Genomic DNA, 115,343 nt, shown 5'->3' on the forward strand with positions numbered 1-115,343 from the left:
GATGATGCGCTCAAGCAGTGGTGTTTCATCCTGCAATGCAAGCTCCAGAGATTCTTCCACCACCAGCTTGCTACTAAGGTCGCGCAAAGCAAGAAAAATCTCTCCGCGACTAATACGCAGAGAAAGATAGTGCCAGGCTTCGGTTTCCACTACCAGTCCCACCGCCGGGCGCCCACGGTTTCCCGCCTCTTTTATTTCCAGCTCTTGCACCAGATGCGCTTCAAGCATTTCACGGACAATTTTGGTAATACTGGCTGGCGCCAGTTGCGCCAGACGAGAAAGATCGATACGCGAGACTGGACCGAGCTGATCAATCAGGCGATAAACCGCGCCCGCGTTGGTCTGCTTTATTTGATCAATGTGTCCAGGCTGGTTTTCAGCAACCACCGCATACTCCCTATATTTTCGCGCTCCGAAATAATCTGTAGGCTATGGTGAAGCACTTCGACGCGTGCCGTCAAATTTTTACTTAGCCATGTGATTAACAGCACATTTTTCAACTTCTTTCGCTGAATTTTCCTTCATCCGAGAACATTCAGCAACTGAATACGAAAGTGACTTGCCGCCGGACTTTGCTCATGATGCTTAGGCCAGACCAGCCACATTTCAGAAACCGCATCGTCTTCAGCAATAGGTACCCAGCGCATTTCATTGAGTTGAACTCGTTTAAAAGAAGCTGGCAAAATCGATACGCCAAGACCGGCAGAAACAAGGCCAATGATGGTCATCGCCTCTCCCACTTCCTGAGTGATGACGGGAGTCAGATTATAACGACGCATCAGGCCAAGAATATCGTCGTACAACCCTGTTCCGACATGAGGATCGAAAAAAACGAACGGTTCTTTCGCCAGTTCCGCCAGCGTGACGATGGATTTATTTGCCAGTGGATGATCGTGCGGAATCATCGCCATTAGCGGTTCATGAACGATAACAGCGTGGTCGAGCGTCTCCGGTAACGGCGTATTACGCAGTAGTCCCATATCCAGCGTCCCTTCGACAAGCGGCGCAATTTGTTCGCGGGTATTCATTTCACGCGTTTGTAAATGGACATCGGGATAATCACGACGAAATAGCGATAATGTATCTGACACTGCACGAATAAAGGGTGCTGACGACGTAAAGCCAATACGTAGCTCTCCAGCCTCGCCCTGATGCAGGCGTTCCGCGCGGGCGGCAGCCTCACCCACCATAGACAGGATTTGCCGGCTGTCAGCAAGGAACTGTTTTCCTGCCGCGGTAAGCTGCACGCTACGATTAGTCCTTGCCAGCAGCCGTGCGCCAACCTGTTGTTCCAGAGTCTGGATCTGCTGACTGAGCGGCGGTTGCGAGATATTCAGCCGGGCAGCAGCGCGACCAAAATGCAATTCTTCTGCGACAGCGACAAAGTAACGTAAATGACGCAACTCGATATTCATACTTAAAACATCTTATTTGAGATTATTAATATATTAGACAGAACAATTCGATTTTCCTACTCTACTTGCGCTCCCAAACCACGGGTATATTTAGCAAGGATTTCAAGTGAGCCGTACTACAACTGTCGAGGGCGCTCCGGCAAGCGACACTGACAAGCAAAACGTTTCCCAGCCAAACCCATTCATTAAACGCGGTACGCCGCAATTCATGCGTGTGACACTGGCGCTGTTCTCTGCCGGACTGGCAACCTTTGCGCTTCTCTATTGTGTACAACCTATTCTCCCGGTGCTTTCGCAGGAGTTTGGTTTAACGCCTGCTAACAGTAGTATTTCGCTGTCAATTTCAACGGCGATGCTTGCCATCGGTTTACTGTTTACTGGCCCGCTTTCTGATGCCATTGGTCGCAAACCGGTGATGGTCACCGCGTTACTCCTCGCCTCAATCTGTACCCTTCTCTCAACAATGATGACCAGCTGGCACGGCATTCTGATTATGCGCGCCTTGATTGGTCTGTCGTTGAGCGGCGTGGCTGCCGTTGGGATGACCTATCTAAGTGAAGAAATCCACCCCAGTTTTGTGGCCTTTTCGATGGGGTTGTATATCAGCGGCAACTCGATTGGCGGTATGAGTGGGCGTTTAATCAGCGGCGTCTTCACCGACTTCTTCAACTGGCGAATCGCGCTGGCGGCAATCGGCTGTTTCGCGCTGGCCTCGGCGTTAATGTTCTGGAAGATCCTTCCAGAATCACGTCATTTTCGCCCTTCCTCACTGCGTCCCAAAACGCTGTTTATCAATTTCCGTCTGCACTGGCGCGATCGGGGATTGCCGCTATTGTTTGCGGAAGGTTTTTTGCTAATGGGCTCTTTTGTCACCCTGTTTAATTACATCGGCTACCGATTGATGCTTTCGCCCTGGCATGTCAGCCAGGCCGTCGTCGGGTTGTTATCGTTAGCCTATTTAACGGGAACCTGGAGTTCGCCAAAAGCGGGAGTCATGACAAACCGCTTTGGACGCGGTCCGGTGATGTTATTTTCAACGGGCGTCATGCTGTTTGGTTTGCTGATGACATTATCCAGCTCGCTGTGGCTGATCTTTGCCGGAATGTTGCTCTTCTCCGCCGGATTCTTTGCTGCCCACTCGGTCGCCAGTAGTTGGATTGGCCCCCGAGCTAAACGGGCAAAAGGCCAGGCCTCCTCACTGTATTTGTTCAGTTACTACCTGGGTTCAAGCATTGCCGGGACACTGGGGGGCGTTTTCTGGCATAACTATGGCTGGAACGGCGTTGGCGCATTCATTGCTTTGATGCTGGTGGTGGCAATTCTGGTTGGAACACGTTTACATCATCGCCTGCATGCCTGAAAAAATAAGTCCGGGCTGCGTTAAACCTTCGCCCGGACTTATTGTCTGCTCAACCCAACGTTAATAACCATCCCAAAACAGACGAAGCGCCGGTCATTTCCCGTAGCGCATCTAACGTCATCAGGATAATAAACACCCAAATTAGCGGATTCATTTTGCTGTCTGTCACTTATTATTGATGCACAGCGATTCTACCTTTTTATGGGTTGTAAAAAAGTTAATTCGATCAATACTGGCGATATTAATAGAAAAATTTTCCTTAAGTCACAATACGTTATTATCCCCAATGTAATTTCCACTGTATTTGTACATATCGTTACACGCTGAAACCAACCACTCACGGAAGTCTGTCATTCCCCAGGATATAGTCATTACAACGGCCCCGCAGTGGGGTTGCATGAAAAACCAAATTGAGGGTATGACAATGAAAAAAGTATTAGCTCTGGTTGTTGCCGCTGCTATGGGTCTCTCTTCTGCCGCCTTTGCCGCAGAGACCGCGACCACACCGGCTCCCGCTGCTACAGCCACCAAAGCAGCGCCGGCAAAAACCACGCACCACAAAAAACAGCATAAAAAAGCGAAAACTGAACAGAAAGCCCCTGAACAAAAAGCGCAGGCAGCTCAAAAAAACACGAAAAAACACACCAAGAAACACAGCCAGCAGCAACCTGCGAAACCGGCTGCACAACCAGCAGCTTAAGTTTTCGCCAGCAATAATGGCGCGCCCCCTCGCGCCTGGTATTTACGGTGCTAAGCGGATAAGGTTTAGCACCGCTTTTAGCGGAGGGTACGATGGTGGGCCGTTATCGCTTTGAGTTCATTCTTATCATCCTTATTTTATGTGCGCTTATTGCCGCTCGTTTTTACCTTTCCTGATTGTAGTTATCTGATTTTACTCCCACTTTCATTCCATCCCGGCTATAGTATTTACGAGGGTTCGCTTTTAATAATCATAATTACCCATCAGAGTGTGATATGCGTACAACTATTACTGTAGTGCTGGGTGCAATGTGTCTGACGTCTGCATTTGTTTTTGCAGATAAACCAGATGAATCTAAATCGGCAAACGATAAAGTCAGTACCCTGTTTTTTGGGCATGACGATCGCGTTCCGGTATATAACACGACCCAACCGCCATGGGATGCAGTAGGTCAACTGGAAACAGCCAGCGGTAATTTATGTACGGCAACATTGATCGCGCCAAATCTGGCATTAACTGCGGGACACTGTTTATTAACGCCGCCGAAAGGCAAGCCCGATAAAGCCATTGCACTGCGTTTTGTGTCAAATAAAGGCCTCTGGCGCTATGAGATCCACGACATTGAAGGTCGCGTTGATCCAACGCTGGGCAAACGGTTAAAGGCTGATGGCGATGGTTGGATTGTCCCACCTGCCGCTGCGCCGTGGGATTTCGGCTTAATTGTGCTACGAAACCCGCCTTCCGGCATTACACCATTGCCGCTTTTCCAGGGGAACAAAGCAGCACTGACCGCCGCGTTAAAATCAGCAGGCCGTAAAGTGACTCAGGCAGGATATCCCGAAGACCATCTCGATACCCTGTACAGTCATCAAAATTGCGAAGTGACCGGCTGGGCGCAAACATCAGTAATGTCACATCAGTGTGATACTCTGCCGGGCGACAGCGGTTCACCGCTCATGTTGTATACTAATGACGGCTGGCAATTGATTGGCGTGCAAAGCTCAGCACCTGCGGCTAAAGATCGCTGGCGGGCCGACAACAGGGCCATTTCTGTCACCGGCTTTCGCGATAAACTAAAAGAACTGGCTCAACAATGACGCATAAACGCTGCCCGATACTATGGGCAGCGCCAACATCAGGCGAATTTCACCATTATCATCCCTGCCAACAACAAGACCAGGCCAATCCAGCCTTTTCGGTTTAAACGTTGACCAAACAGAACCCACCCCGCGGCTAAAGTGGCGACAATACCAAAACCGCCCCACAGCGCATATGCGACTGACAGATCAATACCCTTTACAGCCTGGGAGAGTGCACTAAATGCGGCAAGCACCGCTGCCAGCGAAAGCAAGCCATAGATTTTACGGCGAAAACCATCAGAAAATTTCAAAAAAACATTAGCAACGATTTCCAGCACGATCGCTAATGCCAGCCAGGCGGCGTGAATCCATTCAAACTGAGCCATGATTCATCTCCTGTGCAGGTTTACGTGCTTTACGAGTACCGGATTTGATCAACACAATTCCGGCAACCAGGGTCGTCAAACCCGCAATTTTCATCAGCGATAAACTTTCGTCAAATAACAGAACGCTAAAAATGGTAATAAATAAAATACCGATGCCTTCCCACAACGCATAAGCCACGCCTAACGCAATTTTTTTAACAGCGAAAGAGAGGAATATATACGACAGTGAAATCATCACCAGCATTAAAATAAACCCACCGTTACCCTCACTGACACTCGCCCATTTCATGGACAGCGTACCGGTAATTTCCGTGGCAATAGCCAAACCTAATAAAAGCCAATAAATATACATATCCTTTCTCCTGCAAGAGAATTATTTTTAATATTCGCAAAGTTCAGCGAAACAAAGAAAAATGGTCAAGCCCGACGCATAGCGCAAGCTCAGGCAGAAGAATGGACTAAAGCGCGTTGCGCCAGTGCTGCTCGCCTGCGAGCAAGATGGTGGATGAGGTACGAAGATGGGTTAATGTAGAAAATAACGTCCTGAACAAATTGTCCATAAAATTACAATTATCCGCACTGTTGCTTCTCATCATCGCGGATGGTAATTGCCCTCGGTAGTTGAACACGCCTGATTTGTATCATAGCTTAAGAATTAACTCAAAATATTTTCACTTCTTTACCCGAACCGTTTGATTTTCGTTATGATGCAGCAATGGAAAAGGCATTATTATTAGGGTCGGAAGAAAAAACGGGGATAAACATGGCAAAACCGATCATCACGCTCAATGGTCTAAAAATCGTCATTATGTTGGGAATGCTGGTGATTATTCTGTGCGGTATCCGTTTTGCCGCCGATATCATCGTGCCCTTTATTCTCGCTTTATTTATCGCCGTTATTCTTAATCCGCTGGTGCAACGCATGGTCCGCTGGCGTGTGCCACGCGTGCTGGCGGTGTCAATTTTAATGGCCATAATCGTGATGGCGATGGTGTTATTGTTGGCTTATTTGGGCTCTACACTTAATGAACTGACGCGAACGTTGCCGCAGTATCGCAACTCTATTATGACACCGCTGCAAGCTCTCGAACCGTTGTTGCAACGCGTGGGGATTGCCATCTCAGTTGACCAACTGGCGCGCTATATCGACCCAAACGCAGCAATGACGTTGCTCACCAATTTACTAACGCAGTTATCAAACGCCATGTCATCAATATTTTTATTGCTGCTGACGGTACTGTTTATGCTGCTCGAAGTGCCACAATTACCCGGCAAACTTCAGCAAATGATGGCGCGACCGATCGAAGGTATGGCGGCGATTCAGCGTGCGATTGACAGTGTATCGCATTACCTGGTTCTGAAAACAGCCATTAGCATCATCACCGGTCTGGTCGCCTGGGCTATGCTCGCCTCGCTGGACGTTCGCTTTGCATTTGTCTGGGGATTACTGGCCTTCGCGCTTAATTATATTCCCAATATTGGTTCGGTCCTGGCGGCTATTCCCCCTATCGCCCAGGTGCTGGTATTTAATGGTTTTTACGAAGCATTACTGGTGCTGGCGGGATATCTGCTGATTAATCTGGTCTTCGGCAATATTCTGGAACCTCGCATTATGGGCCGCGGCCTGGGGCTTTCCACTCTGGTAGTCTTTTTGTCATTAATTTTTTGGGGCTGGCTATTAGGACCGGTGGGAATGCTACTTTCCGTACCGTTGACGATTATTGTCAAAATTGCCCTTGAACAAACGGCAGGAGGCCAAAGCATCGCCGTCCTGCTAAGCGATCTCAATAAAGAGTAGTGACCATCTGGAGAACGTGACTTTTGTTTATGCCAGATGCGGCGTTAACGCCTTATCTGGCCTACAAGTTAGTACATATTCAATGCATTGTAGCTTACATGTAGGCCTGATAAGCGTAGCGCATCAGACCTTTCTACGCAGGCAAGCGGCCTCCGCAGAGGCCGTCGGGGTTACAGCGCTTTCAGAATCGCATCCACGCTGGCTTTAGCGTCGCCAAACAGCATGTGTGTGTTCTCTTTGAAGAACAATGGGTTTTGCACGCCAGCATAGCCCGTGTTCATCGAGCGTTTGAAAACAATCACGTTCTGCGCTTTCCATACTTCCAGAACAGGCATACCCGCAATCGGGCTCTTCGGATCATCCTGCGCTGCCGGGTTAACCGTATCGTTGGCGCCAATCACCAGCACGGTATCGGTATCAGCAAAGTCATCGTTGATCTCGTCCATTTCCAGCACGATGTCATACGGCACTTTCGCTTCTGCCAGCAACACGTTCATATGACCCGGTAAACGACCAGCAACTGGATGGATACCGAAACGCACATTGATACCGCGCGCACGCAGTTTCTCGGTAATTTCCGCTACCGGATATTGCGCCTGCGCCACCGCCATTCCATAGCCTGGGGTGATAATCACTGAATGGGAATTCTTCAGCAGTTCAGCCGTTTCTTCGGCTGTGATTTCGTGGTGCTCGCCCACTTCCTGATCGCCCCCGGTTGAGGAACCATCAGTACCGAAACCACCCGCAATAACGCTGATAAAGGAACGATTCATCGCCTTACACATGATGTAAGAAAGGATAGCCCCCGAAGAACCGACCAACGCACCAGTGACAATCAGCAAGTCGTTACTGAGCATAAAGCCTGCCGCTGCTGCTGCCCAGCCGGAGTAGGAATTCAACATTGACACCACAACTGGCATATCCGCGCCACCGATGGAAGCCACCAAATGCCAGCCGAAAACCAGCGCAATAGCGGTCATTATCAGCAACGCCAGCACTTGCAGGCCGACGCTTTCAGTACGTACAAACACAATCAGCAACAGGAAGGAAACCACCAGTGCCGCCAGATTCATTTTATGGCGGTTTGGCAACATTAGCGGTTTAGACGAAATTTTGCCGCACAGCTTACCGAACGCCACCACCGAACCCGTGAAAGTCACCGCACCGATGAAGATACCCAGGAACACTTCCGTCAGATGAATATTGACCAGAATCGGTTCCATGTCCGCGTCATGGTGCAGGTAGCTGTTAAATCCAACCAGCACCGCCGCCAGGCCAACAAAGCTATGCAAGATCGCCACCAGCTCCGGCATTTCGGTCATTTCAACTTTCTTCGCCAGCCGGATGCCGATTGCGCCGCCGATGACCATCGCCAGTAAGATCCAGCCAACGTTGCCAGTATCTGGCCCAAAGATAGTGGCGATCAACGCAATCGCCATCCCGGCGATACCGAAATTGTTCCCCTGGCGAGAGGTTTCATGCTTCGAAAGCCCGGCCAGACTGAAGATAAACAGGATCGCGGCAACAATGTATGCAGCTGTAACTAATCCTCCAGACATATGTTACCCCTTAGTTTTTGCGAAACATTTTCAGCATGCGCTGAGTCACGGTGAAGCCACCGAAAATATTAATGCTGGCTATAAGCACCGCGATAAAACTAAGGAAGCTCACCCAGCCGCCCTGGCCAATCTGCAACAGTGCTCCAACAACAATAATCCCCGAAATTGCATTAGTGACCGACATCAACGGTGTATGCAGCGCGTGGGAGACATTCCACACTACGTAATAACCGACAACACACGCCAGCGCGAAAACGGTGAAGTGACCGAGGAACTCTTTCGGCGCAACACTTGCCAGCCAGCCGAAAAGAATAATAGCCAGCGCCATCAGTGCGTATTTACGCCACGGCGAACAGGCGCATTTCTCTTCGGCTTTGGCTTCAGGCGCTGCTTTCTGCGCCGCCTGCGGCTGGGCCGAAACCTGAATCGGCGGCGCCGGCCAGGTAATTTCGCCATCGCGGATCACAGTAACGCCGCGAATAACGACATCATCAAAATCGACGTTGATGTTGCCATCTTTCTCTTTGCACAACAGTTTCAGCAGATTTACAAGGTTGGTGCCGTAAAGCTGGGAAGATTGCGTCGGCAGGCGGCCCGGTAGATCGGTATAACCAATCACTTTGACGCCATTTTCAGTGGTGAATATTGCACCCGGCACGGTGTATTCACAGTTACCACCGTTTTGTGCAGCCAGATCGACAATCACACTCCCCGACTTCATAGTGTCAACCATTTCACGGGTAATCAGCGTCGGCGCCGGTTTACCCGGGATAAGCGCAGTAGTAACGATGATATCAACCTCTTTGGCCTGTGCGGCAAAGAGCGCCATTTCCGCTTTGATGAACGCGTCCGACATCACTTTGGCATAGCCGTCGCCGCTACCTGCTTCCTCTTTGAAATCTAACTCGAGGAATTCCGCGCCCATACTCTGAACTTGTTCTTTCACTTCCGGGCGAGTGTCAAACGCACGCACAATCGCGCCGAGGCTGTTTGCAGCGCCAATCGCCGCCAGCCCGGCAACACCTGCGCCAATCACCATCACTTTTGCTGGTGGTACTTTACCGGCGGCGGTGATTTGCCCGGTAAAGAAGCGTCCAAATTCATGGGCCGCTTCAACAATGGCGCGATAACCTGCAATATTCGCCATCGAACTTAACGCGTCCAACGACTGAGCGCGTGAAATACGAGGAACGGAATCCATCGCCATTACAGTGACGTTACGCTCCGTAAGTTTTTGCATTAACTCCGGGTTCTGTGCAGGCCAGATAAAACTCACCAACGTGGTGCCTGGATTCAGTAACGCAATTTCATCATCTAACGGCGCATTGACCTTCAGAATGATCTCGGACTGCCAGACATTATTCCCTTCTACAATTTCAGCGCCAGCTTGCACAAACGCTTTATCGTCAAAACTTGCCAGTTGACCCGCGCCACGTTCGACCGCGACGGTAAACCCCAGTTTTAGCAACTGTTCCACTGTTTTTGGTGTTGCTGCGACACGGGTTTCATTGGTTAACCGTTCTCTTGGTATGCCAATTCGCATGATATTCCCTTCCATCGGTTTTATTGATGATGGTTTGCCTGTGACAAAAGATGCCCAGACCGCTCAGGTACGAGCTCAATGTTACTCCGTTAAAATAAATTAGTAACAAACGCCCTATAACCTACTGAAAATAACGCTGGTGATCTAGCGCCCAAAATCACTATTTCGGCGTGAACTCGCAAAATATTAACGATTCAGCATAGATATTGAGATAAACACCTTAGAACGCGGGTTAAGAGACGATAATTGTCTTCTCTGCTCTGGTAAAACATGATATCGCCCCGCTACGATTACTCCCTTAACATTAAATTAACTTATACAATTCAGTCGGTTCAGCCGTTTTTATACTGTAAAGGCGTTTTTTTAAGCATAGACGGTCATTCGATCAGGTTTAAAATCAAATCAAGGAATCTGATATGAAAAATGACGCAGACAGTTACACCGTTTAAATGCAATAATCAGCCACGTTTCTCGTTAATAACAATACCAGTACCTGGTTTGCGCAAGGCGAAGGATTATTTTTATGAAGCTTAAGAACACCCTCCTGGCGTCGGCACTGCTTTCTGCTACGGCATTTTCCGTTAACGCAGCAACAGAACTGACACCGGAGCAAGCGGCAGCGGTTAAACCTTTTGATCGTGTAGTAGTTACCGGTCGTTTTAATGCCATCGGCGAAGCAGTGAAAGCCGTTTCACGTCGGGCAGATAAAGAAGGCGCAGCCTCTTTTTATGTTGTCGACACTTCAGATTTCGGTAATAGCGGTAACTGGCGTGTCGTTGCCGATCTTTATAAAGCCGATGCTGAAAAAGCAGAAGCTGATAAGAATCGCGTTTTTAATGGCGTGATTGAGCTGCCTAAAGAGCAAGCCGTCCTGATTGAGCCGTATGATACCGTGACCGTGCAGGGCTTCTTCCGCAGCCAACCGGAAGTGAACGATGCCATCACCAAAGCGGCAAAAGCGAAAGGCGCATACTCCTACTACATTGTTCGCCAGATTGATGCTAACCAGGGCGGCAACCAGCGCATTACCGCATTCATCTACAAACAAGATGCCAGGAAACGCGTAGTACAAAGCCCGGATGTGATCCCGGCTGATTCCGAAGCCGGACGTGCGGCACTGGCTGCCGGCGGCGAAGCAGCGAAGAAAGTTGAAATCCCAGGCGTAGCTACCACCGCATCACCAAGTTCTGAAGTCGGTCGCTTCTTTGAAACCCAGTCATCAAAAGGTGGGCGTTACACTGTCACGCTACCTGACGGCACGAAAATTGAAGAGCTGAACAAAGCGGCTGCAGCAATGATGGTGCCGTTTGACAGCATTAAGTTCTCAGGAAACTACGGCAACATGACCGAAGTTTCCTACCAGGTTGCTAAACGTGCCGCGAAGAAAGGTGCTAAGTATTACCATATTACCCGCCAGTGGCAGGAACGCGGCAATAATATGACCATCAGCGCCGACCTGTATAAATAACTATTCAGTTATTATGATAAGGCGGCTTCGTGCCGCCTTTCGCATTTTTAGTCACAAATTTCCCTGTGACCATTGCATGCAGTCACATCTCTCCGTAAAATCCCGCGCTTCAGCGGCAAACACCATTTTTATGCGTTTTGCCCCAATATTTATTCTTCCGAACACGTTTTAATCACTGGATATCGATGGAAAAGAAACTGGGACTGAGCGCACTCACCGCGCTGGTATTAAGCTCAATGCTTGGCGCAGGAGTTTTCAGTCTGCCACAAAATATGGCGGCAGTTGCCAGCCCGGCAGCATTGCTCATCGGTTGGGGCATCACAGGCGCAGGCATTTTATTACTGGCCTTCGCGATGCTGATTCTTACGCGCATTCGTCCCGACCTTGACGGAGGTATCTTTACCTACGCCCGTGAAGGTTTTGGCGAGCTAATCGGCTTCTGCTCCGCGTGGGGATACTGGCTGTGCGCGGTTATCGCCAACGTTTCCTATCTGGTGATCGTCTTTTCCGCATTAAGTTTCTTCACCGATACACCAGAACTACGCCTGTTTGGCGATGGCAATACCTGGCAATCGATCGTCGGCGCATCAGCATTATTGTGGATTGTTCACTTTTTGATTCTGCGCGGCGTGCAGACTGCCGCCAGCATTAACCTGGTCGCCACACTGGCAAAATTGTTGCCGTTAGGCCTGTTTATTGTGCTGGCGATGATGATGTTCAAACTGGACACTTTCAAACTCGATTTTACCGGCCTTGCACTTGGCGTACCTGTATGGGAACAGGTAAAAAATACTATGCTGATCACCCTGTGGGTGTTTATTGGCGTGGAAGGCGCTGTGGTGGTTTCGGCGCGCGCACGTAATAAACGTGACGTTGGCAAGGCGACGCTACTGGCGGTGCTTTCGGCGCTGGGCGTTTATTTACTGGTAACTCTACTTTCTCTGGGTGTGGTGGCACGCCCTGAGCTGGCAGAGATTCGTAATCCGTCCATGGCTGGTCTGATGGTGGAAATGATGGGGCCATGGGGAGAAATTATTATTGCTGCCGGACTTATCGTTTCCGTCTGTGGCGCTTATTTAAGCTGGACCATCATGGCGGCGGAAGTGCCCTTCCTGGCGGCTACCCATAAAGCATTTCCGCGTATTTTTGCCCGGCAGAATGCACAAGCTGCGCCGTCTGCCTCGCTGTGGCTGACCAACATTTGCGTGCAAATTTGCCTGGTGCTGATCTGGCTGACAGGCTCTGATTACAACACTCTGCTGACTATTGCTTCAGAAATGATTCTGGTGCCTTATTTCCTTGTTGGCGCATTCTTACTGAAAATCGCCACTCGCCCGCTGCATCAAGCTGTAGGTGTTGGCGCCTGCATTTATGGTTTATGGTTATTGTATGCCTCTGGCCCAATGCACCTGCTATTGTCTGTAATACTGTATGCGCCAGGGCTGCTGGTATTCCTGTATGCGCGTAAAACGCATACACATGATAATGTACTGAATCGTCAGGAAATGGTGCTGATTGGCATGCTCTTAATTGCCTCGGTTCCGGCGACCTGGATGCTGGTGGGATAACATTTATCCCATCGTTTGTTTGCAAAGGAGATTAACGATGGGTAAAACCCAGTCCTTGCCAATATTAATCACTGGCGGAGGCCGTCGTATCGGTCTCGCTCTCGCCTGGCATTTCATTAATCAAAAGCAACCTGTGATTGTCAGTTACCGGACGCACTATCCTGCCATTGATGGGCTGATAAACGCTGGCGCGCAATGTATCCAGGCGGATTTTTCCACTAACGATGGCGTACTGGCGTTTGCTGATGAAGTGTTGAAAAGCACCCATGGGTTACGCGCGATTTTGCATAATGCCAGCGCGTGGATGGCGGAGAAGCCGGGTACGCCACTGGCTGACGTGCTTAACAGTATGATGCAGATCCACGTTAATACCCCTTACCTGCTTAACCATGCGCTGGAAAGACTACTGCGCGGTCACGGACACGCCGCCAGTGATATTATTCACTTCACGGATTACGTGGTAGAGCGCGGCAGCGACAAACATATCGCTTATGCCGCCAGCAAAGCAGCACTGGATAATATGACCCGTTCATTCGCCCGCAAGCTGGCGCCGGAAGTGAAAGTGAATTCTATCGCACCATCGCTGATCCTGTTTAATGAACATGATGACGCGGAGTATCGTCAGCAGGCGCTGAATAAATCGTTAATGAAAACGGCGCCCGGAGAAAAAGAAGTCATCGATTTAGTCGATTATCTGCTCACCAGTTGCTTTGTTACTGGACGCAGTTTTCCGCTTGATGGCGGTCGTCATCTACGTTAATGCAGCTTCATCCAACAGATAATCAACACCCATGCGCTTATCCCCCAGCAAGCAACTGAGCTGATAAAAGCGGCGGGTAAGCGCATCATTCCGGTGAAATACCACAGCGACGCCAGATAAACAAAATAGGGAATGATTGACCACATACTGAAGATTATCGTTGCGCGTAAAGCTTCAATTCCCCGCTCATTGGCAACGATATAATGCGCGATGAGCGCAAAGGTCGGGAAAAGCGGAATTAGCCCGGCAATATAGTAATTTTTCGTTTTTGCCAATACACCAATCAACACTACCACCAGCGCACCAAGCGCGGCTTTTATTACCAGCCCCATTCTTCTGCCTTAACATTTTCATAACAAGCCGTCGGTAGAATACCTGATACTTGCTTGTTTAGAAACGATTGATGGTAAGTAAAAACAACGCAGTGTATTGTAACGTTTTTATATCTACCGTGAATAATATGAACACTATCGTATTTGTGGAAGATGATCCTGAAGTCGGTTCACTGATCGCCGCGTACCTGGCAAAGCATGATATGCAAGTTACCGTTGAACCGCGCGGTGACCATGCCGAAGAGGCCATCCTGCGTGAAAATCCAGATCTGGTTCTCCTGGATATCATGCTGCCAGGCAAAGACGGCATGACTATCTGCCGTGATTTACGCGCAAAGTGGTCAGGACCGATAGTTCTGCTGACATCCCTCGATAGTGATATGAATCATATTCTGGCGCTGGAAATGGGCGCCTGCGATTACATCCTCAAAACTACTCCTCCTGCTGTACTCCTTGCTCGATTACGCTTGCATTTGCGTCAAAGCGAACAGGCCTCTCTGACTAAAGGTCTTCAGGAAACGTCCCTTACACCTTACAAAGCATTGCATTTTGGTTCGCTGATCATTGACCCTATCAACCGCGTAGTCACCCTTGGCAATAATGAGGTTTCGCTTTCGACGGCCGATTTTGAACTATTGTGGGAATTAGCGACCCATGCAGGGCAAATTATGGATCGCGATGCGTTGCTGAAGAATCTGCGCGGCGTCAGTTATGATGGGCTGGATCGAAGCGTAGACGTAGCAATTTCGCGGTTAAGGAAAAAATTGCTCGATAATGCCACGGAGCCTTATCGCATAAAAACTGTGCGTAACAAAGGCTATCTCTTTGCGCCTCATGCGTGGGAATAAGCAATGAAAAAACTGTTTATTCAGTTTTATCTTTTACTGTTTGTCTGCTTTCTGGTGATGTCCCTGCTGGTTGGCCTGGTGTACAAATTCACCGCTGAACGCGCGGGCAAGCAGTCACTGGATGATTTGATGAACAGTTCCTTGTATCTGATGCGTAGCGAATTACGGGAAATACCGCCGCATGCCTGGGGTAAGACCTTGAAAGAGATGGATTTAAACCTCTCTTTTGATCTGCGAGTCGAGCCGTTGGGTAAATATCATCTTGACGATATCGCCATGCAGCGGCTGCACAAAGGCGAGATTGTCGCCCTGGATGATCAGTACACATTTTTACAGCGCATACCGCGGAGTCACTATGTACTGGCCGTGGGGCCCGTCCCCTATCTCTATTACCTTCATCAAATGCGTTTACTGGATGTCGGACTGATCGCTTTTATTGCAATCTCCCTCGCTTTTCCGGTGTTTATCTGGATGCGCCCACACTGGCAGGACATGTTAAAACTGGAAGCCGCAGCGCAGCGATTCGGCGATGGTCATCTCAATGAACGCATTCATTTTGATGATGGGTCGAGTTTTGAACGTCTTGGCGTAGCCTTTAACCAAATGGCGGACAATATCAATGCGTTAATCGCCAGCAAAAAGCAGCTTATTGATGGGATTGCCCACGAATTGCGGACTCCGTTAGTGCGTTTACGTTATCGACTCGAGATGAGCGACAATTTAAGTGAAGGCGAATCCCTGGCGCTAAACCGCGATATCAGTCAACTGGAAGCTTTAATTGAAGAACTGTTGACCTATGCCCGACTCGACCGTCCACAAAATGAGTTGCATCTAAGCGAGCCAGACCTGCCGCTTTGGCTGTCTACACATCTGGAAGATATTCAGGCGGTGAATCCCGATAAAACAGTACGGCTAAAAACGCTCATACCCGGAAATTACGCGGCGCTGGACATGCGCTTAATGGAACGCGTGCTGGATAACTTGCTTAATAACGCCCTGCGTTACTGCCATTCAACGGTTGAAACCAGCCTGCTGCTGTCAGGAAACAGAGCGACATTAATTGTTGAAGATGATGGCTCAGGAATTGCGCCAGAAAATCGCGAGCATATCTTTGAGCCCTTTGTCCGCCTCGATCCAAGCCGGGACCGCGCAACCGGTGGCTGTGGACTGGGATTGGCGATTGTCCACTCCATCGCACTGGCAATGGGCGGCTCAGTAAGCTGTGATACCAGCGAATTAGGCGGCGCCCGCTTCTCATTTAGCTGGCCGCTATGGCACAACATCCCGCAATTTAGCGCTGCATGACGCTAACCGCACGGTGGTCAAGCTGGCGCCAGCGTGCTATATATAAAGTATGTTGTAACTAAATTGACAATTTTATGGCCCGTTACGATCTCGTTGACCGACTCAACACCACCTTTCGCCAGATGGAACAAGAACTGGCGGCGTTTGCTGCTGAACTTGAGCAGCACAAGTTGCTGGTTGCTCGCGTGTTCTCTTTACCGGAGGTTAAAAAGGAGGATGAGCATAATCCGCTGAATCGCATTGAGGTGAGGCAACATCTTGGGAAAGAGGCACAGGCGCTGGCGCTGCGTCATTTCCGTCATCTGTTTATTCAGCAACAGTCAGAAAACCGCAGCAGCAAGGCTGCTGTCCGTTTGCCAGGCGTGTTGTGCTATCAGGTCGATAACCTTTCACAAGCGGCGCTGGCAAGTCATATACAGCGCATCAATCAACTTAAAACCACTTTCGAGCATATCGTCACGGTTGAGTCAGAACTGCCTACGGCAGCGCGTTTTGAATGGGTGCATCGTCATTTACCGGGGCTGATCACCCTTAACGCTTATCGCACGCTCACCGTTCTGCACGACCCCGCAACTTTACGTTTTGGCTGGGCCAATAAACATATCATTAAGAATTTGCATCGTGATGAAGTGCTGGCACAGTTAGAAAAAAGTCTAAAGTCTCCCCGCAGTGTCGCGCCGTGGACACGCGAAGAGTGGCTGGCAAAACTGGAACGTGAATATCGGGATATTGCAGCCCTGCCACAGGATGCGAAGTTAAAAATCAAACGTCCGGTGAAGGTACAGCCGATTGCCCGGGTCTGGTACAAAGGAGAGCAAAAACAGGTACAGCACGCCTGCCCGACACCGCTTATCGCGTTGATTAATATCGATAATGGCGCTGGCATACCGGATATTGGCGAGCTGTTAAATTACGATGCCGATAATGTACAGCACCGCTATAAACCCCAGGCGCAACCGCTTCGATTAATCATTCCACGGCTGCACCTGTATGTTGCAGATTAACGACCGATGTTCATACTGCCGACCATATCCTCTGGTCGTACCCAGCTATCAAACTCGGTTGCGCTAAGATATCCCAACGCAAGGGCTGCAGCTTTTAATGTCAGCCCTTCTTTGTGCGCTTTTTTGGCGATCTCCGCGGCTTTGTCATAACCAATGTGGGTATTGAGCGCGGTTACCAACATCAATGATTCGTTGAGCAACTGATGAATTCGTTCACGATTCGGTTCGATACCCACCGCGCAGTGTTTGTTAAAACTTTCCATGCCATCCGCCAGTAAGCGTACAGACTGCAGGAAATTGTGGATAACCATCGGACGGAAGACATTCAGTTCGAAGTTACCCGATGCGCCGCCCATATTGATCGCCACGTCATTGCCCATAACCTGACAACAAAGCATGGTTAATGCTTCACACTGTGTCGGATTTACTTTCCCCGGCATGATGGAACTGCCCGGCTCGTTTTCAGGAATTGAGATTTCGCCGATGCCGCAACGTGGACCGGAAGCCAGCCAGCGAACATCGTTAGCAATTTTCATCAGGGACGCCGCCAGCCCTTTCAACGCTCCATGTGCCTGAACCAGAGCATCACAGGTCGCCAGCGCCTCAAATTTGTTCGGTGCGGTGACAAACGGCGCACAGGTAATCACCGCCAGTTCATCCGCCACGCGACGCGCATATTCTGGATGAGTATTTAGTCCTGTGCCCACAGCCGTACCGCCCAACGCCAGTTCCGCTACGTGAGGCAGGCTGTATTCAATATGTTTGAGATTATGCTCCAGCATCGCTACCCAACCAGAAATCTCCTGTCCCAGGGTCAGCGGTGTGGCGTCCTGCAAGTGGGTACGACCAATTTTGACGATATCGGCAAATGCACGCGATTTCTCATTCAGAGTTTGAGTGAGGTTTTTGAGCTGAGGAATGAGTTGCTTACGCAGTGCCAATAACGCCGCCACGTGCATAGCAGTTGGGAAGACATCATTGGAGCTTTGGCTTTTGTTCACGTCATCGTTGGGGTGAACTTTACGTTCCATTCCGCGTACGCCGCCAAGCAATTCGCTGGCCCGGTTAGCCAGTACTTCATTCATATTCATATTGCTTTGCGTACCAGATCCCGTTTGCCAGATTGCCAGCGGGAACTCATCATCATGTTGCCCTGCCAGCACTTCATCCGCCGCCTGGCGAATGGCTCTCGCTTTCTCTTCTGAAAGCAGACCTAAATCTTCGTTAACTTTCGCCGCTGCACGCTTAGTCAGCGCCAGCGCATGAATCAGTGAGGTGGGCATTTTCTCCGTGGAGATGCGAAAATGCTCCAGTGAGCGTTGGGTTTGTGCCCCCCACAGTTTATCTGCCGGGACATCGATCGCTCCCATCGAATCTTTCTCGCTGCGAACTGTATTCATAGCCTGCTCCTCACCTGATTAATTTTTTCTTTCTGCTTTGCTTTCGTTAAGCAACTTTTAGCTCACTCATTATTTACTATTTGATAACAAATGTTTGGTCTTTCGTGCCATATAAAAAAGCCGTCCCGAAGGACGGCTCTGTTTATTTCACGCAGCGGGTACACTGCGTGAGTTGTATTTGTTGGAAGAAATCATTTCCTTTGTCATCCACAAGAATAAACGCCGGAAAATCTTCCACTTCTATTTTCCAGATAGCTTCCATTCCCAGCTCAGGATACTCAACACATTCCAGACTCTTTATACTGCCTTGCGCCAGTACCGCTGCCGGGCCGCCGATACTGCCGAGGTAGAAACCGCCGTGTTTTTTACAAGCATCGGTCACCTGCTGGCTGCGGTTGCCTTTCGCCAGCATGATCATACTTCCGCCTTGCGCTTGCAGTTGATCAACATAGGAATCCATCCGTCCGGCAGTCGTTGGGCCGAGAGAACCGGAGGCATAACCTTCCGGCGTTTTTGCCGGGCCCGCATAGTAAATCGGATGATCTTTAATGTATTGTGGCAGCCCTTCTCCGTTATCCATACGTTCTTTCAGTTTAGCGTGGGCGATATCGCGACCGACAATAATGGTGCCGTTCAGCGATAGACGCGTAGAAACGGGATATTGCGACAACTGAGCGAGGATCTCTTTCATTGGGCGATTAAGATCAACGCGCACCGCTTCGCCTTCTCCCGCTTTACGCAACTCTTCCGGGATATATTTGCCTGGATTATGTTCCAGTTTTTCGATCCAGATCCCCTGACGGTTGATTTTCGCTTTGATATTACGGTCAGCGGAACAGGAGACGCCCATACCGATCGGGCAAGATGCACCATGACGCGGCAGACGAATAACGCGAATGTCATGAGCAAAATATTTACCGCCAAACTGGGCGCCGAGTCCAAGATTTTGCGCTTCAAGCAGCAATTCGTTTTCCAGCTCTACATCGCGGAACGCCTGACCGTGCTCATTCCCTTCCGTTGGCAGCTCGTCATAGTATTTCGCCGACGCCAGTTTTACGGTTTTGAGGTTGGTTTCCGCCGAAGTGCCGCCAATGACAAACGCAATGTGGTACGGAGGACATGCCGCTGTACCCAGCGTGCGCATTTTCTCAACCAGATAATTTTTTAGCTTTCCCGGCGTCAGTAACGCTTTGGTTTCCTGATAGAGGTACGTTTTGTTTGCCGAACCGCCCCCTTTGGCGATACAGAGGAATTTGTACTCGTCACCATCAACGGCATAAAGATCGATCTGCGCTGGCAGGTTAGTCCCCGTATTCACCTCTTTATACATATCCAGCGGCGCGTTTTGTGAGTAACGCAGGTTATCTTCAATATAGGTGTTGTACACGCCGCGGGCCAGCGCCGCTTCATCGCCACCACCGGTCCATACACGCTGCCCTTTTTTACCAACGATAATCGCTGTGCCGGTATCCTGGCAGGTTGGCAGAATACCTTTCGCGGCAATATCGGAGTTGCGCAGGAATTGCAACGCCACATATTTGTCGTTTTCGCTAGCTTCCGGGTCGCGCAGAATATCGGCAACCTGTTGTTGGTGGGCCGGACGTAGCATAAATGATGCATCATGAAACGCCTGACGCGCCAACAACGTTAACGCTTCTGGCGCGACTTTCAAAACCTCCTGTCCTTCAAATTCAGATACGCTGACATGTTCACTGGTCAGCAGGTAGTACTCGGTATCGTCTTTTTTGAGTGGGAAAGGAGCCTGATAATGAAAGGGTTTGTTTGACATTGTTCTCTCACTTACTGCCTGGTTTGGTTATGCTCTGGGCGAGTGTTCCATTGCCCTGTTAAAAGCGAGTTACATTATCCTACACACTTTTTTAACAAAAACTGAGACTGGCACGACTTTTTGCGGCTCCAGGTTACTTCCTGTGGGATTCTTGCTTTAATAACGGGATTAATGTCCATATCTAACAGGGATTGATAATGCAAAAACTCATTAACTCAGTGCAAAACTATGCCTGGGGAAGCAAAACAGCGTTAACTGAACTTTATGGCATGGAGAATCCGTCCAACCAACCGATGGCCGAATTATGGATGGGCGCACATCCCAAGAGCAGTTCACGTGTGCACAACGCCGCCGGAGAGGTTGTTTCACTGCGCGATGTAATTGAAAGCAATAAATCCACTCTTTTGGGAGAGGCTGTTGCCCAGCGCTTTGGCGAACTGCCTTTCCTGTTCAAAGTATTATGCGCAGCCCAGCCGCTCTCCATTCAGGTTCATCCGAACAAACGCAATTCTGAAATCGGTTTTGCCAAAGAAAATGCCGCCGGTATCCCAATGGATGCCGCCGAGCGAAACTATAAAGATCTGAACCACAAGCCGGAGCTGGTTTTTGCTCTGACCCCTTTCCTCGCGATGAACGCGTTTCGTGAGTTCTCCGAGATTGTTTCTCTGCTCCAGCCAGTCGCTGATGCGCATCCAGCCATTGCTCACTTTTTACAGCAGCCCAATGCCGAACGCTTAAGCGAACTGTTCGCCAGCCTGTTAAATATGCAATGTGAAGAGAAATCCCGTGCACTGGCGATTTTAAAATCGGCGCTCCACAGTCAACAGGGTGAACCATGGCAAACGATTCGTTTAATTTCTGAATTTTACCCGGATGACAGCGGCCTGTTCTCCCCGCTGCTGTTGAATGTGGTGAAGCTGAATCCAGGTGAAGCCATGTTCCTGTTCGCCGAAACGCCACATGCCTATCTGCAAGGCGTGGCGCTGGAAGTGATGGCGAATTCCGATAACGTGCTACGTGCGGGGCTGACGCCAAAATATATTGATATCCCGGAACTGGTCGCCAACGTTAAGTTCGAAGCTAAGCCAGCCAATCAGTTGCTGACCAAGCCAGTAAAACATGGCGCAGAGCTGGACTTCCCGATCCCGGTTGATGATTTTGCTTTCTCGTTGCATGACCTTAACGATAAAGAGTGCACTATCGGTCAACAAAGCGCGGCGATTCTGTTCTGCGTAGAAGGCGAAGCCACGCTAAATAAAGACTCTCAGCAGTTGCTGCTTAAACCTGGCGAATCAGCGTTTATTGCCGCCAATGAGTCACCAGTCAAGGTCAAAGGCCATGGCCGTTTAGCCCGGGTTTACAACAAACTGTAAGAGCTTACTGAAATAGTTAACATCTCTTGCTAAGCTTATTAAAGGCTTATAACACTTTCAGGCGGCCAGTCCGCCTGATTTCATTTTACGGATAATCATTATGAAAAAATCGCTGGTAGCGGTAGGCGTCATTGTTGCGCTCGGCGTAGTCTGGACAGGCGGCGCGTGGTACACAGGCAAGAAACTGGAAACGCATCTCGAAGAGATGGTTGCGCAGGCGAATACGCAACTTAAACTGACAGCGCCTGAATCCAACCTCGAAGTCAGCTATCAAAACTATCATCGCGGCGTATTCAGTAGCCAGTTGCAGTTAGTTGTGAAACCCGTTGCTGGCAAAGAAAATCCGTGGATTAAAAGCGGGCAGAGCGTCATCCTCAACGAAAATATCGACCACGGCCCCTTCCCTCTGGCTCAGCTTAAAAAGCTGAATTTAATTCCGTCGATGGCCTCAGTTCAAACGACGCTAGTCAATACCAACGTCACTAACCCATTGTTTGAGATGGCAAAAGGTGAAACACCTTTTGTGATTAATTCCCGTATCGGTTATAACGGCGACTCCAGTTCTGATATTTCCCTCAAACCACTGAATTACGAGCAAGAAGGCGAGAAAGTTGCTTTTAGCGGCGGTGAATTTCAACTAAATGCCGACAAAGATGGAAAAGCGATCTCTCTGTCTGGAGAAGCGCAAAGCGGCATTATAGACGCCGTTAATGAGTACAACCAGAAAGTACAGTTGACCTTTAATAATCTCAAAACTGACGGCTCCAGCACGCTGGCAAGTTTTGGTGAGCGTGTAGGCAATCAAAAACTGTCGCTGGAAAAAATGACTATTTCCGTTGCAGGTAAAGAGCTGGCATTGCTGGAAGGCATGGAGATCAGCGGTAAATCAGACCTTGTAAACGACGGCAAAACGATCAATAGCCAACTGGATTACTCGCTAAATAGCCTGAAAATACAGAATCAGGATCTGGGGAGCGGCAAGCTAACCTTAAAAGTGGGCCAGATTGACGGCGAAGCCTGGCATCAGTTTAGTCAACAATATAATGCTCAAACTCAGGCGCTGCTGGCACAGCCAGAAATTGCCAATAATCCCGAGCTTTATCAGGAGAAAGTGACAGAAGCTTTCTTTAACGCCCTGCCACTGATGTTGAAAGGCGATCCGATGATTACTGTCGCGCCATTAAGCTGGAAAAACAGTCAGGGAGAAAGCGCGCTGAATCTATCGCTGTTCTTGAAAGATCCGGCAACGACTAAAGAAGCGCCGCAAACGCTGGCGCAGGAAGTTGACCGCTCAGTAAAATCGCTGGATGCAAAACTAACCATTCCGGTCGATATGGCAACTGAACTGATGACACAGGTAGCAAAACTGGAAGGTTATCAAGAAGATAAAGCTAAAAAACTGGCACAGCAGCAAGTTGAAGGCGCCTCGGCAATGGGCCAGATGTTCCGTCTGACCACTCTGCAGGACAATGTCATCACCACCAGCCTGCAATATGCTAACGGTCAGATCACGTTGAATGGTCAGAAAATGCCTCTGGAAGAGTTTGTTGGCATGTTTGCGATACCAGCACTTACCGTTCCGGCCGTACCGGCAATCCCACAGCAGTAACTCACGTCCAGAATGCCGGAGAATTTTCTCTCCGGCATTTAAGGCTGATGACAATTAGCAGAATTTCACGACTCAGTAGAAACCTTTCTTATACAGCGGAGTGAAGGTACTAAACGTGGACACGGTCATCATCAACCCGCGGAGAGAAAAGATCAGGATGCGTGAAATACATGGTTGTTTACCGACCTGCCAGCATATTAGTTGAGCTCCTGTACCCCACCACCAGAGACAGTGAGAATTTGTCCGCTTATCCAACTGGCTGCCGGAGAACAAAGGAACAGCGCTGCATCAGCAATATCCTGTGGTTTGCCCAGGCGTCTGATCGGCGTGTGTTCCAACATTTTCTGTTCAATTTCTGGCGTAATAACGGATTTAAGGGCATCAGTCAGTATTGCACCTGGTGCAATGCCATTAACCCGAATATTTTTTCCGCCAAGGTCAAAAGCCATATTTCTGACCAGATGGCTGGCAGCAGCTTTAGATGACGCATAAGAGGTCATGTTTTTATTTTTATTTTCTGCCGCCATAGAGGTGATGGTCAAAATAACACCACCGCCATTTTTTTCCATCTGCGGTGCAACAAGTTGCGACAGGTAGAAAAATGAGAAAACATTCAGCTCATAAGCACGGCGAAAATCCGCCATTGGCATATCAAACGGTTTAGGACCGCCACCACCGGCATTATTCACCAGAATATCAACTTTGCCCAATTTACTGACGGCAAAGTCAGCCAAAGCGGAGAGCTCCTGTTCGGAAGTAATATCGCAATGAAAGGCAAATGCTTGCCCGCCATGGCGATGAATTTCCTCAACAACATGATTCGCTGAGTCGGCATTAATATCACTGACCACCACTGATGCGCCTGCGGTAGCGAAAGTGATGGCGATTTCTTTACCAATACCAGCCCCGGCGCCAGTGATGATGGCGCATTTTCCGTCGAGTCTCAGGTTGTCAGAATTAAACACATAAACCTCCTGTGAACGTCAGTAAAATAAAAAACACCGCCTGTGTGCGACGTTTTTAGCACTATCCTCAGAGAAAAGACACTACCAGGTATAGCAGATAACATGTGGGTTATTTCATCGTAATAAGCCGTGCTGGAATAATCAGGTTTCGTGAGTGATTCTCTTCGTGACCAATTTTTTGCATCATGCGATCGGCAAGCGTAAAGCCAAGTTCCCGTGCTGGCGTGCTGGCCCAGATAATAGGTAAATCCTCAAGCGTTGTTTGCACCACATCAGTAAATCCCGCCAGCGAAACCTGCTGCTCGAAATAACGATCCACTCCGCTTTCGCCACTTTGCCTCCCTGCTCTCAATAAACCAAACCACGCGCCCATGGCAATAGTTTCGTTATAACAGACCACAGCACTGATGGTCGGGTTATGACGTAAAAGAGCAGTGATGGCTTCCGCGGCTTGCTTTTGGCTGGAGATGCACTCAACGACCCAATCGCTGTGAAATGGCAGGCCAAATTTCAATAAAGTTGCACAATAGCCGCCAACCCGCTCCGCACGAGTCAGAGAAGAGCTTTGCCCTCCCAGCCAGGCGATACGCTGATGCCCACTACGAATAAGATGCTCAGTCAATAACTGCGCCGCCTGCATGTTGTCAGGTCGAACAGTATCAACATCGTCAAGATAGCTGGCGCGCGAAGCGAAAATAACCGGGATACCTTTTTCTTCCGCCATGCGCCGCAGGTCATCACTACTTCCCGCCGCACCGGCGATCACCACACCATCAACGCCCTGGTTCAGCAACAAGGAAAATCGCTGAGCCAGTTGTTTACCGTCTTTACCGCCATGTAGCAAAAAAACCATCCGCCCCTGCGCTTCCAGCGCCTCCGTCAGCCCGGCGGTTAATTCAGCGTAAAACGGCGCGGTTAAATCACGAACAATTAAACCAACGACGCCACTCTGACCGCCCCTAAGCGCTGATGCCTGACGATTACGCACAAACCCAAGCTCTTCAATAGCCGCATTTACCCGTTCACCCGTCGCAGCAGAAATCCGCCCTTTGCCGCTCAGCACCAGCGAAACAGTACTCACTGACACACCCGCGGCCAGCGCAACATCATGAATGGTGATTTTTTTGGCGGTAGCCATGCGGACGACTCTCTCCCTGGTTATGTGACAGATAAAACGTTTTATCAATTATTTGCTTTTATACGCCCTATTATCGTTGCGTAATGTGATTTGTGCCGCACTAAAATTTGATAAAACGTTTTATCTTCTCGCGCAACTTATTGACCCCAGACTGTTCTTAACGAGGAGTCGTTTTATGACGGCGAAAACAGCACCGAAAGTCACACTGTGGGAATTCTTCCAGCAGTTAGGCAAAACCTTCATGTTACCTGTCGCGTTACTGTCGTTCTGCGGCATTATGTTGGGGATTGGCAGTTCTCTCAGTAGCCACGATGTTATCACTCTGATCCCGGCATTGGGCAACCCTGTATTGCAGACCATCTTTACCTGGATGAGTAAGATTGGTTCATTCGCTTTTAGCTTTCTGCCAGTAATGTTCTGTATCGCGATCCCTCTGGGGCTGGCGCGTGAGAACAAAGGCGTAGCAGCATTTGCCGGTTTTGTTGGCTACGCGGTGATGAACCTGGCAGTTAACTTCTGGTTGACCAATAAAGGCATTCTGCCAACCGCTGATGCCGCCGTTCTGAAAGCCAATAACATCCAAAGCATTCTCGGGATCCAGTCGATCGACACAGGGATCCTCGGTGCGGTGATCGCCGGTATTATCGTCTGGATGCTGCATGAGCGTTTTCATAATATCCGCCTGCCGGATGCACTGGCATTCTTCGGCGGTACGCGCTTCGTGCCGATTATCTCCTCGCTGGTAATGGGGCTTATCGGACTGGTTATTCCGTTGGTCTGGCCGATTTTCGCCATGGGTATTAGTGGCTTAGGCCATATGATCAACAACGCAGGCGATTTCGGGCCGATGTTGTTTGGTACTGGCGAGCGCCTGCTGCTGCCGTTTGGTCTGCATCACATTCTGGTGGCATTAATTCGCTTTACCGACGCAGGCGGTACGCAGGAAGTTTGTGGTCAAACCGTAAGCGGCGCGTTGACTATCTTCCAGGCGCAATTAAGCTGCCCAACCACTCAAGGTTTCTCTGAAAGCGCTACGCGTTTCCTCTCTCAGGGCAAAATGCCTGCGTTCCTCGGCGGCCTGCCAGGAGCGGCATTAGCAATGTATCACTGCGCTCGCCCGGAAAATCGCCACAAAATTAAAGGACTGCTGATTTCTGGTCTGATTGCTTGTGTCGTTGGTGGTACGACCGAACCGTTGGAATTCCTGTTCCTCTTTGTTGCTCCTGTTCTGTATGTGATCCACGCGCTGTTAACCGGCCTCGGCTTTACCGTGATGTCCATTCTCGGCGTCACTATCGGTAACACTGACGGCAATATCATCGACTTTGTGGTGTTCGGTATTTTGCATGGCTTGTCTACCAAGTGGTACATGGTGCCAGTAGTTGCGGCAATCTGGTTTGTCGTTTACTACGCCATCTTCCGTTTCGCTATCACTCGTTTCAATCTGAAAACGCCGGGTCGCGACAGTGAAGCCGCCAGTTCAATTGAAAAAGCCGTTGCCGGTACTCCGGGTAAATCGGGCTATAACGTACCAGCAATCCTTGAAGCCCTCGGCGGCGCCGACAATATTGTCAGCCTCGATAACTGCATTACCCGTCTGCGTTTGTCAGTGAAAGATATGTCGCTTGTTAATGTACAGGCGCTGAAGGACAATCGAGCCATTGGCGTAGTACAACTTAATCAACATAACCTGCAAGTGGTTATCGGGCCGCAAGTTCAGTCGGTGAAAGATGAAATGGACGGTCTGATGCGCGCTGTTCAGGCATAAGGATAAGATATGTTCGATTTTTCAAAGGTCGTGGATCGTCATGGCACATGGTGTACGCAGTGGGATTATGTCGCCGATCGTTTCGGTAGTGCTGACCTGTTGCCGTTCACGATTTCAGACATGGATTTTGCCACTGCTCCCTGCATTATTGAGGCGCTGAATCAGCGCCTGATGCACGGTGTCTTTGGCTACAGCCGCTGGAAAAACGATGAGTTTCTTGCGGCAATTGCTCACTGGTTTTCAACGCAACATTACACTGCCATTGATACGCAGTCAGTGGTGTATGGCCCTTCGGTTATCTATATGGTGTCAGAGCTGATTCGTCAGTGGTCTGAAGTCGGCGAAGGTGTGGTGATCCATACCCCTGCCTACGACGCATTTTACAAAGCCATTGAGGGTAATCAACGCACAGTGATGCCCGTTGCTTTAGAGAAGCGGGCTGATGGCTGGTTTTGTGACATGGATAAACTGGAAGCTGTGTTGGCGCAACCGGAGTGTAAAATTATGCTCCTGTGTAGTCCGCAGAACCCTACCGGCAAAGTCTGGACTTGCGATGAGCTGGAGACAATGGCCGATCTGTGCGAACGTCATGGTGTGCGAGTCATTTCCGATGAGATTCATATGGATATGGTGTGGGGCAAGCAACCACATATTCCCTGGAGCAACGTGGCGCGCGGAAATTGGGCGCTACTGACCTCAGGCTCAAAAAGCTTCAATATTCCCGCCCTGACAGGTGCTTACGGGATTATTGAAAATAGCGATAGCCGCGAAGCGTACTTATCGGCGCTGAAAGGTCGTGATGGGTTATCTTCGCCTGCCGTACTGGCGCTTACCGCACATATCGCCGCCTATCAGCAAGGCGCACCGTGGCTGGATGCCTTACGCGTCTATCTGAAAGACAATCTGACGTATATTGCAGATACGATGAATACCGCATTCCCGGAGCTAAACTGGCAAATTCCACAATCCACTTATCTGGCCTGGCTTGATCTCCGGCCACTGAATATAGACAACAACGCGTTGCAAAGAGCCCTGATTGAGCAAGAAAAAGTGGCGATTATGCCAGGATATACCTATGGTGAAGAAGGTCGCGGCTTTGTACGTCTCAATGCCGGATGTCCGCGTTCAAAACTGGAGAAAGGCGTCGCCGGGTTGATTAACGCCATCCGCGCCGTACGCTGATTATGATTGCGCAACGAATATAATCGTTGCGCAACATAGATTTTTACCCTGTTTTGTTTTTATAATGATGCGCACTTTTATACCCAGAAAAAGAGTGCGACCATGATTGATACCACCCTGCCATTAACTGATATTCATCGCCACCTTGATGGCAACATTCGCCCCCAGACCATCCTTGAACTTGGCCGCCAGTATAATATCTCGCTTCCTGCACAATCTCTGGAAACGTTGATCCCCCACGTTCAGGTCACCGCCAACGAACCCGATCTGGTTAGCTTTCTGACCAAACTTGACTGGGGCGTTAAAGTTCTGGCGTCTCTTGACGCCTGCCGCCGAGTTGCGTTTGAAAACATTGAAGATGCTGCCCGTAACGGCCTGCATTATGTTGAACTGCGTTTTTCGCCGGGTTACATGGCGATGGCGCATCAGTTACCTGTTGCTGGCGTTGTCGAAGCGGTTATTGATGGCGTACGCGAAGGTTGCCGCACCTTTGGCGTACAAGCGAAACTCATCGGGATTATGAGCCGGACTTTTGGCGAAGCCGCCTGCCAGCAAGAACTGGAGGCATTTCTGACCCACCGCGACCAGATTACCGCGCTGGATTTAGCTGGCGATGAGCTGGGTTTTCCGGGGAACCTGTTCCTTTCCCATTTTAATCGCGCACGTGATGCAGGCTGGCATATTACTGTTCACGCTGGCGAAGCCGCCGGGCCGGAAAGCATCTGGCAAGCCATTCGTGAACTGGGCGCGGAGCGTATTGGTCATGGTGTGAAAGCGATTGAAGATCGGGCGCTGATGGATTTCCTCGCCGAACAACAAATTGGTATTGAATCCTGCCTGACTTCGAACATTCAGACCAGCACCGTGGCTTCTCTGCAGGCGCATCCGTTGAAAACGTTCCTTGAGCATGGCATACGCGCCAGCATTAATACCGACGATCCTGGTGTACAGGGCGTAGATATCATTCATGAATATACTATTGCCGCACCTGCTGCAGGATTATCCCGCGAGCAAATTCGCCAGGCACAAATCAACGGTCTGGAGATGGCTTTTTTAAGTGCTGATGAGAAACGTGCGCTGCGGGAAAAAGTAGCTACAAAATAAGAGCGTGCTGCCTGAGAAAACGCGCCAGCGTCGTATCAGGCATTAAACTTATCGCCGGATACGGCGTAACGCCCTATCCGGTCAACAAAATCAATAATCACGTCAGGCACAACGTCGCGCGATGTCTGGCGGATTCGATACCAAGTTCAATAAGTTCCATCACCTGAATGGCCTGGCTTGCCGGAACCGGATTTTCGCCGTCGCCATTCAATGCATCACGAATAGCCGCGTAATAAGCCGGATAATTTCCCGGCACCGTCAGCAGCGTTTCTTCGACACGTTCGTCACCTTCGACTCGCGTCAGTACGCCATCACGCATATCATAGCCCCAATCTTCCTGCGGCAATCGTTCGCCATTTTTCAGACGCTCTTCCTGCGGATCAAGACCATATTTAATATAGCTGCCACGTGACCCGTGAACGATATAGCGCGCAGACTCTGCCGCCGCCAGCATAGTGCCATGTAAAATAACCCGTCGCTGTGGATAGGACAAAATAGCGTGAAAATAATCGGTCGACTGCGCCCCTGGACGTAATTGCGCTAAATCCACTGTCATACTGATCGGTAAACCAAACAACATAATGGCCTGATCGAGCAGATGCGGCGCCAGATCGTACCAGATACCGCTGCCAGGACCGCCCTGTTCACGCCAGCGATCGCGCACCTGTGGGCGAAAACGGTCAAAGTGAGATTCAAAGTAAGCAACTTCACCCAGTACGCCTTCCGCAAGCAGTCCTTTCAGCGTCAGGAAATCACTGTCCCAGCGGCGGTTATGAAAGACCGACAGCACGCGCCCTACACGCTTTGCCAGCGCATCAAGCTCCCGCGCTTGTGACAGTGTCACGGTAAAAGGTTTATCGACAACGACATGTTTTCCCGCTTCCAGCGCTGCTTTGGCTAACGGAAAATGGGTATCGTTGGGGGTAGGAATGACAATTAAATCTATGCTGGGATCATTAAAGAGATGCTTCGGCTCAGGGACAACCGCAGCCGTCGGCCAGTCGGCCTTTACTTTTGTTTCGTCGCTACTGGAAACCACAGCCAGCTCCAGCCCGGGCGTACCCGCAATTAAGGGCGCATGGAAGGTTTTACTCGCATAGCCGTACCCAATCAACCCAACACGAATGTTGTCGCTCATGTCATCGCCCCTCAGTGAAGTAGATCGCTATTTGACACTATCCTTTACCCGCTCACAACAATTTAATAACCTGCCGGCATCGCCAGGTCGTTGTTTAACTTAAGTCAAAGAAATAGCGATTTCTCCCAGGATTAAAGATAAATGTCGTAAAAACATTGGCAAAAATCTTGCTGGAGCAATTATTGCTAAGTAACATTTATGCTCTGTCGTTAATGGATCAATCAACATAGATGTGGGCAGTAATGAATCGTCTTATTGAATTAACAGGTTGGATCGTTCTTACCATTTCAGTCATTCTTCTTGGCGTGGCCAGTCACATCGACAACTACCAGCCACCTGAGCAGAGTGCCCCGGTACAGCACAAATAGCCCTCTGCTCTTGCAGAACAACATGCAGCCCCTTTGGGCGCATGTCTAACTTATTGGCTATATAAACCAGGAATTTATTATCTTGTTCGGCGTTGTTAACGATTGTCAGGGGGAGTAAAGCACGTTACTCTTTTCTTAGCAGTATTTATTCCCTGAATATTTGCATTAGCGCAGTCTTATTATTGCTATTGCACAAGTGTTCACCTTCGGTGAATTTTTGTCATTACAAATAATATCTACCCCGATGGTATTAGTTATTTTATGGATCATTTATGACTGTTCAGGACTACTTATTAAAATTTCGTAAAATCAGTTCACTTGAAAGCCTGGAAAAACTCTACGATCACCTTAATTACACCCTGACGGACGATCTGGACATTATAAATATGTACCGTGCAGCCGATCATCGTCGCGCAGAACTGGTCTCTGGCGGGCGTTTGTTTGACCTCGGTCAGGTTCCGAAGTCTGTCTGGCATTACGTTCAATAAAGAAAGTAGCGATCGATTATAAAAGCTTTATAATAGCGCCCTTAATATCAGATTTGTCTGTTTGCTGTCGCTTTTCTGGAGAACTTATGACCACCACAACGCCACAACGTATTGGAGGCTGGTTGCTTGGCCCGTTAGCCTGGCTGTTAGTCGCCTTGTTAAGTACGACACTGGCGCTGTTGCTGTATACTGTGGCGCTATCTTCTCCGCAAACATTTAAAACGCTCGGCGAACAACTCCTGACAACGCAAATCTTATGGGGCGTTTCTTTTATTACTGCCATCGCCATGTGGTATTACACATTGTGGTTGACCATTGCATTCTTTAAACGTCGGCGCTGTGTTCCTAAACACTATATTATCTGGCTATTGGTTTCCGTATTACTGTCGGTTAAAGCCTTCGCTTTTTCACCCGTTGAGGATGGAGTAGCCGTCCGCCAATTGCTGTTTACGTTGCTGGCAACCGCATTGATCGTCCCCTATTTCAAGCGTTCGTCCCGGGTCAAAACGACGTTTGTGAATCCGTAATAACCTTACAGTTAACCTGTTGTCGCCTCCTCTGGATTATCGGATAATAGGCGGCTTTTTTATTTCAGGCCGAAAAATGACTGATTACCTGTTACTGTTTGTCGGAACCGTACTGGTCAACAACTTTGTACTGGTCAAGTTTCTGGGCCTCTGTCCGTTTATGGGCGTTTCCAAAAAGCTGGAAACCGCGATGGGGATGGGGCTGGCAACAACATTTGTCATGACGCTGGCGTCAATCTGCGCCTGGCTTATCGACACGTGGATTTTAATCCCGCTCAATCTGATTTACCTGCGTACGCTGGCATTTATTCTGGTGATTGCCGTAGTCGTGCAGTTCACCGAGATGGTTGTGCGTAAAACCAGCCCTGTACTTTATCGTCTACTGGGCATTTTTCTGCCGCTGATAACCACAAACTGTGCGGTGCTTGGCGTAGCATTGTTGAATATTAATCTCGGACATAATTTCTTGCAGTCGGCGCTGTACGGTTTTTCCGCCGCCGTCGGCTTCTCACTGGTAATGGTGCTTTTTGCCGCGATACGCGAACGCCTGGCTGTAGCCGATGTCCCGGCCCCTTTCCGCGGTAATGCCATTGCACTGATTACCGCAGGTCTTATGTCTCTGGCCTTTATGGGCTTTAGTGGTTTGGTGAAGTTGTAATGAATGCTATCTGGATTGCCGTTGCCGCCGTGAGCCTGTTAGGCCTGGTGTTTGGCGCCATTCTGGGTTATGCCTCCCGCCGTTTTGCGGTGGAAGACGATCCGGTCGTTGAGAAAATTGACGAAATTTTACCACAGAGCCAGTGTGGTCAGTGTGGCTATCCTGGCTGCCGCCCGTATGCGGAAGCTATAAGCTGCAATGGGGAAAAGATCAACCGCTGCGCGCCCGGCGGGGAAGCCGTAATGTTGAAAATTGCCGGGCTGCTTAATGTCGAGCCACAACCACTGGACGGCGATGCACAAGAGTTGACGCCAGCGCGTATGGTGGCGGTTATCGATGAAAATAACTGTATTGGCTGCACCAAATGTATTCAGGCGTGTCCGGTAGACGCCATTGTCGGTGCCACCCGTTCCATGCATACAGTGATGAGCGAACTGTGCACAGGCTGCAATCTGTGTGTTGACCCGTGCCCGACACAATGCATTTCCTTACAACCGGTCGCAGAAACGCCTGACAGCTGGAAATGGGATCTGAACACCATTCCCGTGCGTATCATTCCTGTGGAACACCATGCTTAAGTTATTCTCTGCTTTCAAAAAAAATAAAATCTGGGACTTCAATGGCGGCATTCATCCACCGGAGATGAAAACTCAGTCTAACGGTACTCCCTTGCGTCAGGTTCCACTGGCGCAGCGTTTTGTTATGCCGCTAAAACAGCATATTGGCGCAGAAGGCGAGTTGTGCGTCAGCGTTGGCGATAAAGTGCTGCGCGGTCAGCCTCTGACTCGTGGTCGCGGCAAAATGCTGCCTGTTCACGCGCCCACATCCGGTACCGTAACAGCCATTGCGCCCCACTCTACCGCACATCCTTCGGCATTAGCTGAATTAAGCGTGATTATTGATGCCGATGGCGAAGACCGCTGGATCCCACGCGATGGTTGGGTCGATTATCGCTCACGTAGCCGGGAAGCGTTAATTGAACGCATTCATCAGTTTGGCGTCGCCGGGCTTGGCGGCGCAGGCTTCCCGACAGGCGTTAAATTGCAGGGCGGCGGCGATAAAATCGAAACCTTGATCATCAATGCCGCTGAATGCGAGCCGTATATTACTGCCGATGACCGTCTGATGCAGGATTGTGCTGCCCAGGTTGTAGAGGGCATTCGCATTCTTGCGCATATCCTCCAGCCGCGCGAAATTCTTATCGGTATTGAAGATAACAAACCGCAGGCGATTTCCATGCTGCGCGCGGTTCTGGCGGATTCTCACGATATTTCATTGCGCGTTATTCCGACTAAATACCCTTCCGGCGGCGCCAAACAGTTAACGTACATTCTGACCGGTAAGCAAGTGCCGCACGGCGGTCGCTCATCGGATATTGGCGTATTAATGCAAAATATTGGTACGGCTTACGCGGTGAAACGAGCTGTCATCGACGGCGAGCCCATTACCGAACGCGTCGTAACGCTGACCGGTGAAGCGATTACGCGTCCGGGCAATGTCTGGGCACGACTGGGCACCCCGGTAAAACACCTGCTTACTGATGCTGGTTTTTGCCCTTCTGCCGATCAAATGGTAATTATGGGCGGCCCACTAATGGGCTTTACATTGCCGTGGCTTGACGTTCCGGTGGTAAAAATCACCAACTGCCTGTTGGCGCCATCTGCCAGTGAATTGGGTGAACCACAGGAAGAGCAAAGTTGTATCCGCTGCAGCGCCTGTGCTGACGCCTGCCCTGCCGATTTATTGCCGCAACAGTTGTACTGGTTCAGTAAAGGCCAGCAGCACGATAAAGCTACTACGCATAATATTGCTGACTGTATTGAATGTGGCGCCTGCGCGTGGGTTTGCCCAAGCAATATTCCACTGGTGCAATATTTCCGCCAGGAAAAAGCGGAGATTGCGGCCATTCGTCAGGAAGAAAAACGCGCCGCAGAAGCGAAAGCACGTTTTGAAGCCCGGCAGGCTCGTCTGGAACGCGAGAAGGCAGCACGTCTGGAGCGACATAAAAGCGCAGCGGTACAACCTGCCGCTAAAGACAAAGATGCGATTGCTGCTGCACTGGCACGGGTGAAAGAGAAACAAGCCCGGGCCACGCAACCTGTTGTGATTAAGGCCGGCGAACGACCGGATAACAGTGCGATTATTGCGGCCCGGGAAGCGAGAAAAGCGCAAGCCAGAGCGAAACAGGCGGAATTGCAACAGACCAACGACGCAGCGCCCATTGCCGATCCGCGTAAAGCTGCCGTTGAAGCCGCTATCGCCCGCGCCAAAGCTCGCAAACTGGAACAACAGCAAGCCAGCGCAGAAGCGGAAGAACAGATCGACCCGCGTAAAGCCGCCGTTGAAGCCGCTATCGCCCGCGCCAAAGCTCGCAAACTGGAACAACAGCAAGCCAGCGCAGAAGCGGAAGAACAGATCGACCCGCGTAAAGCCGCCGTTGAAGCCGCTATCGCCCGCGCCAAAGCACGCAAACTGGAACAACAGCAAGCCAGCACAGAAGCGGAAGAACAGATCGACCCGCGTAAAGCCGCCGTTGAAGCCGCTATCGCCCGTGCCAAAGCGCGTAAGCTGGAACAACAGCAGACAAACGCAGAACCAGAAGAACAGGTTGATCCGCGTAAAGCGGCAGTTGCCGCGGCTATCGCCCGTGTTCAGGCTAAAAAAGCCGCCCAGCAAAAGGTTGTAAACGAGGACTAAATGGTATTCAGAATAGCTAGCTCCCCTTATACCCATAACCAGCGTCAGACCTCCCGCATTATGCTGCTGGTGTTGATTGCAGCTATACCGGGAATCGCTGCGCAACTGTGGTTTTTTGGCTGGGGTACACTCGTTCAGATCTTGTTGGCATCCGTTAGTGCTCTGTTAGCCGAAGCCCTTGTGCTCAAACTACGCAAACAGCCAATAGCCGCGACGTTGAAAGATAACTCAGCATTGTTGACCGGCTTATTACTGGCGGTCAGTATTCCGCCTCTCGCACCATGGTGGATGGTAGTGCTGGGTACGGTGTTTGCGGTGCTCATCGCTAAACAGTTATATGGCGGCCTGGGGCAGAATCCGTTTAACCCGGCAATGATTGGTTATGTGGTATTACTGATCTCCTTCCCGGTGCAGATGACCAGTTGGTTACCGCCGCATGAAATTGCGGTCAACATACCCGGATTTATCGACGCAGTACAAGTGATCTTCAGCGGTCATACCGCCAGCGGTGGCGATATGAACACACTACGCCTGGGCATCGATGGCATCAGCCAGGCAACGCCGCTGGATACGTTCAAAACCTCCATTCGCGCCGGTCATTCGGTTGAACAGATTATGCAGTACCCAATCTACAGAGGTATGCTGGCGGGCGCTGGCTGGCAATGGGTAAACCTCGCCTGGCTGGTTGGCGGCGTCTGGTTGTTATGGCAGAAAACTATTCGTTGGCATATTCCGGTCAGTTTTTTAGTATCGCTGGGGCTATGCGCTACTCTGGGCTGGTTGTTCGCACCGGAAACACTCGCATCGCCGCAAATTCATCTGTTGTCTGGCGCAACCATGCTCGGCGCGTTCTTTATTCTGACCGATCCAGTGACTGCGTCCACCACTAATCGTGGCCGTCTGATTTTCGGCGCGCTGGCAGGTTTATTAGTCTGGTTGATCCGTAGTTTTGGCGGCTATCCTGATGGCGTGGCTTTTGCTGTCCTGCTGGCAAACATTACGGTTCCCCTGATCGATTACTACACGCGTCCACGCGTCTACGGCCATCGCAAAGGATAAACCATGCTGAAAACAATCCGAAAACACGGTATCACGCTGGCGCTGTTTGCCGCAGGCTCTACCGGATTAACCGCAGCTATTAACCAGATGACTAAAACCACTATTGCGGAACAAGCCAGCTTGCAACAGAAAGTATTATTTGATCAAGTGCTGCCAGCCGATCGCTATAACAATGCACTGGCGCAGAGTTGTTATCTGGTGACTGCACCTGAGCTCGGTAAAGGTGAACATCGGGTTTATATCGCAAAACAGGATGGCAAACCGGTAGCCGCCGTGCTGGAGGCGACAGCGCCCGATGGTTATTCCGGCGCGATTCAGTTGCTGGTCGGGGCCGATTTTAACGGCACGGTACTGGGCACTCGAGTGACGGAACACCACGAAACGCCGGGTCTTGGCGATAAAATTGAACTGCGACTCTCTGACTGGATAACCCATTTCGCGGATAAAAAAATCAGTGGTGCGAATGACAGTCACTGGGCAGTAAAGAAAGATGGCGGTGATTTCGACCAGTTTACCGGCGCCACCATTACTCCTCGCGCCGTGGTAAATGCGGTTAAACGCGCCGGGTTATACGCCCAGACGTTACCGACACAGATTTCTCAACTTCCGGCCTGTGGAGAATAAACCGTGAGCGAAATTAAAGACGTTATTGTTCAGGGATTATGGAAAAACAACTCCGCGTTGGTCCAGTTGCTTGGCCTCTGCCCGCTACTGGCGGTCACATCTACCGCCACCAACGCACTGGGCTTAGGACTTGCTACAACGCTGGTGCTGACTCTCACCAACCTGACCATCTCTACGCTGCGTCACTGGACTCCGGCTGAGATTCGTATTCCGATTTACGTCATGATCATCGCTTCTGTGGTTAGCGCCGTACAGATGCTGATCAACGCCTATGCCTTCGGTCTGTATCAATCGTTAGGGATTTTTATTCCATTGATTGTCACTAACTGTATCGTTGTCGGGCGCGCTGAAGCCTTCGCGGCCAAAAAGGGGCCCGCTCTCTCGGCACTGGATGGTTTTTCAATTGGCATGGGGGCAACCTGCGCCATGTTCGTGCTGGGCTCGTTGCGAGAAATCATCGGTAACGGCACGCTGTTTGACGGTGCTGATGCGCTGTTGGGGAGCTGGGCCAAAGTACTGCGGGTAGAAATCTTCCACACCGATTCCCCATTCCTGTTGGCAATGTTACCGCCAGGCGCATTTATTGGTCTGGGATTAATGCTGGCAGGAAAATACCTGATTGATGAAAAAATGAAAAAGCGCCGTACTGAAGCAGTCGCTACACGTGAGTTGCCGGACGGCGAAACAGGGAGTGTCTGATGAACAAAGCAAAACGACTGGAAATCCTCACTCGCCTGCGTGAGAACAATCCTCATCCCACAACCGAACTTAATTTCAGTTCACCTTTTGAGCTGTTGATTGCCGTACTGCTTTCTGCACAAGCAACCGACGTGAGTGTCAATAAAGCGACGGCAAAGCTCTATCCGGTGGCGAATACGCCTGCCGCAATGCTCGAACTGGGGGTTGACGGTGTAAAAACGTACATTAAAACCATTGGGTTATATAACAGCAAAGCAGAAAATATCATCAAAACCTGCCGTATTTTGCTGGAACAGCATAACGGTGAAGTCCCGGAAGATCGTGCGGCGCTGGAAGCCCTGCCCGGCGTCGGGCGCAAAACGGCTAATGTCGTGCTGAATACTGCTTTTGGCTGGCCTACTATTGCTGTGGATACGCACATTTTCCGTGTCTGTAATCGCACCCAATTTGCTCCCGGTAAAAATGTCGAACAGGTTGAAGAAAAGCTGCTGAAAGTGGTTCCGGCAGAATTTAAAGTCGATTGCCATCACTGGTTAATCCTTCACGGGCGTTATACCTGCATAGCTCGTAAGCCTCGCTGTGGCTCCTGCATTATTGAAGATCTTTGTGAATACAAAGAGAAGGTTGACATTTAACGCAAATGGGTAATGTCGTTTACCCATTCATAACCTTTCTTCATCCTCTTCAAAAACATCTTTTTAACGTTAATGATGCCGCCTCGTTGCGGCATCATCAGGCAATCCGTTCGTGAATAACCAAAAATGCAGGTTAATTGTTTTTTTAATAGCGAAATTTTCTATCCATTTGTGATTAGAATCACATTGATATAAAAATGTAAAAACATTACGTTTTTGAAGTTAAATTAGATACGGTATTGATTCACCCCCATCGGAAACCTACAAAACATTACACTGGCTATTTTTAAGATAATGGACTATCACACTGCATAAAACACCTTATAGCAGAACATATCGCCAAACAGGAATAATCACCCTATTACAGTAGTGAAAAAATCTGTCGTTACGTTTTTTGAAAAATTTAACGCTGGATAACATTTCCAGGAACCGATGAATTCCCTGCATCAGTTATATGTAACAGATTATTACAAAGCTCTTGTCTGAAAGTGCAAGATAGTGAACATTACCTGCCGTTTCCCCTCCCACTATAACAATTGCGCGTATGTTTTTTAGGCATCACGCGAGAAAGCACCCCCGTTAATATGGGATGTAAAAAAAGAGGTAAAAGTGTCCACAGCAAACCAAAAACCAACAGAAAGCGTTAGTTTGAATGCTTTCAAACAACCGAAAGCGTTCTATCTCATCTTCTCGATTGAGTTATGGGAACGTTTTGGTTACTACGGCCTACAAGGAATTATGGCTGTCTACCTGGTTAAACAACTGGGTATGTCTGAAGCGGATTCAATCACTCTTTTCTCTTCCTTTAGCGCGCTGGTTTACGGTCTGGTCGCTATCGGCGGCTGGTTAGGCGATAAGGTACTGGGTACTAAACGCGTCATTATGCTCGGCGCAATTGTACTGGCGATTGGCTATGCACTGGTTGCCTGGTCTGGTCACGATGCCGGTATCGTCTATATGGGTATGGCCGCCATTGCAGTAGGTAACGGCCTGTTTAAAGCCAACCCGTCTTCGCTGCTTTCTACTTGCTATGAGAAAAACGACCCGCGTCTGGACGGTGCATTTACCATGTACTATATGTCCGTCAACATCGGTTCTTTCTTCTCTATGATTGCGACGCCATGGCTGGCGGCAAAATACGGCTGGAGCGTCGCATTCGCTCTTAGCGTCGTCGGCCTGTTGATCACTATCGTTAACTTCGCCTTCTGTCAGCGTTGGGTTAAACAGTACGGTTCGAAACCTGACTTTGAACCGATCAACTACCGTAATCTGCTGCTGACCATTATTGGCGTTGTGGCGCTGATCGCTGTAGCGACCTGGCTGCTGCACAACCAGGAAGTTGCGCGTATGGCGCTGGGCGTTGTTGCCTTCGGTATCGTGGTTATCTTTGGTAAAGAAGCCTTCGCGATGAAAGGTGCCGCGCGTCGTAAAATGATCGTCGCCTTCATCCTGATGCTGGAAGCTATCATCTTCTTCGTGCTGTACAGCCAGATGCCGACATCACTGAACTTCTTCGCCATTCGTAACGTTGAGCACTCTATTCTGGGTCTGGCAGTTGAACCAGAACAGTATCAGGCGCTGAACCCGTTCTGGATCATCATTGGTAGCCCGATTCTGGCAGCTATCTACAACAAGATGGGTGATACCCTGCCAATGCCGACCAAGTTTGCAATCGGCATGGTGATGTGTTCTGGCGCATTCCTGATTCTGCCGCTGGGTGCGAAATTTGCTTCTGACGCTGGTATCGTTTCTGTAAGCTGGCTGGTTGCAAGCTATGGTTTGCAGAGTATCGGTGAGCTGATGATCTCTGGCCTGGGCCTGGCAATGGTTGCACAGCTCGTTCCGCAACGCCTGATGGGCTTCATTATGGGTAGCTGGTTCCTGACCACTGCGGGTGCAAACCTGATTGGCGGTTATGTTGCAGGGATGATGGCTGTACCAGATAACGTTACTGATCCGCTGATGTCGCTGGAAGTTTATGGCCGCGTGTTCTTACAGATTGGTGTTGCCACTGCCGTTATCGCAGTGCTGATGCTGCTGACCGCGCCGAAACTGCATCGCATGACGCAGGATGACGCTGCAGACAAAGCCGCGAAAGCTGCCGTAGCGTAAATATCAGGGAAACTCTTTTACAAGTCGCTAACTTTTCGTTAGCGGCTTTTTTTTTGTTCAGCAACGCACTACCATACTTTAAATCACAGCCAAAAGGAGTTACCGATGAAACTGTTCTACAAACCGGGCGCCTGCTCTCTTGCTTCCCATATCACTCTGCGTGAGAGCGGAAAGGACTTTACGCTCGTCAGCGTGGATTTAATGAAAAAACGTCTCGAAAATGGTGATGATTACTTTGCCGTTAACCCGAAGGGACAGGTTCCTGCGTTGCTGCTGGATGACGGTACTCTGTTGACAGAAGGTGTAGCCATTATGCAATACCTTGCCGACAGCGTCCCCGATCGCCATTTGCTAGCGTCAGTGAACAGTATTTCTCGCTACAAAACCATCGAATGGCTGAACTATATCGCCACCGAACTGCATAAGGGATTTACTCCGCTGTTTCGACCGGATACGCCGGAAGAATACAAACCGACGGTGCGCGCGCAACTGGAGAAGAAACTGCAATATGTTAACGATACACTCAAAGATGGGCACTGGATCTGCGGGCAACGTTTCACCATTGCCGACGCCTATCTGTTTACTGTGTTGCGCTGGGCATACGGAGTGAAACTGAATCTGGAAGGTCTGGAGCATATCGCCGCATATATGCAGCGAATGGCTGAACGTCCGGCGGTCAAAGCCGCACTGACGGCGGAAGGATTGCAGTAACAAACATTGGCCCACAGGAGTCTGTGGGCCAAATATTTATATTTTTACCAGCAATCTAATTTCAGAGCCTAGTCGCACTGAAATAGTGTTCTGGTTTGGCAATGCGATCCTGCGCTGCAACCACCTGCAATTCATATTCCTGCATTGCTTTGGTGGTCACCATGATTTCGTATACCGCTGCGGTTACATGTTCCAGCGCCTGTTGAAGTGTCACACCCTGTAACAGTTTCACCAGCAGTAAACCACTCGTCACATCACCAACCCCCACTGGCTGGCGCGCACCAAAATCTACCAGTGGGCGGCTTATATGCCAGGCTTCATCCGCGGTGACCAGCAACATCTCAAAACGATCGTGGCTGTAGCCAGCACGGGCCAGATGTTTCACCAGGACAATTTGCGGCCCTTGCGCAATGAGTTCGCGAGCGGCCATAACGGCTTCTTCGACGTTATGTACCGGATGCCCGCAGAGTATTTCCAGCTCAACCAGATTCGGGGCGATGATGTCGCTTGCGGGTAGACCATAACGTACGTGGAACTCCGCTACGCCCGCCGCAACGATGCAGCCTTTTTCTGGATGCCCCATTACCGGATCACAAAAATATTTCGCCTGTGGGTTAGCCGCTTTCACCTGACGCACAATACCAAGAATATGTTCGCCCTGCTCAGCCGATCCCAGATAACCACTCAATACGGCATCACAGGTGTGTAATTTATCGATGGCGGCAATGCCCTGCACAATCTCGGTTAAATGACTGGGCGGCATCACGCAACCTGTCCATTTGCCGTATTGGGTGTGATTGGAAAATTGAACGGTATTCAGCGGCCAGACATTTGCGCCGAGGCGGCGCATCGGAAACTCTGCCGCGCTGTTACCCGCATGACCATAGACAACGTGAGACTGGATAGCGAGAATATTTTTCATCATGTTCCCTGTATAAAAATCAGGGGAGTGATTTCTCACTCCCCCTTTCAACCTAATGCATTATTTCCAGCAAATCAGACAATAATTCTTTTTACCGCGACGCAGCAGAGTATAACGACCAAACAGGCGATCTTCTTCTTTAAAGAAGTATTCAGGATCGGTCTGTTTTTCACCGTTAATGGTGATGGCATTCGACGCGATAGTTTTACGCGCCTGACCACGCGATGGTTGTAATTCAGAATCGACCAGCGCCTGCATCAGGTCAGCGCCTTTTTCCATTTCAACCATCGGTACGCCATCCTGCGCCAGTTGTTCGAAGTCTGCTTCGCTAAGCGCACTCAAAGAACCACTGAACAGACATTCAGTAATACGTTTTGCCGCCTGCAAACCTTCTTCGCCGTGAACCAGACGAGTCACCTGCTCCGCCAGCACATACTGGGCGCGCGGCGCTTTACCGCTGTTTTTATCTTCTTCTTCGAGGGCATTGATCTCTTCAATGCTCATGAAAGTGAAGAACTTCAGGAAACGGTAGACATCAGCGTCCGCAGTATTGATCCAGAACTGATAGAATTTGTACGGACTGGTTTTCTTCGGATCCAGCCATACTGCGCCGCCTTCGGTTTTACCAAACTTGGTGCCATCAGCTTTGGTAATCAGCGGAACTGTCAGACCAAACACCTGATTTTGATGCAGACGACGGGTCAGATCGATACCAGAAGTAATGTTACCCCACTGGTCAGAACCGCCAATTTGCAGCGTAACCCCGTACTGCTTGTTCAGACAGGCAAAGTCATAGCCCTGCAACAGGTTGTAAGAAAACTCGGTGAACGAAATACCCTGATCTTCACGGTTGAGACGCTGCTTGACTGCTTCTTTGTTGATCATCTGGTTAACAGAGAAGTGTTTACCGATATCGCGCAAGAAGGTCAGCACGTTCATATTACCGAACCAGTCATAGTTGTTCGCAGCGATAGCAGAGTTTTCTCCACAGTCGAAATCGAGGAACGGGGCAACTTGCTTACGAATTTTGTCCACCCATTCCTGAACAGTTTCTTCGGTGTTCAGCTTACGCTCGGCAGCTTTGAAGCTCGGGTCGCCAATCAGCCCCGTCGCGCCGCCGACCAGCGCAACCGGCTTGTGGCCCGCCTGCTGGAAGCGTTTCAGGCATAACAATGGAACAAGATGCCCCAAATGCAAGCTGTCAGCGGTAGGATCGAAGCCGCAATAGAGCGCGATCGGGCCTTGCGCCAGTCGCTCTGCTAACGCTTCCTCGTCCGTCACCTGGGCCACCAGCCCCCGCTCTTGCAATTGTTTAATCAAGTTACTGCTTGCCATCAAAATCTCCATGTTTATAACGACTGCACCTTTGCCGGTACACGACTTTTCGCCAGATGCGAAAGAGACATAGAATAAAGTGCCGGAATCAGGAGTACCAGCGATTAACGCAAGATTTTTGCATCTTTTCAGGGGGCGAGACGATCGATTTTCCACGCCTCGTTTTCACGCTGGTACAAAAAGCGGTCATGCAGTCGATGTTCGCCGCCCTGCCAGAACTCAATCTGTTCAAGGCTAACGCGAAAACCGCCCCAGAAACTCGGCAGCGGAACTTCCCCCTGTTGAAACTTTTGCTTCAGTTCAAGGAATTTACTTTCAAGGATCCCACGCGCAGAAATACGGCTGGACTGCTTCGATACCCACGCACCAATCTGGCTATCACGCGGGCGGCTATGAAAATATTTCATCACTTCGAGAGTCGAAAGACGTTCCGCTTTACCTGTCACCATCACCTGGCGTTCAAGGGTATGCCACGGGAACAGTAGGCTAACACGCGGGTTATTTTCGATTTGGTGTGCTTTACGGCTGCCAAGATTGGTGTAAAACACCATGCCTTTTTCATCGTAATGTTTTAGTAAAACAATGCGCTGATACGGTTGGCCATGTTCATCAACGGTAGCGACGACCATCGCAGTAGGATCGGCCAGTTTGGCTTCACAAGCCTGAGAAAGCCAGCGTTCAAAAAGGGTTAAAGGATCGGCGGGAAGATCGCGGCGGCGTAAACCACCTTTGGTATATTCACGGCGCAGATGCGCGATTTGCTGCAATTCGTCGTTATCAGACATAGTTTTCTTTACGGATTGTCAGTGGGTGACGCTATTGTGCGCCGCCCCTGGAAAAATCTCAACGCTGTGGATTTTGTAACTGACAGTTATTCAGGACGATGCGATCGCGTTTATAAACTGTCGCTTCATCGCCTTTCGACCAGAAAACATAAATACCATCGGTATAACGCGCGCCAGAAGCGGAGATGCCCTGCTTGAGATGCAGCAATTGATTATCGTAAACAAAACTGACTTCCTGACGTGGATTATTCAGTTTTACCGTCAGCGGCTTTTCATCACACTGGTATTCCAGTGTGTCAGTTTGCAGGCGTTCAGCCAGTTGATTAAACGCACTACAGCCAGTGAGAAGTACCGGCAGGCAGATAAGTAACAGTTTTTTCATAAACATATCCCGAAGACTTTCCTGGTCCAGAGGGCAAAAAGCCCTCCCTAACTTTCCAAGTGTAACGGCAGACGCAGTAAGAAAAATTCAGTTAACTCTGATATCGCGGGTTTGCAGGAAAAATCGCGCCCAGAACGCTCTCCTCGCTTGCGCCGGTGACCGAAGGCAAATTACCAGGAAGGCCAGCCAGCGTCCGCCAGGCAAGCCAGGCAAAGGCCAGCGCTTCCATGTCATCACCGCTAATACCGACAGCATCAGTCGTAGTCACTTCAGTTCCTGGCAACAATGCAGCAAGTCGCGCCATCACCAGTGGATTACGGCTTCCGCCGCCGCATACCATCAATCGCTCACAGCCGCCGCTCAATAATACTTGTTCAGAAATAGTCACCGCCGTCAGCTCTGCCAATGTCGCCTGGACATCGCGCGCATCAACACACGGGAAATGCCGCAGATGGCGCTCCAGCCAGCCATAGTTAAAGTATTCGCGTCCGGTGCTTTTCGGCGCGGGCTGGGAAAAATACGAATCGCTAAGCATATTTTGCAACAATGGAAGAATAACTTTACCCGCCCGCGCCCACTCGGCGTCTTTATCGTAAGATTTGCCAGTCTGACGCCAGATCCACGCATCCATCAGCATATTGCCCGGTCCGGTATCGTAACCGCCCACAGGTTGCCCCGGAATGAGCAGCGACAAATTAGCAATTCCGCCAATGTTGAGCACCATTCGTCGCTCCGTGGGGTGCGCCAGCAATGCATGATGAAAAGCTGGCACCAGCGGCGCCCCCTGCCCGCCTAGCGCAATATCGCGACGGCGAAAATCACCGACAACGGTAATTCCTGTTCGCGCGACAATCTGATTGTTATCGCCAATCTGTATAGTGTGTGGCGCCGGCCCAGTCGGTTCGTGCCAGACAGTCTGCCCGTGGCAACCAATCGCAACGATGTCTTTTGGCTGCAAACCTTGCTCTTTTAGTAACGCATTGACCGCATCAGCAAACAGTCGCCCAAGTTGGTTATCCAGTTGACCAAACCGGGAGAGCGTAAGCTGTTGTCCCTGACAAATATCCAGTACAGCCTGTTTTAGCGAGACGGGGATCGGCCAGCTCAAACTTGCCTGCTGTGCTACCCGGTGCTCATCGATCGTCGCCAACACAACATCAACACCATCAAGACTGGTGCCTGACATAACGCCAATAAAGCGGCCTGATTTCATAGTTCATCCTTTTTCAATCTGACGTTTGCGCACCACTCAAGCATAAACTTTTCGTGAATACCATGTGTGGTGACCGATTTTTACGGCTGGTAGTAAAACATTATCTTCAAATCAATAATAATCATGAATGTTTTGTTTATAATTGGTTCATCCTACTTTCATTATGATTCGCTCATATTTGGTAGTGTATGTAACCATGGATTCACATATGCCATATACTTTGACCATGAGGGATACTTGCGTGGTACTTCATGGTGAACAGGAGATTTTTCAATGATTAAACGCGTGTTGGTTGTTTCAATGGTAGGTCTGTCTCTTGCCGGTTGTGTTAACAACGATACCCTTTCAGGAGATGTTTATACCGCGTCTGAAGCGAAACAAGTACAGAATGTCAGCTATGGTACAATCGTTAATGTACGCCCGGTACAAATTCAAGGCGGTGATGATTCCAACGTTATCGGCGCGATTGGCGGCGCGGTGCTTGGCGGTTTCCTTGGGAACACGGTTGGCGGCGGCACTGGGCGTTCTCTGGCTACTGCAGCAGGTGCGATTGCAGGCGGCGTAGCCGGTCAGGGTGTGCAGAGCGCCATGAATAAAACGCAGGGCGTCGAGCTGGAAATTCGTAAGGATGATGGCAACACCATAATGGTGGTACAAAAACAAGGGAGTACCCACTTCTCCCCAGGACAACGCGTAGTACTGGCAAGCAATGGCAGCCAGGTGACCGTTTCTCCACGCTAATTAAGTTGGCATGTGGCCAGTAGCCTGACCGCATGCCCCTTTCATTTCATCCTTTAGCCTGTAGCTCAATAATATTATGCTCAAGTTTTGCGATGAGCTTAATCAACTGCTCCAGTTCTTCAGGTGAGATCCCTTGTAAAATTTCTGCCCGCGTTTTGTTGATAACGGCTTCCATTTCGCAAATCAGCGGTTCCGCCTTCTCCGTCAGTTTAATACGTTTAGCCCGACGATCGCTGGCGCAAGTTTGACGCGAAATTAACCCTTTCTCTTCCAGTTGGTCCAGAGTACGAACCAGTGAAGGTTGCTCGATGCCAATCGCTTTAGCCAGTTGAATTTGCGACTGGTCTGGAGGTAACTGATGAATGTTATGCAACGTCACCCAGTGAGTTTGCGTTAACTCCAGAGGTTTCAGGCGATGGTCTATCAGAGCACGCCATATGCGCACCAACCGTGCCAGATCAGAACCTAGTGGCGATTCCAATTTCATCTCCTTATAATTAGCTTGCTAAGATATTATACAGCTTTTAGAATAGTGTGCAGCAATTGTATTGCTAAAACAAATGTATTGCTGCATTTGCTTACCGTCAGACATATTTTTCAGAAATTGCGCGCAAACTTTTCGCATTTAACGAACATTTATTAATCTAAAGCAATACATTCGCCCGTAAAGGAATCTATTTTGTGAAGTTTATGCCTAATACAGCAGGATTGCCCTTACAAGATCTGGTGCTTGGCGCATCCATCTACTTTCCCCCGTTCTTCAAAGCCTTCGCGCTTGGATTTGTCATCTGGCTGGTCGTACACCGCCTGCTGCGCGACTGGATCTACGCTGGCGATATCTGGCATCCATTGTTAATGGATTTATCACTGTTTGCTATTTGCGTTTGTCTCGCCCTGGCAATACTGATTGCGTGGTAATTATGTCAATTAAAACAATTAAGTATTTTTCAACAATTTTTGTCGCGGTCGTTGCAATACTCGCCGGATGGTGGCTGTGGAACTATTACATGCAGTCACCGTGGACACGTGATGGTAAAGTGCGCGCGGAACAGGTCACTATTACACCTCAGGTCTCAGGACGTATTGTTGAGCTGAATATAAAAGACAACCAACTGGTCAAAGCGGGCGATATTCTGTTTACCATCGATAAAACCCCCTTCCAGATCGCCGAGCTGAATGCCCGGGCACAACTGGCAAAAGCGCAATCTGATCTCGCCAAAGCCAATAACGAAGCCAACCGCCGCCGCCATCTCTCGCAAAATTTTATTTCTGCCGAAGAACTGGATACCGCCAACCTCAATGTCAAAGCGATGCAGGCCAGTGTCGATGCCGCGCAAGCAATGCTGAAACAAGCGCAGTGGCAACTGTCGCAAACGGATGTTCGCGCTCCAGTTAGCGGATGGGTCACTAACCTCACGACCCGCGCAGGTGACTATGCCGATACTGGTAAACCGCAGTTTGCCCTTGTCGATAGCCGTTCTTTTTATGTAGTTGGTTACTTTGAAGAGACCAAATTGCGTCATATTAAAGAAGGTGCGCCAGCACAAATTACGCTGTATAGCGACAACAGAAAGTTACAGGGTCACGTTTCCAGTATTGGGCGGGCCATTTATGATCAAAGCGTAGAAAACGATTCCAGCCTGATCCCAGACGTGAAACCTAACGTGCCCTGGGTTCGTCTTGCCCAGCGAGTACCAGTCCGCTTTCGTTTAGATAGCGTTCCCAACAATTTAACCCTGGTCTCTGGTACTACCTGCAGCATAGCCGTAGGTCAATAATGAAGGCATCGTTAACGTCTTTGCGCAATTTGCCATGGTTTAAAGCCACGCTGGCACAATGGCGATATGCATTACGTAACACCATTGCCATGTGCCTGGCCCTTTCCGTTGCCTATTATTTGAATCTGGATGAGCCCTACTGGGCGATGACCTCAGCAGCGGTAGTAAGCTTTCCCACCGTAGGCGGCGTCATCAGCAAAAGCCTGGGACGTATCGCCGGCAGTTTATTGGGAGCGACGGCGGCACTGATCCTTGCCGGGCATACTCTCAATGAACCCTGGTTATTTCTGTTAAGTATGGCGACATGGCTTGGCTTTTGTACCTGGGCTTGTGCGCACTTCACCAATAATGTGGCGTATGCGTTTCAACTGGCGGGTTACACTGCAGCAATTATCGCCTTTCCGATGGTCAATATCACCGAAGTGACCCAACTGTGGGACATTGCCCAGGCACGCGTGTGTGAAGTGATTGTCGGTATTCTTTGCGGCGGGATGATGATGATGATCCTGCCCAGCAGCTCCGATGCTACCGCTCTTTTAACTGCGTTAAAAAATATGCACGCCCGCTTACTGGAGCATGCCAGTTTGCTCTGGCAGCCTGAAACAAACGATGCCATTCGTACAGCGCATGAAGGCGTGATTGGGCAAATATTAACAATGAATTTGTTACGTATTCAGGCGTTCTGGAGCCACTATCGCTTTCGCCAGCAAAACGCACGCCTTAATGCGCTTTTGCACCAACAGTTGCGTCTGACCAGCGTCATCTCCAGTCTGCGACGAATGTTACTGAACTGGCCCTCATCGCCAGCCGCAACGCGGGAAATCCTCGAACAGTTATTAAAGGCGCTTGCCAGTACGCAAACGGATTTTTACACCGTCGCACGCATTATTGCCCCGTTACGCCCAACAAACTCTGCCGATTATCGACACGTCGCTTTTTGGCTGCGTTTACGCTATTTCTGCCAACTGTATTTGCAAAGCAGCCAGGACTTGCGTCATCTGCAAAGCGGGGCAAATGATCATGTCAGACTCCCCCGTACCTCAGGACTGGCGCGTCATACCGATAACATCGAAGCCATGTGGAGTGGGCTACGCACATTTTGTACATTAATGATGATTGGCGCGTGGAGTATCACTTCACAATGGGATGCGGGCGCTAATGCGCTAACACTGGCGGCAATCAGTTGCGTACTTTATTCCGCCGTCCCGGCGCCATTTAAATCGCTATCGCTGTTGATGCGCACGCTGGTGTTGCTTTCTCTGTTTAGCTTTGTCGTTAAATTCGGTCTGATGGTGCAGATTAGCGATCTGTGGCAATTTTTATTGTTTCTCTTTCCGCTGCTGGCAACGATGCAACTTCTTAAATTGCAGATGCCGAAACTTGCCGCAACATGGGGGCAACTGATTGTTTTTATGGGATCGTTTATCGCTGTCACTAACCCGCCAGTATATAATTTCGTAGATTTTCTTAATGATAATCTGGCAAAAATCGTCGGCGTTGCGCTTGCGTGGCTGGCGTTCGCCATTCTCCGTCCTGGTTCTGATGCGCGCAAAAGCCGCCGCCATATTCGCGCGCTGCGTCGGGATTTTGTCGATCAACTTAGTCGACGCCCAATCCTGAGTGAAAGTGAATTTGAATCGCTCACCTATCATCACGTCAGTCAGTTAAGTAACAGCCAGGATGCGCTGGCCCGCCGTTGGTTATTGCGTTGGGGGGTTGTACTACTGAACTGTTCGCATGTTGTCTGGCAGTTGCGCGATTGGGAATCGCGCTCCGATCCGTTATCGCGAGTGCGTGATAACTGTATTGCACTGTTGCGGGGAGTCATGAGTGAGCGTGGCGTCCAACAAAAATCACTGGCGGCTATACTTCATGAACTACAGCGAATTTGCGACAGCCTTGCCCACCATCATCAGCCTGCCGCCCGGGAACTGGCGGCGATTATCTGGCGATTACACTGCTCACTTTCCCAGCTTGAACAAGCACCGCCGCAAGGTACGCTGGTCTCTTAATTACTTAATAGTCCCCTCACCGCCGTCCAATGATTTTGGCTGACAGGACATATTATCGCCACCGGAATAGCAAGGCTAAATCGTTTCCAGGGGCTTTCGTTCAACGTGAACCCGTGGCGCATATCTGAACGGAAAATCCCCAAAAAACGCTTATGGCACGTCATAACCGATTGCCGCTTTACGAATACGGAACCACTGTTGACGAGTCATTTTCAGCGCTTCAGCTTCGACCGCAGAACGTATCCGCTCAATTTTACCGGAACCAATAATCGGCAATGGCTGCGACGGCAGACGTAATATCCACGCATAAACAACTTGTTCGATAGAAGCAGCATTTAATTCTTCCGCCACCACAGCAAGCTCATCACGCAGCGGCTGGAAATAATCATCATTAAACAGGCGACCACCACCAAGGCAGGACCACGCCATCGGACGAATACGCAGTTGTTGCAGTTGGTCGAGCGTACCATCCAGCAGTAATGGCTGGTGTACAGGTGATATTTCCACTTGATTGGTAGCAAGGGTAAATGGCAAACGCGATTGCAATAGCGCAAATTGCGCAGGTGTGAAATTGGATACCCCAAAGTGACGTACTTTACCGCTCTGGTGTAGATGTTTAAACGCCTCCGCCACTTCATCGGCATCCATCAGCGGGTCGGGACGGTGGATCAACAACAGATCCAGGCGATCGGTTGCGAGGTTAACCAGCGACTGTTCGGCACTTTTGATAATGTGGTCGCGGTCAGTAATATAATGCCCAATGACGTTTTCTTCACGCGCAGTCGTCGCGATGCCACATTTAGTGACGATTTCCATCCGTTCACGCAGATGAGGCGCCAGTTTCAGCGCCTCGCCAAACGCCGCTTCACACTGATATCCACCATAAATATCAGCGTGGTCCACGGTAGTCACGCCGAGATCCAGATGCTCTTCAATAAAACTGACCAACTGGCGGGAGGACATATTCCAGTCCATTAGTCGCCAGTAGCCCATCACAAAACGGGAAAACTCCGGGCCTTGCGGTGCAATAGTAATACGCTGAACCATAATCGCTTCCTCTTATCAGATATGAGAGGAGTATACGCAAGATTATGCTTAAAAGAGTGATGGTTGCTCCGGTTCATCTGATGATGTTGGCTTATTCGCGCGTAATTTACGCATCAATCGCTGACGACACAGGCGTAACACCTCTTGTTTTTCGCCATCGCTCATTTTATTCCAGTTAAAACGCTCATCCCGGCTACGAAAACAGCCGCGACAAAATCCGCGCTCATCAGACTGGCAAATTCCCCGGCACGGGCTCTGGACGGGAAAGAACTCTAATTGCTCCGCCATTTCGCCCTCCTGAGATGAGTTTTACTCTAAATAATTCGGGTTGCAGGAAGGCGACGAATGAATCCCCAGGAGCTTACTAAAGTAAGTGGCTGAGGTGAGCGAACACGGTCGCAGCACATGCAACTTGAAGTATGACGAGTATATTGTATCTATTGAAGCTCTTAATACCCAAAGTAGCAACTTTGCTTGTACTAGACCGACTGGTCTACTACACTCCAACGCATGAACAAACATACCGAACATGATACTCGCGAACATCTCCTGACTACGGGTGAGCAACTTTGCCTGCAACGTGGGTTCACCGGGATGGGGCTAAGCGAATTACTGAAGACCGCTGAAGTGCCGAAGGGGTCCTTCTATCACTACTTTCGCTCTAAAGAAGCATTTGGCGTTGCCATGCTTGAGCGTCATTACGCGGCATATCACCAGCGACTGACGGAGTTGCTGCAATTCGGCGAAGGTAATTACCGCGACCGCATTCTGGCTTATTACCAGCAGACGCTGAACCAGTTTTGCCAACACGGAACCATCAGTGGTTGCCTGACAGTAAAACTCTCTGCCGAAGTGTGCGACCTGTCAGAAGATATGCGCAGTGCGATGGATAAAGGCGCTCGCGGCGTGATCGATCTGCTCTCTCAGGCGCTGGAAAATGGCCGTGATAGCCATTGTTTAACCTTTTATGGCGAACCGCTGCAACAGGCACAAGTACTTTACGCACTGTGGCTGGGCGCGAATCTGCAGGCCAAGATTTCGCGCAGTTTCGAGCCACTGGAAAACGCGTTGGCACATGTAAAAACCATTCTTGCGACGCCTGCCGTTTAGTAGGCTTTTTTTATCACCAGAAGACCGGGAGCCTTTATGTCATCTGAAAAACTGTATTCCCCACTGAAAGTGGGCGCGATCACGGCAGCAAACCGTATTTTTATGGCGCCACTGACGCGTCTGCGCAGTATTGAACCGGGTGACATCCCTACCCCGTTGATGGCGGAATATTATCGCCAACGCGCCAGCGCCGGTTTGATTATCAGTGAAGCCACACAAATTTCTGCCCAGGCAAAAGGCTATGCCGGTGCGCCAGGCATTCATAGCCCGGAGCAAGTTACCGCATGGCAGAAAATCACCGCTGGCGTTCATGCTGAACACGGCCACATTGCGGTGCAACTGTGGCACACCGGTCGCATTTCTCACGCCAGCTTGCAGCCAGGTGGTCAGGCGCCTGTGGCACCGTCTGCGCTTAGTGCTGGCACCCGAACTTCTCTGCGTGATGAAAACGGTCAGGCAATCCGTGTCGATACGTCCATGCCGCGTGCACTGGAACTGGAAGAAATTCCTGGCATCGTTAATGATTTCCGCCAGGCCATCGCTAACGCTCGTGAAGCCGGGTTTGATCTGGTGGAACTCCACTCTGCTCACGGTTATTTACTGCATCAGTTCCTTTCACCTTCTTCAAACCATCGTACCGATCAGTACGGCGGGAGTGTGGAAAATCGCGCACGTCTGGTGCTGGAAGTGGTCGATGCCGGGATTGAAGAATGGGGCGCCGATCGCATTGGTATTCGTGTTTCACCAATCGGTACGTTCCAGAACACCGATAATGGTCCGAATGAAGAAGCCGATGCGCTGTATCTGATTGAGGAACTGGGGAAACGCGGCATTGCTTATCTGCATATGTCCGAACCAGACTGGGCTGGCGGCAAACCGTATACCGATGCTTTCCGTGAAAAAGTACGCGCCCGTTTCCGCGGCCCGATTATCGGCGCTGGCGCATACACGGTAGAAAAAGCCGAAACACTGATCGGCAAAGGGTTAATTGATGCAGTGGCGTTTGGTCGTGACTGGATTGCAAACCCGGATCTGGTCGCCCGCTTGCAGCGCAAAACCGAGCTTAACCCACAGCGCACTGAAAGTTTCTATGGCGGCGGCGCGGAAGGTTATACCGATTACCCCACGCTGTAATCCAACATTGCGAGCGGCGCAAAGCCGCCGCTATACTAAAACAACTTTTTGAATCTGTTAGCCATTTTGAGGATATAAAGATGCGTCTTCTTCATACCATGCTGCGCGTTGGCGATCTGCAACGTTCCATCGATTTTTATACCAACGTGCTGGGCATGAAATTACTGCGTACCAGCGAAAACCCGGAATACAAATACTCACTGGCGTTTGTTGGCTACGGCCCGGAAACCGAAGAGGCGGTCATTGAATTGACCTACAACTGGGGCGTCGATAAATACGAACTCGGCACCGCTTATGGTCATATTGCGCTTAGCGTCGATAACGCCGCCGAAGCGTGCGAAAAAATTCGTCAGAACGGCGGTAACGTTACCCGTGAAGCTGGTCCGGTAAAAGGCGGTACTACGGTTATCGCGTTTGTGGAAGATCCTGACGGTTACAAAATTGAATTGATCGAAGAGAAAGACGCTGGTCGCGGCCTGGGCAACTAATCTCCTGTCGGGCGTGAACTCATCACGCCCGCATCTTACTGCATCGGCGAATAATATTTGTCATAATGCGCGCTGCAATTTTTCCGTATTAAGAGAATCTGATGTCCGATAACGCTCAACTTACCGGTCTGTGCGACCGTTTTCGTGGTTTTTATCCTGTTGTGATCGATGTTGAAACAGCCGGGTTCAATGCCAAAACCGATGCGCTGCTCGAGATTGCCGCCATCACCCTGAAAATGGATGAACAAGGCTGGCTGATGCCGGACACCACATTACATTTCCACGTCGAACCGTTTGTCGGCGCTAATTTGCAGCCGGAGGCCCTCGCCTTTAACGGCATTGACCCGAACGATCCAGAGCGTGGCGCGGTCAGTGAATACGAGGCGCTGCATGAAATTTTCAAAGTTGTACGTAAAGGCATTAAAGCGAGCGGCTGTAACCGTGCCATTATGGTGGCGCACAATGCTAATTTCGACCACAGCTTTATGATGGCCGCCGCAGAACGCGCCTCACTGAAACGTAATCCATTCCACCCTTTCGCCACTTTCGATACCGCGGCGCTGGCTGGCCTGGCGCTTGGGCAGACGGTGTTGTCAAAAGCTTGCCAGACCGCAGGTATGGAGTTTGACAGCAACCAGGCGCACTCCGCACTGTACGATACCGAACGCACTGCCGTGCTGTTTTGTGAAATCGTCAATCGCTGGAAACGTCTGGGAGGCTGGCCGCTGCCTGTCGCCGAAGAGGTGTAATCGAGTCGATGCCTGATGACATGCCATGATTCAGGCATCTATAGTGAGGCTATTCCACGCATCATGTATGATACTCACGGGGAATAGCGCCAATGGCAGATAACCCAAATCCCACATCATCCCTGCCGGACCTTTTTTCATCGGCAACCCACAACTGGTTTCTCCGTGCATTCAGGCAACCGACCACCGTCCAGTCACAGACCTGGAATGTAGCGGCGAGAGGCGAACATGCGCTGGTAATTGCGCCGACTGGCTCCGGGAAAACGCTGGCAGCTTTTCTCTACGCCCTTGATCGACTTTTCCGCGAAGGCGGAGACACCGCCAGTGAAGCACACCAGCATAAAACCTCGCGTATCCTCTACATTTCGCCAATTAAGGCCTTAGGTACCGATGTTCAGCGCAATTTACAGATCCCATTACAAGGCATCGCTGATGAGCGACGTCGGCGCGGAGAACCGGAAGTGAACATCCGTGTGGGTATCAGAACTGGCGATACTCCCGCACAGGAACGCAGCAAACTAACCCGCAATCCCCCGGATATTTTGATCACTACGCCAGAATCCCTCTATCTGATGCTGACCTCCCGCGCTCGCGAAACGCTACGCGGCGTCGAAACGGTAATTATTGATGAAGTCCATGCCGTGGCGGGAAGTAAACGCGGCGCACATCTGGCATTGAGTCTGGAACGACTTGACGCATTACTTAATATATCAGCACAGCGAATTGGTCTTTCTGCCACGGTACGTTCAGCTAACGACGTCGCGGAGTTTCTCGGCGGCGACCGCCCGGTTACGGTAGTCAATCCTCCAGCAGCAAGGCATCCGCAGATCCGCATCGTCGTACCGGTCGCCAATATGGATGATGTCTCATCGGTCGCCAGCGGCACTGGCGAAGACAGCCACGCAGGCAAAGAAGGCTCCATCTGGCCATATATTGAAACCGGCATCCTTGATGAAGTTTTGCGCCATCGCTCGACCATTGTCTTTACTAATTCCCGCGGACTGGCAGAAAAACTGACGGCTCGGCTGAATGAGCTTTACGCCGCACGATTACAGCGCTCCCCGGCTATCGCCGCTGATGCGGTCCATTTCGAGTCGACCACTGGCGCAACCTCTAACCGCGTCCAAAGCAGCGATGTTTTTATTGCCCGCTCACATCACGGTTCCGTCTCTAAGGAACAACGCGCCATAACAGAACAGGCGCTGAAATCGGGTGAATTGCGCTGCGTGGTCGCAACCTCCAGCCTCGAGCTGGGGATTGACATGGGCGCGGTAGATTTGGTCATTCAGGTGGCAACGCCGCTTTCTGTTGCCAGTGGTTTACAGCGTATCGGGCGCGCCGGACATCAGGTTGGTGGCGTTTCTAAAGGACTGTTTTTCCCCCGTACCCGGCGCGATTTAATCGATTCTGCAGTTATTGTGGAGTGTATGTTTGCTGGCAAACTGGAGAATCTGACTCCGCCGCATAATCCTCTCGACGTGTTGGCGCAGCAAACCGTTGCCGCCACTGCGATGGATGCCTTACACGTTGATGAGTGGTACGCCCGCGTCCGCCGCGCTGCACCGTGGAAAGATTTGCCACGGCGTATTTTTGACGCCACGCTGGATATGCTCTGCGGTCGCTACCCATCCGGTGACTTTTCCGCTTTCCGACCAAAACTTGTCTGGAACCGGGAAACCGGAATATTAACCGCGCGCCCCGGCGCACAACTACTGGCAGTGACCAGCGGCGGCACGATACCTGATCGTGGCATGTACAGCGTGCTATTACCGGAAGGCGAAGAACAGAGCGGCTCGCGGCGTGTCGGCGAACTGGACGAAGAGATGGTGTATGAATCACGGGTGAATGACATTATCACTCTGGGCGCGACCTCATGGCGGATCCAGCAAATCACCCGCGACCAGGTGATCGTTACCCCTGCGCCAGGTCGTTCTGCCAGACTTCCTTTCTGGCGTGGCGAAGGTAACGACCGTCCTGCGGAATTGGGGGAGATGATCGGCGATTTTCTCCATCAGTTGGCGAATAACGAATTCTTTGCCGGAAATATTCCTCCGTGGCTGGGGGAAGAAAATACGCGCGCCAATATTCAGGGGCTAATTAACGAACAGCGCAATGCTACGGAGATTGTCCCAGGAAGCCGCCATCTGGTCCTCGAACGCTGTCGTGATGAAATTGGCGACTGGCGGATTATTTTGCACTCGCCTTATGGCCGCAGAGTGCATGAACCGTGGGCATTAGCAATTGCCGGGCGGATACATGCACTGTGGGGCGCAGACGCCTCTGTCGTCGCCAGTGATGACGGCATTGTTGCTCGTATTCCTGACACCGATGGCAAACTACCTGACGCCGCTATTTTCCTGTTTGAATCGGAAAAACTACTGCAAATTGTCCGCGAAGCAGTGGGCAGCTCAGCCCTTTTCGCCGCCCGCTTTCGTGAATGCGCCGCCCGGGCATTGCTGATGCCAGGTCGCACTCCGGGGCATCGCACCCCGCTCTGGCAACAACGACTACGCGCCAGCCAGTTGCTGGAAATTGCCCGGGGATATCCCGATTTCCCGATCATTCTGGAAACCCTGCGCGAGTGCCTGCAGGATGTTTATGATCTTCCCGCGCTGGAGCGTCTAATGCGTCGCCTGAACGGCGGCGAAATTCAAATCTCTGATGTGACAACCTCCACACCCTCGCCTTTTGCCGCTAACCTGTTGTTCGGTTACGTTGCGGAGTTTATGTACCAGGGTGATATCCCACTGGCAGAAAGACGGGCATCGGTGCTGTCTCTGGACAGTGAGTTGTTGCGCAATTTACTCGGGCAAGCCAATCCTGGTGAATTGCTTGATCCTCTGGTGATTCGTCAAGTTGAAGAAGAGTTGCAACGGCGAGTTCCCGACAGAAAAGCGAAAGGAGAAGAAGGTCTGTTCGACCTGCTGCGCGAGCTGGGGCCAATGACCGTTGATGACCTGATGCAACGACATACGGGCAGCCGTGAAGAAATTGAGACGTATCTGGAAAATCTTCTCACGGCAAAAAGAATCTTCCCGGCGATGATTGCTGGTCAGGAGTGTCTGGCCTGCATGGATGATGCCGCCAGGTTACGAGACGCCCTCGGCGTAAAATTACCGACATCATTGCCGGAAATCTACCAGCACCGTGTCAGCCACCCGCTTCGCGATCTCTTCTTACGCTATCTCCAGCACCATACCCTTGTGACGACTGAACAGCTTGCCCGTCAAATTGGTCTCGGCATTACTGTTGTCGAAGAGCAACTCCATCAATTACGTGAACAGGGATTGGCGATGAATCTGCAACAAGACGTCTGGGTAAGCGATGACGTTTTTCGTCGTCTGCGTTTACGTTCGCTGCAGGCCGCCAGAGAAGCCACACGCCCGGTTTCAGCCATCGTCTATGCACGTTTATTGCTGGAACGTCAGGGCGTACTTCCCGCCACCGATGGGAGTCCGGCGCTTTTTACCTCAGCATCAGTGGGCGTTTATGAAGGTGTGGACGGCGTCATGCGAGTTATCGAACAACTTGCCGGCGTCGGTTTACCCGCCTCGCTGTGGGAAAGTCAGATCCTGCCCGCCCGCGTGCGCGATTATTCGCCCGAGATGCTCGATGAACTATTGGCGACCGGTGCGGTTATCTGGTCCGGGCAAAAAAAATTAGGCGACGATGACGGTCTGGTAGCGCTGCATTTGCAAGAATATGCTGCAGAATCGCTTACTGTTATAAAAAGCGATGACTCAACACGTTCAACCATTCAGCAAGCGATTATCGCCGTGCTGGCTGGCGGCGGTGCCTGGTTTGCCCAGCAAATCGGTCAGCGGGTACGTGAAGAGTGCGGTCAACAAGTCGATGCTTCAGCGTTACAAGAAGCGCTGTGGGATTTAGTCTGGCAAGGGATGATAACCAGCGATATCTGGGCGCCTTTGCGCGCGCTTACTCGCAGCAGTTCAAACGTCCGCTCTTCGGCACGTCGCGGTGGTCGATTACGCCGGGACCGCTCTGGTTATGCCCCAGCGGCCTTGCCAGTGGCGCCGCTGGTTTCTTACAACGCACCGAAACTGGCCGGGCGTTGGTCATTATTGCAGGTGGCGGCACTGAACGACACCGAACGGATGTTGGCACTAACGGAAAATATGCTCGACCGCTATGGCATCATCAGCCGTCAAGCAGTGATTTCCGAAAATATTCCTGGCGGTTTTCCATCAATGCAGACGCTTTGCCGCAGTATGGAAGATTCCGGGCGGATTATGCGCGGTCGATTTGTCGACGGTCTGGGGGGCGCACAATTTGCTGACCATCTGACTATTGACCGTCTGCGCGATTTGGTCACATCTGCCACACAGCCGCAACAATACACACCAGTGGCGCTCTCTGCCAACGATCCTGCGAATGTGTGGGGAAATCTGCTGCCCTGGCCTGCACATCCGGCGACGCTGGTTCCAACGCGTCGGGCCGGTGCGCTGGTGGTCATTTACGGCGGCAAGCTGGTGCTCTATCTGGCGCAAGGCGGTAAGAAAATGTTGGTCTGGCAGGAAAAAGATGAATTACTACCGCCTGACGTTTTTCAGGCGCTGGCAACCGCGCTGCAACGCGAACCACGATTGCGCTTTACACTGACAGAAGTGAATGATCAACCGGTGCGGCAAACACCAATATTTACGTTGTTGCGGGGAGCGGGATTTTCCAGCTCGCCACAGGGGCTGGACTGGGGATAGGAAGGCTCTGACGGATGTTGATTTCACATCCGTCAGTATTGCGGGGCTGATTATTCAGCGTCCGGTTCTTCAGACTTATATTTAGCGGCAGTTTCTTTGATCAACTGCTGCAGCTCGCCACGCTGATACATTTCGATCACGATATCACAGCCGCCTACCAACTCGCCGTCAACCCACAGCTGCGGGAAAGTCGGCCAGTTTGCGTATTTCGGCAGTTCCGCACGAATATCCGGGTTCTGCAGGATATCAACATAGGCAAAACGTTCGCCACATGCGGCAAGCGCCTGGACTGCCTGGGCAGAGAAACCACAGCTTGGCAGTTTCGGTGAACCTTTCATGTATAGCAGGATCGGGTTTTCAGCAATCTGGCGTTGAATTTTTTCGATAGTGGTGCTCATTGTCTTGCTTCCTCAAACTTCTTGACGGCAGTAATCTGACATTGTAGCGGGTCAGTGCGGCAACGGAAAATAACATTTTCATCACGCTTTTGCTATTTTATCCCTTCGCCATATAAGTTGCATTCCAAATATCCATTTCTATTCTGACACGCTGCAAACTGACGTATTTGTGACCATTTTTAGCTTTCGCTGCTGCTTTTTTTTGCGCTCGCCGACGAAACGTATTTTTTAACAATAAAAGCTATTAACTTTCTCTTCCTCTATGCATTAGAATCATCGGGTTTTGTAAATCAGACGCAGGCATGATAGACCTGCCTTAACAGAGGGACGCTCAGTGGCGCGGATAAACCGTATTTCGATCACGCTCTGTGCTTTACTTTTTACCACCCTGCCTTTTACGCCTATGGCCCATGCTTCCAAGCAAGCCAGGGAGAGCTCTGCCACCACTCATATCACCAAAAAAGCAGACAAAAAGAAAAGCACGGCAACCACCAGGAAAAGCAATAAAGCCAGCCAGAAAACAGCCAAAAAAGCCGCCAGTAAAAGTACGACCAAAAGCAAAACCGCTTCTTCCGTTAAAAAATCCTCCGTTACCGCTTCTAAAAACGCCAAAACTCGCAGCAAACACGTTGTCAATAAAACGGCGTCAGCCAGCTTTACGGAAAAGTGCACCAAACGTAAGGGTTATAAATCGCATTGTGTGAAAGTCAAAAATGCCATACCCGGAACCATTGCCGACGCACACAAAGCAAAAGTACAAAAAGCCACAAAAGTGGCAATGAATAAACTGATGCAGCAAATTGGCAAGCCGTATCGTTGGGGCGGCAGCTCGCCACGTACCGGTTTTGATTGCAGTGGACTGGTTTATTACGCCTATAAAGATCTGGTGAAGATCCGCATTCCGCGCACCGCCAATGAAATGTATCACCTGCGCGACGCGGCACCAATCGATCGCAGTGAACTGAAAAACGGTGATCTGGTCTTCTTCCGCACCCAGGGCCGTGGCACCGCCGATCACGTAGGCGTGTATGTCGGCAATGGCAAGTTTATTCAGTCTCCGCGCAGTGGCCAGGAAATCCAAATCACTTCTTTAAGCGAAGATTACTGGCAGCGCCACTATGTTGGCGCTCGTCGGGTAATGACCCCCAAAACACTTCGCTAAAACTTTACCCTGTTGTTACGGCAACAGGGTAAGTTCATCTTTTGTCTCACCTTTTAATTTGCTACCCTATCCGTACTCACAATAAGGCTATTGTGCGTATACCAATTAATAATAAAGGAGAGTAGCAATGTCATTCGAATTACCTGCACTACCATATGCTAAAGACGCTCTGGCACCGCACATTTCTGCGGAAACCATCGAGTATCACTACGGCAAACATCATCAGACTTACGTCACTAATCTGAACAACCTGATCAAAGGCACCGCGTTTGAAGGTAAATCACTGGAAGAGATTATTCGTAGCTCTGAAGGTGGCGTATTTAACAACGCTGCCCAGGTCTGGAACCACACTTTCTACTGGAACTGCCTGGCGCCAAACGCGGGTGGCGAACCGACAGGTGAACTGGCTGACGCTATCGCCGCGTCTTTTGGCAGCTTTGCCGATTTCAAAGCACAGTTTACTGATGCTGCCATCAAAAACTTCGGCTCCGGCTGGACCTGGCTGGTGAAAAATAGCGACGGCAAACTGGCTATCGTTTCTACCTCTAACGCCGGAACTCCGCTGACCACCGATGCAACTCCGCTGCTGACCGTTGATGTCTGGGAACACGCTTATTACATCGATTATCGCAATGCTCGCCCTGGCTACCTGGAACACTTCTGGGCGCTGGTGAACTGGGCGTTCGTGGCGAAAAATCTCGCCGCATAATCACTGATGGCAAATGCAACATTGCCTGATGCACTACGCTAATCAGTCCTGCGCAAATGAGGCGTTAACAGTGTATCCGGCGCAATAAATTGCATTTTATCAGTAACCTGTAACGCAGAAGGTACGCCTTCTGCGTTTTTGTTTTATTAACTGTTGGCAACACCAACTGCTTCGGGTCATTTTCTGGCTGACACAAACATCAGCAGTAACAAAACCATTAACTGAACGCTCGGTCATTTTGCTAACAAAGGAAAGAGGATGTGAGGGAACATAAGCTCCCTCGGGAGGAAATCAGTGCAGCGCGGCTGTCAGACCCACGGCCACGATCAAACCCAGAACGATAATAGTTGTTACCAGTGAAAATTTAAGGTCGGTGCTCATCAAGTTTTCTCCTTTCTTATTACCACACAAAAAGTGATATTACGCATTTTTACACACTGCGATGAAAAAATCTCCCGGCATTTATTATGATAAGTGCTTTTACCACTTCCCCTTTTCGTCAAGATCGGCCAAAATTCCACGCTTATACTATTTGCGTACTGGCCATTGACCCCTTTCTGACGCTCCGTGTCGTTTTTTCGGCGTACCGCAACATTTTTGTTGTGCGTAAGGTGTGTAAAGGCAAACGTTTACCTTGCGATTTTGCAGGAGCTGAAGTTAGGGTCTGGAGTGAAATGGAATGGCAACAATAAAAGATGTAGCGAAACGAGCAAACGTTTCCACTACAACTGTATCACACGTAATTAACAAAACACGTTTCGTCGCTGAAGAAACGCGCAATGCCGTGTGGGCAGCGATTAAAGAATTACACTATTCCCCTAGCGCGGTGGCGCGTAGCCTGAAGGTTAACCACACCAAGTCTATCGGTTTGCTGGCGACCAGCAGCGAAGCGGCCTATTTTGCCGAAATTATTGAAGCAGTTGAAAAAAATTGCTTCCAGAAAGGCTATACCCTGATTCTGGGTAATGCGTGGAACAATCTTGAGAAACAGCGTGCCTATCTGTCGATGATGGCGCAAAAACGCGTTGATGGCCTTCTGGTTATGTGTTCTGAGTATCCAGAACCGCTACTGGCAATGCTGGAAGAGTACCGTCATATTCCGATGGTGGTGATGGACTGGGGGGAAGCAAAAGCAGATTTTACCGATGCGGTCATCGATAACGCGTTTGAAGGCGGCTACATGGCTGGACGCTATCTGATTGAACGCGGCCATCGCGAAATCGGCGTTATTCCTGGCCCTCTGGAGCGCAACACCGGTGCTGGCCGTCTGGCTGGCTTTATGAAGGCAATGGAAGAAGCCATGATCAAGGTGCCGGAAAACTGGATTGTACAAGGTGACTTTGAGCCGGAATCCGGTTATCGCGCCATGCAGCAAATCCTGTCGCAATCACACCGCCCTACTGCCGTCTTCTGTGGTGGCGATATTATGGCGATGGGCGCACTCTGCGCCGCTGACGAAATGGGTCTGCGCGTGCCGCAGGATGTTTCGCTGATCGGTTATGATAATGTGCGCAACGCTCGTTATTTTACCCCGGCGTTGACTACTATCCATCAGCCGAAAGATTCACTGGGTGAAACGGCATTCAACATGCTGTTAGATCGTATCGTCAACAAACGCGAAGAACCGCAGTCCATTGAAGTTCATCCACGCCTTATTGAACGCCGCTCCGTAGCTGACGGCCCGTTCCGCGACTACCGTCGCTAATCGTTCACTACGGGAGCCTCTTCCGGTTCCCGTAGCCACTCCTTATTAAGAGTCTCGCTGTCCCCCAGATAGTCCAGCAGCCAGGTCAATGCTGGTGACATATCATTCTGCTGCCAGGTCAGACAACATGCCGAATCAGGGAATGGATTTTCCAGTTCCAGTGCTACCCATTTCTCCTCGTTAAGCCACGGTTTGGCGAAATGCGTCGGCACCATGCCAATACACAATCCAGCGGAAATACACGTTGCTGACGACTCCCAGTCAGGCACTACAAGTCTTTTTTGGTTATCCAGCAGCCAAGTAATACGTTTTGGCAACGTTCGTGAGGTGTCCTCGCGCACCAATGACGGCCAATTACGCAACGTATCATCGCTGAACGGCCCCGCCATAGACGCCAGTGGATGATGGCTGGCGACAACGCAACTCCAGCTTAACATCCCCATATCACGGAAGGCATAACGTCCTCCGACCGGAATCGCTCGTGTCGCGCCAATCGCCAGTTCGACACGCCCGTCGGAAAGCGCATCCCAGACGCCATTAAATACCTCCTGAAAAACCAGAAGCTCGACGTCATCAAAGTGGCGATAAAAATCAACGATCAACTGACGAGTACGCTCTGGCCTGACAATATTATCCACCGCGATGGCTAACTGTCCGCGCCAGCCGTTGGCAATTTGCTGACATTGCTGGCGGGTGATCTGCATTTTTTTGACAACAGAACGCCCCTCTTTTAAAAACCACGCTCCGGCAGCGGTCAATTCCACATCACGGTGACGGCGCTCAAAAAGCGGCACCGCCAGCCACTCCTCCAGTTGACGCACGGTATAGCTGACAGCGGAAGGAACGCGATGCAACTCCTGGGCTGCAGCGCTAAAACTGCCATTTCGCGCTACCGCATCAACAACTTCGAGAGAATATTCTGACCACATAGTTTGCCTGCAAAATTTTTGAAACCAGTCATCAAATATTACCGTTTCACAACAGGAATTTCACTCCCTACACTTTGCGGCGGTGTTTAATTGAAGAATTTAGAGAATATACATGCAACCTGGGAAAAGATTTTTAGTCTGGCTGGCGGGTTTGAGCGTACTCGGTTTTCTGGCAACCGATATGTATCTGCCCGCTTTTGCCGCCATTCAGGCCGATCTGCAAACGCCTGCGTCTGCCGTCAGTGCCAGCCTTAGTCTGTTCCTTGCTGGTTTCGCCGCTGCCCAGCTTCTATGGGGGCCGCTCTCTGACCGTTATGGTCGTAAGCCCGTGTTACTAATCGGTTTAACGATTTTTGCTCTGGGTAGTTTAGGCATGCTGTGGGTAGAAAACGCCGCCACTCTGCTGGTATTGCGTTTTGTACAGGCTGTTGGGGTCTGTGCCGCGGCAGTTATCTGGCAAGCATTGGTGACGGACTACTATCCTTCACAAAAAGTGAATCGCATTTTTGCAACCATCATGCCGCTGGTTGGGCTTTCTCCTGCTCTGGCGCCCCTGTTAGGTAGCTGGTTGTTGGTTCATTTCTCCTGGCAGGCCATTTTCGCCACCCTGTTTGCCATTACCGTGGTGCTGATTTTGCCTATTTTCTGGCTTAAACCCACCACGAAAACGCGTAATGATAGCCAGGATTCACTGACCTTTACCGATCTGCTACGTTCTAAAATCTATCGTGGAAACGTGCTGATTTATGCAGCCTGTTCAGCCAGTTTTTTTGCGTGGCTAACCGGTTCTCCGTTCATTCTTAGCGAGATGGGCTACAGCCCGGCGGTCATTGGTTTAAGTTATGTCCCGCAAACTATCGCGTTTCTGATTGGTGGTTATGGCTGTCGTGCAGCATTGCAGAAATGGCAAGGCAAGCAACTGTTACCATGGCTGTTGGTACTGTTTGCTGTCAGTGTTGTGGCAACCTGGGCTGCTGGCTTCATTAGCCATGTTTCACTGGCCGAAATTCTGATCCCATTCTGTGTGATGGCTGTTGCCAATGGCGCGATCTACCCGATTGTTGTCGCCCAGGCGCTGCGTCCCTTCCCACATGCAACTGGACGCGCCGCAGCACTGCAAAATACGCTGCAACTGGGACTGTGCTTCCTCGCAAGTCTGGTGGTTTCCTGGCTTATTAGCGTCAGTACGCCGTTATTTACCACCACCAGCGTGATGTTAGCAACGGTGGCCCTGGTTGGCCTGGGCTATATGATGCAACGTCGCGAAGAACCTGACTGTCAGCCTCATGGCAGCACCGAAGCTGCTCATAGCGAATCGCATTGATCTATATCGATATCTTTATGATTAGGCTGCTAACAAAATTTTGTTGTATGATTGAAATTAGCGGCCTATACTAAATTCCGGTTGTTAAGATTACGATAAATATTATGTTTTTACGGGGACAGGAGTGTTCCCGACTCACTATGGATGGTCATTTCGGCAAGGGTTCCTCCTTTCCCTCTGTTCTACGTCGGATTATAGACTCGCGGTTTTTTTCTGCGGGATTTCTCACAAAGCCAAAAAAGCGTCTACGCTGTTTTAAGGTTCTGATCACCGACCAGTGATGGAGAAACTATGAGTTCATCGTGTATAGAAGAAGTCAGTGTACCGGATGACAACTGGTATCGTATCGCCAACGAATTACTCAGCCGTGCAGGCATTGCGATTAACGGCCCTGCCCCGGCAGATATTCGTGTTAAAAACCCCGATTTTTTTAAACGCGTTCTGCAGGAAGGTTCGCTGGGGTTAGGCGAAAGTTATATGGATGGCTGGTGGGAATGTGACCGACTGGATATGTTTTTTAGCAAGGTCTTACGCGCAGGTCTCGAAAACCAACTCCCTCATCATTTCAAGGACACATTGCGCATCGCTGCCGCGCGTCTCTTCAATCTACAAAGTAAAAAACGTGCCTGGATAGTCGGTAAAGAGCATTACGATCTTGGCAATGATTTATTCAGCCGTATGCTGGACCCCTTCATGCAGTATTCCTGCGCTTACTGGAAAGATGCCGATAATCTGGAATCTGCCCAGCAAGCGAAGCTCAAAATGATCTGTGAAAAGTTACAGTTAAAACCGGGCATGCGTGTGCTGGATATTGGCTGTGGCTGGGGCGGACTGGCGCACTATATGGCGTCCAAATATGACGTGAGCGTGGTTGGCGTCACGATTTCTGCTGAACAGCAGAAAATGGCCCAGGAGCGCTGCAAAGGTCTGGATGTCACCATTTTGCTGCAAGATTATCGTGATCTGAACGATCAATTTGACCGCATTGTTTCTGTTGGGATGTTCGAGCACGTCGGACCGAAGAATTACGATACCTATTTTGAGGTTGTGGATCGTAATCTGAAGCCGGAGGGTATTTTCCTGCTGCATACTATCGGGTCGAAAAAAACAGATCTAAATGTTGATCCGTGGATTAATAAATATATTTTTCCGAACGGTTGCCTGCCATCTGTTCGACAGATTGCACGCGCCAGCGAACCTCACTTTGTGATGGAAGACTGGCATAACTTCGGCGCCGACTATGACACCACATTAATGGCCTGGTATGAGCGATTCCTCGCTGCATGGCCTGAAATTGCTGATAATTACAGTGAACGCTTTAAACGAATGTTTACCTATTATCTGAATGCTTGCGCAGGCGCTTTCCGTGCGCGTGATATTCAGCTCTGGCAGGTGGTGTTCTCTCGCGGGGTTGAAAACGGCCTCCGTGTCGCACGCTAAGCGTTATTTTATCGCCCCCGCTCTGGGGGCGATTTCATCTTAAAGTCAGGCTTCAGTATCCGGCTGATTCATAGCGTTTTCCCGCGCCGCCAGTACACGTTCCACCGTATCTACCACCGCCTGGGTTTGCGGATCGATTTCGATGTTGACCCGTGCGCCAAGTTTTTTCTTACCGAGCGTAGTACGTTCCAGCGTTTCTGGAATTAAATGCACGCAGAAACGGGTTGGCGTCACTTCGCCTACCGTCAGACTAATACCGTCGATACCAATAAATCCTTTATACAGGATATATTTCATCAATTGCGTATCTTGCACTTTGAACCAGATCTGACGATTATTTTCCGAAGTTAATATTTTCGTTACTTCTGCGGTGGTCATAATATGACCTGACATTAAATGCCCGCCAATTTCATCGCTGAATTTAGCCGCGCGTTCCACGTTTACCCAATCTCCAACCTTTAAATCACCAAGATTGGTAATCCGCAACGTTTCTTTCATCAGATCAAAACTGATGCGGTTGCCATTAATTTCCGTTACGGTCAGGCAACAACCGTTATGCGCCACAGACGCCCCCGTCTCCAGTCCATTCAGCATATGGTCGGGTAACTCCACCACATGGGTACGAAAATTGGGTTTCTCATCTATCGACACCAGTTTAGCGGTGCCCTGCACAATCCCCGTAAACATACTTACAACTCCTGAATTCAGTTAAGATATTCTGTTCAGCACAATAGCAGGTGGAAAACGCCCTTACCAGTGAAGGGATCAGAATGGCTATTTTTTCACTGGAGAATTAATAAATCCTCGCTACAATAGACCGGAATTCCCCTGCTTCTTCTTTTTGCTGCCCATTCAGGCGGCTTTTTAGTCTCTCATATAACAACAATATAAAAGGTGTTTACGTGCAGAAGTATATCAATGAAGCGCGTCTGTTATTAGCATTAGCTATCCCGGTGATTCTCGCGCAAATCGCCCAAACCGCGATGGGTTTTGTCGATACCGTTATGGCTGGCGGCTATAGCGCTACCGACATGGCGGCGGTCGCTATCGGTACCTCTATCTGGCTTCCGGCAATTCTTTTTGGTCATGGCCTGTTGCTGGCGTTAACGCCGGTCATTGCCCAACTAAATGGTTCCGGGCGACGTGAACGTATTGCGCATCAGGTGCGACAAGGCTTCTGGCTGGCTGGCTTTGTTTCCGTACTCATTATGCTGGTGCTGTGGAATGCGGGCTATATTATCCGCTCTATGCAAAATATCGATCCAGCGCTGGCAGACAAAGCGGTAGGTTATCTGCGTGCGTTGCTGTGGGGCGCGCCTGGCTACCTGTTTTTCCAGGTCGCACGTAACCAGTGCGAAGGACTGGCAAAAACCAAGCCAGGAATGGTGATGGGCTTTATTGGCCTGCTGGTTAACATTCCGGTGAACTATATCTTTATCTATGGCCATTTTGGCATGCCGGAACTCGGCGGCGTCGGTTGTGGCGTAGCAACTGCGGCTGTTTACTGGGTGATGTTCCTCGCCATGCTTTCCTACATTAAACACGCACGCTCAATGCGTGATATTCGTAACGAAACAGGTACCGCCAGACCTGATCCGGCAGTAATGAAACGACTGGTACAACTTGGTTTACCTATTGCGCTGGCGCTATTCTTTGAAGTGACGCTGTTTGCGGTAGTGGCACTGTTGGTATCTCCGCTCGGTATTGTTGATGTGGCAGGCCATCAGATTGCCCTGAACTTCAGCTCGCTGATGTTCGTTCTGCCAATGTCGCTGGCGGCGGCGGTTACTATCCGCGTAGGTTACCGTCTGGGTCAGGGTTCAACATCAGATGCACAAACCGCCGCACGGACCGGGCTTATGGTTGGCGTTTGTATGGCGACGCTAACAGCGATCTTTACTGTATCACTGCGGGAGCAAATCGCCCTGCTGTATAACGATAATCCTGAAGTTGTAACGCTGGCAGCGCATTTAATGTTGCTGGCGGCGGTGTATCAGATTTCTGATTCTATACAGGTAATTGGCAGCGGGATTTTGCGTGGTTATAAAGATACGCGTTCTATTTTCTATATCACCTTTATCGCGTATTGGGTGTTGGGCCTGCCGAGCGGCTACATTCTGGCACTGACCGATCTGGTGGTTAAACCAATGGGACCTGCAGGCTTCTGGATCGGCTTTATCATCGGTCTGACGTCGGCGGCCATCATGATGATGTTGCGTATGCGTTTCCTGCAACGTTTGCCGTCAGCAACGATTCTGCAACGCGCAGCACGCTAATAAAGACAGGCGCAATCGGCAACGATTGCGCCTTATTTTTTACGCAGGCTGGAGAGTAGCGCCAATACCGTCTGCATCCGGCTGCAATTTATGCGCGGCGCAGATAGGTTGCCGGCTGGCGTCTGTTATTTCGACGTGAATATTGCCGCTCACTTCCCCTTTCACACCAATGAACTCTGGTGAAATCTCTTTCGCACTGGTTTGCAGGCAAACCGTTCCTTTTCCGCGCAGGCGTTTCACTTTCAATTGCACACGCGTTGCCGCCGAAGTGATCAGCCACACCGTTCCATCATCAAGATTTAACTCACCAACACGAAAAGTGACATCGTCACCTTTTACCGTACTTCCGTCGAGAATCAACACACCGCCCTGCTGGACTGTCACTGTTGACTGCTGTAAGTCAGCGCCGTAACCGATAATCAAAGAGCTCCCCTCTTGTACGGTAACTCTGCCCATTAACTCAACCGGCGCACAATCTTCTTCTACGACAAACTTATCGTCTGCGCTGGTCGGTGACATCACAATCACTGTGCCGCCCTTGATTGCCGCGTTTTCCAGCGTTCCGGCATGAATTTCAACCCGACCTCCGGCGTTAACGGTCAGATCTTTAGTCTTACCGGAGCTATAGAGCTGTAGGCCATCCGTTCCCAGGCGATAAACCGCTCCGTTTTCAACATTCGTATTTTGGTCTTCGCCCCCCAGATTATTCATAGCGCCGCTCGTAAGGCTTGTATTACTGGCTCTTCCTGCCAGCATAAAGACGCCGCCGTGATTAATCTCACAATTGATGGCCTCCCCGCCTGGGTAAACCAGCAATTCACCGCCGTCATCTACCACGGCTGCAAACGTTGTCCCGTTGACCAGCAGACCACCGCCCTGGTCGAGGATGATTTTTTCTGCCCGGTGACCAGCCAGAACACGTAAATTGCCGCCATTTTCCAGCAATAAACCGCAGGCATAGCCTTGATCAACGCTAAACTCACCTTCAGGATGGCGACCATTAACAGTGGCAAGCGTTGAGAGGCTTAATGCCCCACCGTCAGACTGGACGATATCAGTAGCAATTGCGCCATCATTTACTGACAACGTGCCATCATTGGCATATTGCGTACCTTTGGCAACACCGCCGGCTTCCACTTTCAGCCAACCGGCGCCAGTTACTACAGTGTTTTCTGCTCTTCCGCCCGCCTCGACAATCAACTCGCCATCGGTAAGTTGAGTCGCACTAATAACTTCGCCAGCATGAACAATGTGTACTTTCCCATCGCTCATCAAATTTTTTGCATCAGATCCCATGATTTATTCCTTTGCTGCATCTGTGTGCCCTTATCACTAACTAAGTGTAAAGGCTATGACGGATTAATCCACGATAGAATTGAGATCGTGGCAAACCACCCTGCATACATCCAGATGAGCGAAGTATTTGATAGCAGCAAATGTAAATATAACCCTGAGCCCCCCCTTGAAAATCAACAAAATATAGCCAATTTGCTTAAAAGCTCTGCAAACGGTCGAAATACCGAAGAAAATTACATTTTGCCTCTTGCCACCTTCCCACTCTGTCGCTAATATTCGTCCCCGTTGTCACCTACAACGTTGCGTTCATAGCTCAGTTGGTTAGAGCACCACCTTGACATGGTGGGGGTCGTTGGTTCGAGTCCAATTGAACGCACCATATTGCGTCCGTAGCTCAGTTGGTTAGAGCACCACCTTGACATGGTGGGGGTCGGTGGTTCGAGTCCACTCGGACGCACCAGATTATCTTAGTCTGGTCTCCTCTTCTTTTTCCTCTATTTATCTTCTGTATTCAACGCGTTAAAAGATTTACACTGTTTCTGTACGTGTTATCAGAAGGAAAATAACAATGGCAACTTTATTACAACTTCACTTTGCCTTTAATGGTCCCTTTGGCGACGAAATGGCAGAACAGCTTAAACCGCTTGCCGAATCGATTAACCAGGAACCCGGTTTCTTGTGGAAGGTGTGGACGGAAAGTGAGAAAAACCACGAAGCCGGTGGGATCTATCTTTTTACTGATGAGAAAAGCGCTCTTGCCTATCTGGACAAACATACAGCCCGCCTGAAACATCTCGGCGTCAATGAAGTGATTGCCAAAGTGTTTGACGTCAATACGTCATTGAGTCAAATCAATCAGGCAAAGCTCTCCTGATCTTTTCCCCGACAACCTTGTTATGTCCTGGCGCTGACGGTTTGCCCAGGAATTGAGGAGGTATCAGCACTCAACAAACTGATGCTGCTCATTGAGGCGGTAGCAGACTCCGGCGCGAATATTATCCTCGCCTTCGATGGCAACAGCGAAGCGAACTCTTTCCCCGTCATGATATGCCAGCGCTGCACTGCCGCCCGGTCCGAGAATAATTGAGTCCACCGAGCCCGTGCTGACAACTGTTGAATTTTCACCACTGGCAATGATGTGGACATTGTCACCGCTATTGGCAATCTTCGCGCTAGCGCCAAAACTGACTATCTGCACCATATCGCCATTACTGGCGATATGGCACCGTTCACCCAATGTGCATACGCGTACCCGCATTCCGCTGTTCGCAATACGGCTACTGTCTCCGGCACTGCTGATCCGTGTTGAATTACCCGCCACCGCCACGCGAGCACGTTCTCCTGAACTACCAATATGGCTGTTAAAGCCCACACTGCCCATCCGCACGCTATAACCCATACTGGCAATTTGCGCTGCATACCCTGCGGTAACTATTCTGACGTTATCGTCGCAACATCCTGTTCGGGCGTTATCATCCGCACTGGCAAACTGACCGCAAAATACATTTTCCTCAGGCTCGTTAGCCAACTTTTGCATCGCGAAAATATCCTGACGGGCAAAATTTTCGTCCGTCAGCCATTTTTTCCATGCGTACTCAACCAGACTGTCCGCCCAGTCAGTAAAGCCTTCAGCGATCAGCGCATGGTGAATATCGGCATAACCTCCCCCCTCAGGGAAGCGACGTAGAAACCATCGGTACATTACTGCCCCGATGCACCACTCCCGTAGATCCGTTCGCGTAATGATCATCCGTTAATGCCGATGATAACCATCTACCATACATTTGAAGGTTTCGCCCGGTGTGCGTCCCGTCGTGCAAAGATAGAGATGGCCGAAGATAAAAAAGAAACTCATAAATGCCAGGGCAAAATGCGCTTGTAATAACCAGTATCTTACGCCGGGAAAAAGGCTGCCTACAGTTTGCGGATAGAGAGAAAGTAATCCCGTTAATAACAACAATGGCAATAGTCCATACATCACGCCCAAATAAGCCGCCTGTTGTAGCGGATTAAATTTAGACTGCGCAGTCGCCGGAAAAGGATGTGATTCCCCCTGCATGATGCCAAACAGATAAAATCGCGTTTGTTTAACCGCTCGTCCCAGCCAGCCCTGACGACGAATAATATAGTGATGACCATTACCGCCAACGGCATTAATCAGAACGAAGCCAAACCAACATGCCAACAACAAAAACCCACAAACCTCATGAACCGCAACCAGACTTTTGACGACCGTAACGCTGACCAGTGCAAAATGGTTGATAAACCCACTCGCCAGCAGTAACAAAAAAAGTAACGCGTTCGACCAGTGCCATAATCTGACAGCCTTGCTGTAGAGATAAACCTTCTCACCATGATCAGAGGAAGGTTTCTTTACGCCACGGGCACGAAGCAAGGCATGCAATCCCAGCACCAGCCACATTCCAACCAGCAGCAGCCCGGCAATCACCAGCCACACGGGCCAGAACTCCGCAGAAAACTGTGGCACATAGTTCGCTAACTGGCTCTGAAACTGTTCGGCATTTTGCGACGGGTTCATACATTTTCCTTTTTAATCAAATGTTGACCGAACCGACGATACAGATGCGGCTTTCCTGCGCCCGGCAGTTGATATTGATAGTATTTATTTTCCTGTAACCATGCCTGAATTTCTGGGCTATCTTCACGACCAAAGAGCAAGGCATGTTCCGGGCAAGCGCTGACACAAATGGGCGGAAAGCCTTTTGCCAGCCGGGTCTCGGCGCAGAAATCACATTTATCCGCCACTTTGGTCAACGGGTTAAGGTATCGAACCTGATACGGACAAGCCCCAATACAATAACTACAGCCAATGCACTGCGATTTTTCCACTCGCACGATCCCTTGCTCATCGCGCCGCGATGCCCCTGTCGGGCAAACATCAATACAGGGAGCATCCTCACAGTGCTGACAGGACTGGCGAAAGAAATGATACAGCGTTTCGTTATTGTTATCGGTGACAGGAATATGTGCGATAGACAAACGGCTCCCTTGCGCCGGTACATGGTTCGTTTTGCGACATGCCCGAGCGCAAATATTACAACCATTGCATCGTGACTCATCGTGAATCATGGCGTACCGAACTTTTTCTGCTTGCCTGGCGTTCGCTAACAGAGACGGCGCTGATCCAGTAAAAAAGATTACTGTTCCCATCCCCAGAACAAATTTGCGTCGAGTGAAGGACATCTGATTATCCTCTAATGCTGTGGCTGCGACTGTCCACTCTGTCCATGATATCTCCCTGAAATCTCAGGGATTCTGAAACTGCTCAACCTCGAACCATTCGCATAAGCCATAAGCTTTGCCATAGCTCATAAACCGCTCGCTAAACAAGTACAATACTGCTGTCGATGACTCTACGTGACGTATATCAGCATATTCAGGGGCGATATCCATCGCAGAGAGTGCAGCGTCAATCTGCGCTTCCTGAAAGGAATATGGTGCTTGCATCAACATGGCTGCCTTGTATGGACGCGGATACGTCTGGCACTCAAAGCGAACTGCATGCGCAATGGCCCGACAGATGTCCTGCTCCACAACCTGCAGCAACATCGCGGTATAGTTTTCACTCATGGTCTGCGTGGAGTAGTAATAATCATCTTTGCTACCCGTCATACAGACGATATCCGCGTAGTCTGCATTCTGGCGTATGCTTTCCAGCAAAGCAGAAAGATCCTCTTCAGCAACCGAATATGGCGGCGACAGGAACATGGCTCGAGCAACCAGTTGACCCGCGACCGAATGCTGGCGGATAAACGCCGCCAGAATTTCGGTCGGCTCCGGCTCTGCTACGTCTTCGTCCACTGGGGCATCGGGCTGACGCATACTGTGTAACCATTGACGCTTAGCCTCATCAATTTCGCTAACTTCCTGTATCGGCAACACATCCTGATGGCCCATATCACCCATTCCTTATGCCGGTAGCAGGTTGTGCGCAGCCAGATCGGCGGCAATATCGTCCAGTCCCAATCGCTGCAATGTTTCCCGCGTTGGGCAACCCAGTTGCGGGTCCCTGCCCATTTCTTTGTAAAACAGCGTAAGCGAGTCGCGCATATCGTCCCGCTCCATTTTGTCAGTGCCTTCGGTAAACGCCGGAATCTGCGGATCTTTGTCGAATACCCATGAGCAGATAAGATCGTGCTCATTACGCATATCTTTGGTTTGCATCAGTTTCACCGTGTAGGCGCGATGTAGCGTAAAGATACGTTCAGCAGCTAAATCTAATTTTTCCTGGGTCATATCTTCGCCAGTAATCGCTTTGAAGAATTTTGCTTCAAGCGCAAGATCGCCCCGATAATTACGACTTTTCAACGGCGAAACAGTCATTGGCCAGACCCAGTTGCATAAGGTGACGGCATTGTGTAAACAAACGCGTAACAGCGACCACTTGGCATATTTAATTTTCGCGTCATTGACTGGCGTGTAGTTTTTGGTTTCATCATAGGCATCTTCAGAACCAAATAACTCTTTTGCGACTTCACGTTGCAATTTCAACGGCAAACCGGAGCCAATAAAGTTGATGTGCGTGTGCGTCATGCAGTCACGGTTGAACATACAGTTAACGATAGAACCAACCTGCGCCGACGCCTCATTGGCATGGTGTACCGGATAGCCAAATGGCGACCAGAGTTTATTTTTGTCGTAGCCCCAATATTCTGCGCCTAAATTCCAGCGCTCCGCGATAGCATAAGAGCCATCGGCCAGGTGACTAAGCTCGCCGACGCGATGCGCCAGACGGTAATAAAAATCTTTGATGAAGTTAACGTCACCCGCTTCCAGTTGATCCCAGCGAATTTCCGCATACTCAGCGGCAGGAAGAACGCGTTTAAACACGCCTTTGCTGTAGCAATACGTAAAGTCACGGTGCAGTTGTCCGTAGTTACACCACAGGCCGTAGTCATCAAACAGATTCAGACCAACCAGATTACCAATGACGCGACCATCGTCCTTATCTTCAAAATCTTTGGGGCCATTTGGGAAGATAGTGGTATGGACAAAGTTGGCGACACAGGTATTACCGCCGGTACTGGGCACGCCGAACTCCTTAACCCGCGGAATGTTCATCTGGGTCATACAACGGATTGGACAAGAGTGACAGCCGCTCATTTTAACAGTGTATTTTTCTGCCGCCGGACCTAAATCAAAGACAGATTTATAGGTGCGGAAACCCACTGTATTCTGATTACCTGGCGGGATCTCGCCCGTTTCAATCGGCCCACCTTCCGCAGCGCCCCAAAACAGGCCCTTACGTGCCGTCCAGCGTGACTTGGGATCTGAATACTCAGCCCAGGATTGCGGCGTACTCGGCACCACATGGTTGTTATTAGCGCCGATAAGCTCGGTCATCATGTAGTCATTGAGGCGCTTCATTTCCTGACGATCGGCTATGTTGACCCCCTTTGTCCCTTCAACCGCAATCGCTTTCAGGTTTTTGGAGCCCATTATTGCGCCAGTTCCTGCGCCGCCACTGTGGTTACGACTATTCAGCATGCCAGAGAGCGGCACCAGGTTTTCTCCCGCCTGACCAATGGCCGCCACACAGGTTTCCTGGTTGGTTAAACGACAAATTTCCTCCGTGGTAGCCCGCGTCCCTTTCCCCCATAAGAAATCTGCTTTTTCGAGGGTGACGTTGTCATCTTTAATATTTAACCAGACGGGTGATTTCGCTTTACCTTCAATAATAATGACGTCGTATCCGGCGAATTTCATTTGCGCGGCAAAAAATCCCCCCATATGGGCGTCAACGACTAAATTACCTTTGGTAAAGGTAGAAAGTGAGGTGATATTTACACGTGAACTACAAGGTGCGCCGGAGCCCGTTAACGGTCCCGTAGCAAAAACTAATTTATTTGCTTCATCGAAAGGTTTGGTGCCGGGCGGCACTTCGTCATACATAATTTTGTAGCCAAAGCCCATACCACCGACAAAATTTTTAAACTTACTGGAATCTTCGCGGGTAATATTTCCTGTCGTGAGATTGACCCTTAATATATTGCCTGTCCAACCGTTAGCCATGATGTTTTCCTTTGCAAGATTCACACAGTAATATCTTTCCACTCAATAATTTTTAACGCCCCTGTCGGACAGGCATTTGCGCATTCACCGCATAACACACATTTCGACGATTTTTTAGTTTCAGTATTTACGGTAGCCATCATCCACGGACACGCAGTGATACAGGCGCTACAACCAATGCAACGTTTATGATCGACGGTTATACATCCCTCTTCCTGCTGCCAGGTAATCGCACCAATCGGGCAAACCTTCAGGCATTGCGGATCTTTACACTGGCGGCAGGTGTCAGCGGTATAGTTCAGATCGCCATACAGGCCGCCCCCAGAACCAGGCCCTTTATCGCCAAAGAAAAAATTACGATGGATTTTGATACGGGAGAAAAAGGTGCCAACCGCGCCATCGTTAAAGTTTGTGCACGAGATTTCACAGCGATGGCAACCCGTGCAGCGCGCTCGCTGGGTAACCAGAACCCCTTTAGGTGTGTTTATTAAACCTACAGTGCCGCTATCGACATCTTCCTGTTTGCAGCCTAAAAGTGACAGTAACGCAGGTGCAATAGTTAAACCTGCAAGGCCTTTTCCTGATATACGCAAAAATTCAAGTCGCGTTAAGCCAATATCTAATAATGGACGATTAACCGGGTTCATTTATTTCGCATCCTCTTCGCAAACACAGTGCTGACAATTCAACAGTCGGGAACGCTAATACGCTGCTGACTATGCCTTCAACACCAGATTTTTTGTCCTAACCCGATAGCGTATGAGATATCTTTTAACGCAAATAAACCAATCCATTATGGTTAGGTAAAAAAATAATGTAATTATTCTGAGGGCGTAACATTGATCGTTATCAATTAAGATTTGAAAGCGGGAAATTTAAGATGGAGTGATATCTATTATCATTTGAAATTAATTTTCCTTAATCAACAATTATTTGTGACGCACATTCCAGAAAGAGAAAATACAGCCCTCGCTATAAAATTAAATACATACCGAAACTCATATGATTTCCCTTATTGCTATTTATGAAAAAAAGAAATCATAAAACGCTTAAATAAAAAATAGGGATGACGCATTGAGCGCCTCCCTGAACGTTTATTTCACCAATGCGTTAATCACCGTTTCCATCGCCTGCTTCTCCAGGTCGCCACGTTGAATGCGTTTATTGGCTAACGCCGTACGCAATACTCCCGCGATGACAATGTGCCTGGGCTCTTGTCCCAGATCGCGCATCTCCAGCACGACTTTACCCACAACTCTGCACATTTCGCGGTACAGTTCGTCATCTTTTGTCCGGTCGCTCATTATTTTCACCCATTTATCGTACCAACTATCAGCATATATCAGTCTATCCAGTTAAACAAAAAACAAATAAAATCAAACAAATAACTCGATGGATTATTTTATTTACATCAATTAAGTCATGATATATTCACATTCTGGTTTGCCGCTGTCATGCCTTCCGCCCTACCCCGTTGCGCAAATAGCAATAGTTTTGCGCAATCTATTACCGGAAACGTTAAATCTTTGATAACAATTTACTGTGTATAAGCATGAGTGTTTTTTGAAACGCTGTTTTTGTTTTCCTTTTGGATTAAATTCAGCGTATAATGCGCGCCAATTGACTCTTGAATGGTTTCAGCACTTTGGACTGTAGAACTCAACGACTCAAAAACAGGCACCCGCGTTGGGCTGAGACGCAAGCACACATTCCTCTGCACGCTTTTTCGATGTCACCTATCCTTAGAGCGAGGCACTATCACTTTCGTAATACCGAATTCGCTTTTCGGCAGTGCGCCCAGAAAGCAAGTTTCTCCTATCCTTCTCAACTTAAAGACTAAGACTGTCATGAAAAAGACCAAAATTGTTTGCACCATCGGACCAAAAACCGAATCTGAAGAGATGTTAGCTAAAATGCTGGACGCAGGCATGAACGTTATGCGTCTGAACTTCTCTCATGGTGACTATGCAGAACACGGTCAGCGCATTCAGAATCTGCGCAACGTGATGAGCAAAACCGGTAAAACCGCCGCTATCCTGCTCGATACTAAAGGCCCGGAAATCCGCACCATGAAACTGGAAGGCGGTAATGACGTTTCTCTGAAAGCCGGTCAGACCTTTACTTTCACTACTGACAAATCCGTTATCGGCAACAACGAAATGGTTGCGGTAACTTATGAAGGTTTCACCACTGACTTGTCCGTCGGCAACACCGTACTGGTTGACGATGGTCTGATCGGTATGGAAGTTACCGCTATTGAAGGTAACAAAGTTATCTGTAAGGTACTGAACAACGGCGATCTGGGTGAAAACAAAGGCGTCAACCTGCCAGGTGTTTCCATCGCTCTGCCAGCTCTTGCTGAAAAAGACAAACAGGATCTGATCTTCGGTTGCGAACAAGGCGTTGACTTTGTTGCTGCGTCCTTTATTCGTAAGCGTTCTGACGTTATCGAAATCCGTGAGCACCTGAAAGCACACGGCGGCGAAAACATCCACATCATCTCTAAAATCGAAAACCAGGAAGGCCTGAATAACTTCGACGAAATCCTCGAGGCGTCTGACGGCATCATGGTTGCGCGTGGCGACCTGGGTGTAGAAATCCCGGTTGAAGAAGTTATCTTCGCCCAGAAAATGATGATCGAAAAATGTATCCGTGCACGTAAAGTCGTTATCACGGCGACCCAGATGCTGGATTCCATGATTAAAAACCCACGTCCGACTCGTGCGGAAGCCGGTGACGTTGCCAACGCCATCCTCGACGGTACCGACGCAGTCATGCTGTCTGGTGAGTCAGCAAAAGGTAAATATCCGCTGGAAGCGGTTTCTATCATGGCGACCATCTGTGAACGTACCGACCGCGTAATGAACAGCCGTCTCGAGTTCAACAACGACAACCGTAAACTGCGTATTACCGAAGCGGTTTGCCGTGGCGCTGTTGAAACTGCGGAAAAACTGGATGCGCCGCTGATCGTCGTAGCGACCCGAGGCGGTAAGTCTGCTCGCGCAGTGCGTAAATACTTCCCGGATGCCACCATTCTGGCGCTGACCACTAACGAAAAAACGGCTCACCAACTGGTGCTGAGCAAAGGTGTTGTACCGCAGTTAGTGAAAGAAATCACCTCTACTGATGATTTCTATCGTCTGGGTAAAGAACTGGCGCTACAAAGCGGTCTGGCACACAAAGGCGACGTCGTGGTAATGGTTTCCGGTGCGCTGGTACCAAGCGGCACCACTAACACCGCATCTGTTCACGTGCTGTAATATTGCTTTTGTGAATTAATTTGTATATCAAAGCGCCCTTATGGGCGCTTTTTTTATTTAATCGATAACCAGGAACAATAAAAAATCAAATCGGATTTCACTATATAATCTCACTTTATCTAAGATGAATCCGATGGAAGCGTCCTGTTTTCTCTCAATTTTTTTATCTAAAACTCAGCGTTCGATGCTTCTTTGAGCGAACGATCAAAAATAAGTGCCTTCACATCAAAAAAATATTCTCAACATAAAAAACTTTGTGTAATACTTGTAACGCTACATGGAGATTAACTCAATCTAGAGGGTATTAATAATGAAAGCTACTAAACTGGTACTGGGCGCGGTAATCCTGGGTTCTACTCTGCTGGCAGGTTGCTCCAGCAACGCTAAAATCGATCAGCTGTCTTCTGACGTTCAGACTCTGAACGCTAAAGTTGACCAGCTGAGCAACGACGTGAACGCAATGCGTTCCGACGTTCAGGCTGCTAAAGATGACGCAGCTCGTGCTAACCAGCGTCTGGACAACATGGCTACTAAATACCGCAAGTAATAGTACCTGTGAAGTGAAAAATGGCGCACATTGTGCGCCATTTTTTTGCTTGCTAATTACACCTATTGCGTCGCACGTAACAAATTACCCTGCTCTGGTTCACTATTTTGCGCAGATTCTACCGTTGGCATATTACTTACCTTCGGTGTTTGTCCACGGCTTACCGCAACCGGATACCCCGCCCGGCGATACAATGCTTTATCGACCCGTGTCTGATCTACAGCCTGATTATCTTTGAATGGCATAAAACCAACGGGCAATTTATACGGCATCGTCTGAACATTCTGCTGTTCTTCTGCCGACAATGGTCGATGCACTTCCACATAACGCATACCATTCGGTTCTACGGAATATTTCACCGGTTCATTGATCACTCTCACCGGCGTTCCTGTTCTCACGCTGGAGAACAATGCTTTGATATCCGGCGCGTTCATACGAATACACCCCGAGCTGACGCGCAAACCGACGCTATCCGGCGCGCTGGTGCCATGAATGAGATATTCGCCATTGCCGTGTGCTAGACGCAGCGCGTAACGTCCTAATGGATTATTCGGCCCTGCAGGAACAACTGGCGGTAATTTAATGCCACGCTCCAGTGAGCGCTGACGAATCCCCGCAGTTGGCGTCCAGGTTGGATTCGGTATCTTCTGCCCTACGCGCGTTTCCATCACCGGCGTTTCCAGTCCCTGCAAGCCAATTCCTATCGGGTAGACCTGCACAATATTTTCTCCCGGCGGATAATAATAAAGGCGCAGTTCAGCAAGATTGACAATTATCCCCTGACGCGGCGCATCAGGTAATAACAGTTGCGAAGGAATCGTTATCGTCGTACCGGGTTTTGGCACTGGAGCGATAGTGTTATTGGCTTCAAGGATCAACATTGCCGCAGTATCAAAACGTCGGGCAATGGCTTGCAGATTTTTATCCCCCTCTTGCACCGTGTAGGTTTGATTTTGCCCAACCAGTCGGCTTCCGGTTGGTGGGAGCGGATAATCAACCGCCCAGGCTGCGTGGATAGCGCTAAAAGCGCCGATAAGAGCGAATGTAAGCAAAGACGCGCGTTTCATTGTAAACCTCCTGTATTTGCCGGAGACTCACGCTGAAACGTCGGATGGCACTTATGCTTACCTGAAGACGAAACACTCCTGTGCTGACCAGAGTAAGCATCGACCATCCGGCAAAGTGAGCCAACCGGATGAAAGCTGTCCCTTTAGTTTAGCTAAGTGCAGCAGCTTTGGTGCGAATTGCGCGAATCATCGCTTCCAGACCTTGCGAACGTGATGGGGTGAGATGTTGAGTGAGAGCCATTTTTTCAAACCACGGGCGCACATCAAAATTAACAATATCCTGCGGCGTCATTTGATCATAGAGAATAAAAACAACGGCAATAAGCCCTTTCACAATGGCGGCATCGCTGTCGCCCTGCAATTCAATAATTCCCTGCGCATTCTGACACATCACAATCCACACCTGACTCTGGCAGCCCTGAATACTATTTTGCGGACTTTTGTCTTCATCGCGTAATTCCGGCAGACGCTGGCCCAGTTCAATAATGTAGAGATACTTCTCTTCCCAGTTGGCGCAACGTAAAAAGTTACGCAGCAATTTTTCTTTATCCGGCAAGACAGCCATAAAGCCTCCCTGTTATCCCAGCAGACGATGAATACGTTGCAATCCGGTCACCAGGCGATCCACTTCTTCATGGGTGTTATACATAGCCAGCGACGCCCGACACATAGCGGGGACGTTGTAGTAGGCCATTAATGGCATTGCGCAATGATGTCCGGTACGCACAGCAATGCCGTAGTTATCGAGAAAACTGCCAACGTCATAGGCGTGGTGTTTACCGAGATTAAAAGCGATAACGCCAAGTCTGTTCCGTGGCCCATACAGAGTGAGATCCGGTACAGATTCCAGCTGTGACAGCGCATAATGCATCAGATTCTGTTCATACTCGGCAATGTTGTTAAGCCCCAGCGCTGAAACATACTCCAGTGCCGCGCCAAGACCAATAATGCCACCGGTATTGGGCGTACCCGCCTCAAACCGCCACGGCGCTTTGGCCCAGGTGGTGCCTTCACTCAGGCTGACGGTAGCGATCATTGACCCGCCCCCTTCCCACGGCGGCATCTCCTGCAATAAGGCTTCTTTTACATACAGAATGCCAATCCCGGTGGGACCATACAGTTTATGCCCGGAAAAAACGTAGAAATCGCAGTCCAGCGCCTGAACGTCTACCGGATGGTGCATCACCGCCTGAGCGCCATCCACCAGCACTTTTGCGCCATACTGATGCGCAAGCGTAATCATCTCCGACAGCGGGTTCTCCGTTCCCAGCACATTGGAGACATGAGTAATCGCCAGCAGGCGAGTTTTCTCATCGAACAGATTGGATAGCCTCTCCAGTTGTAGCGTACCGTCAGGGTTAAGGGGAATCACCCGCAACTCGGCGCCAACGCGCGCGCAAAGCATCTGCCAGGGAACAATGTTGGCATGATGTTCCATCTGACTGATGATGATGTTATCGCCCGCCCGCACGTTGCTGTTGCCCCAGCTATTGGCGACCAGGTTAATGCCTTCCGTCGTGCCACGCACAAACACCAGTTCTTCTGCAGAACGAGCATTAATAAACAGCGATGCCCGCTTGCGCACGTTCTCCATTTTCTCGGTCGCCTGAGCGCTTAATGTATGGATACCGCGGTGTACCGCCGCATAGCCATGACGATAAAATTCAGCCTCGGCGTCAATCACCTGGCCCGGTTTCTGGGCGCTGGCGGCACTGTCGAGATAAGCCAGAGGCAGACCATTCACCTCTCGCGAGAGCACCGGAAAATCGGCCCGTACTTTATCGACGGAAAACGTCATCTTGCACCTCCTGGCAGCCGTTGACCGATGCGCGCCAACACCTGCTGTTTAAGCTCTTCATCACGCAGTGCCTCCGTCAGTTCGGCAGCAAAGGCGTAGATGATCATCTGCTGGGCATCCTGCTGATTAATCCCGCGCGAGCGCAGATAGAACATCTGTTCGTCATCAATACGCCCCACCGTCGCGCCGTGGCTGCATTTCACGTCATCAGCATAAATTTCCAGTTGTGGTTTGGTATCCACCTCCGCCAGTTTGCCCATCAACAAGTTATTGTTGGTCATCTGACCGTCAGTTTTAATGGCGTGCCGCGCGACATTGATCAAACCGTTAAAAACCGCGCGCCCTTTGTCGCTAACGATAGTTTTGTGCAACTGGCGGCTATTACAAAAACCTTTATTGTGTTCCAGCCAGGTGCGGGTATCACACACCTCGTTTTTCACCGGCATCGCCAGGCTATTGATACGCAACGTGCTATTTTCGCCATTGAGCTGCGTACTGGTGTTGTGCCGTAACACGGCGCCGCCAAGCAGGAAACTGTGGCTAAATGCGGTGGCATCGTCTGCCAGCAACATATCGTTATGCGCAAAGTGATGACTGACCGGGTTTTCAAACGCCAGCTTGATATGCTGCAAATGAGCGTTCGCCGCCACGTTGATGGTCAACCGCGCACCGGTAAAATGTCGGGCCTCGTTAAGGCTAACGAAATGCTCAATCACCGTCGCCTCGGCACCTTCCGCCAGCTCCAGATGATGGCGATAATGGGCGGTATTCACCTCTTCACCTGCCACGCCCTGGGTGATATGCATTAACAGCAATGGTTTCGCAGGCCGTTGACCGCGCTTCACAGCGATATGCGTAACACTTTGCGCCAGGCTTTCCGTCAGATGGAGAAACACTTCCGCCTGAATGGCGTCGGGCAATCCCTGACGGTCATCGTTAATGCTTACTTCATATCCGCTGCCTTCCGTTGCATCGCTAAGTGCTGACACGTAACGTCCATCGACAAACACCAGCCGCACGGCGTCTAACGTTAACGCTAAGGCATCACGCTGCTGTGGGGATATCTCCCCCGCAATGCTGACAAACTGGCTATTGGTCAGCCCTTCCAGCGGCGTATATTTCCAGTGCTCATGCTTACGCGTCGGCAGGCCGGTACGTAGCAGTTGTTGTAAGTGTTGTTGAGCTTCCGGCGATCGTTTCGCCCCTTTGGCCTCAAACAAGTGATGCCACTGTTGCAGCGCGTTACTGCTGTTCGGTAAGCCAGCCATAACCCTGCTCCTCCAGTTGTTTGACCAACGTAAAATCGCCAGATTTCACAATCCGCCCCTGATACAGCACATGGACGAAATCCGGTTTGATGTAGTCGAGAATGCGCTGGTAGTGCGTAACAATGATGAATGAACGTTTGCCATCGCGTAGTGAGTTCACGCCATCGGCAACCACTTTTAATGCGTCGATATCCAGCCCGGAATCCGACTCATCAAGAATGCACAGTTCTGGCTCCAGCACGGCCATTTGCAGAATATCGTTACGCTTTTTCTCGCCACCGGAAAAACCGACGTTCACCGAGCGGGTCAATAAATCTTCCGGCATCTTCAGCAGGGCGATTTTTTCTTCCATCAAATCCTGAAAATCAAAGCGGTCGAGCGCGTCCTGACCACGATAGCTACGCACTGCATTAAGTGCCGTTTGCAGAAAAAACTGGTTACTGACGCCAGGAATTTCCACCGGATACTGAAAGGCCATAAAGATGCCTTCGCCAGCACGATCTTCCGGCGACAACTCAAGCAAATCTTTACCTTTAAACTCAATCGTGCCGCCCGTTACTTCATAATCTTCGCGCCCGGCAAGTGTTGCCGATAAGGTACTTTTCCCCGAACCGTTTGGCCCCATAATGGCGTGAACTTCGCCGGGACGAACGTCGAGGCTTAATCCGCGCAGAATAGCTTTATCTTCCACGCTGACGTGTAAATCTTTAATACTTAACATGTTTATTCCTTATCCAACGCTATGTTCAAGACTGATGGCGAGAAGTTTTTGTGCTTCAACGGCAAATTCCAGCGGCAATTCCGAGAAAACATCTTTGCAGAAGCCGTTAACAATCATTGAGATGGCGTCTTCTTCGCTGATCCCGCGTTGCAGGCAGTAAAACAGTTGATCCTCGCCAATACGCGAGGTGGTGGCCTCATGTTCCAGTTGAGCGCTATTGTTACGACACTCGACATACGGGAAGGTATGCGCCCCACAGTTAGCGCCAATCAGCATTGAGTCGCACTGGGTGAAGTTGCGTGCATTGGTCGCCGTCGGCATGATTTTCACTAATCCGCGATAGCTGTTCTGGCTGTGTCCGGCAGAGATCCCTTTCGAGATAATGGTCGATTTGGTGTTTTTGCCGATGTGGATCATTTTGGTGCCGGTATCGGCCTGTTGATGACCGCTGGTTAGCGCCACCGAGTAAAACTCACCGATGGAGTTATCGCCGCGCAAAATGCAGCTGGGATATTTCCACGTAATCGCTGAACCGGTTTCTGATTGCGTCCATGACATTTTACTGTTTTCCCCTTCGCACAAAGCGCGCTTGGTGACGAAGTTGAGAATACCGCCGCTATTGTTATCGCCAGGGAACCAGTTTTGCACCGTGGAATATTTCACCTCGGCGTTTTTATGGATGATGACTTCTACCACCGCCGCGTGTAACTGATAGCTGTCACGCACCGGAGCGGAACAACCTTCAATGTAGCTGACGTAGCTGTCTTCGTCGGCCACCAGAATGGTGCGCTCAAACTGCCCGGTTTTTTCCGCGTTAATGCGGAAATAGGTGGAAAGTTCCATCGGGCAGCGCACGCCTTTAGGCACATAAATAAACGTACCGTCAGAGGCCACCGCCGCATTAAGCGCGGCAAAGAAATTGTCATTCCCCGGCACCACGGTGCCGAGATATTTGCGCACCAGTTCCGGGTGTTCGTGAATCGCCTCGCCAAAGGAACAGAAAATAATTCCCTGCTCCGCCAGTTTTTCGCGATAAGTGGTGGCAACCGAAACAGAGTCGAAAATGGCATCCACCGCCACCTCTTTGCCTTCCCGCACGGGAACGCCTAACTGCTCAAATGCCGCCTCCACCTCTTTACTTAAAAAAGCGTTCGCGCCAGTTTGCTGCACCGCGCCGGGTTCCGACACGCAGGTGTCGTCACAATTACCGCATGATGGTGCCGAGTAATAGCTGTAATCCTGATAATTCAGCTTGTCATAGTGCGCTTTTAGCCAGTGCGGTTCCTCCATCTCCAGCCATGCGCGATAGGCGTTGAGGCGAAACTCCAGCATCCACTCCGGCTCATTACGCTTCGCCGAGATTGCACGCACCACCTCTTCGTTTATCCCCTTTGCCAGCTCATCAGTGGCTAACTGGGTGAAGAATCCTTCTTTATAATTCAGCGGGCCGCCGGTCCAGGTTTTGACATCGTCAGTTGCTTCAGTATTACGAGACATAGTACCGCCTATACCCCAAAGCTTTCGCCACAGCCACATTCATTCTGGGCTTTCGGGTTGTGAAATTTGAATATCTGATTGAGACCTTCACGAACGAAATCGACTTCCGTGCCATCAATAAACGGCATTGCCTGTAATGGGACGTACAGCTTCGCGCCGTCGTGTTCAAAAAGCAGATCGTCTTTGTCCGGCTCGCTGACGCTATCGAGCACATAGCCAAAGCCCGCACAGCCGGTTTGTTTGACGCCTAAACGCACACCGACCATACCAGGCTGCTTTGCCACCAGCTCACAGATGTGGACCGCGGCAGCGGGTGTCAGCGTTAAGCCCTGCCAGGCGAAATCCTCTGGATTAAACGTTTCTGAATGCATGTCCATCGACTTACCTCACTTCATCGCTTTCAGCATATAACAGCATGTTAGTGATAATGATTATCAGTACAACACAGAAAACGCAGGGGCTTTTCCGTAAAACATGCTTTTTGCCTGCATTTAATAAGCATAGACCCTGATGTGTGGGTTAACAGGTACGAGAAAAATCAGATATCTCATTGTTAAATAATGATTCTTATCGGAAGAGAGTTAAGGCTGTGATGGAAAAGAAAAAGTTGTATTGGAAATGACTATTTAAGAGATAGGTAAAAAATAGCGGGCTCATAAAATAAGAAAACCCTTAAGTCTGTACAACACAGACTTAAGGGTTTCTACCCCACCCGGCGCTTATCTCCGGCACTCACAGTGGCTTAGCTCTTGAAGGGGCGATAAGAATAATCTCATAAGATCCGACCGCCGTTTTAACACAAACTTCGATTTGTATTTTTTTTAAGCAAGATCAAACGAGTAAAAACGAGACAGATGAGAGGAAAATGGTCAGACCTGGACAAAATATTAATCCAGGTCAATAGGGCGTACAGACTATATTCAGTAACGATTAATGGACGCCCAGACGCCAGGCGAAGTAGATTTCTTCAACCAGTTCAGTAGAAGAGAGCGCGAGCAGGTCAGCAAATTCAAGTTCTAATTGTTTCAGTCGTTTGAGATATTGGGCAGGAGAAAGATTGCTTTGGTCGCGGCGTAAAAACTCGATTGCCAGTTGGGTGGGATTGAGTTGAGTAGACATAACATCCTCGCTTGTAGACAAGACCTGCACAGTATACCACCGTTTACTGCGCAGATAATAACCAAAAGCAATATGCGTCACACTTTTTTAGTGACAACGTCACAAAATGGCCGTCGTCAATCGTGATGAACAGCACAAACGCCCTTTCTCATCGAAGATTTCGATCTGCCAGACCTGATGACGCGAACCGAGATGTAACGGTCTGCAAACGCCGCGGACTCGCCCTTCTCGCGCCGATCGCACATGGTTAGCATTAATTTCTAAGCCAACGACTTTTTGATCACCTTCAGTACATAAATAACCGGCAATAGAACCGATACTCTCTGCAAGGACCACCGATGCACCGCCATGCAGCAGCCCAAGCGGCTGCTTTGTTCGTTGATCTACCGGCATCGTCGCTTCCAGAGTATCGTCGCCAATACGCTCAAAGCGAATATCCAGCAACCCCACCATATTTCCGTCCCCCATGGCATTCAGTGCTTCAAGGGTGGCTTCACGTTTCCATATCATTTAATGATCTCCAGTAATGCTTGCACAGGATGGCGTACCCCTGTCCCTTCAACCCGTTTCACCTGACTGCGACAGGAATATCCGGTCGCCAGACAGCGATTACGTGGCAACCGCTGCATTGCCTGATGCCAGGATAACTCATAGATACCGAGCGAGTTTTTATGATTTTTCGCTTCATGTCCGTAAGTGCCCGCCATACCGCAACAACCAACGCTAACATTCTCCAGCTTTGCGCCAAAACGGGCAAATATAGCGGCCCACTGGGCAGGCGCGCCGGGCAAAGCAGTGACTTCAGTACAGTGACCAAAGAAATACCACGCTTCACCGCTGGCTATAAGCTCTGGCTGAGGCTGAAGCGCGCCTGCCAACCATTCATTCGCCAGCAAGACGTTAAACTCGCCGCGTTCCTCGCCGAGGACCAGTTTATATTCATCACGATAACAGAGCACCAGTGCCGGATCGACGCCCACCATTGGCATTCCCAGCTTCGCCACGCGGTTGAGGAAATCCGCCGTTTTTTTCGCCGTTTTCGCAAAGCGTGTGAGGAATCCCTTGATATGCTGCGCTTTACCGTTCGGCGAGAACGGCAGCAGCACCGGCTGATAGCCTAATTTCTCGATCAGGCGTACAAAATCCGCTACCACCTGCGCATCGTAATAGCTGGTAAAAGGATCCTGCACCACCAGCACCGTACGCGCTTTCTGCTCTGTATTGAGGGCTTCAAGCTGTTCCAGCGTCATGTTCGCCGAGCGATGCCCTACCATTTGTTGTTGCAGCGACGGTACCGAAAGCAGCGGTAAATCAACCATACCGATGTGCTTTTCAGAGAGTTTGCGCACCAACGGCTGGCGAAGAAAGAAGTTAAAAGTCTTCGGCGCGCGCGCCATCAACGGAGCATAACTCTCAACCGTTGCGACCAGATGATCACGCAACGGGCGCAAATAACGAGTGTGGTAAAGCTGCAGAAAGCGAGAACGGAACTCCGGCACGTCAATTTTGATTGGGCACTGGGTCGAACACGCTTTACAAGCCAGACAACCTGACATCGCCTCTTTGACTTCGTGAGAGAAGTCATATTCGCCTTTATTTGCATGCCAGCTATTACGGGTGCGGGCAATCAACATACGCAAACTGGCGCGCGTTTCCGGTAGTTCCTGCTCCAGCTTTAAGGGATCTACGCCGCGATCGGCCAGCAAACGTAGCCATTCGCGTACCAGAGTCGCTCGCCCTTTTGGTGAATGAATCCGGTTCTGACTGATTTTCATCGACGGGCACATTGGGCTGCGGGCATCAAAGTTAAAACAAAGACCGTTGCCATTACATTCCATGGCCCCGCGCCACTGCTGACGCACTGCGATGGGGATCTGTCGGTCATACGTCCCGCGCTTCAGCGCATCCACTTTCATCATAGGCGCGTCAATGCCTTCTGGCGGACAAATTTTCCCTGGATTAAGCCGGTTATGCGGATCAAACGCCGCTTTGACTTTGCGCAGTTCAGCAAAAAGTTCCTCACCAAAAAACGCCGGGCTGTATTCGGCACGAAAACCTTTACCATGCTCGCCCCACAACAAACCACCGTATTTCGCGGTAAGCGCCACCACATCATCAGAGATTTGCTTCATCAAAACCTCTTGCTGTGGGTCACACATATCCAGTGCCGGACGAACGTGCAACACCCCCGCATCAACGTGACCAAACATGCCATAACTTAAGCCGTGACTATCGAGCAACGCGCGAAACTCAGCAATATAATCCGCCAGGTGTTCCGGCGGAACGCAGGTATCTTCGGCAAAAGGAATCGGTTTTGCCTGGCCTTTGGCATTTCCCAATAACCCAACGGCTTTTTTACGCATCGCATAAATACGTTCGACACCCGCCAGTTCGCGGCACACCTGCCAGCCAATCACCCCTGCTTGTTGGCTGGCGATAAGCTCATCCAGCCGCGCACAAAGCGCATTCACCTGCTCGTCAATCAGTGACTCATCATCGCCTGCAAATTCAACAATGTTCAACCCGAGCATCTCTTTGTCGGGTACATCGGTAATCAGCTCACTGACGGAGTGCCAGACAATATCTTCTCGCGCCAGGTTCAGGACTTTAGAATCCACCGTCTCAACCGAAAGCGCGCGAGCTTCTACCATAAACGGCGCGTTACGCAGTGCAGAATCAAAAGAATCATATTTGACGTTCACCAGACGGCGCACTTTAGGCAGACGAGTAATATCCAGACGCGCTTCAGTAATAAAAGCCAGCGTCCCTTCTGACCCGGTCAGAATGCGCGTCAGGTCAAACTCGGTCATCTCATCGTTAAAAACATGACGCAGATCGTAACCGGTTAAAAAGCGATTAAGTTTGGGGAATTTGTCGATGATTAACTGGCGTTGCTGACGGCAGCGTTGATAAACAGTGTTGTAGACTCGTCCAATAGTGGTATTGGTTTTACCCAATGTTTCAGCCAGTTCAACGGGTAAAGGTTGCGTATCGAGAATATCGCCCCCCAACAACACCGCCCGCACGCCCAGTACGTGATCTGAGGTTTTCCCATACACCAGCGACCCCTGACCGGACGCATCAGTGTTTATCATCCCACCAAGCGTTGCCCGATTACTGGTTGAGAGTTCCGGCGCAAAAAAATAGCCGTACGGTTTCAGGTATTGGTTAAGTTGGTCTTTAATGACCCCTGCTTCAACACGAACCCACCCCTCTTCAGGATTAATTTCGATAATACGGTTCATATGGCGGGACATATCAACAATAATCCCCTGATTGAGCGCCTGACCATTAGTACCAGTGCCACCGCCGCGCGGAGTAAAGATCAGCGATGAATAGCGCTCCTGCGCCGCCAGACGGACGAGCAGCGTCACATCTGCGGTTGAACGTGGAAATACCACTGCATCGGGAAGAAGTTGATAAATACTGTTGTCGGTCGACATTGTCAGACGATCGGCATAGCTTGTTGCCGTATCGCCAGTAAACCCCTGTTGCTCAAGCTCTTGCAAAAAATTAAGCACCAGTTGAACGACGCCGGGTGCCTGGGAAATCTGTGGAATCATTATATTGACCCTTTCCTGCGGTCTGTGATGTAGGTCGATACACGGTTCTTTCAGGCTGCTGCAATAGCGAACCGAAAGGTGATGTTTACTTACTCTATGGATTTCGAGTTGCAGGAAGGCGGCAAGCGAGTGAACTCCAGGAGCTTACAAAAGTAAGTGACTGGGGGGAACGAACGTAGCCGCAGCACATGCAACTTGAAACATGACGAGTAAATCGTTTGCGTGTTGCCTGAGTTGTTGTACCACATTTTTTTCTTACTCGCCCATCAGAATTAAGGGCAGAATCGTTCTGTTAAAAACCGCTGAAATTGCTCATCATTATATAGGTGAGTTTTGCGTATTCACGTCGCGTCGACGATTTGACGCACAAAAAAGGTGAAAAGTAGTTATGGTAAATATTCGTCAGCCCAGGGATGTTGCACAAATTCTGCTTTCGGTGCTGTTTTTAGCCATCATGATTGTGGCATGTCTGTGGATTGTTCAACCCTTTATTCTCGGCTTTGCATGGGCCGGTACGGTGGTTATCGCCACATGGCCGGTATTGTTACGCTTACAAAAGATCATGTTTGGCCGTCGCTCTCTCGCCGTGCTGGTGATGACAATGTTATTAGTGATGGTGTTTATCATCCCTATTGCTTTACTGGTTAATAGCATTGTTGACGGCAGCGGCCCGCTGATCAAAGCCATCTCCAGTGGTGACATGACGCTACCCGATCTCGCCTGGCTTAATACCATCCCGGTAATTGGCGCGAAGCTTTACGCTGGTTGGCATAATTTGCTGGATATGGGCGGCACGGCGATCATGGCGAAAGTCCGTCCTTATATTGGCACCACTACCACCTGGTTTGTTGGACAGGCAGCGCACATTGGACGTTTTATGATGCATTGTGCGCTGATGCTGCTGTTCAGCGCCCTGCTGTACTGGCGCGGCGAACAGGTAGCGCAAGGCATCCGCCATTTTGCGACCCGTCTGGCGGGCGTTCGCGGTGATGCGGCTGTGTTACTGGCGGCGCAAGCCATTCGTGCCGTGGCGTTGGGGGTAGTAGTCACCGCTCTGGTTCAGGCGGTGCTTGGCGGCATTGGTCTGGCGGTTGCCGGCGTTCCCTACGCAACGTTGTTGACGGTATTAATGATCCTCTCCTGCCTTGTCCAGCTTGGCCCGTTGCCAGTATTGATTCCAGCGATTATCTGGCTCTACTGGACAGGTGACACCACCTGGGGCACTGTGCTGCTGGTGTGGAGCGGCGTAGTTGGGACGCTGGATAATATCATCCGTCCTATGCTTATTCGCATGGGCGCCGATTTACCGCTGATTCTAATCCTCTCCGGGGTTATCGGGGGCTTAATTGCCTTTGGTATGATCGGCCTGTTTATTGGTCCTGTTCTGCTGGCCGTATCCTGGCGTCTTTTTGCAGCCTGGGTCGAAGAAGTTCCACCACCAACTGACCAACATGAGGAAATTCTCGAAGAACTGGGGGAAATAGAAAAAACGAATAAATAATCTCTCATCAGGCGGCTTTGCCGCCTGATTCTTAACCATCATTTATTAACTATCCATTTTTGCTCTTTCATTCTCCGACGTACTTTCATTCAACCGTCATTTCCCGTCGCAAAATCTTTACAGCTTTTAAACTAATAAGACGAATCTGATCGACGCAAAAAGTCCGTATGCCTACTATTAGCTCACGATTATAGATCAACGTATTGATTTATAAGCATGGAAATCCCCTGAGTGAAATAACAAATTGCTGTGTGTAGTCTTTGCCCATCTCCCACGATGGGCTTTTTTTTAACATTTTTCCGCTCACTCATCCCGTCTCTCGTTCTCTCCAATAATGTTGCACAAGATACTGTGACTCTCTTCAAGTCGTTAGCAGGCTGATAGTGCTATTTATATTTTTATTCTTTTTTTCATGCAGCCATAACACGATGAACGCTTATGAACTCCAGGCACTACGCCATATTTTTACTATGACCATTGATGAATGCGCGACATGGATTGCCCTGACGGGTGACAGTGAAGGTTGGCAGCAGTGGGAAAATGGAAAAACAGCTATTCCCGACGAAATCGTTGAAAAATTGTTGGCAATGCGTCAGCGAAGAAAAAAACACCTTCATGCCATCATAGAAAAAATAAATAACCGTATTGGGAATAACACCATGCGTTTTTTCCCTGATTTAGCTGCATTTCAACAGGTCTACCCTGAAGGTAATTTTATTGACTGGAAGATTTACCAATCCGTCGCAACCGAATTATACGCTCATGATCTGGAACGTCTTTGTTGATCCCCGGTCAAAGATGCGCTCTCACCATCTGGCCAAAATAGTGAACAGATACTGATATAACATCGCGACATTTTTACAGCAAATTTGCTAAGTGGATCTTATGAAAAATCCCTATTTCCCTACCGCGCAGGGGTTGTATTTCAATTACCTGGTGCATGGTATGGGCGTCATTTTGATGAGCCTGAATATGGCCTCGCTGGAAACGCTGTGGCATACCAATGCGGCGGGGGTTTCCGTCGTCATCTCATCACTAGGTATTGGCCGATTAAGCGTTCTGTTTCTGGCAGGATTATTATCCGATCGCTTTGGTCGTCGACCATTTATCATTCTCGGTATAAGCTGCTACCTGGCATTCTTTTTTGGTATTCTGCACGCGAATAACATCATTACCGCTTATGTTTTTGGTTTTCTGGCTGGAATGGCAAATAGTTTTCTTGATGCCGGAACCTATCCAAGCCTGATGGAGGCATTTCCTCGTTCGCCAGGCACAGCAAATATTCTAATCAAAGCGTTTGTTTCCAGTGGACAATTTTTATTACCGTTAATTATTAGCCTGTTAGTCTGGGCTGAGTTGTGGTTCGGTTGGTCATTTATGATCGCCGCAGGCATTATGATCATTAATGCTCTCTTTTTATGTCGCTGTACCTTTCCGCCACATCCGGGACGGCAAGTCGTCACGCCAGAAAAACTCAAAACGCCTTCGGCGCATCGCTGTTCAATTATCGATCTCACCAGCTATACCTTATATGGCTATATTTCAATGGCAACATTCTATCTGATAAGCCAATGGCTGGCGCAATATGGGCAATTTGTTGCCGGAATGCCCTACACTATGTCAATAAAATTATTAAGCATTTATACGGTAGGATCGCTGCTTTGCGTATTTATCACTGCGCCACTGATACGTAAAGCCGTACGTGCTACATCCTTATTGATGCTTTATACTTTTATTTCGTTTATTGCTCTACTCATCGTCTGCCTACAACCCACATTTTATGTGGTGATCGCTTTTGCTTTCGTCATCGGTTTTACCTCCGCAGGCGGTGTTGTACAAATTGGCCTGACGTTAATGGCCGAACGTTTTCCCCACGCCAAAGGCAAAGCAACAGGGATCTATTACAGTGCGGGTAGCATTGCAACATTTACCATTCCGTTGATTACCGCGCATCTTTCAGAAAGAAGTATTGCCGATATTATGTGGTTCGATACGGCTATTGCCGCCGTCGGCTTTTTATTGGCGCTGTTTATTGGTCTGCGCAGCAGAAAAGAAGCACAACATCAGTCAGTACAGGAAAACGTTGCCACAGGTCTCTGATGCAACATTATTTTTGTTACGTGCAAGATCTTACGAGAAAAAGCAATTATTCAGTCATGCTCAGAGAGGAAAGCCCGCAAAAACAGCAAGACTCGCAATATTACGTGCAATATCCCTGGAAAGATAAACTTTATGCCATGTACCCAGAAAGAAACAACTTCAGTATATTGCTTAAGTAAACCGGCAAATGACATATGCACGGTAATAAAATATTTTCTCATTTTCAGCAAGGAGCTGTGAAAATGTCTCAAAATAAGGCTTTCAGCACGCCATTTATCCTGGCTGTTCTTTGTATCTATTTCAGCTATTTTCTACATGGCATCAGCGTTATTACGCTTGCACAAAACATGTCATCTCTGGCTGAGAAGTTTTCTACCGACAATGCTGGCATTGCCTATTTAATTTCCGGCATTGGTCTGGGTCGCCTGATAAGCATTTTATTCTTCGGCGTGATATCCGATAAATTTGGTCGGCGGACGGTAATATTAATGGCGGTGGCCATGTATATGCTGTTTTTCTTTGGTATTCCCGCCTGTCCAAATTTAACTCTCGCTTACTGCCTGGCGGTGTGCGTCGGTATCGCCAACTCAGCTCTTGATACTGGCGGTTACCCGGCTCTCATGGAGTGTTTCCCGAAAGCCTCCGGTTCGGCGGTAATTCTGGTTAAAGCAATGATCTCATTCGGTCAAATGCTCTATCCGATGCTGGTGAGCTATATGCTGTTAAATAATATCTGGTACGGCTACGGGCTAATCATTCCAGGCATTTTATTTGTCCTGATTACGCTGATGCTATTGAAAAGCAAATTCCCCAGTCAGTTGGTGGATGCCAGCGTTGCCAATGAATTGCCGCAAATGAACAGTAAACCGCTAGTCTGGCTGGAGGGGGTTTCATCTGTACTGTTCGGCGTTGCCGCATTCTCAACCTTTTATGTGATAGTGGTGTGGATGCCAAAATATGCGATGGCGTTTGCCGGTATGTCCGAAGCCGAGGCTTTAAAAACCATTTCTTATTACAGTATGGGTTCACTGGTCTGCGTCTTTATTTTCGCCGCATTACTGAAAAAAATGGTCCGACCTATCTGGGCTAATGTTTTTAACTCTGCACTGGCAACGGTAACAGCCGCCATTATTTATCTGTACCCTTCTCCGCTGGTCTGTAATGCCGGCGCCTTTGTTATCGGTTTCTCTGCTGCTGGCGGCATTTTACAACTTGGCGTGTCGGTCATGTCGGAGTTTTTCCCCAAAAGCAAAGCCAAAGTTACCAGTATTTATATGATGATGGGTGGGCTGGCAAACTTTGTTATTCCGCTGATTACCGGATATCTTTCGAATATCGGCCTGCAATATATCATTGTTCTTGATTTTATTTTCGCGTTATTAGCTCTGATTACCGCGATTATTGTTTTCATTCGCTATTACCGTGTCTTTATTATTCCCGAAAAAGATTTACGGTTGGGCGAACACTATTTCCGCACCTCAGTTAAGCACCATTAAGAATAAAGGTTAAAGGAGTTAATTATGGATGTTACGGCTAAATATGAATTGATTGGCCTGATGGCTTATCCTATCCGCCACAGTTTATCGCCTGAAATGCAAAATAAAGCGTTAGAAAAAGCGGGATTACCATTTACCTATATGGCCTTCGAAGTGGATAACGACAGCTTTGCCGGTGCCATTGAAGGACTAAAAGCCTTAAAAATGCGTGGCACAGGCGTATCGATGCCAAATAAACAACTGGCTTGTGAATATGTTGATGAATTAACGCCAGCGGCAAAACTGGTAGGCGCTATCAATACCATCGTCAATGATGATGGTTACCTGCGTGGCTATAACACCGATGGTACAGGCCATATTCGCGCCATTAAAGAGAGCGGTTTTGATATCACAGGCAAAACGATGGTCCTGTTAGGCGCTGGCGGCGCATCAACAGCGATTGGCGCCCAAGGGGCGATTGAAGGTTTAAAAGAAATTAAACTCTTCAACCGCAAAGATGAGTTTTTTGATAAAGCCCTCGCCTTCGCTCAGCGGGTCAACGAAAACACCGATTGTGTCGTCACGGTCACGGATCTCGCCGATCAGCAAGCCTTTGCTGAAGCTCTGGCTTCCGCCGATATTTTAACCAACGGCACCAAAGTGGGAATGAAACCGCTTGAAAATGAATCATTAATCAATGATATCAGTCTATTACATCCCGGACTTTTGGTCACAGAATGTGTCTACAATCCGCATATGACGAAGTTATTGCAACAGGCGCAACAAGCCGGTTGCAAAACGATTGATGGATACGGCATGTTGTTGTGGCAAGGGGCTGAACAGTTCAAGTTATGGACTGGTAAAGATTTCCCTCTGGAATACGTTAAACAGGTCATGGGGTTCGGCGCCTGACAGGCTGACCGCGTGCAGAAAGGGTAAAAAATGAAAACCGTAACCGTAAAAGATCTCGTCATTGGCGCGGGCGCACCAAAGATTATCGTGTCGCTGATGGCGAAAGATATCGCCAGCGTGAAATCAGAAGCTCTCGCCTATCGCGAAGCGGACTTTGATATTCTCGAATGGCGCGTTGACCACTTTGCCGACCTCTCCAGTATGGAGTCTGTCATGGCAGCGGCCAGGATCCTCCGTGAAGTCATGCCGGAAAAACCACTGCTGTTTACCTTCCGCAGCGCCAAAGAAGGCGGTGAACAGGCTCTTTCCACTGAGGCTTATATTGCGCTCAATCGCGCCGCCATCGACAGTGGTCTGGTCGATATGATCGATCTGGAATTATTTACCGGTGATGCACAGGTTAAAGAAACTGTCGCCTACGCCCACGAGCATGATGTGAAAGTTGTAATGTCCAACCATGACTTCCATAAAACGCCGGAAGCCGAAGAAATCATTGCCCGCCTGCGCAAAATGCAGTCCTTCAATGCCGATATTCCTAAAATTGCGCTGATGCCGCAAAACACCAGCGATGTGCTGACTTTGCTTGCCGCAACCCTGGAGATGCACGAACAGTATGCCGATCGCCCGATCATCACCATGTCGATGGCAAAGACTGGCGTCATTTCCCGTCTGGCAGGTGAAGTATTTGGTTCAGCGGCAACCTTTGGCGCAGTAAAAAAAGCCTCTGCCCCCGGGCAAATATCGGTTAATGATTTACGCACAGTATTAAGTATTTTGCACCAGGCATAATAAATAATCGCCGGCGGGAATAATAACTCCCGCCGAATAAAGACACTATTTTTCAAGAGTATTTAACAAAAATATTCTGTGGGTATCTGTGCGCTATTTTTATCATGCGCAGGCAAATTCACACCTGAATCAGGAAAAAACAATGAAACCTGTAAAACCACCACGTATTAATGGGCGTGTACCGGTCCTGTCAGCACAGGAAGCGGTAAATTATATTCCCGACGAAGCAACGCTTTGTGTATTAGGCGCAGGCGGCGGTATTCTGGAAGCCACAACATTAATTACCGCCCTTGCCGAGAAATATAAACAAACACAGACGCCACGTAATTTATCAATTATTAGCCCCACAGGGCTTGGCGATCGCGCCGACCGTGGTATTAGTCCGCTGGCGCAAGAGGGTCTGGTAAAATGGGCATTATGCGGACACTGGGGACAATCACCGCGTATTTCTGATCTTGCAGAACAAAATAAAATTGCCGCTTATAACTATCCGCAAGGCGTGCTTACTCAAACACTGCGTGCCGCCGCAGCCCACCAGCCAGGAATTATTAGCGATATTGGCATCGGGACATTTGTCGACCCACGCCAACAAGGCGGCAAATTGAATGATGTGACCAAAGAAGACCTGATTAAACTGGTCGAATTCGATAATAAAGAATATCTCTATTACAAAGCGATAGCCCCGGATATTGCTTTTATTCGCGCCACCACCTGCGATAGTGAAGGCTACGCCTCATTTGAAGACGAAGTCATGTATCTCGACGCACTGGTGATTGCCCAGGCGGTGCATAATAACGGCGGTATCGTGATGATGCAGGTGCAAAAAATGGTTAAGAAAGCCACATTGCATCCAAAAGCGGTCCGTATTCCGGGGTATTTGGTAGATATTGTGGTCGTCGACCCCGAGCAAACTCAGCTATATGGCGGTGCGCCGGTCAATCGCTTTATTTCCGGCGATTTCACGCTCGATGACAGCACCAAACTGACCCTCCCCCTCAACCAGCGTAAACTGGTTGCGCGGCGGGCGTTATACGAAATGCGCACAGGCGCAGTTGGTAATGTCGGCGTAGGCATTGCCGACGGCATTGGTCTGGTCGCCCGGGAAGAAGGTTGTGCTGATGACTTTATTCTGACAGTCGAAACCGGTCCGATTGGCGGCATTACCTCACAAGGAATTGCATTTGGCGCAAACGTTAATACCCGCGCCATTCTGGACATGACGTCCCAGTTCGATTTTTACCACGGCGGTGGTCTGGATGTTTGTTATTTAAGTTTTGCCGAAGTCGATCAGCACGGTAACGTTGGCGTGCATAAATTCAATGGCAAAATTATGGGCACTGGTGGATTTATTGATATCAGCGCCACCTCGAAGAAAATTATTTTCTGCGGCACTTTAACCGCAGGCAGTTTAAAAACGGAAATTACCGACGGTAAATTAAACATTGTCCAGGAAGGACGAGTGAAGAAATTTATCCGTGAACTACCGGAAATCACTTTCAGCGGAAAAATCGCTCTCGAACGGGGACTGGATGTTCGTTATATCACTGAGCGCGCCGTATTTACGCTGAAAGAAGACGGCCTGCATTTAATCGAAATTGCTCCCGGCGTTGATTTGCAAAAAGATATTCTCGACAGAATGGATTTCACCCCAGTTATTTCGCCTGAGCTTAAGCTGATGGACGAAAGGTTATTTATCGATGCGGCGATGGGTTTTGTCCTGCCTGAAGCGGCTCATTAACAGGAGTATAATAATGGATTTTTCTTTAACTGAAGAACAAGAACTACTGCTGGCCAGTATTCGCGATCTGATTACAACCAACTTCCCGGAAGAATATTTTCGTACCTGCGATCAAAACGGTACGTATCCGCGTGAATTTATGCAAGCGCTGGCAGAAAACGGCATTTCCATGCTTGGTGTACCAGAAGAATTCGGTGGCATCCCAGCTGATTATGTCACCCAAATGCTGGCATTGATGGAAGTATCCAAATGCGGCGCTCCAGCGTTTTTAATTACTAATGGTCAATGTATTCACAGCATGCGACGCTTCGGTTCTGCGGAGCAGCTACGTAAAACAGCAGAAAGTACCCTGGAAACGGGGGATCCCGCCTATGCCCTGGCGTTGACGGAACCAGGCGCTGGCTCAGACAACAACAGCGCCACCACCACGTACACACGTAAAAACGGCAAGGTTTACATCAACGGACAGAAAACCTTTATTACCGGCGCGAAAGAGTACCCGTATATGCTGGTACTGGCCCGTGATCCAGAACCTAAAGACCCGAAAAAAGCCTTCACATTGTGGTGGGTCGAGTCCAGCAAACCCGGCATCAAGATCAACCCGTTGCATAAAATTGGCTGGCATATGCTGAGCACCTGCGAAGTCTATCTCGACAACGTTGAAGTTGATGAGAGTGACATGGTTGGCGAAGAAGGTATGGGTTTCCTCAACGTGATGTACAACTTTGAGATGGAACGTCTGATCAACGCCGCCCGCAGCACCGGCTTTGCCGAATGCGCATTTGAAGATGCCGCCCGTTATGCTAATCAGCGTATCGCGTTTGGTAAACCGATTGGTCATAACCAGATGATCCAGGAGAAACTGGCGTTAATGGCGATAAAAATCGACAACATGCGCAATATGGTACTGAAAGTCGCCTGGCAAGCTGACCAGCATCAATCACTGCGCACCAGCGCGGCACTGGCAAAACTGTACTGCGCCCGCACAGCGCTGGAAGTCATTGATGATGCAATTCAAATCATGGGCGGTCTGGGTTATACCGATGAGGCGCGCGTCTCCCGCTTCTGGCGCGATGTCCGCTGTGAACGCATCGGCGGCGGTACTGACGAAATAATGATTTATGTTGCGGGCCGACAAATCCTGAAAGATTACCAGAATAAATAATCTTCAGGCGGCGCAGCTTCGAACCCAAACTGCGCCGCCTGATTTATCCGACAAGACTGACAGGTTGAGGAAATTCAGACAAAATCGCTTGTTCAGCAAAACAGTTTTTAAATTGTCTGCGGTAATCACTGGGCGAGCAGCCTACGTGGCGCAAAAACAGTTTGGCAAAATGGTCAACATTTTCATAACCCACGAGCCATGAGATCTCTGCCTGTGACAAATCTGTATTGGTCAACGACCATTTCGCTTCCGTCATGCGTCGTTGAATTACATAGTTAATGGGAGAAATACGATACTCTTTGGTAAACTCATGACAAATATAGCTGACGCTAGCGCGGAATTTTTTCGATAACTGCTCTAAGGTGATTTTTTCGCGATAATTATTATTAAGATAAAAAAGAACATCTTTTATCAGAATATCTTTTTTAATATATCCCTGTTCCGAACGATAGGCATTTTTAAAGTTCTCATAATAAAGAATCGCTAATGTATACGCAAAAGCGTCCCACGTTGAAGATGTCTGGCCGCTTTTACTTTGCGGCAATATAACGCTTAACTCATTAAAAAGAGTTTTGATGACCTCTTTTCCCTGCCCTGCGGCAATCACCGGACAGGAGTGGGGTTGCAGTAACTGATTTTCCTCTGCGCCCTGAAACTGAAAACCGTACAGCGCACAGGTACAGGTCGTCGCCGGGTCATTAACGTCAGAAGCCACCGCATGTAGCCTGCCGCATTCTATTACCACAATGTCATCGGCATGGGCGACATATAATGAAGAGTCAATGGTAAACCTTGCCACTCCCTTTTTGACGTAAATTAGCTCGGTTTCATTATCATGAACGTGGTGCCCCGACTCCCATTTGGGATCATCACTAAAGGCAAAGCGTGAAAGTCGTGGCGTTTTACCGGGCACAAACAGTGTTTCGCTGGCATTATCAAAACGGTGTTGATACATGACAACCTCCCTATTCCATGAGCAAGCAAAAACAATATATGCAGGATAAAATACGGCGTGTACGGCGGTTATACAACTGCGTTTAGCGAGAGCTAAACAAGATTATTTACAGTGAATGCAAGATAGTACGTCCAGCACAGAATAATATTTCTGTATATTTCGCTTTTGTTTTCACGATCGCATTTTTTTTGCAAGATTGTTGGCAAGGAAAACAGCTTGCTCCGTCGAAAACCCCTTCCTGCTATCGCACACTATTTTCAGGCCATTTTTACCTTCCATCGGAGATGGTTCCGTATGCGACTCACAGGAGAAATCATGAAAATAATAACCTGCTTTAAGCTGGTGCCTGAAGAACAGGACATTGTGGTCACTCCCGACTACACCCTTAATTTCGACAATACCGACGCCAAAATCAGCCAGTTTGATCTCAATGCCATTGAAGCCGCCAACCTGCTCGCAGGCGATGGCGATGAGATTGTCGCGCTGACCGTCGGCGGTTCATTGTTGCAAAACTCAAAAGTACGCAAAGACGTGTTATCTCGTGGGCCACACAGCCTGTATATGGTGCAGGACGCCCAGCTTGAGCACGCGCTCCCCGTCGATACCGCAAAGGCACTGGCAGCGGCAGCAGAAAAGATCGGTTTCGATTTACTGATCTTTGGTGAAGGTTCCGGCGATCTCTATGCCCAGCAGGTCGGCCTGCTGGTGGGAGAAATGTTGCAACTCCCTGTGATCAATGCGGTGAGTGCTATTCAGCGTCAGGGGAATACGCTGGTGGTTGAACGCACTCTTGAAGATGAAGTTGAAGTGATTGAACTCTCTGTTCCTGCCGTGCTCTGCGTCACATCAGATATTAACGTGCCACGTATTCCATCGATGAAAGCCATTCTCGGCGCGGGTAAAAAACCGGTGAACCAGTGGCAGGCGAGTGATATTGGCTGGAGCCAGAGCGCGCCACTTGCCGAATTAACCGGCATTCGCGTACCGCCGCAAACCGAACGCAAACACATCATTTTCGAAAACGATTCGCCGGAAGCCATTGCCGAGCTGGCGGAACATCTGAAAAAAGCCCTGAACTAAAGCCAACGGAGATTACACAATGAGCAAATTAACCAACGTCTGGGTCTTTAGCGATAACCCTGAACGTTATGCCGAACTGTTTGGCGGTGCGCAACAATGGGGTCAACAGGTATATGCCATTGTACAAAATGCCGACCAGGCGCAGGCGGTTATGCCATATGGTCCTCTCGGCATTTATGTGCTGGAGCAAAATTCATCACTGCAACGCATTGAAAATTACGCTGAAAGCATCGCCTCCCTGCTTAAAGATAAAGCTCCCTCAATGTTACTCATATCCGCCACTAAACGCGGTAAAGCTCTGGCGGCGCGGTTGAGCGTGCAACTGAATGCAGCCCTGGTAAACGATGCTACAGAAGTTGACGTGGTTGATAACCACGTTTGTGCTGAACACCGTATGTATGGCGGACTGGCATTTGCCCAGGAAAAAATCAACAGTCCATTGGCAATAATCACCCTTGCACCCGGTGTCCAGGAACCATGCGCCCATGACGCCTCTCATCAGTGTCCGATTGAAACTGTGCCTTACGTTGCCCCGCGTCATGAAATTCTCTGCCGCGAACGCCGTGCGAAAGCGGCAAGCAGCGTGGACCTGAGTAAAGCAAAACGCGTGGTCGGTGTCGGTCGTGGTCTGGCAGCACAGGATGATCTGAAAATGGTCCACGAACTGGCAGCGGCGCTGAATGCTGAAGTCGGCTGTTCACGTCCAATTGCTGAAGGCGAGAACTGGATGGAGCGCGAACGCTACATTGGTGTTTCCGGCGTGCTGCTGAAATCCGATCTCTACCTGACGTTGGGGATTTCCGGGCAGATCCAGCATATGGTCGGCGGCAACGGCGCGAAAGTGATTGTTGCCATCAATAAAGATAAAAACGCGCCAATCTTCAACTATGCCGACTACGGTCTGGTTGGCGATATCTACAAAGTGGTCCCTGCCCTGATTAACCAGTTGGGCCACTAATCCCCTTTTCAACCACATCTCCCGCTGTTTACGCAGCGGGAAGGGAGCATAACGCATGTCGGATGATAAATTTGATGCCATTGTGGTCGGTGCGGGTGTTGCGGGTACCGTTGCTGCACTGGTCATGGCGCGAGCCGGGCTGGATGTGCTGGTAATAGAACGCGGCGACAGCGCCGGATGCAAAAATATGACCGGCGGGCGACTCTATGCCCACTCGCTTGAAGCAATCATTCCAGGCTTTGCCGCATCAGCACCGATTGAACGCGAAGTCACGCGCGAGAAAATCTCCTTCTTGACTGAAGAGCGCGCCGTAACCCTCGATTTTCACCGTGAGCAACCCGATGTTGCGCAACACGTGTCTTATACCGTATTGCGCAATCGTCTCGACCCGTGGTTGATGGAACAAGCCGAACAGGCAGGCGCACAGTTTATTCCGGGCGTTCGCGTCGACGCGCTGGTTCGTGAAGGCAACAAGGTCACAGGCGTACAGGCCGGGGATGATATTCTCGAAGCAAATGTGGTAATTCTGGCTGATGGCGTCAACTCAATACTTGGTCGTTCGCTGGGAATGGTTCCCGCCTCCGATCCACATCATTACGCCGTCGGCGTTAAAGAAGTCATTGGTCTCACGCCACAGCAAATCAACGATCGTTTTAATGTTACGGACAATGAAGGTGCTGCATGGCTGTTTGCTGGTTCGCCTTCTGACGGCCTGATGGGCGGTGGATTTCTCTATACCAATCGCGACTCCGTGTCGTTGGGTCTGGTTTGTGGATTGGGCGATATCGCTCATGCGCAAAAAAGCGTACCGCAGATGCTGGAAGATTTTAAACAGCATCCCACCATTCGCCCGCTGATCAGTGGCGGGAAATTGCTTGAGTACTCCGCACATATGGTACCGGAAGGTGGTCTGGCGATGGTGCCGCAACTGGTTAACGATGGCGTAATGATCGTCGGTGACGCAGCCGGTTTCTGCCTTAACCTGGGCTTTACGGTTCGTGGAATGGATTTAGCCATCGCTTCGGCACAGGCCGCCGCCACAACGGCTATTGCCGCCAAAGAGCGTGCTGATTTCTCTGCCAACAGTCTGGCGCAATACAAACGCGAACTGGAACAAAGTTGCGTCATCCGCGATATGCAGCATTTTCGCAAGATCCCGGCGCTGATGGAAAACCCACGCCTGTTTAGCCAATACCCACGCATGGTCGCCGACATCATGAACGATATGTTCACCATTGACGGTAGGCCAAATCAGCCAGTACGCAAAATGATACTCGGACACGCGAAGAAAATCGGCCTGATCAACCTGCTGAAAGATGGCATTAAGGGAGCAACCGCGCTATGAGTCAGAACGCTACAGTAAACGTTGACGTTAAATTAGGCGTTAACAAATTCCATGTTGATGAGGGGAATCCGCACATCATCCTGGCAGCAAATCCTGATATCAATGAATTTCGTAAATTAATGAAAGCCTGCCCTGCGGGACTTTATAAACAGGATGAAGCCGGAAATATCCATTTTGATTCCGCTGGCTGTCTGGAATGCGGCACCTGCAGGGTGCTGTGCGGCAACACCATTCTCGAACAGTGGCAATACCCCGCAGGTACCTTCGGTATTGATTTCCGTTACGGCTAATTACGCCTCCCACAGGCCCGGACATCGGGCCTGACGTTCAGTTTCGGGAATGACAAATGAAAGTGACATTAACATTTAACGCGCAACGTCGTGCAGCATATCGTCAGCAAGGATTATGGGGCGATGCTTCGTTGGCGGATTACTGGCACCAGACCGTACGGGCAATGCCGGACAAAATAGCTGTGGTCGATAATCATGGTGCATCGTACACCTATAGCTCGCTCGATCATGCCGCGAGCTGTCTGGCAAGCTGGATGCTGGAGAACGGTATTGAATCCGGCGATCGCGTCGCTTTTCAACTGCCCGGCTGGTGTGAATTTACCGTTATCTATCTCGCCTGCCTGAAAACTGGTGCGGTCTCCGTGCCGCTATTGCCTTCCTGGCGAGAAGCGGAACTGATCTGGGTGCTCAATAAGTGCCAGGCGAAAATGTTCTTTGCGCCAACGTTATTTAAACAAACACGTCCGGTAGATTTAATCCTGCCGCTGCAAAATCAGCTACCACAACTGCAACAAATTGTCGCTGTAGACAAACTGGCTCCCGCCACCTCTTCTCTCTCGTTAAGTCAGATTATTACCGACAACGCTCCGCTGAGTACGGCAATATCAAGCCACGGAGATGAATTAGCGGCGGTACTATTTACCTCCGGGACAGAAGGTATGCCGAAGGGCGTAATGCTGACGCATAACAATATCCTGGCCAGCGAGCGAGCTTATTGCGCACGGCTAAATCTGACCTGGCTGGATGTTTTTATGATGCCCGCGCCACTCGGTCACGCGACAGGTTTTCTGCATGGCGTAACGGCGCCATTTTTACTTGGCGCACAGAGCGTGTTGTTAGATATCTTCACGCCTGAAGTCTGTCTCTCGCTACTTGAGCAACAGCGTTGTACCTGTATGCTTGGCGCAACGCCGTTCGTGTATGATCTACTGAATTTGCTGAAAAAACACCCCACAGACCTTTCTGCTCTACGCTTCTTCCTTTGCGGCGGGACCACGATCCCCCAAAAAGTGATGCGTGAATGCCAACAACGCGGCATCAAACTGTTAAGCGTTTATGGCTCAACAGAAAGTTCGCCACATGCGGTAGTGAATCTCGATGATCCGTTGTCACGCTTTATGCATACCGATGGTTACGCGGCTGCTGGCGTGGAGATCAAAGTGGTCGACGATGAACGTAAGACCTTACCGCCAGGTTGTGAAGGCGAAGAGGCTTCGCGCGGCCCGAATGTGTTTATGGGCTATCTCGATGAACCAGAATTAACTGCCCATACGCTGGATAATGATGGCTGGTATTACAGTGGCGATCTCTGCCGCATGGATGAGGCGGGCTATATCAAAATAACCGGGCGCAAAAAAGATATTATTGTTCGCGGCGGAGAAAATATTAGCAGTCGTGAAGTAGAAGATATTTTATTGCAGCACCCTAAAATTCATGATGCCTGTGTGGTGGCAATGCCCGATGAACGGTTAGGCGAGCGATCGTGTGCCTACATCGTGCTGAAATCGCCACATCATTCATTATCGCTGGAAGAAGTTGTGGCTTTTTTTAGCCGTAAACGGGTAGCGAAATATAAATATCCTGAACATATTGTGATAATCGAAAAACTGCCGCGCACAGCATCCGGTAAAATACAAAAATTTCTGTTAAGGAAAGATATTATTCGCCGATTAACTCAGGATTATTGTGAGTCTACTGAATAAGCCGCTATAAAAAATAGCGTAACCCCGGCGACTGAGCGCCGCCGGGGTTTTATTTTACTTCTTCAATTCAGCCAGACTCAGCCAGGTTTGTACCACGGTATCCGGGTTCAGAGACAAGCTATCGATTCCCTCTTCCATCAGCCAGGCGGCAAAGTCTTCATGGTCAGACGGTCCCTGACCACAAATACCGACATATTTACCCTGTTTCTTAGCGGTGCGGATCGCCATTGATAGCAGTGCTTTCACGGCATCGTTACGCTCATCGAACAGTTCAGACACCACGCCAGAGTCACGATCCAGACCGAGCGTCAACTGCGTCATGTCGTTAGAGCCGATTGAGAAACCGTCGAAGTATTCGAGGAACTGTTCAGCCAGTAAAGCGTTGGACGGGATCTCACACATCATGATGATTTTCAGTCCATTTTCACCACGTTTCAAGCCCTGACGCGCCAGCTCTTCAACCACAGCTTTCGCCTGGTCAACAGTACGCACGAACGGGATCATGATTTCAACGTTGGTCAGCCCCATGTCGTTGCGCACGCGTTTCACTGCTTCACACTCCAGCGCGAAGCAATCGCGGAAGCTGTCAGAAACGTAACGCCCAGCGCCACGGAAACCCAGCATCGGGTTTTCTTCATCCGGTTCGTAACGCTCGCCGCCGACGAGGTTGGCGTATTCATTAGATTTAAAGTCAGAGAGACGAACAATGACGCGCTTCGGATAAAACGCCGCCCCCAGCGTCGCGATCCCTTCCGTCAGACGGCCTACATAAAACTCACGCGGAGAATCGAAACCTTTCATCATCTGGCGAATTTCGTTTTGCAACTGCGGTTCCTGATCGTCGAACTCAAGTAATGCACGCGGGTGGACGCCAATCATGCGGTTGATGATAAATTCCAGACGTGCCAGCCCCACGCCTTCGTTCGGCAGGCAGGCGAAGTCGAAAGCACGGTCCGGGTTACCGACGTTCATCATCACTTTCAGCGGCAGATCCGGCATGGTTTCCACGCTGGAGCTTTTCACGCTGAACTCCAGCAACTCAGCATAAACATAGCCAGTATCACCTTCGGCACAAGAAACGGTGACGTTCTCACCGTCTTTCATCCGTTCGGTCGCATCACCACAGCCAACCACCGCCGGAATACCCAGTTCACGCGCGATGATCGCCGCGTGACAGGTACGACCGCCACGATTGGTGACGATGGCAGATGCTTTCTTCATGATCGGTTCCCAATCCGGGTCGGTCATGTCAGTAACCAGCACGTCTCCTGGTTCAATGCGGTTCATTTCGCTGATGTCATGGATGACTTTCACCGGACCCGCGCCAATGCGATGACCGATAGCGCGACCTTCAGCGATAATCTTACCCTGTGAATGCAGGGTATAACGTTCCATGACCTGGCCGCGTGAACGCACGGTTTCCGGGCGCGCCTGAACAATAAACAGTTTGCCGGTATGACCATCTTTCGCCCACTCAATATCCATCGGACGACCGTAGTGTTTCTCAATTTGTACGGCCTGTTTTGCCAGCTCCTGCACTTCATCGTTGGTCAGTGAGAAGATATCGCGCTGTTCCTGCGGTACGTCTTCGATTTTAACTTGCTTGCCATGTTCCTGGGTCGGCGCATATACCATACGGATTTTTTTCGATCCCATGGTGCGACGCACGATAGCCGGGCGATTCGCCGCCAGCGTCGGTTTATGGACGTAGAATTCATCCGGGTTAACAGCCCCCTGCACCACCATTTCACCAAGCCCCCATGCGGAAGTGATAAACACCACCTGGTCGAAGCCGGATTCGGTATCAATGGAGAACATCACGCCAGAAGACGCAAGATCGGAACGTACCATCCGCTGAACACCCGCAGAGAGCGCCACGCCGCGATGGTCGTAACCCTGGTGAACGCGATAAGAGATGGCGCGATCGTTAAACAGCGAAGCAAAGACGTGTTTCACCGCCACGAGAACAGCATCAAAACCCTGCACGTTGAGGAAGGTTTCCTGCTGACCGGCAAAGGAGGCGTCCGGCATGTCTTCCGCAGTGGCAGAGGACCGCACCGCAAAAGAGGCGTTTTCGTCATCAGCGGAAAGTTGTGCATAGGCTTCGCGGATGGCATTTTCCAGCTCAGGCTGGAAGGGAGTGTCGATAATCCACTGGCGGATTTGCGCCCCCGCTTTCGCAAGCTGGGTTACATCGTCAATATCCGTTTTATCCAGCAGTTCATAAATGCGCTGGTTTACGCCGCTTTGATCCAGAAACTGGTTGAATGCATCGGCGGTTGTGGCAAAACCATTCGGAACGGAAACGCCCATCCCGGAAAGGTTAGTAATCATTTCACCCAGGGAGGCATTTTTGCCTCCAACCCTGTCTACATCATTCATGCCGAGTTGGTTATACCAAAGCACCAGCGGTGACGAGCCATTGTTGGACATCGAACAATCCTTTTGTGATAAATGAACGGTTTGAGAAACACATTTCTGCGCATTTATCCTGGCATATTTAATCCGCTGAAAAAAACGGTGAATCGTTCAAGCAAATATAATTTTTTTATCTTTTAAGCGTGCTCATGGCGTTGCGCAAAAACATGCTCTTCGATGATTCCCACATAAACCATCGGTATAAATGAGATGAAAAAATGAAATGCTGTTTTCATAAAAAATAAAATTACAGGTTCATTTTATAAAATAAGCATCTCCATATACGCTTCTTCACATTTTTAATTTATGCTTTCATAGAATTATGTCTGCATCACGGGAAGAACAAAATGGATAATGCTGTTGATCGCCACGTATTTTATATTTCTGATGGTACGGCAATTACTGCGGAGGTTTTGGGTCATGCAGTGATGTCGCAATTTCCCGTCACTATCAGCAGCATTACGCTGCCGTTTGTCGAAAATGAAAGCCGTGCTCGAGCGGTAAAAGATCAGATCGACGCCATTTACCAGCAGACGGGCGTACGTCCGCTGGTCTTCTACTCTATTGTTCTGCCGGAAATTCGCGCCATCATTTTGCAAAGCGAAGGCTTTTGCCAGGATATTGTTCAGGCGCTGGTTGCACCATTACAACAAGAGATGAAACTGGACCCGACGCCTGTCGCCCACCGTACCCACGGTCTGAATCCCAATAACCTCAATAAATATGATGCGCGCATAGCGGCAATTGATTACACCCTCGCCCATGATGATGGTATTTCGTTGCGCAACCTCGATCAGGCACAGGTGATCCTGCTCGGTGTTTCCCGCTGTGGAAAAACGCCTACCAGTTTGTATCTGGCGATGCAGTTTGGCATCCGGGCGGCAAACTACCCCTTTATTGCCGACGATATGGACAATCTGGTCCTGCCAGCGTCACTCAAACCGCTGCAACATAAACTGTTCGGCCTGACTATCGACCCAGAGCGGCTGGCGGCCATTCGTGAGGAACGCAGGGAGAACAGCCGCTATGCCTCGCTGCGCCAGTGCAGAATGGAAGTAGCTGAAGTAGAAGCGCTGTACCGCAAAAATCAAATCCCGTGGATCAACAGTACCAATTATTCGGTAGAAGAGATTGCTACCAAGATCCTCGATATTATGGGGCTGAATCGAAGAATGTACTAGATAACTAGTATAAGGGTTCGTCTTTTTGTTATTATGCCGCCAATTGCGCAAGGCGTTGCCTGCCCCGCTCTTGAAATCAGCAGGGATTGGTTTATCGTGATGCGCATCACTTCCTGGCAACCCTGCCATTGAAGCAACAAATTTCTGAGAGTTGTAATGAACAGAACTGACGAACTCCGTACTGCGCGTATCGAGAGTCTGGTAACGCCCGCCGAACTCGCGCTACGGTATCCCGTAACGCCTGGCGTTGCCAGGCATGTCATCGATTCCCGACGCAGAATTGAAAAAATACTGAATGGTGAAGATAAGCGACTGTTGGTCATTATTGGCCCCTGCTCGATCCACGATCTAACCGCCGCAATGGAGTACGCCAGCCGTCTGCAGACGCTGCGAAACCAGTATCAGTCACGACTGGAAATCGTCATGCGTACCTATTTTGAAAAACCACGTACCGTTGTCGGCTGGAAAGGTTTAATTTCCGACCCGGATTTAAACGGCAGCTATCGCGTAAATCACGGCCTGGAACTGGCACGTAAGTTACTGTTGCAGGTGAATGAGCTGGGCGTGCCCACCGCGACTGAGTTTCTCGATATGGTGACCGGTCAGTTTATTGCCGATCTAATTAGTTGGGGAGCAATTGGCGCGCGTACAACCGAAAGCCAGATCCACCGTGAGATGGCTTCGGCGCTCTCCTGCCCGGTAGGTTTTAAAAATGGTACCGACGGCAACACACGGATTGCCGTGGATGCTATCCGCGCTGCCCGCGCCAGCCATATGTTCCTTTCGCCGGATAAAAACGGTCAGATGACCATCTACCAGACCAGCGGCAACCCGTATGGTCACATTATTATGCGTGGCGGCAAAAAACCAAACTACCACGCCGATGATATCGCCGCTGCCTGTGATACGTTGCATGAATTTGATTTACCTGAACATCTGGTAGTGGATTTCAGCCACGGCAACTGCCAGAAGCAGCATCGTCGTCAGTTAGAAGTCTGTGAAGATGTTTGCCAACAAATCCGCAATGGCTCCACGGCGATTGCCGGAATTATGGCGGAAAGTTTCCTGCGCGAAGGCACGCAAAAAATCGTCAGCGGAACCCCGCTCACCTATGGTCAGTCGATCACCGATCCGTGCTTAGGTTGGGAAGATACTGAAAGCCTGGTCGAAAAACTCGCCGCTGCGGTGGATACTCGTTTCTAGGTGATTGCCCATTCCCACAGGAATGGGCAACTCAGACAATGTTAACTCGAACAACTGACTTCCAGTTGTTTGCCCCAATCCGGTGGACGACAGACATAATCGTCATCACGATCGCTGAAAGGATTACGCAACGCCTCATGCAGGCGGTGTAGTTCCGTCATATCGCCCTGTTCAGCCGCCTCGATAGCCCGTTGCGCCAGCCAGTTGCGCAACACCAGCGCCGGATTAACGTTCAGCATACGTTGCCGTCGTTCACTATCGCCAACGTCATCCTGCTGTAAACGCGCCCGATAACGTGCAAACCAGTTATCAAACGCTACGCGGTTAATAAACTCATCACGTAACGGTGAAGCCGCGCTGCGCTGTTCAGTCTGACTCAGCATACGAAACGTGCGGGTATAGTCGCTACGTTCGCGCGCCATCAAGCTGAATAATTCATTAAGCAGCATATTGTCCTCTTTTTGTGCCGTCATGAACCCCAGCTTCTGGCGCATACGTTGCCCATAATGGCTTAACAAAACTTGTTGATAGCTGTCCAGCGCCTCATTCAACGCATCGACGGCAATAAACGGCGACAATGTCTGCGCCAGACGCTGTAAATTCCACAACGCTACGGCAGGTTGATTATCAAAACTATAACGCCCCTGGTGATCAGAGTGATTACAAATAAAACCCGGCTCATAATCATCAAGAAAACCAAACGGCCCGTAATCGAGCGTCAGCCCGAGAAGAGACATGTTGTCGGTATTCATTACCCCGTGAGCAAAGCCGACCGTCTGCCAGCAGGCAATTAACGAAGCCGTACGCGCGACAACATCTGTAAACCAGAGGCGATATTTATCCTCATCATTCAGAAGATGCGGCCAGTAATGGCGAATGGCGAAGTCAGCCAACTGGCGAACTTTTTCCGGCTCCCGGCGATAGTAAAAATGTTCAAAATGACCAAATCGTAAATGGCTTTGCGCCACGCGCATCAGCATCGCGCCTGATTCGACCGTCTCCCGGTAGACCGGCGTATCACTGGTAACAATGCTCAATGCGCGCGTCGTCGGAATGCCCAGGTGATGCATTGCCTCACTGGCAAGACTTTCGCGGATTGTCGATCGCAATACCGCCCGTCCATCTCCCATCCGTGAATACGGTGTTAGCCCCGCGCCTTTCAGATGCCAGTCCATTGTGCTGCCATCTGCCAGCTGCTGTTCGCCGAGTAAAATGCCGCGCCCGTCCCCCAGTTGTCCCGCCCAGATGCCAAACTGATGGCCGCTGTACACCTGGGCCAACGGTGACATACCTGGCAGTAATGCTTCACCGCCCCAGACACCTGCGCCGTTTTCAAACAATGACGATGGGATATCCAGCGTGTTAGCCAGTTCAGCATTATGCCAAATCAGCCGGGCATTATTTAAAGGCGTAGGGGAAAGTGCGGTATAGGTTGCCGGCAATTCATCGCGCCAGCGGGTAATAAAAGACAGAGTCATAGATCCTCCTGTTTGACAGTGTAGACGGTTAATCTCGTCTTAAACACCAGCAAACAGGAGGGTTATCGCTGCACCAGTGTTGTTACCTGACTTACGGGAACGGCGGGCCACAGGCCCCCTTGAAAAGCGTGAAAATTAAACGGTGCTACCTGTGTCAACATCTCTGGTGTGTCAATGCCAGACACAATGATACTATTGCAGCAGGGTGAAATTTGCGCACAGAGTGCACGAATAAATGGGGCAAAGGATGAATGTGATATTTGCCGTTGAACAAAGTTCTTATCCAGCATAACGCGGCTAAAAAGCCCATCAAAGATCGCGTTCATCGTACTGTTGCCCGCGCCCAAATTGCCCAAAACAAGTGAATAAATTTGCGATAAGTGCAAAAGCTCGCAATTATCTTTTCCCGCATTAAGTTGTGGATAACTTTCAGTTATCAGCAATTCAATAAAAGAAAATTTTAATAATTCGCCTGTGTTATTATCACCGTTTAATAAGCGTTTTGTTACTTGTGGTGTTAAATTAATCCAGGCAAATATTTTGTGCTGAATAAAAAAGTGCTGGCATGATTCGAGTAATTTCAGTTGCTCGGTGAATAGCTGCCAATGCTGCGCTTCTGAGCATTGCGCCAGCACTCGCGTTGCAGGAATACGAACCTTGCCGTCTGAGCTGGAAAAATGGGTTATTATCTCTACTCCAACAAGATGTTGCTGACTATCTCTTATTGGCTGAAAATAGTAATCAGAATGATAAAGACTCTCCAGTAAAACCTTCATGGTAATCGCCTTTTTATAAGGATTTTTTTACTATCCTGCAAAAAAGGATATCGTCATAAATCATAACAAAGGCAGAATGGATAATTTTCATTTTTTCCTTGTTACCCCCTTTTTCAGGGCGTCCTTTTTCAGATTATCCTTATTATAAACCAATATTATGTTTTCGGTTTTTTATCTATAAAAATTTGCCTTATTCAGAAGAAAATGGGCTGCGATGTATCATCACGGCCCATTTCCAAAGGAACTATATTCGTCTTGCTTGCCAGAAGTTTTTCTGCCAGTAAACGTTATCGAGAGAGGAGCGCATCACCCCTTTGCTGGTTGATGCATGGATAAATTGGTTGTTAGTGTCGTAAATCCCCACATGCAACCCATTTTGACCAGAACCGGTCTTGAAAAAGACCAGGTCGCCGGGAAGCAGATCGTCTTTATCAATTTCAGTGCCAATAGATGCCTGTTGTTTTGTTTCTCGCGGGAGCTGTAAATCAAAACGATCTCGCATCGTCACAACAACAAACCCCGAACAGTCCACCCCGCTACGACTCATTCCGCCATAACGATAAGGTGTACCATGCCAGCTT

The 115,343-nt window shown here is 49.8% G+C and carries 110 protein-coding genes, 2 tRNA genes, 1 other RNA gene and 1 pseudogene (2 of these 114 only partly in view); 65 read left to right on the forward strand and 49 right to left on the reverse strand.

What is annotated here, in order from left to right; all coding sequences use genetic code 11:
• Positions 1 to 387: the 5' portion of a sugar metabolism global transcriptional regulator Mlc gene (mlc, locus tag PS053_RS03020; RefSeq protein ID WP_000225258.1), read on the reverse strand. Its footprint begins 834 nt before the window's first position; the window shows 387 of its 1,221 coding nt (coding positions 1-387); its start codon is at positions 385 to 387; the stop codon falls past the left edge of the window.
• A 134-nt stretch (positions 388 to 521) separates the two neighbouring features.
• On the reverse strand, positions 522 to 1,415 hold the full coding sequence (locus PS053_RS03025; RefSeq protein ID WP_256878973.1) for a LysR family transcriptional regulator: 894 nt from the start codon (positions 1,413 to 1,415) through the stop codon (positions 522 to 524).
• A 106-nt stretch (positions 1,416 to 1,521) separates the two neighbouring features.
• On the opposite strand from PS053_RS03025, the gene PS053_RS03030 reads away from it, so the two are divergent.
• Positions 1,522 to 2,775 carry an MFS transporter gene (locus PS053_RS03030; protein WP_000091863.1) on the forward strand — a complete coding sequence of 418 codons (1,254 nt, stop codon included), beginning with the start codon at positions 1,522 to 1,524 and terminating at the stop codon, positions 2,773 to 2,775.
• A gap of 49 nt (positions 2,776 to 2,824) precedes the next feature.
• Here PS053_RS03030 and PS053_RS23125 read toward each other — a convergent pair whose 3' ends face one another.
• On the reverse strand, positions 2,825 to 2,929 hold the full coding sequence (locus PS053_RS23125) for a KPN_01571 family protein (RefSeq protein ID WP_212741744.1): 105 nt from the start codon (positions 2,927 to 2,929) through the stop codon (positions 2,825 to 2,827).
• A 270-nt stretch (positions 2,930 to 3,199) separates the two neighbouring features.
• On the opposite strand from PS053_RS23125, the gene asr reads away from it, so the two are divergent.
• The 3 genes from asr (at position 3,200) to PS053_RS03045 (ending at position 4,572) form a co-directional block, all read left to right on the forward strand.
• Positions 3,200 to 3,475: an acid resistance repetitive basic protein Asr gene (gene asr / locus PS053_RS03035; protein WP_072178973.1), complete on the forward strand. Its 276-nt coding sequence runs from the start codon at positions 3,200 to 3,202 to the stop codon at positions 3,473 to 3,475.
• 92 nt (positions 3,476 to 3,567) lie between these two features.
• Positions 3,568 to 3,651 carry a small membrane protein YdgU gene (gene ydgU / locus PS053_RS03040; protein WP_000233090.1) on the forward strand — a complete coding sequence of 28 codons (84 nt, stop codon included), beginning with the start codon at positions 3,568 to 3,570 and terminating at the stop codon, positions 3,649 to 3,651.
• Between the two features lie 99 nt (positions 3,652 to 3,750).
• On the forward strand, positions 3,751 to 4,572 hold the full coding sequence (locus tag PS053_RS03045; protein ID WP_256878972.1) for a trypsin-like serine peptidase: 822 nt from the start codon (positions 3,751 to 3,753) through the stop codon (positions 4,570 to 4,572).
• A 38-nt stretch (positions 4,573 to 4,610) separates the two neighbouring features.
• Here PS053_RS03045 and mdtI read toward each other — a convergent pair whose 3' ends face one another.
• The 3 genes from mdtI to PS053_RS23130 form a co-directional block, all read right to left on the reverse strand.
• Complete coding sequence (gene mdtI / locus PS053_RS03050) at positions 4,611 to 4,940, reverse strand: multidrug/spermidine efflux SMR transporter subunit MdtI (RefSeq protein WP_000046655.1); 330 nt, start codon at positions 4,938 to 4,940, stop codon at positions 4,611 to 4,613.
• Positions 4,927 to 5,292, reverse strand: a complete 366-nt coding sequence (gene mdtJ, locus PS053_RS03055) for a multidrug/spermidine efflux SMR transporter subunit MdtJ (RefSeq protein ID WP_025238978.1) — start codon at positions 5,290 to 5,292, stop codon at positions 4,927 to 4,929. Before mdtJ ends, mdtI begins: the two co-directional genes overlap by 14 nt.
• 106 nt (positions 5,293 to 5,398) lie before the next feature.
• A complete protein-coding gene (locus tag PS053_RS23130; RefSeq protein WP_085949850.1) occupies positions 5,399 to 5,569 on the reverse strand; it encodes a protein YdgV in 171 nt (56 codons plus the stop codon).
• A gap of 134 nt (positions 5,570 to 5,703) precedes the next feature.
• Here PS053_RS23130 and tqsA point away from each other — a divergent pair, with 134 nt between their 5' ends.
• Positions 5,704 to 6,738: an AI-2 transporter TqsA gene (tqsA, locus tag PS053_RS03060; protein ID WP_001118202.1), complete on the forward strand. Its 1,035-nt coding sequence runs from the start codon at positions 5,704 to 5,706 to the stop codon at positions 6,736 to 6,738.
• Positions 6,739 to 6,908: 170 nt separating this feature from the next.
• Here tqsA and pntB read toward each other — a convergent pair whose 3' ends face one another.
• A complete protein-coding gene (gene pntB, locus PS053_RS03065) occupies positions 6,909 to 8,297 on the reverse strand; it encodes a Re/Si-specific NAD(P)(+) transhydrogenase subunit beta (RefSeq protein WP_025238977.1) in 1,389 nt (462 codons plus the stop codon).
• Positions 8,298 to 8,307: 10 nt separating this feature from the next.
• A complete protein-coding gene (pntA, locus tag PS053_RS03070) occupies positions 8,308 to 9,840 on the reverse strand; it encodes a Re/Si-specific NAD(P)(+) transhydrogenase subunit alpha (protein WP_256878971.1) in 1,533 nt (510 codons plus the stop codon).
• Between the two features lie 523 nt (positions 9,841 to 10,363).
• On the opposite strand from pntA, the gene ydgH reads away from it, so the two are divergent.
• The 3 genes from ydgH (at position 10,364) to folM (ending at position 13,636) form a co-directional block, all read left to right on the forward strand.
• Positions 10,364 to 11,308, forward strand: coding sequence for a DUF1471 family protein YdgH (gene ydgH, locus PS053_RS03080; protein ID WP_256878970.1), 945 nt, complete (start codon positions 10,364 to 10,366; stop codon positions 11,306 to 11,308).
• Between the two features lie 185 nt (positions 11,309 to 11,493).
• On the forward strand, positions 11,494 to 12,876 hold the full coding sequence (locus PS053_RS03085; RefSeq protein WP_025238976.1) for an amino acid permease: 1,383 nt from the start codon (positions 11,494 to 11,496) through the stop codon (positions 12,874 to 12,876).
• Between the two features lie 37 nt (positions 12,877 to 12,913).
• Positions 12,914 to 13,636: a dihydromonapterin reductase gene (gene folM, locus PS053_RS03090; protein ID WP_000520813.1), complete on the forward strand. Its 723-nt coding sequence runs from the start codon at positions 12,914 to 12,916 to the stop codon at positions 13,634 to 13,636.
• Here folM and PS053_RS03095 read toward each other — a convergent pair.
• Positions 13,633 to 13,968 (reverse strand): GlpM family protein, encoded by a 336-nt coding sequence (locus tag PS053_RS03095; RefSeq protein WP_000524880.1) that lies wholly within the window; start codon positions 13,966 to 13,968, stop codon positions 13,633 to 13,635. The two genes, folM and PS053_RS03095, sit on opposite strands and share 4 nt — an antisense overlap.
• Before the next feature lie 128 nt (positions 13,969 to 14,096).
• On the opposite strand from PS053_RS03095, the gene rstA reads away from it, so the two are divergent.
• The 3 genes from rstA to tus all read left to right on the forward strand — a co-directional run bounded on the left by rstA (position 14,097) and on the right by tus (position 17,125).
• A complete protein-coding gene (rstA, locus tag PS053_RS03100) occupies positions 14,097 to 14,816 on the forward strand; it encodes a two-component system response regulator RstA (protein WP_024165289.1) in 720 nt (239 codons plus the stop codon).
• Between the two features lie 3 nt (positions 14,817 to 14,819).
• Positions 14,820 to 16,121 (forward strand): two-component system sensor histidine kinase RstB, encoded by a 1,302-nt coding sequence (gene rstB, locus PS053_RS03105; RefSeq protein ID WP_000732471.1) that lies wholly within the window; start codon positions 14,820 to 14,822, stop codon positions 16,119 to 16,121.
• Positions 16,122 to 16,195: 74 nt separating this feature from the next.
• Positions 16,196 to 17,125, forward strand: a complete 930-nt coding sequence (gene tus / locus PS053_RS03110; RefSeq protein WP_025238973.1) for a DNA replication terminus site-binding protein — start codon at positions 16,196 to 16,198, stop codon at positions 17,123 to 17,125.
• Here tus and fumC read toward each other — a convergent pair.
• Complete coding sequence (gene fumC, locus PS053_RS03115; protein ID WP_001099073.1) at positions 17,122 to 18,525, reverse strand: class II fumarate hydratase; 1,404 nt, start codon at positions 18,523 to 18,525, stop codon at positions 17,122 to 17,124. The two genes, tus and fumC, sit on opposite strands and share 4 nt — an antisense overlap.
• Positions 18,526 to 18,667: 142 nt before the next feature.
• Complete coding sequence (fumB, locus tag PS053_RS03120) at positions 18,668 to 20,314, reverse strand: class I fumarate hydratase (protein WP_000066651.1); 1,647 nt, start codon at positions 20,312 to 20,314, stop codon at positions 18,668 to 18,670.
• A gap of 197 nt (positions 20,315 to 20,511) precedes the next feature.
• Between fumB and manA the strand changes: the two genes are divergently transcribed.
• Positions 20,512 to 21,687, forward strand: coding sequence for a mannose-6-phosphate isomerase (manA, locus tag PS053_RS03125; RefSeq protein WP_273774649.1), 1,176 nt, complete (start codon positions 20,512 to 20,514; stop codon positions 21,685 to 21,687).
• Between the two features lie 100 nt (positions 21,688 to 21,787).
• Positions 21,788 to 23,296, forward strand: coding sequence for a YdgA family protein (locus PS053_RS03130; protein WP_256878968.1), 1,509 nt, complete (start codon positions 21,788 to 21,790; stop codon positions 23,294 to 23,296).
• Between the two features lie 197 nt (positions 23,297 to 23,493).
• On the opposite strand, the gene hdhA is transcribed toward PS053_RS03130, so the two are convergent.
• Entirely contained in the window at positions 23,494 to 24,261 is a 768-nt protein-coding gene (gene hdhA, locus PS053_RS03135; protein WP_059224378.1) for a 7-alpha-hydroxysteroid dehydrogenase, read from the reverse strand.
• A 109-nt stretch (positions 24,262 to 24,370) separates the two neighbouring features.
• Positions 24,371 to 25,399: a Mal regulon transcriptional regulator MalI gene (locus PS053_RS03140; protein WP_256878967.1), complete on the reverse strand. Its 1,029-nt coding sequence runs from the start codon at positions 25,397 to 25,399 to the stop codon at positions 24,371 to 24,373.
• 175 nt (positions 25,400 to 25,574) lie between these two features.
• On the opposite strand from PS053_RS03140, the gene malX reads away from it, so the two are divergent.
• From malX to add, 3 genes are all read left to right on the forward strand, one after another.
• Positions 25,575 to 27,167, forward strand: a complete 1,593-nt coding sequence (malX, locus tag PS053_RS03145; protein ID WP_256878966.1) for a PTS maltose transporter subunit IICB — start codon at positions 25,575 to 25,577, stop codon at positions 27,165 to 27,167.
• 9 nt (positions 27,168 to 27,176) lie between these two features.
• Complete coding sequence (malY, locus tag PS053_RS03150) at positions 27,177 to 28,349, forward strand: bifunctional maltose regulon transcriptional repressor/cystathionine beta-lyase MalY (RefSeq protein WP_256878965.1); 1,173 nt, start codon at positions 27,177 to 27,179, stop codon at positions 28,347 to 28,349.
• Between the two features lie 102 nt (positions 28,350 to 28,451).
• Positions 28,452 to 29,453, forward strand: coding sequence for an adenosine deaminase (gene add, locus PS053_RS03155; protein ID WP_000567526.1), 1,002 nt, complete (start codon positions 28,452 to 28,454; stop codon positions 29,451 to 29,453).
• 97 nt (positions 29,454 to 29,550) lie between these two features.
• Here the strand turns inward: add and PS053_RS03160 are convergent, their stop codons facing one another.
• On the reverse strand, positions 29,551 to 30,591 hold the full coding sequence (locus PS053_RS03160; RefSeq protein WP_059253429.1) for an oxidoreductase: 1,041 nt from the start codon (positions 30,589 to 30,591) through the stop codon (positions 29,551 to 29,553).
• Between the two features lie 242 nt (positions 30,592 to 30,833).
• Between PS053_RS03160 and blr the strand changes: the two genes are divergently transcribed.
• The 12 genes from blr (at position 30,834) to gstA (ending at position 41,169) form a co-directional block, all read left to right on the forward strand.
• Entirely contained in the window at positions 30,834 to 30,959 is a 126-nt protein-coding gene (blr, locus tag PS053_RS03165; RefSeq protein WP_032275219.1) for a division septum protein Blr, read from the forward strand.
• A gap of 272 nt (positions 30,960 to 31,231) precedes the next feature.
• Positions 31,232 to 31,447 (forward strand): transcription modulator YdgT, encoded by a 216-nt coding sequence (ydgT, locus tag PS053_RS03170; RefSeq protein WP_000217948.1) that lies wholly within the window; start codon positions 31,232 to 31,234, stop codon positions 31,445 to 31,447.
• Positions 31,448 to 31,533: 86 nt separating this feature from the next.
• Positions 31,534 to 31,974: a DUF2569 domain-containing protein gene (locus PS053_RS03175; RefSeq protein ID WP_010335292.1), complete on the forward strand. Its 441-nt coding sequence runs from the start codon at positions 31,534 to 31,536 to the stop codon at positions 31,972 to 31,974.
• 76 nt (positions 31,975 to 32,050) lie between these two features.
• Positions 32,051 to 32,632: an electron transport complex subunit RsxA gene (gene rsxA, locus PS053_RS03180; RefSeq protein WP_000133193.1), complete on the forward strand. Its 582-nt coding sequence runs from the start codon at positions 32,051 to 32,053 to the stop codon at positions 32,630 to 32,632.
• Positions 32,632 to 33,210 carry an electron transport complex subunit RsxB gene (rsxB, locus tag PS053_RS03185; protein ID WP_000991826.1) on the forward strand — a complete coding sequence of 193 codons (579 nt, stop codon included), beginning with the start codon at positions 32,632 to 32,634 and terminating at the stop codon, positions 33,208 to 33,210. The genes rsxA and rsxB overlap by 1 nt, the downstream gene beginning before the upstream one ends.
• Entirely contained in the window at positions 33,203 to 35,329 is a 2,127-nt protein-coding gene (rsxC, locus tag PS053_RS03190; RefSeq protein WP_204620176.1) for an electron transport complex subunit RsxC, read from the forward strand. The genes rsxB and rsxC overlap by 8 nt, the downstream gene beginning before the upstream one ends.
• Positions 35,330 to 36,388, forward strand: coding sequence for an electron transport complex subunit RsxD (rsxD, locus tag PS053_RS03195; RefSeq protein ID WP_000231881.1), 1,059 nt, complete (start codon positions 35,330 to 35,332; stop codon positions 36,386 to 36,388).
• A gap of 3 nt (positions 36,389 to 36,391) precedes the next feature.
• Positions 36,392 to 37,012, forward strand: coding sequence for an electron transport complex subunit RsxG (rsxG, locus tag PS053_RS03200; RefSeq protein ID WP_044709551.1), 621 nt, complete (start codon positions 36,392 to 36,394; stop codon positions 37,010 to 37,012).
• A gap of 3 nt (positions 37,013 to 37,015) precedes the next feature.
• Positions 37,016 to 37,711, forward strand: coding sequence for an electron transport complex subunit RsxE (gene rsxE / locus PS053_RS03205; protein WP_001289648.1), 696 nt, complete (start codon positions 37,016 to 37,018; stop codon positions 37,709 to 37,711).
• The gene (nth, locus tag PS053_RS03210; RefSeq protein WP_001030332.1) at positions 37,711 to 38,346 is read left to right on the forward strand and encodes an endonuclease III; all 636 of its coding nucleotides are present in this window, start codon (positions 37,711 to 37,713) and stop codon (positions 38,344 to 38,346) included. Before rsxE ends, nth begins: the two co-directional genes overlap by 1 nt.
• 609 nt (positions 38,347 to 38,955) lie before the next feature.
• Complete coding sequence (gene dtpA / locus PS053_RS03215) at positions 38,956 to 40,458, forward strand: dipeptide/tripeptide permease DtpA (protein ID WP_000100944.1); 1,503 nt, start codon at positions 38,956 to 38,958, stop codon at positions 40,456 to 40,458.
• Between the two features lie 105 nt (positions 40,459 to 40,563).
• On the forward strand, positions 40,564 to 41,169 hold the full coding sequence (gstA, locus tag PS053_RS03220; protein WP_000765741.1) for a glutathione transferase GstA: 606 nt from the start codon (positions 40,564 to 40,566) through the stop codon (positions 41,167 to 41,169).
• Positions 41,170 to 41,230: 61 nt separating this feature from the next.
• Here the strand turns inward: gstA and pdxY are convergent, their stop codons facing one another.
• The 5 genes from pdxY to anmK all read right to left on the reverse strand — a co-directional run bounded on the left by pdxY (position 41,231) and on the right by anmK (position 45,806).
• The gene (gene pdxY, locus PS053_RS03225) at positions 41,231 to 42,091 is read right to left on the reverse strand and encodes a pyridoxal kinase PdxY (protein WP_025238958.1); all 861 of its coding nucleotides are present in this window, start codon (positions 42,089 to 42,091) and stop codon (positions 41,231 to 41,233) included.
• A gap of 60 nt (positions 42,092 to 42,151) precedes the next feature.
• Complete coding sequence (tyrS, locus tag PS053_RS03230) at positions 42,152 to 43,426, reverse strand: tyrosine--tRNA ligase (protein WP_002462226.1); 1,275 nt, start codon at positions 43,424 to 43,426, stop codon at positions 42,152 to 42,154.
• Between the two features lie 128 nt (positions 43,427 to 43,554).
• Positions 43,555 to 44,211 (reverse strand): pyridoxamine 5'-phosphate oxidase, encoded by a 657-nt coding sequence (gene pdxH / locus PS053_RS03235; RefSeq protein WP_001282322.1) that lies wholly within the window; start codon positions 44,209 to 44,211, stop codon positions 43,555 to 43,557.
• Positions 44,212 to 44,269: 58 nt separating this feature from the next.
• Positions 44,270 to 44,599, reverse strand: a complete 330-nt coding sequence (gene mliC, locus PS053_RS03240) for a C-type lysozyme inhibitor (protein ID WP_000480881.1) — start codon at positions 44,597 to 44,599, stop codon at positions 44,270 to 44,272.
• Positions 44,600 to 44,684: 85 nt separating this feature from the next.
• On the reverse strand, positions 44,685 to 45,806 hold the full coding sequence (gene anmK, locus PS053_RS03245) for an anhydro-N-acetylmuramic acid kinase (protein ID WP_044709844.1): 1,122 nt from the start codon (positions 45,804 to 45,806) through the stop codon (positions 44,685 to 44,687).
• 273 nt (positions 45,807 to 46,079) lie between these two features.
• On the opposite strand from anmK, the gene slyB reads away from it, so the two are divergent.
• The gene (slyB, locus tag PS053_RS03250; RefSeq protein ID WP_000597186.1) at positions 46,080 to 46,547 is read left to right on the forward strand and encodes an outer membrane lipoprotein SlyB; all 468 of its coding nucleotides are present in this window, start codon (positions 46,080 to 46,082) and stop codon (positions 46,545 to 46,547) included.
• Positions 46,548 to 46,593: 46 nt separating this feature from the next.
• Here the strand turns inward: slyB and slyA are convergent, their stop codons facing one another.
• Entirely contained in the window at positions 46,594 to 47,028 is a 435-nt protein-coding gene (gene slyA / locus PS053_RS03255; protein WP_002462228.1) for a transcriptional regulator SlyA, read from the reverse strand.
• Positions 47,029 to 47,228: 200 nt separating this feature from the next.
• On the opposite strand from slyA, the gene PS053_RS03260 reads away from it, so the two are divergent.
• Genes PS053_RS03260 through PS053_RS03270 form a run of 3 tightly spaced genes read left to right on the forward strand, consistent with a single transcriptional unit; the run spans position 47,229 to position 50,337 of the window.
• Positions 47,229 to 47,465, forward strand: coding sequence for a DUF1656 domain-containing protein (locus PS053_RS03260; RefSeq protein ID WP_000671029.1), 237 nt, complete (start codon positions 47,229 to 47,231; stop codon positions 47,463 to 47,465).
• A gap of 2 nt (positions 47,466 to 47,467) precedes the next feature.
• A complete protein-coding gene (locus PS053_RS03265; protein WP_059216320.1) occupies positions 47,468 to 48,325 on the forward strand; it encodes an efflux RND transporter periplasmic adaptor subunit in 858 nt (285 codons plus the stop codon).
• On the forward strand, positions 48,325 to 50,337 hold the full coding sequence (locus PS053_RS03270; RefSeq protein ID WP_025238955.1) for an FUSC family protein: 2,013 nt from the start codon (positions 48,325 to 48,327) through the stop codon (positions 50,335 to 50,337). The genes PS053_RS03265 and PS053_RS03270 overlap by 1 nt, the downstream gene beginning before the upstream one ends.
• Positions 50,338 to 50,487: 150 nt before the next feature.
• On the opposite strand, the gene PS053_RS03275 is transcribed toward PS053_RS03270, so the two are convergent.
• Together PS053_RS03275 and PS053_RS03280 are read right to left on the reverse strand one after the other, a co-directional pair.
• Positions 50,488 to 51,384 (reverse strand): aldo/keto reductase, encoded by an 897-nt coding sequence (locus tag PS053_RS03275; RefSeq protein ID WP_000250676.1) that lies wholly within the window; start codon positions 51,382 to 51,384, stop codon positions 50,488 to 50,490.
• A 48-nt stretch (positions 51,385 to 51,432) separates the two neighbouring features.
• The gene (locus tag PS053_RS03280) at positions 51,433 to 51,672 is read right to left on the reverse strand and encodes a DUF1289 domain-containing protein (protein WP_000840482.1); all 240 of its coding nucleotides are present in this window, start codon (positions 51,670 to 51,672) and stop codon (positions 51,433 to 51,435) included.
• Between the two features lie 222 nt (positions 51,673 to 51,894).
• Here PS053_RS03280 and nemR point away from each other — a divergent pair, with 222 nt between their 5' ends.
• The 5 genes from nemR (at position 51,895) to PS053_RS03305 (ending at position 59,583) form a co-directional block, all read left to right on the forward strand.
• Entirely contained in the window at positions 51,895 to 52,494 is a 600-nt protein-coding gene (gene nemR / locus PS053_RS03285) for a DNA-binding transcriptional regulator NemR (protein WP_044714899.1), read from the forward strand.
• 36 nt (positions 52,495 to 52,530) lie between these two features.
• Positions 52,531 to 53,628, forward strand: a complete 1,098-nt coding sequence (gene nemA, locus PS053_RS03290; RefSeq protein WP_125059385.1) for an N-ethylmaleimide reductase — start codon at positions 52,531 to 52,533, stop codon at positions 53,626 to 53,628.
• 80 nt (positions 53,629 to 53,708) lie between these two features.
• Positions 53,709 to 54,116, forward strand: coding sequence for a lactoylglutathione lyase (gene gloA, locus PS053_RS03295; protein WP_001237802.1), 408 nt, complete (start codon positions 53,709 to 53,711; stop codon positions 54,114 to 54,116).
• Between the two features lie 101 nt (positions 54,117 to 54,217).
• On the forward strand, positions 54,218 to 54,865 hold the full coding sequence (gene rnt / locus PS053_RS03300) for a ribonuclease T (protein ID WP_001282295.1): 648 nt from the start codon (positions 54,218 to 54,220) through the stop codon (positions 54,863 to 54,865).
• A gap of 92 nt (positions 54,866 to 54,957) precedes the next feature.
• On the forward strand, positions 54,958 to 59,583 hold the full coding sequence (locus PS053_RS03305) for an ATP-dependent helicase (RefSeq protein ID WP_256878963.1): 4,626 nt from the start codon (positions 54,958 to 54,960) through the stop codon (positions 59,581 to 59,583).
• A gap of 50 nt (positions 59,584 to 59,633) precedes the next feature.
• Here the strand turns inward: PS053_RS03305 and grxD are convergent, their stop codons facing one another.
• Entirely contained in the window at positions 59,634 to 59,981 is a 348-nt protein-coding gene (grxD, locus tag PS053_RS03310) for a monothiol glutaredoxin 4 (RefSeq protein ID WP_000108172.1), read from the reverse strand.
• 334 nt (positions 59,982 to 60,315) lie between these two features.
• Here grxD and mepH point away from each other — a divergent pair, with 334 nt between their 5' ends.
• Positions 60,316 to 61,143, forward strand: coding sequence for a peptidoglycan DD-endopeptidase MepH (gene mepH, locus PS053_RS03315; protein ID WP_000101161.1), 828 nt, complete (start codon positions 60,316 to 60,318; stop codon positions 61,141 to 61,143).
• Positions 61,144 to 61,270: 127 nt separating this feature from the next.
• A complete protein-coding gene (gene sodB, locus PS053_RS03320; RefSeq protein ID WP_000007275.1) occupies positions 61,271 to 61,852 on the forward strand; it encodes a superoxide dismutase [Fe] in 582 nt (193 codons plus the stop codon).
• Positions 61,853 to 62,143: 291 nt separating this feature from the next.
• Here the strand turns inward: sodB and cydH are convergent, their stop codons facing one another.
• A complete protein-coding gene (cydH, locus tag PS053_RS03325; protein WP_000102278.1) occupies positions 62,144 to 62,233 on the reverse strand; it encodes a cytochrome bd-I accessory subunit CydH in 90 nt (29 codons plus the stop codon).
• Positions 62,234 to 62,531: 298 nt separating this feature from the next.
• On the opposite strand from cydH, the gene purR reads away from it, so the two are divergent.
• Complete coding sequence (gene purR / locus PS053_RS03330) at positions 62,532 to 63,557, forward strand: HTH-type transcriptional repressor PurR (protein WP_000190979.1); 1,026 nt, start codon at positions 62,532 to 62,534, stop codon at positions 63,555 to 63,557.
• On the opposite strand, the gene punR is transcribed toward purR, so the two are convergent.
• Complete coding sequence (punR, locus tag PS053_RS03335; RefSeq protein ID WP_000269485.1) at positions 63,554 to 64,486, reverse strand: DNA-binding transcriptional activator PunR; 933 nt, start codon at positions 64,484 to 64,486, stop codon at positions 63,554 to 63,556. The genes purR and punR overlap by 4 nt on opposite strands.
• Before the next feature lie 112 nt (positions 64,487 to 64,598).
• Between punR and punC the strand changes: the two genes are divergently transcribed.
• Both punC and cfa read left to right on the forward strand, forming a co-directional pair.
• The gene (gene punC / locus PS053_RS03340) at positions 64,599 to 65,810 is read left to right on the forward strand and encodes a purine nucleoside transporter PunC (RefSeq protein WP_059220091.1); all 1,212 of its coding nucleotides are present in this window, start codon (positions 64,599 to 64,601) and stop codon (positions 65,808 to 65,810) included.
• 291 nt (positions 65,811 to 66,101) lie between these two features.
• Entirely contained in the window at positions 66,102 to 67,250 is a 1,149-nt protein-coding gene (cfa, locus tag PS053_RS03345) for a cyclopropane fatty acyl phospholipid synthase (RefSeq protein WP_000098884.1), read from the forward strand.
• A gap of 45 nt (positions 67,251 to 67,295) precedes the next feature.
• Here cfa and PS053_RS03350 read toward each other — a convergent pair whose 3' ends face one another.
• Positions 67,296 to 67,937: a riboflavin synthase gene (locus tag PS053_RS03350; protein ID WP_000493957.1), complete on the reverse strand. Its 642-nt coding sequence runs from the start codon at positions 67,935 to 67,937 to the stop codon at positions 67,296 to 67,298.
• 215 nt (positions 67,938 to 68,152) lie between these two features.
• Here PS053_RS03350 and mdtK point away from each other — a divergent pair, with 215 nt between their 5' ends.
• Entirely contained in the window at positions 68,153 to 69,526 is a 1,374-nt protein-coding gene (gene mdtK / locus PS053_RS03355) for a multidrug efflux MATE transporter MdtK (RefSeq protein WP_001174928.1), read from the forward strand.
• 39 nt (positions 69,527 to 69,565) lie between these two features.
• On the opposite strand, the gene PS053_RS03360 is transcribed toward mdtK, so the two are convergent.
• A complete protein-coding gene (locus PS053_RS03360; protein ID WP_256878962.1) occupies positions 69,566 to 70,822 on the reverse strand; it encodes an AIDA repeat-containing protein in 1,257 nt (418 codons plus the stop codon).
• A 302-nt stretch (positions 70,823 to 71,124) separates the two neighbouring features.
• On the opposite strand from PS053_RS03360, the gene PS053_RS03365 reads away from it, so the two are divergent.
• The 3 genes from PS053_RS03365 to PS053_RS03375 all read left to right on the forward strand — a co-directional run bounded on the left by PS053_RS03365 (position 71,125) and on the right by PS053_RS03375 (position 71,696).
• Positions 71,125 to 71,201, forward strand: a tRNA-Val gene (locus PS053_RS03365).
• A gap of 4 nt (positions 71,202 to 71,205) precedes the next feature.
• Positions 71,206 to 71,282: transfer RNA gene (locus tag PS053_RS03370), tRNA-Val, on the forward strand.
• A gap of 108 nt (positions 71,283 to 71,390) precedes the next feature.
• Positions 71,391 to 71,696 (forward strand): monooxygenase, encoded by a 306-nt coding sequence (locus tag PS053_RS03375; RefSeq protein WP_000212669.1) that lies wholly within the window; start codon positions 71,391 to 71,393, stop codon positions 71,694 to 71,696.
• Between the two features lie 63 nt (positions 71,697 to 71,759).
• Here the strand turns inward: PS053_RS03375 and ydhT are convergent, their stop codons facing one another.
• The 7 genes from ydhT to fumD form a co-directional block, all read right to left on the reverse strand.
• Positions 71,760 to 72,572, reverse strand: coding sequence for a protein YdhT (ydhT, locus tag PS053_RS03380; protein ID WP_044710005.1), 813 nt, complete (start codon positions 72,570 to 72,572; stop codon positions 71,760 to 71,762).
• Positions 72,573 to 72,575: 3 nt separating this feature from the next.
• Positions 72,576 to 73,361 carry a thiosulfate reductase cytochrome B subunit gene (gene phsC, locus PS053_RS03385; RefSeq protein WP_001070020.1) on the reverse strand — a complete coding sequence of 262 codons (786 nt, stop codon included), beginning with the start codon at positions 73,359 to 73,361 and terminating at the stop codon, positions 72,576 to 72,578.
• Entirely contained in the window at positions 73,358 to 74,026 is a 669-nt protein-coding gene (locus tag PS053_RS03390; RefSeq protein WP_000011155.1) for a 4Fe-4S dicluster domain-containing protein, read from the reverse strand. Before PS053_RS03390 ends, phsC begins: the two co-directional genes overlap by 4 nt.
• 63 nt (positions 74,027 to 74,089) lie before the next feature.
• A complete protein-coding gene (locus tag PS053_RS03395; RefSeq protein WP_000509962.1) occupies positions 74,090 to 74,740 on the reverse strand; it encodes a YdhW family putative oxidoreductase system protein in 651 nt (216 codons plus the stop codon).
• A gap of 12 nt (positions 74,741 to 74,752) precedes the next feature.
• Entirely contained in the window at positions 74,753 to 76,855 is a 2,103-nt protein-coding gene (locus PS053_RS03400) for an aldehyde ferredoxin oxidoreductase (RefSeq protein ID WP_256878961.1), read from the reverse strand.
• Positions 76,856 to 76,875: 20 nt separating this feature from the next.
• Positions 76,876 to 77,502, reverse strand: a complete 627-nt coding sequence (locus PS053_RS03405; protein WP_059227377.1) for a ferredoxin-like protein — start codon at positions 77,500 to 77,502, stop codon at positions 76,876 to 76,878.
• 447 nt (positions 77,503 to 77,949) lie between these two features.
• The gene (gene fumD, locus PS053_RS03410) at positions 77,950 to 78,159 is read right to left on the reverse strand and encodes a fumarate hydratase FumD (RefSeq protein WP_256878960.1); all 210 of its coding nucleotides are present in this window, start codon (positions 78,157 to 78,159) and stop codon (positions 77,950 to 77,952) included.
• 341 nt (positions 78,160 to 78,500) lie between these two features.
• Between fumD and ynhH the strand changes: the two genes are divergently transcribed.
• From ynhH to lpp, 3 genes are all read left to right on the forward strand, one after another.
• Positions 78,501 to 78,695: a protein YnhH gene (gene ynhH / locus PS053_RS03415; protein ID WP_242704109.1), complete on the forward strand. Its 195-nt coding sequence runs from the start codon at positions 78,501 to 78,503 to the stop codon at positions 78,693 to 78,695.
• A gap of 7 nt (positions 78,696 to 78,702) precedes the next feature.
• Positions 78,703 to 80,115 carry a pyruvate kinase PykF gene (pykF, locus tag PS053_RS03420; RefSeq protein ID WP_002462236.1) on the forward strand — a complete coding sequence of 471 codons (1,413 nt, stop codon included), beginning with the start codon at positions 78,703 to 78,705 and terminating at the stop codon, positions 80,113 to 80,115.
• 310 nt (positions 80,116 to 80,425) lie between these two features.
• A complete protein-coding gene (gene lpp, locus PS053_RS03425) occupies positions 80,426 to 80,662 on the forward strand; it encodes a murein lipoprotein Lpp (RefSeq protein WP_000648420.1) in 237 nt (78 codons plus the stop codon).
• A gap of 62 nt (positions 80,663 to 80,724) precedes the next feature.
• Here lpp and ldtE read toward each other — a convergent pair whose 3' ends face one another.
• The 10 genes from ldtE to ydiJ form a co-directional block, all read right to left on the reverse strand.
• A complete protein-coding gene (gene ldtE / locus PS053_RS03430) occupies positions 80,725 to 81,729 on the reverse strand; it encodes a L,D-transpeptidase LdtE (RefSeq protein WP_256878959.1) in 1,005 nt (334 codons plus the stop codon).
• Between the two features lie 148 nt (positions 81,730 to 81,877).
• The gene (sufE, locus tag PS053_RS03435) at positions 81,878 to 82,294 is read right to left on the reverse strand and encodes a cysteine desulfuration protein SufE (RefSeq protein WP_000279729.1); all 417 of its coding nucleotides are present in this window, start codon (positions 82,292 to 82,294) and stop codon (positions 81,878 to 81,880) included.
• Positions 82,295 to 82,306: 12 nt separating this feature from the next.
• Positions 82,307 to 83,527: a cysteine desulfurase SufS gene (gene sufS / locus PS053_RS03440; RefSeq protein WP_000144543.1), complete on the reverse strand. Its 1,221-nt coding sequence runs from the start codon at positions 83,525 to 83,527 to the stop codon at positions 82,307 to 82,309.
• On the reverse strand, positions 83,524 to 84,795 hold the full coding sequence (gene sufD, locus PS053_RS03445) for a Fe-S cluster assembly protein SufD (RefSeq protein ID WP_256878958.1): 1,272 nt from the start codon (positions 84,793 to 84,795) through the stop codon (positions 83,524 to 83,526). The genes sufS and sufD overlap by 4 nt, the downstream gene beginning before the upstream one ends.
• Positions 84,770 to 85,516, reverse strand: a complete 747-nt coding sequence (sufC, locus tag PS053_RS03450) for a Fe-S cluster assembly ATPase SufC (RefSeq protein ID WP_025238944.1) — start codon at positions 85,514 to 85,516, stop codon at positions 84,770 to 84,772. The genes sufD and sufC overlap by 26 nt, the downstream gene beginning before the upstream one ends.
• Positions 85,517 to 85,525: 9 nt before the next feature.
• Entirely contained in the window at positions 85,526 to 87,013 is a 1,488-nt protein-coding gene (gene sufB, locus PS053_RS03455; protein WP_059216332.1) for a Fe-S cluster assembly protein SufB, read from the reverse strand.
• Positions 87,014 to 87,021: 8 nt separating this feature from the next.
• The gene (gene sufA / locus PS053_RS03460; RefSeq protein ID WP_000367148.1) at positions 87,022 to 87,390 is read right to left on the reverse strand and encodes a Fe-S cluster assembly scaffold SufA; all 369 of its coding nucleotides are present in this window, start codon (positions 87,388 to 87,390) and stop codon (positions 87,022 to 87,024) included.
• Positions 87,391 to 87,943: 553 nt separating this feature from the next.
• Positions 87,944 to 88,132 (reverse strand): YdiH family protein, encoded by a 189-nt coding sequence (locus PS053_RS03465; protein WP_002462239.1) that lies wholly within the window; start codon positions 88,130 to 88,132, stop codon positions 87,944 to 87,946.
• A 99-nt stretch (positions 88,133 to 88,231) separates the two neighbouring features.
• Positions 88,232 to 88,642, reverse strand: coding sequence for a 1,4-dihydroxy-2-naphthoyl-CoA hydrolase (gene menI / locus PS053_RS03470; protein WP_000637921.1), 411 nt, complete (start codon positions 88,640 to 88,642; stop codon positions 88,232 to 88,234).
• Entirely contained in the window at positions 88,639 to 91,695 is a 3,057-nt protein-coding gene (gene ydiJ / locus PS053_RS03475) for a D-2-hydroxyglutarate dehydrogenase YdiJ (protein WP_256878957.1), read from the reverse strand. Before ydiJ ends, menI begins: the two co-directional genes overlap by 4 nt.
• Before the next feature lie 388 nt (positions 91,696 to 92,083).
• Between ydiJ and ydiK the strand changes: the two genes are divergently transcribed.
• The 9 genes and pseudogenes from ydiK to PS053_RS03520 all read left to right on the forward strand — a co-directional run bounded on the left by ydiK (position 92,084) and on the right by PS053_RS03520 (position 101,375).
• The gene (gene ydiK, locus PS053_RS03480; protein ID WP_054410559.1) at positions 92,084 to 93,196 is read left to right on the forward strand and encodes an AI-2E family transporter YdiK; all 1,113 of its coding nucleotides are present in this window, start codon (positions 92,084 to 92,086) and stop codon (positions 93,194 to 93,196) included.
• Between the two features lie 184 nt (positions 93,197 to 93,380).
• An RNA gene (gene rprA / locus PS053_RS03485) (antisense sRNA RprA) lies at positions 93,381 to 93,488 on the forward strand.
• 136 nt (positions 93,489 to 93,624) lie between these two features.
• Positions 93,625 to 93,981 (forward strand): YdiL family protein, encoded by a 357-nt coding sequence (locus PS053_RS03490; protein WP_059218829.1) that lies wholly within the window; start codon positions 93,625 to 93,627, stop codon positions 93,979 to 93,981.
• 100 nt (positions 93,982 to 94,081) lie between these two features.
• Entirely contained in the window at positions 94,082 to 95,296 is a 1,215-nt protein-coding gene (locus tag PS053_RS03495) for an MFS transporter (RefSeq protein WP_059253418.1), read from the forward strand.
• Positions 95,297 to 95,538: 242 nt separating this feature from the next.
• A pseudogene (locus tag PS053_RS03500) lies at positions 95,539 to 96,805 on the forward strand (MFS transporter).
• An 11-nt stretch (positions 96,806 to 96,816) separates the two neighbouring features.
• On the forward strand, positions 96,817 to 97,683 hold the full coding sequence (ydiB, locus tag PS053_RS03505) for a quinate/shikimate dehydrogenase (protein WP_000383451.1): 867 nt from the start codon (positions 96,817 to 96,819) through the stop codon (positions 97,681 to 97,683).
• 30 nt (positions 97,684 to 97,713) lie between these two features.
• Entirely contained in the window at positions 97,714 to 98,472 is a 759-nt protein-coding gene (gene aroD / locus PS053_RS03510) for a type I 3-dehydroquinate dehydratase (protein ID WP_000860168.1), read from the forward strand.
• 142 nt (positions 98,473 to 98,614) lie between these two features.
• Positions 98,615 to 100,210 (forward strand): acyl CoA:acetate/3-ketoacid CoA transferase, encoded by a 1,596-nt coding sequence (locus PS053_RS03515; protein ID WP_000805712.1) that lies wholly within the window; start codon positions 98,615 to 98,617, stop codon positions 100,208 to 100,210.
• A gap of 13 nt (positions 100,211 to 100,223) precedes the next feature.
• Positions 100,224 to 101,375 carry an acyl-CoA dehydrogenase gene (locus tag PS053_RS03520; protein WP_000347813.1) on the forward strand — a complete coding sequence of 384 codons (1,152 nt, stop codon included), beginning with the start codon at positions 100,224 to 100,226 and terminating at the stop codon, positions 101,373 to 101,375.
• A gap of 43 nt (positions 101,376 to 101,418) precedes the next feature.
• On the opposite strand, the gene PS053_RS03525 is transcribed toward PS053_RS03520, so the two are convergent.
• Positions 101,419 to 102,330, reverse strand: coding sequence for an AraC family transcriptional regulator (locus tag PS053_RS03525; RefSeq protein ID WP_000284321.1), 912 nt, complete (start codon positions 102,328 to 102,330; stop codon positions 101,419 to 101,421).
• A 315-nt stretch (positions 102,331 to 102,645) separates the two neighbouring features.
• Here PS053_RS03525 and PS053_RS03530 point away from each other — a divergent pair, with 315 nt between their 5' ends.
• From PS053_RS03530 to fadK, 5 genes are read left to right on the forward strand one after another with little or no spacing between them, the layout of a single operon-like run.
• Positions 102,646 to 103,410, forward strand: coding sequence for an electron transfer flavoprotein (locus PS053_RS03530; RefSeq protein WP_000692108.1), 765 nt, complete (start codon positions 102,646 to 102,648; stop codon positions 103,408 to 103,410).
• Positions 103,411 to 103,429: 19 nt separating this feature from the next.
• A complete protein-coding gene (locus PS053_RS03535; RefSeq protein WP_000041111.1) occupies positions 103,430 to 104,368 on the forward strand; it encodes an electron transfer flavoprotein subunit alpha in 939 nt (312 codons plus the stop codon).
• 55 nt (positions 104,369 to 104,423) lie between these two features.
• Positions 104,424 to 105,713, forward strand: a complete 1,290-nt coding sequence (locus PS053_RS03540; protein ID WP_059218833.1) for an FAD-dependent oxidoreductase — start codon at positions 104,424 to 104,426, stop codon at positions 105,711 to 105,713.
• Positions 105,710 to 106,003, forward strand: a complete 294-nt coding sequence (locus PS053_RS03545; RefSeq protein WP_000081087.1) for a ferredoxin family protein — start codon at positions 105,710 to 105,712, stop codon at positions 106,001 to 106,003. The genes PS053_RS03540 and PS053_RS03545 overlap by 4 nt, the downstream gene beginning before the upstream one ends.
• A gap of 56 nt (positions 106,004 to 106,059) precedes the next feature.
• Positions 106,060 to 107,706 carry a medium-chain fatty-acid--CoA ligase gene (gene fadK / locus PS053_RS03550; protein ID WP_256878956.1) on the forward strand — a complete coding sequence of 549 codons (1,647 nt, stop codon included), beginning with the start codon at positions 106,060 to 106,062 and terminating at the stop codon, positions 107,704 to 107,706.
• 54 nt (positions 107,707 to 107,760) lie between these two features.
• Here fadK and ppsA read toward each other — a convergent pair whose 3' ends face one another.
• On the reverse strand, positions 107,761 to 110,139 hold the full coding sequence (gene ppsA, locus PS053_RS03555; protein WP_025238934.1) for a phosphoenolpyruvate synthase: 2,379 nt from the start codon (positions 110,137 to 110,139) through the stop codon (positions 107,761 to 107,763).
• 332 nt (positions 110,140 to 110,471) lie between these two features.
• Here ppsA and ppsR point away from each other — a divergent pair, with 332 nt between their 5' ends.
• Both ppsR and aroH read left to right on the forward strand, forming a co-directional pair.
• Complete coding sequence (gene ppsR / locus PS053_RS03560; protein WP_000368058.1) at positions 110,472 to 111,305, forward strand: posphoenolpyruvate synthetase regulatory kinase/phosphorylase PpsR; 834 nt, start codon at positions 110,472 to 110,474, stop codon at positions 111,303 to 111,305.
• Positions 111,306 to 111,461: 156 nt separating this feature from the next.
• Positions 111,462 to 112,508, forward strand: coding sequence for a 3-deoxy-7-phosphoheptulonate synthase AroH (aroH, locus tag PS053_RS03565; protein ID WP_001082208.1), 1,047 nt, complete (start codon positions 111,462 to 111,464; stop codon positions 112,506 to 112,508).
• 41 nt (positions 112,509 to 112,549) lie between these two features.
• Here the strand turns inward: aroH and selO are convergent, their stop codons facing one another.
• From selO to PS053_RS03580, 3 genes are all read right to left on the reverse strand, one after another.
• Positions 112,550 to 113,986, reverse strand: a complete 1,437-nt coding sequence (gene selO / locus PS053_RS03570) for a protein adenylyltransferase SelO (RefSeq protein ID WP_256878955.1) — start codon at positions 113,984 to 113,986, stop codon at positions 112,550 to 112,552.
• A 62-nt stretch (positions 113,987 to 114,048) separates the two neighbouring features.
• A complete protein-coding gene (locus tag PS053_RS03575) occupies positions 114,049 to 114,762 on the reverse strand; it encodes an EAL domain-containing protein (protein WP_256878954.1) in 714 nt (237 codons plus the stop codon).
• Positions 114,763 to 115,006: 244 nt separating this feature from the next.
• Positions 115,007 to 115,343, reverse strand: partial view of a C40 family peptidase gene (locus tag PS053_RS03580; protein ID WP_001209772.1) — the 3' portion only. It continues 128 nt past the right edge of the window; only the last 337 of its 465 coding nucleotides appear in the window; its start codon lies beyond the right edge, outside the window; the stop codon is at positions 115,007 to 115,009.

It is taken from the genome of Escherichia albertii (assembly GCF_028622335.1).
Taxonomy (GTDB): Bacteria; Pseudomonadota; Gammaproteobacteria; order Enterobacterales; family Enterobacteriaceae; genus Escherichia; species Escherichia albertii.

Bases quoted from the DNA above. Each gene is read 5' to 3' on its own strand.
- PS053_RS03025 (WP_256878973.1), bottom strand. From the start codon at position 1,415: ATGAATATCGAGTTGCGTCATTTACGTTACTTTGTCGCTGTCGCAGAA.
- PS053_RS23125 (WP_212741744.1), bottom strand. From the start codon at position 2,929: ATGAATCCGCTAATTTGGGTGTTTATTATCCTGATGACGTTAGATGCG.
- asr (WP_072178973.1), top strand. From the start codon at position 3,200: ATGAAAAAAGTATTAGCTCTGGTTGTTGCCGCTGCTATGGGTCTCTCT.
- ydgU (WP_000233090.1), top strand. From the start codon at position 3,568: ATGGTGGGCCGTTATCGCTTTGAGTTCATTCTTATCATCCTTATTTTA.
- PS053_RS03045 (WP_256878972.1), top strand. From the start codon at position 3,751: ATGCGTACAACTATTACTGTAGTGCTGGGTGCAATGTGTCTGACGTCT.
- mdtI (WP_000046655.1), bottom strand. From the start codon at position 4,940: ATGGCTCAGTTTGAATGGATTCACGCCGCCTGGCTGGCATTAGCGATC.
- mdtJ (WP_025238978.1), bottom strand. From the start codon at position 5,292: ATGTATATTTATTGGCTTTTATTAGGTTTGGCTATTGCCACGGAAATT.
- tqsA (WP_001118202.1), top strand. From the start codon at position 5,704: ATGGCAAAACCGATCATCACGCTCAATGGTCTAAAAATCGTCATTATG.
- pntB (WP_025238977.1), bottom strand. From the start codon at position 8,297: ATGTCTGGAGGATTAGTTACAGCTGCATACATTGTTGCCGCGATCCTG.
- pntA (WP_256878971.1), bottom strand. From the start codon at position 9,840: ATGCGAATTGGCATACCAAGAGAACGGTTAACCAATGAAACCCGTGTC.
- ydgH (WP_256878970.1), top strand. From the start codon at position 10,364: ATGAAGCTTAAGAACACCCTCCTGGCGTCGGCACTGCTTTCTGCTACG.
- PS053_RS03085 (WP_025238976.1), top strand. From the start codon at position 11,494: ATGGAAAAGAAACTGGGACTGAGCGCACTCACCGCGCTGGTATTAAGC.
- folM (WP_000520813.1), top strand. From the start codon at position 12,914: ATGGGTAAAACCCAGTCCTTGCCAATATTAATCACTGGCGGAGGCCGT.
- PS053_RS03095 (WP_000524880.1), bottom strand. From the start codon at position 13,968: ATGGGGCTGGTAATAAAAGCCGCGCTTGGTGCGCTGGTGGTAGTGTTG.
- rstA (WP_024165289.1), top strand. From the start codon at position 14,097: ATGAACACTATCGTATTTGTGGAAGATGATCCTGAAGTCGGTTCACTG.
- rstB (WP_000732471.1), top strand. From the start codon at position 14,820: ATGAAAAAACTGTTTATTCAGTTTTATCTTTTACTGTTTGTCTGCTTT.
- tus (WP_025238973.1), top strand. From the start codon at position 16,196: ATGGCCCGTTACGATCTCGTTGACCGACTCAACACCACCTTTCGCCAG.
- fumC (WP_001099073.1), bottom strand. From the start codon at position 18,525: ATGAATACAGTTCGCAGCGAGAAAGATTCGATGGGAGCGATCGATGTC.
- fumB (WP_000066651.1), bottom strand. From the start codon at position 20,314: ATGTCAAACAAACCCTTTCATTATCAGGCTCCTTTCCCACTCAAAAAA.
- manA (WP_273774649.1), top strand. From the start codon at position 20,512: ATGCAAAAACTCATTAACTCAGTGCAAAACTATGCCTGGGGAAGCAAA.
- PS053_RS03130 (WP_256878968.1), top strand. From the start codon at position 21,788: ATGAAAAAATCGCTGGTAGCGGTAGGCGTCATTGTTGCGCTCGGCGTA.
- PS053_RS03140 (WP_256878967.1), bottom strand. From the start codon at position 25,399: ATGGCTACCGCCAAAAAAATCACCATTCATGATGTTGCGCTGGCCGCG.
- malX (WP_256878966.1), top strand. From the start codon at position 25,575: ATGACGGCGAAAACAGCACCGAAAGTCACACTGTGGGAATTCTTCCAG.
- malY (WP_256878965.1), top strand. From the start codon at position 27,177: ATGTTCGATTTTTCAAAGGTCGTGGATCGTCATGGCACATGGTGTACG.
- add (WP_000567526.1), top strand. From the start codon at position 28,452: ATGATTGATACCACCCTGCCATTAACTGATATTCATCGCCACCTTGAT.
- PS053_RS03160 (WP_059253429.1), bottom strand. From the start codon at position 30,591: ATGAGCGACAACATTCGTGTTGGGTTGATTGGGTACGGCTATGCGAGT.
- blr (WP_032275219.1), top strand. From the start codon at position 30,834: ATGAATCGTCTTATTGAATTAACAGGTTGGATCGTTCTTACCATTTCA.
- ydgT (WP_000217948.1), top strand. From the start codon at position 31,232: ATGACTGTTCAGGACTACTTATTAAAATTTCGTAAAATCAGTTCACTT.
- PS053_RS03175 (WP_010335292.1), top strand. From the start codon at position 31,534: ATGACCACCACAACGCCACAACGTATTGGAGGCTGGTTGCTTGGCCCG.
- rsxA (WP_000133193.1), top strand. From the start codon at position 32,051: ATGACTGATTACCTGTTACTGTTTGTCGGAACCGTACTGGTCAACAAC.
- rsxB (WP_000991826.1), top strand. From the start codon at position 32,632: ATGAATGCTATCTGGATTGCCGTTGCCGCCGTGAGCCTGTTAGGCCTG.
- rsxC (WP_204620176.1), top strand. From the start codon at position 33,203: ATGCTTAAGTTATTCTCTGCTTTCAAAAAAAATAAAATCTGGGACTTC.
- rsxD (WP_000231881.1), top strand. From the start codon at position 35,330: ATGGTATTCAGAATAGCTAGCTCCCCTTATACCCATAACCAGCGTCAG.
- rsxG (WP_044709551.1), top strand. From the start codon at position 36,392: ATGCTGAAAACAATCCGAAAACACGGTATCACGCTGGCGCTGTTTGCC.
- nth (WP_001030332.1), top strand. From the start codon at position 37,711: ATGAACAAAGCAAAACGACTGGAAATCCTCACTCGCCTGCGTGAGAAC.
- gstA (WP_000765741.1), top strand. From the start codon at position 40,564: ATGAAACTGTTCTACAAACCGGGCGCCTGCTCTCTTGCTTCCCATATC.
- pdxY (WP_025238958.1), bottom strand. From the start codon at position 42,091: ATGAAAAATATTCTCGCTATCCAGTCTCACGTTGTCTATGGTCATGCG.
- tyrS (WP_002462226.1), bottom strand. From the start codon at position 43,426: ATGGCAAGCAGTAACTTGATTAAACAATTGCAAGAGCGGGGGCTGGTG.
- pdxH (WP_001282322.1), bottom strand. From the start codon at position 44,211: ATGTCTGATAACGACGAATTGCAGCAAATCGCGCATCTGCGCCGTGAA.
- mliC (WP_000480881.1), bottom strand. From the start codon at position 44,599: ATGTTTATGAAAAAACTGTTACTTATCTGCCTGCCGGTACTTCTCACT.
- anmK (WP_044709844.1), bottom strand. From the start codon at position 45,806: ATGAAATCAGGCCGCTTTATTGGCGTTATGTCAGGCACCAGTCTTGAT.
- slyB (WP_000597186.1), top strand. From the start codon at position 46,080: ATGATTAAACGCGTGTTGGTTGTTTCAATGGTAGGTCTGTCTCTTGCC.
- PS053_RS03265 (WP_059216320.1), top strand. From the start codon at position 47,468: ATGTCAATTAAAACAATTAAGTATTTTTCAACAATTTTTGTCGCGGTC.
- PS053_RS03270 (WP_025238955.1), top strand. From the start codon at position 48,325: ATGAAGGCATCGTTAACGTCTTTGCGCAATTTGCCATGGTTTAAAGCC.
- PS053_RS03275 (WP_000250676.1), bottom strand. From the start codon at position 51,384: ATGGTTCAGCGTATTACTATTGCACCGCAAGGCCCGGAGTTTTCCCGT.
- PS053_RS03280 (WP_000840482.1), bottom strand. From the start codon at position 51,672: ATGGCGGAGCAATTAGAGTTCTTTCCCGTCCAGAGCCCGTGCCGGGGA.
- nemR (WP_044714899.1), top strand. From the start codon at position 51,895: ATGAACAAACATACCGAACATGATACTCGCGAACATCTCCTGACTACG.
- nemA (WP_125059385.1), top strand. From the start codon at position 52,531: ATGTCATCTGAAAAACTGTATTCCCCACTGAAAGTGGGCGCGATCACG.
- gloA (WP_001237802.1), top strand. From the start codon at position 53,709: ATGCGTCTTCTTCATACCATGCTGCGCGTTGGCGATCTGCAACGTTCC.
- rnt (WP_001282295.1), top strand. From the start codon at position 54,218: ATGTCCGATAACGCTCAACTTACCGGTCTGTGCGACCGTTTTCGTGGT.
- PS053_RS03305 (WP_256878963.1), top strand. From the start codon at position 54,958: ATGGCAGATAACCCAAATCCCACATCATCCCTGCCGGACCTTTTTTCA.
- grxD (WP_000108172.1), bottom strand. From the start codon at position 59,981: ATGAGCACCACTATCGAAAAAATTCAACGCCAGATTGCTGAAAACCCG.
- sodB (WP_000007275.1), top strand. From the start codon at position 61,271: ATGTCATTCGAATTACCTGCACTACCATATGCTAAAGACGCTCTGGCA.
- cydH (WP_000102278.1), bottom strand. From the start codon at position 62,233: ATGAGCACCGACCTTAAATTTTCACTGGTAACAACTATTATCGTTCTG.
- purR (WP_000190979.1), top strand. From the start codon at position 62,532: ATGGCAACAATAAAAGATGTAGCGAAACGAGCAAACGTTTCCACTACA.
- punR (WP_000269485.1), bottom strand. From the start codon at position 64,486: ATGTGGTCAGAATATTCTCTCGAAGTTGTTGATGCGGTAGCGCGAAAT.
- punC (WP_059220091.1), top strand. From the start codon at position 64,599: ATGCAACCTGGGAAAAGATTTTTAGTCTGGCTGGCGGGTTTGAGCGTA.
- cfa (WP_000098884.1), top strand. From the start codon at position 66,102: ATGAGTTCATCGTGTATAGAAGAAGTCAGTGTACCGGATGACAACTGG.
- PS053_RS03350 (WP_000493957.1), bottom strand. From the start codon at position 67,937: ATGTTTACGGGGATTGTGCAGGGCACCGCTAAACTGGTGTCGATAGAT.
- PS053_RS03360 (WP_256878962.1), bottom strand. From the start codon at position 70,822: ATGGGATCTGATGCAAAAAATTTGATGAGCGATGGGAAAGTACACATT.
- PS053_RS03375 (WP_000212669.1), top strand. From the start codon at position 71,391: ATGGCAACTTTATTACAACTTCACTTTGCCTTTAATGGTCCCTTTGGC.
- ydhT (WP_044710005.1), bottom strand. From the start codon at position 72,572: ATGATCATTACGCGAACGGATCTACGGGAGTGGTGCATCGGGGCAGTA.
- phsC (WP_001070020.1), bottom strand. From the start codon at position 73,361: ATGAACCCGTCGCAAAATGCCGAACAGTTTCAGAGCCAGTTAGCGAAC.
- PS053_RS03390 (WP_000011155.1), bottom strand. From the start codon at position 74,026: ATGTCCTTCACTCGACGCAAATTTGTTCTGGGGATGGGAACAGTAATC.
- PS053_RS03395 (WP_000509962.1), bottom strand. From the start codon at position 74,740: ATGGGCCATCAGGATGTGTTGCCGATACAGGAAGTTAGCGAAATTGAT.
- PS053_RS03400 (WP_256878961.1), bottom strand. From the start codon at position 76,855: ATGGCTAACGGTTGGACAGGCAATATATTAAGGGTCAATCTCACGACA.
- PS053_RS03405 (WP_059227377.1), bottom strand. From the start codon at position 77,502: ATGAACCCGGTTAATCGTCCATTATTAGATATTGGCTTAACGCGACTT.
- fumD (WP_256878960.1), bottom strand. From the start codon at position 78,159: ATGAGCGACCGGACAAAAGATGACGAACTGTACCGCGAAATGTGCAGA.
- pykF (WP_002462236.1), top strand. From the start codon at position 78,703: ATGAAAAAGACCAAAATTGTTTGCACCATCGGACCAAAAACCGAATCT.
- lpp (WP_000648420.1), top strand. From the start codon at position 80,426: ATGAAAGCTACTAAACTGGTACTGGGCGCGGTAATCCTGGGTTCTACT.
- ldtE (WP_256878959.1), bottom strand. From the start codon at position 81,729: ATGAAACGCGCGTCTTTGCTTACATTCGCTCTTATCGGCGCTTTTAGC.
- sufE (WP_000279729.1), bottom strand. From the start codon at position 82,294: ATGGCTGTCTTGCCGGATAAAGAAAAATTGCTGCGTAACTTTTTACGT.
- sufS (WP_000144543.1), bottom strand. From the start codon at position 83,527: ATGACGTTTTCCGTCGATAAAGTACGGGCCGATTTTCCGGTGCTCTCG.
- sufD (WP_256878958.1), bottom strand. From the start codon at position 84,795: ATGGCTGGCTTACCGAACAGCAGTAACGCGCTGCAACAGTGGCATCAC.
- sufC (WP_025238944.1), bottom strand. From the start codon at position 85,516: ATGTTAAGTATTAAAGATTTACACGTCAGCGTGGAAGATAAAGCTATT.
- sufB (WP_059216332.1), bottom strand. From the start codon at position 87,013: ATGTCTCGTAATACTGAAGCAACTGACGATGTCAAAACCTGGACCGGC.
- sufA (WP_000367148.1), bottom strand. From the start codon at position 87,390: ATGGACATGCATTCAGAAACGTTTAATCCAGAGGATTTCGCCTGGCAG.
- PS053_RS03465 (WP_002462239.1), bottom strand. From the start codon at position 88,132: ATGTCTACTCAACTCAATCCCACCCAACTGGCAATCGAGTTTTTACGC.
- menI (WP_000637921.1), bottom strand. From the start codon at position 88,642: ATGATATGGAAACGTGAAGCCACCCTTGAAGCACTGAATGCCATGGGG.
- ydiJ (WP_256878957.1), bottom strand. From the start codon at position 91,695: ATGATTCCACAGATTTCCCAGGCACCCGGCGTCGTTCAACTGGTGCTT.
- ydiK (WP_054410559.1), top strand. From the start codon at position 92,084: ATGGTAAATATTCGTCAGCCCAGGGATGTTGCACAAATTCTGCTTTCG.
- PS053_RS03490 (WP_059218829.1), top strand. From the start codon at position 93,625: ATGAACGCTTATGAACTCCAGGCACTACGCCATATTTTTACTATGACC.
- PS053_RS03495 (WP_059253418.1), top strand. From the start codon at position 94,082: ATGAAAAATCCCTATTTCCCTACCGCGCAGGGGTTGTATTTCAATTAC.
- ydiB (WP_000383451.1), top strand. From the start codon at position 96,817: ATGGATGTTACGGCTAAATATGAATTGATTGGCCTGATGGCTTATCCT.
- aroD (WP_000860168.1), top strand. From the start codon at position 97,714: ATGAAAACCGTAACCGTAAAAGATCTCGTCATTGGCGCGGGCGCACCA.
- PS053_RS03515 (WP_000805712.1), top strand. From the start codon at position 98,615: ATGAAACCTGTAAAACCACCACGTATTAATGGGCGTGTACCGGTCCTG.
- PS053_RS03520 (WP_000347813.1), top strand. From the start codon at position 100,224: ATGGATTTTTCTTTAACTGAAGAACAAGAACTACTGCTGGCCAGTATT.
- PS053_RS03525 (WP_000284321.1), bottom strand. From the start codon at position 102,330: ATGTATCAACACCGTTTTGATAATGCCAGCGAAACACTGTTTGTGCCC.
- PS053_RS03530 (WP_000692108.1), top strand. From the start codon at position 102,646: ATGAAAATAATAACCTGCTTTAAGCTGGTGCCTGAAGAACAGGACATT.
- PS053_RS03535 (WP_000041111.1), top strand. From the start codon at position 103,430: ATGAGCAAATTAACCAACGTCTGGGTCTTTAGCGATAACCCTGAACGT.
- PS053_RS03540 (WP_059218833.1), top strand. From the start codon at position 104,424: ATGTCGGATGATAAATTTGATGCCATTGTGGTCGGTGCGGGTGTTGCG.
- PS053_RS03545 (WP_000081087.1), top strand. From the start codon at position 105,710: ATGAGTCAGAACGCTACAGTAAACGTTGACGTTAAATTAGGCGTTAAC.
- fadK (WP_256878956.1), top strand. From the start codon at position 106,060: ATGAAAGTGACATTAACATTTAACGCGCAACGTCGTGCAGCATATCGT.
- ppsA (WP_025238934.1), bottom strand. From the start codon at position 110,139: ATGTCCAACAATGGCTCGTCACCGCTGGTGCTTTGGTATAACCAACTC.
- ppsR (WP_000368058.1), top strand. From the start codon at position 110,472: ATGGATAATGCTGTTGATCGCCACGTATTTTATATTTCTGATGGTACG.
- aroH (WP_001082208.1), top strand. From the start codon at position 111,462: ATGAACAGAACTGACGAACTCCGTACTGCGCGTATCGAGAGTCTGGTA.
- selO (WP_256878955.1), bottom strand. From the start codon at position 113,986: ATGACTCTGTCTTTTATTACCCGCTGGCGCGATGAATTGCCGGCAACC.
- PS053_RS03575 (WP_256878954.1), bottom strand. From the start codon at position 114,762: ATGAAGGTTTTACTGGAGAGTCTTTATCATTCTGATTACTATTTTCAG.